The 111,602-nt window shown below is 72.5% G+C and carries 111 protein-coding genes, 1 tRNA gene and 1 riboswitch (2 of these 113 cut by a window edge); of the genes, 53 read left to right on the top strand and 59 right to left on the bottom strand.

What is annotated here, in order from left to right:
• The 4 genes in view from FZC61_RS00840 to FZC61_RS00855 are tightly spaced (at most 11 nt apart) and all read right to left on the bottom strand, a layout consistent with a single transcriptional unit that may run on beyond the window.
• On the bottom strand, positions 1-220 hold the start of the coding sequence (locus tag FZC61_RS00840; protein ID WP_170285917.1) for an ATP-grasp domain-containing protein. Its footprint begins 614 nt before the window's first position; only the first 220 of its 834 coding nucleotides appear in the window; its start codon is at positions 218-220; the stop codon falls past the left edge of the window.
• A complete protein-coding gene (locus tag FZC61_RS00845; protein WP_148611529.1) occupies positions 217-567 on the bottom strand; it encodes a hypothetical protein in 351 nt (116 codons plus the stop codon). Before FZC61_RS00845 ends, FZC61_RS00840 begins: the two co-directional genes overlap by 4 nt.
• On the bottom strand, positions 564-1,427 hold the full coding sequence (locus tag FZC61_RS00850) for a TylF/MycF family methyltransferase (protein ID WP_211357028.1): 864 nt from the start codon (positions 1,425-1,427) through the stop codon (positions 564-566). Before FZC61_RS00850 ends, FZC61_RS00845 begins: the two co-directional genes overlap by 4 nt.
• A gap of 11 nt (positions 1,428-1,438) precedes the next feature.
• The gene (locus FZC61_RS00855; RefSeq protein WP_246142454.1) at positions 1,439-2,275 is read right to left on the bottom strand and encodes an SGNH/GDSL hydrolase family protein; all 837 of its coding nucleotides are present in this window, start codon (positions 2,273-2,275) and stop codon (positions 1,439-1,441) included.
• Positions 2,276-2,450: 175 nt separating this feature from the next.
• Here FZC61_RS00855 and FZC61_RS00860 point away from each other — a divergent pair, with 175 nt between their 5' ends.
• The 3 genes from FZC61_RS00860 (at position 2,451) to FZC61_RS00870 (ending at position 5,247) form a co-directional block, all read left to right on the top strand.
• Positions 2,451-3,740 (top strand): hypothetical protein, encoded by a 1,290-nt coding sequence (locus FZC61_RS00860; protein ID WP_148611531.1) that lies wholly within the window; start codon positions 2,451-2,453, stop codon positions 3,738-3,740.
• Positions 3,741-3,837: 97 nt separating this feature from the next.
• Positions 3,838-4,452 (top strand): class F sortase, encoded by a 615-nt coding sequence (locus tag FZC61_RS00865; RefSeq protein ID WP_170285918.1) that lies wholly within the window; start codon positions 3,838-3,840, stop codon positions 4,450-4,452.
• Positions 4,453-4,527: 75 nt separating this feature from the next.
• On the top strand, positions 4,528-5,247 hold the full coding sequence (locus tag FZC61_RS00870) for an SDR family NAD(P)-dependent oxidoreductase (protein ID WP_170285919.1): 720 nt from the start codon (positions 4,528-4,530) through the stop codon (positions 5,245-5,247).
• A gap of 130 nt (positions 5,248-5,377) precedes the next feature.
• Here the strand turns inward: FZC61_RS00870 and FZC61_RS00875 are convergent, their stop codons facing one another.
• The 5 genes from FZC61_RS00875 to FZC61_RS00895 form a co-directional block, all read right to left on the bottom strand.
• Positions 5,378-5,653, bottom strand: coding sequence for a MoaD/ThiS family protein (locus tag FZC61_RS00875; RefSeq protein WP_148611536.1), 276 nt, complete (start codon positions 5,651-5,653; stop codon positions 5,378-5,380).
• Between the two features lie 39 nt (positions 5,654-5,692).
• Entirely contained in the window at positions 5,693-6,994 is a 1,302-nt protein-coding gene (thrC, locus tag FZC61_RS00880; RefSeq protein ID WP_148611538.1) for a threonine synthase, read from the bottom strand.
• Positions 6,995-7,003: 9 nt separating this feature from the next.
• A riboswitch (SAM riboswitch) is annotated at positions 7,004-7,149 on the bottom strand.
• 81 nt (positions 7,150-7,230) lie between these two features.
• On the bottom strand, positions 7,231-8,076 hold the full coding sequence (gene otsB, locus FZC61_RS00885; RefSeq protein WP_148611540.1) for a trehalose-phosphatase: 846 nt from the start codon (positions 8,074-8,076) through the stop codon (positions 7,231-7,233).
• A gap of 233 nt (positions 8,077-8,309) precedes the next feature.
• Positions 8,310-8,846 (bottom strand): LytR C-terminal domain-containing protein, encoded by a 537-nt coding sequence (locus FZC61_RS00890; protein WP_148611542.1) that lies wholly within the window; start codon positions 8,844-8,846, stop codon positions 8,310-8,312.
• Between the two features lie 5 nt (positions 8,847-8,851).
• Positions 8,852-9,154, bottom strand: a complete 303-nt coding sequence (locus FZC61_RS00895) for a DUF3263 domain-containing protein (protein WP_148611544.1) — start codon at positions 9,152-9,154, stop codon at positions 8,852-8,854.
• Positions 9,155-9,287: 133 nt separating this feature from the next.
• On the opposite strand from FZC61_RS00895, the gene FZC61_RS00900 reads away from it, so the two are divergent.
• From FZC61_RS00900 to FZC61_RS00925, 5 genes are all read left to right on the top strand, one after another.
• Positions 9,288-10,355 (top strand): Gfo/Idh/MocA family protein, encoded by a 1,068-nt coding sequence (locus tag FZC61_RS00900; protein ID WP_148611546.1) that lies wholly within the window; start codon positions 9,288-9,290, stop codon positions 10,353-10,355.
• Positions 10,356-10,388: 33 nt separating this feature from the next.
• On the top strand, positions 10,389-11,819 hold the full coding sequence (locus tag FZC61_RS00905; protein ID WP_148611548.1) for an alpha,alpha-trehalose-phosphate synthase (UDP-forming): 1,431 nt from the start codon (positions 10,389-10,391) through the stop codon (positions 11,817-11,819).
• Positions 11,816-12,484, top strand: coding sequence for a M15 family metallopeptidase (locus tag FZC61_RS00910; protein ID WP_211357029.1), 669 nt, complete (start codon positions 11,816-11,818; stop codon positions 12,482-12,484). Before FZC61_RS00905 ends, FZC61_RS00910 begins: the two co-directional genes overlap by 4 nt.
• A gap of 266 nt (positions 12,485-12,750) precedes the next feature.
• Complete coding sequence (locus FZC61_RS00920; RefSeq protein ID WP_148611551.1) at positions 12,751-13,503, top strand: hypothetical protein; 753 nt, start codon at positions 12,751-12,753, stop codon at positions 13,501-13,503.
• A gap of 29 nt (positions 13,504-13,532) precedes the next feature.
• Positions 13,533-14,753, top strand: coding sequence for an alpha/beta fold hydrolase (locus tag FZC61_RS00925; RefSeq protein WP_246142455.1), 1,221 nt, complete (start codon positions 13,533-13,535; stop codon positions 14,751-14,753).
• Positions 14,754-14,760: 7 nt separating this feature from the next.
• On the opposite strand, the gene FZC61_RS00930 is transcribed toward FZC61_RS00925, so the two are convergent.
• The 3 genes from FZC61_RS00930 to FZC61_RS00940 are packed head-to-tail and all read right to left on the bottom strand — an operon-like array spanning position 14,761 to position 16,981.
• The gene (locus tag FZC61_RS00930) at positions 14,761-15,681 is read right to left on the bottom strand and encodes a carbohydrate kinase family protein (RefSeq protein WP_148611553.1); all 921 of its coding nucleotides are present in this window, start codon (positions 15,679-15,681) and stop codon (positions 14,761-14,763) included.
• Positions 15,678-16,337: a class II aldolase/adducin family protein gene (locus tag FZC61_RS00935; RefSeq protein WP_148611555.1), complete on the bottom strand. Its 660-nt coding sequence runs from the start codon at positions 16,335-16,337 to the stop codon at positions 15,678-15,680. Before FZC61_RS00935 ends, FZC61_RS00930 begins: the two co-directional genes overlap by 4 nt.
• Complete coding sequence (locus FZC61_RS00940; RefSeq protein WP_211357030.1) at positions 16,334-16,981, bottom strand: TetR/AcrR family transcriptional regulator; 648 nt, start codon at positions 16,979-16,981, stop codon at positions 16,334-16,336. The genes FZC61_RS00935 and FZC61_RS00940 overlap by 4 nt, the downstream gene beginning before the upstream one ends.
• Before the next feature lie 88 nt (positions 16,982-17,069).
• Between FZC61_RS00940 and FZC61_RS00945 the strand changes: the two genes are divergently transcribed.
• From FZC61_RS00945 to FZC61_RS00965, 5 genes are all read left to right on the top strand, one after another.
• The gene (locus FZC61_RS00945) at positions 17,070-18,578 is read left to right on the top strand and encodes a flavin monoamine oxidase family protein (RefSeq protein ID WP_148611559.1); all 1,509 of its coding nucleotides are present in this window, start codon (positions 17,070-17,072) and stop codon (positions 18,576-18,578) included.
• A gap of 20 nt (positions 18,579-18,598) precedes the next feature.
• Positions 18,599-19,621: an SMP-30/gluconolactonase/LRE family protein gene (locus tag FZC61_RS00950; protein ID WP_148611561.1), complete on the top strand. Its 1,023-nt coding sequence runs from the start codon at positions 18,599-18,601 to the stop codon at positions 19,619-19,621.
• Between the two features lie 152 nt (positions 19,622-19,773).
• Positions 19,774-20,460 (top strand): uracil-DNA glycosylase, encoded by a 687-nt coding sequence (locus tag FZC61_RS00955; protein WP_148612495.1) that lies wholly within the window; start codon positions 19,774-19,776, stop codon positions 20,458-20,460.
• A 62-nt stretch (positions 20,461-20,522) separates the two neighbouring features.
• A complete protein-coding gene (locus tag FZC61_RS00960) occupies positions 20,523-21,296 on the top strand; it encodes a dioxygenase family protein (protein ID WP_148611563.1) in 774 nt (257 codons plus the stop codon).
• Between the two features lie 133 nt (positions 21,297-21,429).
• On the top strand, positions 21,430-22,269 hold the full coding sequence (locus FZC61_RS00965; protein WP_148611565.1) for an NAD(P)-dependent oxidoreductase: 840 nt from the start codon (positions 21,430-21,432) through the stop codon (positions 22,267-22,269).
• A 31-nt stretch (positions 22,270-22,300) separates the two neighbouring features.
• Here FZC61_RS00965 and FZC61_RS00970 read toward each other — a convergent pair whose 3' ends face one another.
• Entirely contained in the window at positions 22,301-22,585 is a 285-nt protein-coding gene (locus FZC61_RS00970) for a MerR family transcriptional regulator (protein ID WP_148611567.1), read from the bottom strand.
• 111 nt (positions 22,586-22,696) lie between these two features.
• On the opposite strand from FZC61_RS00970, the gene FZC61_RS00975 reads away from it, so the two are divergent.
• Positions 22,697-23,155: an Hsp20/alpha crystallin family protein gene (locus FZC61_RS00975; RefSeq protein ID WP_148611569.1), complete on the top strand. Its 459-nt coding sequence runs from the start codon at positions 22,697-22,699 to the stop codon at positions 23,153-23,155.
• A gap of 105 nt (positions 23,156-23,260) precedes the next feature.
• Here the strand turns inward: FZC61_RS00975 and FZC61_RS00980 are convergent, their stop codons facing one another.
• The 3 genes from FZC61_RS00980 to FZC61_RS00990 form a co-directional block, all read right to left on the bottom strand.
• Complete coding sequence (locus FZC61_RS00980) at positions 23,261-24,226, bottom strand: aldo/keto reductase (protein WP_342780293.1); 966 nt, start codon at positions 24,224-24,226, stop codon at positions 23,261-23,263.
• A 126-nt stretch (positions 24,227-24,352) separates the two neighbouring features.
• Complete coding sequence (locus tag FZC61_RS00985; protein WP_148611571.1) at positions 24,353-25,912, bottom strand: succinic semialdehyde dehydrogenase; 1,560 nt, start codon at positions 25,910-25,912, stop codon at positions 24,353-24,355.
• Positions 25,913-25,916: 4 nt separating this feature from the next.
• Positions 25,917-27,566, bottom strand: a complete 1,650-nt coding sequence (locus FZC61_RS00990) for a GMC family oxidoreductase (RefSeq protein WP_148611573.1) — start codon at positions 27,564-27,566, stop codon at positions 25,917-25,919.
• Between the two features lie 118 nt (positions 27,567-27,684).
• Here FZC61_RS00990 and pdxY point away from each other — a divergent pair, with 118 nt between their 5' ends.
• Positions 27,685-28,536 (top strand): pyridoxal kinase PdxY, encoded by an 852-nt coding sequence (gene pdxY / locus FZC61_RS00995; protein WP_148611575.1) that lies wholly within the window; start codon positions 27,685-27,687, stop codon positions 28,534-28,536.
• Between the two features lie 35 nt (positions 28,537-28,571).
• Positions 28,572-29,609, top strand: coding sequence for an aldo/keto reductase (locus tag FZC61_RS01000; protein ID WP_148611577.1), 1,038 nt, complete (start codon positions 28,572-28,574; stop codon positions 29,607-29,609).
• Between the two features lie 14 nt (positions 29,610-29,623).
• On the opposite strand, the gene FZC61_RS01005 is transcribed toward FZC61_RS01000, so the two are convergent.
• From FZC61_RS01005 to FZC61_RS01015, 3 genes are all read right to left on the bottom strand, one after another.
• Positions 29,624-29,696: transfer RNA gene (locus FZC61_RS01005), tRNA-Thr, on the bottom strand.
• Between the two features lie 40 nt (positions 29,697-29,736).
• Complete coding sequence (locus FZC61_RS01010) at positions 29,737-30,465, bottom strand: SDR family NAD(P)-dependent oxidoreductase (RefSeq protein WP_148611579.1); 729 nt, start codon at positions 30,463-30,465, stop codon at positions 29,737-29,739.
• Positions 30,466-30,515: 50 nt separating this feature from the next.
• Positions 30,516-31,103: a hypothetical protein gene (locus FZC61_RS01015; RefSeq protein WP_148611580.1), complete on the bottom strand. Its 588-nt coding sequence runs from the start codon at positions 31,101-31,103 to the stop codon at positions 30,516-30,518.
• A gap of 128 nt (positions 31,104-31,231) precedes the next feature.
• Between FZC61_RS01015 and soxR the strand changes: the two genes are divergently transcribed.
• Both soxR and FZC61_RS01025 read left to right on the top strand, forming a co-directional pair.
• Positions 31,232-31,660 carry a redox-sensitive transcriptional activator SoxR gene (gene soxR / locus FZC61_RS01020; protein ID WP_148611582.1) on the top strand — a complete coding sequence of 143 codons (429 nt, stop codon included), beginning with the start codon at positions 31,232-31,234 and terminating at the stop codon, positions 31,658-31,660.
• Between the two features lie 40 nt (positions 31,661-31,700).
• Positions 31,701-32,921, top strand: coding sequence for a DUF4032 domain-containing protein (locus FZC61_RS01025; protein ID WP_148611585.1), 1,221 nt, complete (start codon positions 31,701-31,703; stop codon positions 32,919-32,921).
• 51 nt (positions 32,922-32,972) lie between these two features.
• On the opposite strand, the gene FZC61_RS01030 is transcribed toward FZC61_RS01025, so the two are convergent.
• The 8 genes from FZC61_RS01030 to cysS form a co-directional block, all read right to left on the bottom strand.
• Positions 32,973-33,551 carry a hypothetical protein gene (locus FZC61_RS01030; RefSeq protein WP_148611587.1) on the bottom strand — a complete coding sequence of 193 codons (579 nt, stop codon included), beginning with the start codon at positions 33,549-33,551 and terminating at the stop codon, positions 32,973-32,975.
• 1 nt (position 33,552) lies between these two features.
• The gene (locus FZC61_RS01035; RefSeq protein WP_148611589.1) at positions 33,553-35,340 is read right to left on the bottom strand and encodes a choice-of-anchor P family protein; all 1,788 of its coding nucleotides are present in this window, start codon (positions 35,338-35,340) and stop codon (positions 33,553-33,555) included.
• Positions 35,337-36,044, bottom strand: a complete 708-nt coding sequence (locus FZC61_RS01040; protein ID WP_148611591.1) for an ABC transporter ATP-binding protein — start codon at positions 36,042-36,044, stop codon at positions 35,337-35,339. Before FZC61_RS01040 ends, FZC61_RS01035 begins: the two co-directional genes overlap by 4 nt.
• Positions 36,041-36,883, bottom strand: coding sequence for an ABC transporter ATP-binding protein (locus tag FZC61_RS01045; RefSeq protein WP_148611593.1), 843 nt, complete (start codon positions 36,881-36,883; stop codon positions 36,041-36,043). Before FZC61_RS01045 ends, FZC61_RS01040 begins: the two co-directional genes overlap by 4 nt.
• A complete protein-coding gene (locus FZC61_RS01050) occupies positions 36,864-38,951 on the bottom strand; it encodes a branched-chain amino acid ABC transporter permease (RefSeq protein WP_148611595.1) in 2,088 nt (695 codons plus the stop codon). The genes FZC61_RS01045 and FZC61_RS01050 overlap by 20 nt, the downstream gene beginning before the upstream one ends.
• Positions 38,952-38,981: 30 nt before the next feature.
• The gene (locus FZC61_RS01055) at positions 38,982-40,487 is read right to left on the bottom strand and encodes an ABC transporter substrate-binding protein (protein WP_148611597.1); all 1,506 of its coding nucleotides are present in this window, start codon (positions 40,485-40,487) and stop codon (positions 38,982-38,984) included.
• A gap of 251 nt (positions 40,488-40,738) precedes the next feature.
• The gene (rlmB, locus tag FZC61_RS01060; RefSeq protein ID WP_148611599.1) at positions 40,739-41,695 is read right to left on the bottom strand and encodes a 23S rRNA (guanosine(2251)-2'-O)-methyltransferase RlmB; all 957 of its coding nucleotides are present in this window, start codon (positions 41,693-41,695) and stop codon (positions 40,739-40,741) included.
• Positions 41,685-43,082: a cysteine--tRNA ligase gene (cysS, locus tag FZC61_RS01065; RefSeq protein WP_148611601.1), complete on the bottom strand. Its 1,398-nt coding sequence runs from the start codon at positions 43,080-43,082 to the stop codon at positions 41,685-41,687. Before cysS ends, rlmB begins: the two co-directional genes overlap by 11 nt.
• Before the next feature lie 84 nt (positions 43,083-43,166).
• Here cysS and FZC61_RS01070 point away from each other — a divergent pair, with 84 nt between their 5' ends.
• Positions 43,167-44,408: a C39 family peptidase gene (locus FZC61_RS01070; RefSeq protein ID WP_148611603.1), complete on the top strand. Its 1,242-nt coding sequence runs from the start codon at positions 43,167-43,169 to the stop codon at positions 44,406-44,408.
• A 54-nt stretch (positions 44,409-44,462) separates the two neighbouring features.
• On the opposite strand, the gene FZC61_RS01075 is transcribed toward FZC61_RS01070, so the two are convergent.
• Both FZC61_RS01075 and FZC61_RS01080 read right to left on the bottom strand, forming a co-directional pair.
• Complete coding sequence (locus tag FZC61_RS01075) at positions 44,463-45,206, bottom strand: SDR family NAD(P)-dependent oxidoreductase (RefSeq protein ID WP_148611605.1); 744 nt, start codon at positions 45,204-45,206, stop codon at positions 44,463-44,465.
• A complete protein-coding gene (locus FZC61_RS01080; protein WP_148611607.1) occupies positions 45,203-46,723 on the bottom strand; it encodes a molybdopterin-dependent oxidoreductase in 1,521 nt (506 codons plus the stop codon). The genes FZC61_RS01075 and FZC61_RS01080 overlap by 4 nt, the downstream gene beginning before the upstream one ends.
• Before the next feature lie 46 nt (positions 46,724-46,769).
• On the opposite strand from FZC61_RS01080, the gene ispF reads away from it, so the two are divergent.
• Positions 46,770-47,318, top strand: a complete 549-nt coding sequence (ispF, locus tag FZC61_RS01085) for a 2-C-methyl-D-erythritol 2,4-cyclodiphosphate synthase (protein ID WP_148612499.1) — start codon at positions 46,770-46,772, stop codon at positions 47,316-47,318.
• Here the strand turns inward: ispF and nirD are convergent.
• Positions 47,315-47,677, bottom strand: a complete 363-nt coding sequence (nirD, locus tag FZC61_RS01090; RefSeq protein ID WP_148611609.1) for a nitrite reductase small subunit NirD — start codon at positions 47,675-47,677, stop codon at positions 47,315-47,317. The genes ispF and nirD overlap by 4 nt on opposite strands.
• 144 nt (positions 47,678-47,821) lie before the next feature.
• On the opposite strand from nirD, the gene FZC61_RS01095 reads away from it, so the two are divergent.
• The gene (locus FZC61_RS01095; protein ID WP_148611611.1) at positions 47,822-48,511 is read left to right on the top strand and encodes an IspD/TarI family cytidylyltransferase; all 690 of its coding nucleotides are present in this window, start codon (positions 47,822-47,824) and stop codon (positions 48,509-48,511) included.
• Here the strand turns inward: FZC61_RS01095 and FZC61_RS01100 are convergent.
• Complete coding sequence (locus FZC61_RS01100; RefSeq protein ID WP_148611613.1) at positions 48,464-49,018, bottom strand: 2-C-methyl-D-erythritol 4-phosphate cytidylyltransferase; 555 nt, start codon at positions 49,016-49,018, stop codon at positions 48,464-48,466. The two genes, FZC61_RS01095 and FZC61_RS01100, sit on opposite strands and share 48 nt — an antisense overlap.
• Positions 49,019-49,108: 90 nt before the next feature.
• On the bottom strand, positions 49,109-49,594 hold the full coding sequence (locus FZC61_RS01105) for a CarD family transcriptional regulator (protein ID WP_148611615.1): 486 nt from the start codon (positions 49,592-49,594) through the stop codon (positions 49,109-49,111).
• A 187-nt stretch (positions 49,595-49,781) separates the two neighbouring features.
• Here FZC61_RS01105 and FZC61_RS01110 point away from each other — a divergent pair, with 187 nt between their 5' ends.
• The 3 genes from FZC61_RS01110 to FZC61_RS01120 all read left to right on the top strand — a co-directional run bounded on the left by FZC61_RS01110 (position 49,782) and on the right by FZC61_RS01120 (position 52,221).
• Positions 49,782-50,627: a UbiA family prenyltransferase gene (locus FZC61_RS01110; protein WP_148611618.1), complete on the top strand. Its 846-nt coding sequence runs from the start codon at positions 49,782-49,784 to the stop codon at positions 50,625-50,627.
• 164 nt (positions 50,628-50,791) lie between these two features.
• A complete protein-coding gene (locus FZC61_RS01115) occupies positions 50,792-51,481 on the top strand; it encodes a hypothetical protein (RefSeq protein WP_148611619.1) in 690 nt (229 codons plus the stop codon).
• Entirely contained in the window at positions 51,478-52,221 is a 744-nt protein-coding gene (locus FZC61_RS01120; RefSeq protein ID WP_148611621.1) for a phosphoglyceromutase, read from the top strand. Before FZC61_RS01115 ends, FZC61_RS01120 begins: the two co-directional genes overlap by 4 nt.
• 40 nt (positions 52,222-52,261) lie before the next feature.
• Here FZC61_RS01120 and phoU read toward each other — a convergent pair whose 3' ends face one another.
• The gene (phoU, locus tag FZC61_RS01125) at positions 52,262-52,921 is read right to left on the bottom strand and encodes a phosphate signaling complex protein PhoU (RefSeq protein ID WP_148611623.1); all 660 of its coding nucleotides are present in this window, start codon (positions 52,919-52,921) and stop codon (positions 52,262-52,264) included.
• Positions 52,922-53,041: 120 nt separating this feature from the next.
• On the opposite strand from phoU, the gene FZC61_RS01130 reads away from it, so the two are divergent.
• The 9 genes from FZC61_RS01130 to FZC61_RS01170 all read left to right on the top strand — a co-directional run bounded on the left by FZC61_RS01130 (position 53,042) and on the right by FZC61_RS01170 (position 61,694).
• Positions 53,042-54,226 (top strand): sensor histidine kinase, encoded by a 1,185-nt coding sequence (locus FZC61_RS01130; protein WP_148611624.1) that lies wholly within the window; start codon positions 53,042-53,044, stop codon positions 54,224-54,226.
• On the top strand, positions 54,223-54,900 hold the full coding sequence (locus FZC61_RS01135; protein WP_148611626.1) for a response regulator transcription factor: 678 nt from the start codon (positions 54,223-54,225) through the stop codon (positions 54,898-54,900). Before FZC61_RS01130 ends, FZC61_RS01135 begins: the two co-directional genes overlap by 4 nt.
• 98 nt (positions 54,901-54,998) lie before the next feature.
• Positions 54,999-55,922, top strand: a complete 924-nt coding sequence (locus FZC61_RS01140; protein WP_246142456.1) for a DMT family transporter — start codon at positions 54,999-55,001, stop codon at positions 55,920-55,922.
• Between the two features lie 150 nt (positions 55,923-56,072).
• Positions 56,073-56,609, top strand: a complete 537-nt coding sequence (locus FZC61_RS22840) for a hypothetical protein (protein ID WP_170285920.1) — start codon at positions 56,073-56,075, stop codon at positions 56,607-56,609.
• 115 nt (positions 56,610-56,724) lie between these two features.
• The gene (locus FZC61_RS01150; protein WP_148611629.1) at positions 56,725-57,270 is read left to right on the top strand and encodes a hypothetical protein; all 546 of its coding nucleotides are present in this window, start codon (positions 56,725-56,727) and stop codon (positions 57,268-57,270) included.
• 120 nt (positions 57,271-57,390) lie between these two features.
• On the top strand, positions 57,391-57,906 hold the full coding sequence (locus tag FZC61_RS01155) for a pilus assembly FimT family protein (protein WP_148611631.1): 516 nt from the start codon (positions 57,391-57,393) through the stop codon (positions 57,904-57,906).
• Positions 57,890-59,608 carry a type IV pilus modification PilV family protein gene (locus tag FZC61_RS01160; RefSeq protein WP_148611633.1) on the top strand — a complete coding sequence of 573 codons (1,719 nt, stop codon included), beginning with the start codon at positions 57,890-57,892 and terminating at the stop codon, positions 59,606-59,608. The genes FZC61_RS01155 and FZC61_RS01160 overlap by 17 nt, the downstream gene beginning before the upstream one ends.
• Complete coding sequence (locus tag FZC61_RS01165; RefSeq protein WP_148611635.1) at positions 59,605-60,276, top strand: PulJ/GspJ family protein; 672 nt, start codon at positions 59,605-59,607, stop codon at positions 60,274-60,276. The genes FZC61_RS01160 and FZC61_RS01165 overlap by 4 nt, the downstream gene beginning before the upstream one ends.
• A gap of 11 nt (positions 60,277-60,287) precedes the next feature.
• Positions 60,288-61,694, top strand: a complete 1,407-nt coding sequence (locus tag FZC61_RS01170) for a hypothetical protein (RefSeq protein ID WP_148611637.1) — start codon at positions 60,288-60,290, stop codon at positions 61,692-61,694.
• Between the two features lie 90 nt (positions 61,695-61,784).
• Here FZC61_RS01170 and FZC61_RS01175 read toward each other — a convergent pair whose 3' ends face one another.
• From FZC61_RS01175 to FZC61_RS01220, 10 genes are all read right to left on the bottom strand, one after another.
• Positions 61,785-62,279 carry a hypothetical protein gene (locus FZC61_RS01175; protein ID WP_148611639.1) on the bottom strand — a complete coding sequence of 165 codons (495 nt, stop codon included), beginning with the start codon at positions 62,277-62,279 and terminating at the stop codon, positions 61,785-61,787.
• A 51-nt stretch (positions 62,280-62,330) separates the two neighbouring features.
• Positions 62,331-64,142, bottom strand: a complete 1,812-nt coding sequence (locus FZC61_RS22845; protein ID WP_170285906.1) for a CpaE/TadZ family protein — start codon at positions 64,140-64,142, stop codon at positions 62,331-62,333.
• 36 nt (positions 64,143-64,178) lie between these two features.
• Complete coding sequence (locus FZC61_RS01185; RefSeq protein WP_148611641.1) at positions 64,179-64,574, bottom strand: hypothetical protein; 396 nt, start codon at positions 64,572-64,574, stop codon at positions 64,179-64,181.
• A gap of 134 nt (positions 64,575-64,708) precedes the next feature.
• The gene (locus FZC61_RS23855) at positions 64,709-65,146 is read right to left on the bottom strand and encodes a prepilin-type N-terminal cleavage/methylation domain-containing protein (protein WP_148611643.1); all 438 of its coding nucleotides are present in this window, start codon (positions 65,144-65,146) and stop codon (positions 64,709-64,711) included.
• Positions 65,147-65,360: 214 nt separating this feature from the next.
• On the bottom strand, positions 65,361-65,786 hold the full coding sequence (locus tag FZC61_RS23860; protein ID WP_148611645.1) for a prepilin-type N-terminal cleavage/methylation domain-containing protein: 426 nt from the start codon (positions 65,784-65,786) through the stop codon (positions 65,361-65,363).
• A 226-nt stretch (positions 65,787-66,012) separates the two neighbouring features.
• On the bottom strand, positions 66,013-66,435 hold the full coding sequence (locus tag FZC61_RS23865) for a prepilin-type N-terminal cleavage/methylation domain-containing protein (protein WP_148611647.1): 423 nt from the start codon (positions 66,433-66,435) through the stop codon (positions 66,013-66,015).
• 255 nt (positions 66,436-66,690) lie between these two features.
• The gene (locus FZC61_RS01205) at positions 66,691-67,917 is read right to left on the bottom strand and encodes a type II secretion system F family protein (protein WP_148611649.1); all 1,227 of its coding nucleotides are present in this window, start codon (positions 67,915-67,917) and stop codon (positions 66,691-66,693) included.
• A gap of 94 nt (positions 67,918-68,011) precedes the next feature.
• A complete protein-coding gene (locus tag FZC61_RS01210; RefSeq protein WP_281289789.1) occupies positions 68,012-69,703 on the bottom strand; it encodes a type IV pilus twitching motility protein PilT in 1,692 nt (563 codons plus the stop codon).
• Between the two features lie 88 nt (positions 69,704-69,791).
• Positions 69,792-71,522, bottom strand: a complete 1,731-nt coding sequence (locus tag FZC61_RS01215) for a GspE/PulE family protein (RefSeq protein WP_246142457.1) — start codon at positions 71,520-71,522, stop codon at positions 69,792-69,794.
• 126 nt (positions 71,523-71,648) lie between these two features.
• Positions 71,649-72,758, bottom strand: coding sequence for a type IV pilus twitching motility protein PilT (locus tag FZC61_RS01220; protein WP_148611651.1), 1,110 nt, complete (start codon positions 72,756-72,758; stop codon positions 71,649-71,651).
• 290 nt (positions 72,759-73,048) lie between these two features.
• On the opposite strand from FZC61_RS01220, the gene pilM reads away from it, so the two are divergent.
• The 4 genes from pilM to FZC61_RS01240 all read left to right on the top strand — a co-directional run bounded on the left by pilM (position 73,049) and on the right by FZC61_RS01240 (position 77,179).
• Positions 73,049-74,164 carry a type IV pilus assembly protein PilM gene (pilM, locus tag FZC61_RS01225; RefSeq protein WP_148611653.1) on the top strand — a complete coding sequence of 372 codons (1,116 nt, stop codon included), beginning with the start codon at positions 73,049-73,051 and terminating at the stop codon, positions 74,162-74,164.
• A 10-nt stretch (positions 74,165-74,174) separates the two neighbouring features.
• The gene (locus FZC61_RS01230; protein ID WP_148611655.1) at positions 74,175-75,023 is read left to right on the top strand and encodes a hypothetical protein; all 849 of its coding nucleotides are present in this window, start codon (positions 74,175-74,177) and stop codon (positions 75,021-75,023) included.
• Positions 75,020-75,709 carry a hypothetical protein gene (locus FZC61_RS01235; protein WP_148611657.1) on the top strand — a complete coding sequence of 230 codons (690 nt, stop codon included), beginning with the start codon at positions 75,020-75,022 and terminating at the stop codon, positions 75,707-75,709. The genes FZC61_RS01230 and FZC61_RS01235 overlap by 4 nt, the downstream gene beginning before the upstream one ends.
• 204 nt (positions 75,710-75,913) lie before the next feature.
• Positions 75,914-77,179: an HNH endonuclease signature motif containing protein gene (locus FZC61_RS01240; RefSeq protein ID WP_148611659.1), complete on the top strand. Its 1,266-nt coding sequence runs from the start codon at positions 75,914-75,916 to the stop codon at positions 77,177-77,179.
• 176 nt (positions 77,180-77,355) lie between these two features.
• On the opposite strand, the gene FZC61_RS01245 is transcribed toward FZC61_RS01240, so the two are convergent.
• Both FZC61_RS01245 and FZC61_RS01250 read right to left on the bottom strand, forming a co-directional pair.
• Positions 77,356-78,150 (bottom strand): hypothetical protein, encoded by a 795-nt coding sequence (locus FZC61_RS01245; RefSeq protein WP_148611661.1) that lies wholly within the window; start codon positions 78,148-78,150, stop codon positions 77,356-77,358.
• Between the two features lie 100 nt (positions 78,151-78,250).
• Positions 78,251-79,618: a DUF4388 domain-containing protein gene (locus FZC61_RS01250; RefSeq protein WP_170285921.1), complete on the bottom strand. Its 1,368-nt coding sequence runs from the start codon at positions 79,616-79,618 to the stop codon at positions 78,251-78,253.
• 202 nt (positions 79,619-79,820) lie between these two features.
• Here FZC61_RS01250 and FZC61_RS23305 point away from each other — a divergent pair, with 202 nt between their 5' ends.
• A complete protein-coding gene (locus FZC61_RS23305; protein ID WP_148611666.1) occupies positions 79,821-82,040 on the top strand; it encodes a peptidoglycan DD-metalloendopeptidase family protein in 2,220 nt (739 codons plus the stop codon).
• Positions 82,041-82,058: 18 nt separating this feature from the next.
• On the opposite strand, the gene FZC61_RS01260 is transcribed toward FZC61_RS23305, so the two are convergent.
• The 3 genes from FZC61_RS01260 to FZC61_RS01270 form a co-directional block, all read right to left on the bottom strand.
• A complete protein-coding gene (locus FZC61_RS01260; protein ID WP_148611668.1) occupies positions 82,059-82,742 on the bottom strand; it encodes a hypothetical protein in 684 nt (227 codons plus the stop codon).
• Between the two features lie 208 nt (positions 82,743-82,950).
• A complete protein-coding gene (locus FZC61_RS01265) occupies positions 82,951-83,469 on the bottom strand; it encodes a hypothetical protein (protein ID WP_148611670.1) in 519 nt (172 codons plus the stop codon).
• 131 nt (positions 83,470-83,600) lie between these two features.
• Positions 83,601-84,011: a hypothetical protein gene (locus FZC61_RS01270; RefSeq protein ID WP_148611672.1), complete on the bottom strand. Its 411-nt coding sequence runs from the start codon at positions 84,009-84,011 to the stop codon at positions 83,601-83,603.
• A gap of 148 nt (positions 84,012-84,159) precedes the next feature.
• Here FZC61_RS01270 and FZC61_RS01275 point away from each other — a divergent pair, with 148 nt between their 5' ends.
• Positions 84,160-84,717 (top strand): hypothetical protein, encoded by a 558-nt coding sequence (locus FZC61_RS01275; protein WP_148611674.1) that lies wholly within the window; start codon positions 84,160-84,162, stop codon positions 84,715-84,717.
• 70 nt (positions 84,718-84,787) lie between these two features.
• On the opposite strand, the gene FZC61_RS01280 is transcribed toward FZC61_RS01275, so the two are convergent.
• Both FZC61_RS01280 and FZC61_RS01285 read right to left on the bottom strand, forming a co-directional pair.
• Positions 84,788-85,522 carry a FliA/WhiG family RNA polymerase sigma factor gene (locus FZC61_RS01280; RefSeq protein ID WP_148611676.1) on the bottom strand — a complete coding sequence of 245 codons (735 nt, stop codon included), beginning with the start codon at positions 85,520-85,522 and terminating at the stop codon, positions 84,788-84,790.
• A gap of 143 nt (positions 85,523-85,665) precedes the next feature.
• Positions 85,666-86,169: an RsiG family protein gene (locus FZC61_RS01285; RefSeq protein WP_246142458.1), complete on the bottom strand. Its 504-nt coding sequence runs from the start codon at positions 86,167-86,169 to the stop codon at positions 85,666-85,668.
• 195 nt (positions 86,170-86,364) lie between these two features.
• On the opposite strand from FZC61_RS01285, the gene FZC61_RS01290 reads away from it, so the two are divergent.
• The 4 genes from FZC61_RS01290 to FZC61_RS01305 all read left to right on the top strand — a co-directional run bounded on the left by FZC61_RS01290 (position 86,365) and on the right by FZC61_RS01305 (position 90,810).
• Positions 86,365-87,735 carry a putative bifunctional diguanylate cyclase/phosphodiesterase gene (locus FZC61_RS01290; protein WP_148611678.1) on the top strand — a complete coding sequence of 457 codons (1,371 nt, stop codon included), beginning with the start codon at positions 86,365-86,367 and terminating at the stop codon, positions 87,733-87,735.
• 195 nt (positions 87,736-87,930) lie between these two features.
• The gene (locus FZC61_RS01295) at positions 87,931-88,743 is read left to right on the top strand and encodes a prepilin peptidase (protein WP_148611680.1); all 813 of its coding nucleotides are present in this window, start codon (positions 87,931-87,933) and stop codon (positions 88,741-88,743) included.
• A gap of 256 nt (positions 88,744-88,999) precedes the next feature.
• Positions 89,000-89,434 carry a response regulator gene (locus FZC61_RS01300; RefSeq protein ID WP_148611682.1) on the top strand — a complete coding sequence of 145 codons (435 nt, stop codon included), beginning with the start codon at positions 89,000-89,002 and terminating at the stop codon, positions 89,432-89,434.
• Entirely contained in the window at positions 89,431-90,810 is a 1,380-nt protein-coding gene (locus tag FZC61_RS01305; protein WP_148611684.1) for an EAL domain-containing protein, read from the top strand. Before FZC61_RS01300 ends, FZC61_RS01305 begins: the two co-directional genes overlap by 4 nt.
• 30 nt (positions 90,811-90,840) lie before the next feature.
• Here the strand turns inward: FZC61_RS01305 and FZC61_RS01310 are convergent, their stop codons facing one another.
• From FZC61_RS01310 to FZC61_RS01320, 3 genes are read right to left on the bottom strand one after another with little or no spacing between them, the layout of a single operon-like run.
• Positions 90,841-91,368, bottom strand: a complete 528-nt coding sequence (locus tag FZC61_RS01310; RefSeq protein ID WP_148611686.1) for a type III secretion system chaperone family protein — start codon at positions 91,366-91,368, stop codon at positions 90,841-90,843.
• On the bottom strand, positions 91,358-92,599 hold the full coding sequence (mshA, locus tag FZC61_RS01315) for a D-inositol-3-phosphate glycosyltransferase (protein WP_246142459.1): 1,242 nt from the start codon (positions 92,597-92,599) through the stop codon (positions 91,358-91,360). Before mshA ends, FZC61_RS01310 begins: the two co-directional genes overlap by 11 nt.
• A 42-nt stretch (positions 92,600-92,641) precedes the next feature.
• Entirely contained in the window at positions 92,642-92,971 is a 330-nt protein-coding gene (locus FZC61_RS01320; RefSeq protein ID WP_148611690.1) for a hypothetical protein, read from the bottom strand.
• A 91-nt stretch (positions 92,972-93,062) separates the two neighbouring features.
• Between FZC61_RS01320 and FZC61_RS01325 the strand changes: the two genes are divergently transcribed.
• Both FZC61_RS01325 and FZC61_RS01330 read left to right on the top strand, forming a co-directional pair.
• Positions 93,063-93,848 carry an SDR family oxidoreductase gene (locus FZC61_RS01325; protein ID WP_148611692.1) on the top strand — a complete coding sequence of 262 codons (786 nt, stop codon included), beginning with the start codon at positions 93,063-93,065 and terminating at the stop codon, positions 93,846-93,848.
• A 72-nt stretch (positions 93,849-93,920) separates the two neighbouring features.
• Positions 93,921-94,610 (top strand): aspartate/glutamate racemase family protein, encoded by a 690-nt coding sequence (locus FZC61_RS01330; protein ID WP_148611694.1) that lies wholly within the window; start codon positions 93,921-93,923, stop codon positions 94,608-94,610.
• An 84-nt stretch (positions 94,611-94,694) separates the two neighbouring features.
• On the opposite strand, the gene FZC61_RS01335 is transcribed toward FZC61_RS01330, so the two are convergent.
• Positions 94,695-95,969 (bottom strand): protealysin inhibitor emfourin, encoded by a 1,275-nt coding sequence (locus FZC61_RS01335; RefSeq protein WP_148611696.1) that lies wholly within the window; start codon positions 95,967-95,969, stop codon positions 94,695-94,697.
• Positions 95,970-96,203: 234 nt separating this feature from the next.
• On the opposite strand from FZC61_RS01335, the gene typA reads away from it, so the two are divergent.
• Genes typA through FZC61_RS01350 form a run of 3 tightly spaced genes read left to right on the top strand, consistent with a single transcriptional unit; the run spans position 96,204 to position 99,834 of the window.
• Positions 96,204-98,093, top strand: coding sequence for a translational GTPase TypA (gene typA, locus FZC61_RS01340; RefSeq protein ID WP_148611698.1), 1,890 nt, complete (start codon positions 96,204-96,206; stop codon positions 98,091-98,093).
• Positions 98,094-98,103: 10 nt separating this feature from the next.
• Positions 98,104-99,492, top strand: a complete 1,389-nt coding sequence (locus FZC61_RS01345) for an MFS transporter (protein ID WP_148611700.1) — start codon at positions 98,104-98,106, stop codon at positions 99,490-99,492.
• Positions 99,493-99,501: 9 nt separating this feature from the next.
• Entirely contained in the window at positions 99,502-99,834 is a 333-nt protein-coding gene (locus FZC61_RS01350) for a hypothetical protein (protein ID WP_148611702.1), read from the top strand.
• Positions 99,835-99,847: 13 nt separating this feature from the next.
• Here FZC61_RS01350 and FZC61_RS01355 read toward each other — a convergent pair whose 3' ends face one another.
• On the bottom strand, positions 99,848-100,699 hold the full coding sequence (locus FZC61_RS01355) for an NmrA family NAD(P)-binding protein (protein ID WP_148611704.1): 852 nt from the start codon (positions 100,697-100,699) through the stop codon (positions 99,848-99,850).
• 75 nt (positions 100,700-100,774) lie between these two features.
• Between FZC61_RS01355 and FZC61_RS01360 the strand changes: the two genes are divergently transcribed.
• From FZC61_RS01360 to FZC61_RS01375, 4 genes are all read left to right on the top strand, one after another.
• On the top strand, positions 100,775-101,689 hold the full coding sequence (locus tag FZC61_RS01360) for an AraC family transcriptional regulator (protein WP_148611707.1): 915 nt from the start codon (positions 100,775-100,777) through the stop codon (positions 101,687-101,689).
• A gap of 14 nt (positions 101,690-101,703) precedes the next feature.
• A complete protein-coding gene (locus tag FZC61_RS01365; protein ID WP_148611709.1) occupies positions 101,704-102,708 on the top strand; it encodes a TIGR03617 family F420-dependent LLM class oxidoreductase in 1,005 nt (334 codons plus the stop codon).
• A 170-nt stretch (positions 102,709-102,878) separates the two neighbouring features.
• The gene (locus tag FZC61_RS01370; protein ID WP_148611711.1) at positions 102,879-103,577 is read left to right on the top strand and encodes a DsbA family oxidoreductase; all 699 of its coding nucleotides are present in this window, start codon (positions 102,879-102,881) and stop codon (positions 103,575-103,577) included.
• Between the two features lie 14 nt (positions 103,578-103,591).
• Entirely contained in the window at positions 103,592-105,181 is a 1,590-nt protein-coding gene (locus tag FZC61_RS01375; RefSeq protein ID WP_148611713.1) for a fatty acyl-CoA synthetase, read from the top strand.
• 100 nt (positions 105,182-105,281) lie between these two features.
• Here the strand turns inward: FZC61_RS01375 and FZC61_RS01380 are convergent, their stop codons facing one another.
• The 4 genes from FZC61_RS01380 to FZC61_RS23870 all read right to left on the bottom strand — a co-directional run bounded on the left by FZC61_RS01380 (position 105,282) and on the right by FZC61_RS23870 (position 110,766).
• Positions 105,282-105,866 carry a rhomboid family intramembrane serine protease gene (locus tag FZC61_RS01380; RefSeq protein ID WP_211357031.1) on the bottom strand — a complete coding sequence of 195 codons (585 nt, stop codon included), beginning with the start codon at positions 105,864-105,866 and terminating at the stop codon, positions 105,282-105,284.
• Positions 105,856-107,178, bottom strand: a complete 1,323-nt coding sequence (locus FZC61_RS01385) for a glycoside hydrolase family 6 protein (protein WP_148611717.1) — start codon at positions 107,176-107,178, stop codon at positions 105,856-105,858. The genes FZC61_RS01380 and FZC61_RS01385 overlap by 11 nt, the downstream gene beginning before the upstream one ends.
• A 9-nt stretch (positions 107,179-107,187) precedes the next feature.
• Positions 107,188-108,090: an LLM class flavin-dependent oxidoreductase gene (locus tag FZC61_RS01390; protein ID WP_211357032.1), complete on the bottom strand. Its 903-nt coding sequence runs from the start codon at positions 108,088-108,090 to the stop codon at positions 107,188-107,190.
• A 69-nt stretch (positions 108,091-108,159) separates the two neighbouring features.
• On the bottom strand, positions 108,160-110,766 hold the full coding sequence (locus FZC61_RS23870) for a reprolysin-like metallopeptidase (RefSeq protein ID WP_148611719.1): 2,607 nt from the start codon (positions 110,764-110,766) through the stop codon (positions 108,160-108,162).
• Between the two features lie 188 nt (positions 110,767-110,954).
• Between FZC61_RS23870 and FZC61_RS01400 the strand changes: the two genes are divergently transcribed.
• Positions 110,955-111,602, top strand: partial view of a dihydrofolate reductase family protein gene (locus tag FZC61_RS01400; protein WP_246142497.1) — the 5' portion only. The gene runs 81 nt beyond the window's last position; 648 of the gene's 729 nt are visible here — the first part of the coding sequence; its start codon is at positions 110,955-110,957; the stop codon falls past the right edge of the window.

Raw genomic sequence — 111,602 nt, forward strand, 5'->3', positions numbered from 1 at the left:
CGACCCCCTGGGCCCAGCCGAGGAAGTCGTGGCGCCGCGCGTCGTAGTCCCAGGTCGAGCGCACGCAGACCAGCCGTGCCGCGGACCACTCGACGAACGGGTCGTCCCAGACCGCCCACCTGCTGGTGAGGCCACGCGCCGCGAAGGCCCGGTCGAGGACCTGGTGCCCTGGCTCGCCGTCCGGGAGGTCGGCCGAGGTCGCCAGGAGCACGTCGGTCACGAGCGGCCTACGCGCCGCCTGATCCGAGCCGGGACCGCGACGACCGCACGTCCCGCCTTCCAGGTGGCGCTCTGCCGGATGCGCTCGAGCTCGGCCTCGGCCCGCTCGGCCCGACCCCGGGCCGCGGCGGCCCGCTTCTCGGCCGCGACCGCCCGGCGCTCCGCGGCGACGGCCGACTTCTCGGCCTCGCGCAGCTCACGCGTCAGGACCCGGTGGAGCTGACGTGTCGACTTGACCGCGAACTTGCGCTCGTCGGCCAGGGTGCGCTCGAGCCGCTTGATCTTGAGCTGGGGGCTCTCCTCGAAGTCGGCGGCGCGGGCGGCGCTCAGCTCGGGCCGAGGAGTCACGACTTCCTCCAGTAGACGCCCGCCCAGTCGACCTGGTGCATCTCGTCGGTGATGCCGCGCGACTCGCGGAAGTCGTGGATGGCCTGGGCACAACCCTTGACCGCGCCGTAGTCGTCGACGATGACGTAGCCGCCGACGGCGACCTTGTCGTAGAGGGGCTCGAGGGCGTCGATGGTCGAGGCGTACATGTCACCGTCGAGGCGCAGCACGCTGATCTGCTCGATGGGCGCGGGGGCGAGGGTCTCGTTGAACCAGCCGACGAGGAACTCGACCTGGTCGTCGAGCAGGTCGTAACGGCGGAAGTTGTCCTGCACCTTTTCGACCGAGACCGCGAGCTCGATCTTGGTGTGGTGCTGGTCGCCGGCGTCGGCCTCGAAGCGCCCGTCCGGCGGCGGCAGGCCCTCGAAGGAGTCGGCGACCCACACCTTGCGGTCGGTGATGCCGTGGGCCTTGAAGATCGCCCGGGCGTAGATGCAGGTGCCGCCGCGCCAGGCGCCGGTCTCGATGAAGTCGCCCGGCACGCCGTCGGCGATGACGCTCTCGAGGCACTCGCGCACGTTGCGCAGCCGCTTCATCCCGATCATCGTTTCGGCGTCGGCGGGCCAGTCCTTGCCGATCTCGCGCCGCTCGGCGTCGAACTCGCCGGCCTCGACCACGCGGATGTCGCGGTCGCGGGTGGCGATGCGCACGAGGTTCCAGAGATAGCCCTCGTAGGAACGGGGCTCGAAACGCACCGTGACGTTGCGCCCCTCGAACCCGTAGCGGGTCAGCATCTTGGCCATGATGTCGAGGTAGAGGTCGACGGCGGGGCTGGCGGCGCTGTCGGCGCTCTCGGGGCTGGCGGTCACGGGGGTCGTCACGGGCGGTGAGCCTAACCGACGCGGGGTCGCTCCCCCGGGACCACGTGACCGAACGGGACGACGTCGTGCAGGCCGAGGGCGGTGAGGACCGACGGCAGCAGCGCGGCCGCCGTACGCCGGTAGCCCAGCGCGCTGGGGTGGAATCGGTCGAGGCTGAACATCTCGTCGGGGTTGGTGATGAAGAAGGGACCGACCACCCGCGCCAGGGAGACGGCGTGGCCGCCGGCCCGGACGGTGGCGGCGGCCTGGGCGGCGGCGAGCTGCCGGGAGGCCCGCGAGCCCAGCGAGCGCAGGGGTTGCGGCACCGGACGCAGGGCGCCCAGGTCGGGGCAGGTCCCGACGACGACCTCGGCCCCGCGCTCGCGCAGCGCGCGTACGGCGGCCTCGAGGTCGGCGGCGGCCTGGGCCACCGGGACCCGGTGGGTGACGTCGTTGCCGCCGACGACCACCACCGCCACGTCGGGCCGGTAGCCGGCGGGCAGGCCGTCGAGCTGGGCTGCGAGCATCGCGCTCTCGGAGCCCACGACGGCCGCGGTGCGCAGCCGGACGGCGCGACCGGTGTGCTTGGCCAGGCCCTTGGCCAGCCGCCCGCCGAGGGTGTCCTTGCGGCGCTCGGCCCCGAGCCCCGCGGCGATGGAGTCGCCGATCAGCAGCAGGTCGAGCGGGTCGCCGTAGGACGCCTTCCAGACGCGGTCGGCGTCGGGGGGCGTCTCGCCGAGCGGCTTGCCGATCAGCCGCCGGGCGACCGCCGCCTGCCGGTGGAGCAGCTCGCGGGCGCCGTACGACGTGAGGGCCGTGCCGGCGGTCACGGTCAGCGTCGCGGTCACGACCAGGCGGGTTCGGCGCACCCCCCATCTCCACCAGACGCCGATGAACGCGAGGTGTCGACCACGGGGGCACCTGCCCGTCATCTCGGTGACAGCCACGACCGTCGGCGGACCGTCGGCGGACAATGCATGCCCGCTGGGGTACCGGTGACTTAGGGTGACGGCACTCTCCCCCTCCGAAGTAGGTGCCGCCTCCATGCCGACAGCTCCCTTCCCCCTCCTGACCCGTTCGCGCAAGACCCTCGCCCTGGCCGGCGCCGGGGCGCTGATCGCCCTGGCCGCCTCCCCCGGCGCTGCCGCTGCTCCCGTCGCCCAGGCCGACGCCACGGCGCTGGTCCTCACCGTGCTCAGCACCCCCGCCGACAGCGGCACGGTCAAGGCGACCCACGACGGCGCCGACGAGACCGTCGTCGGCCAGCAGAACCCCCTCATCACCGCCCTCGGCAACCAGTCGTTCATCAACGCCGGGACGCTCGCGCAGGACGCGACGGCCTCGGTCGTCGACCGTCGCGGCCGGTCCGCGGCCTGCGCCGGGCTGGCCGGTGACGGCGCCACGCTGGTGTCGGTCGACCGGGGCTTCTGCCTCGACCCGGGCGACAACGCCACGATCAACGCCGGCACCCTGCAGCTGCAGGACGTCCAGGTCGTGCAGTCCGACCTGCTCGCCGGGCTCGACCAGACCCTCCAGGCCGCGCTGCAGCCGCTGCTCGGCACGGTCCTGCCGACCGTCGACTCCACCCTGCAGACCGTGCTCACCGGCATCGGCGACCCGGGCATCGTGCTCGACCTCGGTGCGGTCCAGAGCCAGTGCGCGGCGACGACGAACGGCGCGACCGGCGACAGCCAGCTCACCGACGCCGGCCTCTACGTCGACCTCCCGACGATCGGCCGCGTCGACCTGGTCAACCTGCCGACCAACCCGCCGCCCAACACCAAGGTCGTCACCGACCTCGACGTGGTGGTCACCGCGATCAGCGACGCCGTCGAGACCGAGCTCACGACCGCGCTCACCGGCGTGCTCGCGCCGGCCGCCCCGCTGGTCGACCAGCTCGTCACCGCCCTCAACGCCAACGTCATCGCGGTGCTCGCCGACCAGCTCGCGCCCCTGGAGGACAACGTCCTCGACGCCACCCTCAACAAGCAGACCCGCGGGGACCGCTCGATCGAGGTGACGGCCCTCGACGTGCGCGTCCTGCCGGCGGCCTCGGCGTTCGTCGACCTGGTCAACGTCGAGATCGGCCGCTCGTCCTGCGGACCCAACGGCCGCGTCGCGGTCGACAACCCGACGCCGACGCCGACGCCCGACCCGACCGACCCGACCCCGGCCGTGCCGACCTCGGTGCCGGCCGGTGAGCTCGACCTGGCCGGGGGCGCGACCAGCAGCGGTGACCTCAACGGCCGCATCGCGACCGGTGGGCTCGTGCTGATGTCGGCGCTCGCCGCCGCCTGCGGCGTCTACGGCTTCCGTCGCGTCCTGCGGAGCTGACCTGACCACCGACCACGCCGACATCGCCGCCGGTGGGGCGGGCACCAGCCCCGACCACCGGTGGCGACGTCGTGCGCTGCTGGTCGTCATCCCGACCGTGGCCGCCGGGCTCGTCTTCACCGGCGGCGTCCTGACGGGCCGGGGGCTGGCCGGGTCGCCGGCGGTCGAGGCCGCACCGGCCCCGCCCGCGCCGACCGTCACCGTGACCGCCGACCCGCCCGCGACGCCGGCCGCCGTACGGCCGGTGCCCCCGGCGGCCGGCCCCCCGGCGCCACCGACCCGGCTGGTGGTGCCCAAGCTCGACATCAAGGCGCCGGTGGTCGACATCGACCTGAGCAGCGACGCGGTCCTCGAGCCGCCGTCCGACCCCGACCTGGTCGGGTGGTGGACCGGCAGCGCCGAGCCCGGTGCCACGCAGGGCCGGGTCGTGGTCACCGGCCACACCGTCAGCACCGGCGGCGGGGCCCTCGACCTGCTCCCCGAGCTCGAGCCCGGCGACAAGGTCGTCCTGGTCACCGCGACCGGTCGGCACCGCTACCGCGTCACCGACAGCCTGTTCGCCAGCTATCGCGACGTCGCCGAGCACGCCCAGGACATCTTCGGCCAGACCGAGACCTCGCCGGCCGGGGCCAGGCTGATCCTGGTCACCTGCACCGGTTTCAACGGCCGCTTCTACGCCGGCAACTCGATCGTGGTCGCCCGGCCCCTGTGAGGCGGCCCGGCCCCTGTGCCGGGCCGATCTGAGAAGCACCGCCGCGGCCCCCCCGGGGCTGACAGGATGCCGGGCATGACAGGACGGTTCGAGGGCAAGCGCGCACTGGTCACCGGGGCGGCGGGCGGCATCGGCCGCTCGACCGTCGAGCTGCTGGCGTCGCAGGGCGCGGCGGTCGTGGGGCTCGACCTGGTCGCGAGCAACGACGTGCTGGCCTGCGACGTCAGCGACGCGGGGTCGGTCAGCACTGCGGTCGCGGCCGCCGTCGACCGGCTCGGCGGCCTCGACGTGCTCGTCAACGTGGCGGGCGTCGACCGCTTCCGCCGCTTCGAGGACCTCGACCTCGCGACCTGGGACCTCCACCTCGGCGTCAACCTCACCGGCCCGATGCTCATGAGCCACGCGGCCCTGCCCCACCTGCGCGCGAGCCGCGGCAACATCGTCACCATCGCCTCGATCGCCGGGCTGCGGGCCCAGCCCTACCAGGCGGCGTACTGCGCCTCGAAGGCCGGCGTCATCGCCCTGATGAAGTCGCTGGCCCTCGAGCTCGCGGCCGACGGCATCCGCGTCAACACGATCTGCCCCGGTGGCGTCGAGACCGACCTGCCCACCCAGGCCGCGGCCGAGCACGCCGACTCGACCCTGGACTGGGACCTGCTGATGGAGAGCGCCGGCGCCCGATGGGGCTTCATGCCGCCCAGCGACATCGCCGACGCCGTGGCCTACCTCGCCTCGGACGCCGCCGCATCGGTCAACGGAGCGGTACTCTCCGTCGACCGAGGCACCGCCTGCTGATCACCACAGGGTGGTCGAGGAGGCCGCCCGCGGCCAACACGAGACGACGCACCGCAGCCGACGTGACGGCCGAACTGCCTCGTGACGGTTGCCAGGGCAACCTCCTCGACCACCGTGGGGTGGTGTCGGCCTAGCCTCCGGCGACGGCGGGGATGACGGAGACCTGGATACCGGCGGGCGTCGGGGTGTCGAGGTTGTCGAGGAAGCGCACGTCGTCGTTGCCGACGTAGACGTTGACGAAGCGGCGCAGCTTGCCGTCGTCGTCGAGGATCCGGCTGCGGATGCCGGCGTACGACGCCTCGAGGCTGTCGAGCACCTCGGCGAGGGTGGTGCCCTCGGCGGTCACCTCGGACGCGCCGTCGGTGTAGGTGCGCAGGATGGTCGGGACGCGGACGGAGACGCTCACTCGTTCCTCTTCGTGGTGGTGGGGGCGGGTCAGGCCGGGTCAGGCGCCGAGGCCGGTGGCCCGGAACGCGGCGTACGACGGCTCGATGGTGGCGGCGGGCGAGACCCGGTCGGCGATGGCGTCGAGGGTCTTCAGGCCGTGGCCGGTGTTGATGACGACGGTCTCGAGGCTGGTGTCGAGCTGGCCGGTCTCGACGAGCTTCTTCAGCACGCCGACGGTGGTGCCGCCGGCGGTCTCGGTGAAGATGCCCTCGGTGCGGGCCAGCAGCACGATGCCGTCGGTGACCTCGTCGTCGGTGATGTCCTCGACCGCGCCGCCGGTCTCGCGGCAGATGTCGAGCACGTAGATGCCGTCGGCGGGGTTGCCGATGGCCAGGGACTTGGCGATCGTGTCGGGCTTGACCGGGCGGATCGCGTCGACGCCGGCCTTGTAGGCGACCGACACCGGCGAGCAGCCGGTGGCCTGGGCGCCGAAGATCCGTACGGGCTTGTCCTCGACCAGGCCGAGCTTGACGAGCTCCTGGAAGGCCTTGTGCACCTTGGTCAGCTGGGAGCCGGAGGCGACCGGGATGACGACCTGGTCGGGCAGGCGCCAGCCGAGCTGCTCGGCGATCTCGTAGCCCAGGGTCTTGGAGCCCTCGGCGTAGTAGGGGCGGACGTTGACGTTGACGAACGCCCACCCGTCCTCCTCGCCGGCGATCTCGGAGGCGAGCTTGTTGACGTCGTCGTAGTTGCCGTTGACCGCGACCAGCGAGTCGGTGAAGATCGCGGAGTTGAGCTGCTTGGGGCGCTCGAGGTTGCTCGGGATGAACACCACGGTCTTGATGCCGGCGCGGGCCCCGGCCGCGGCGACCGCGTTGGCGAGGTTGCCGGTCGACGGGCAGGCGAACACCTTGGCGTCGAGCTCGACCGCGGCGCTGAGCGCACAGGCGACCACGCGGTCCTTGAAGGAGTTGGTGGGGTTGGTCGAGTCGTCCTTGACCCACAGGCGGTCGATGCCCAGCTCGCGACCCAGGTTGCGGGCCTGCAGCAGGCGGGTGAAGCCGGGCTCGGTGTTGGGGCTGGTCTCGATGTCGTCGGGCACCGGCAGCAGCGCCTTGTAGCGCCAGATGTTGCGCGGGCCGGCCTCGATCTCCTCGCGGGTCACCACGGGGAAGCTGTAGGCGACCTCGAGCGGGCCGAAGCACTCCGGACAGGCGTAGAAGGGGCCGAGGGTGACCTCGTGCTGGCACTCGCGGCACGCGAGGTGGGTGGCGTTGCCGAAGGCACCCTCACGGGGGCCGGCCTGCGCCGCCGTGTCGGTCTCGGCGGCGGTGACGTTCTCGTCCGTGACGGTGCTCATGCGTCCTCCTTCTCATCTTCCCCGGGGCGGCGGTCGCACCCGGGCGGAATTAGCACCGTTTCCACTGGTCCGTCCGGCTTGTCCGGTGGCGGAGGTGTCGAGTGGCGGTTGCCGGGACTTCACTGGGCCGTTCCCTCAGTCCCTCTTGATGAGCTGCACACGACTGTACGACGTTTCGTCTCACGATGCGTCGGGTGGTCCCGCCATGTGGACGGACCGGAGGGTCGGCGTGCGGCTCAGGCGCGTAGCGCCGCGGCGTCGTCGGTGAGCTGCTCGAGCAGCTCCAGGACGCCGTCGGGGCCCTTGACGACGACGTCGGAGAGCGGGAGAAGCGCGTTCTCCTCCTCCGAGGACGAGCACACCAGCAGGGTCGGCAGGCCGGTGCGGCCGAGCTCGCGGACGGCGTCGAAGGCCTCCAGGTCGCCGAGGTCGTCGCCGGCGAACAGGAAACCGCCCGCCTCGAGCTCGGCCGCCAGCGTCTGCACGGCCTGGCCCTTGTGGACCCCGGGCGAGCGCACCTCGATCACGGCCTTGCCGGGCTCGACGACGAGGTCGTGGCGGGCGGCGAGGTCGCGCAGCTCGGGCAGCAGGCGGGTGAAGGCGGCCTCGGCGTCGGGCAGGCGACGGGTGTGCACGGCGACCGCCAGCCCCTTGTCCTCGATCCAGGCGTCACCCGCGTCGAGGCGGCGCAGCACCCGAGGCAGCTCGCGCTCGAAGGAGGCCAGACCGTGCGGGGGCCGCGGGCCGACGACCCGGCGGTTGGTCGAGCTCCAGCGCTCGTTGCCGTACTGGCCGAACACGTAGAGGTCCTTGCCCGCGTCACCGATCGCGTTGCCGACCTCCTCGAGGCCACCGAGGTCGAGCGCCTGGCGGGCCGGGCGACCGGTGATCACGGCGATCGCCCGCACCTGCGCGGCCAGTCCGGTCAGCACCCGCCCGGCGTCGGGGTGGATGTGGGCCTGCGACGGGTCGTCGACGATCGGCGAGAGGGTGCCGTCGAAGTCGAGCCCGACGATGCTCTCGGCCGCGGCCCGGACGAGCGCGGCGTAGCGCTGCTCGCCCTCGACCGACGTGAAGTCCACGGGCTCCACCCAACCACGCGCCGGTGACCGGCGTACGACGTGCCGGTGACGGGTGTGACGTCGGTGACGCGCCGGGGCGGTCGCGGCGGGTCGGGTTGCCGCGAGACCCGGAGTGGGCTGGGTGCGGAGGTGTGGCCTGGTGTGGTCTCGAGACGGTCGCGGGGCGACCTCCTCGACCACCGTGGGGTGACGGTCGCGGGCGACCTCCTCGACCACCGTGGGGTGCGGTGGGCCTACAGCTCGCCGGTGAGGATGACGGTCAGCCGGTCGAGCTTCATGGCGCCGTCGGCGGGGGCGGTGCGGTCGATGCCGAGGTCGAGGGCCAGCTGCTTGGCGGCGCGCTCGAGGCGGGGCGGGAAGTAGACGGTGTTGGTGGGGACGGTTCCGTACCAGTTGTCGGTGCCGACGACCTTCCAGCCCGCCCCGGTGGCCTGCCCGCCGACGGTGCCGGCCAGGCCGGTGATGCCGGAGTTGTTGTAGACCTCGACGTAGACCTTGCCGCGCTCGACGGGCTTGGGCTTCGGCTTGGGCTTGGGTGCCTGGGTGGCGGTGGGCTCGCCGGTCGGAGTGGTCGACTGCCCGGCGGGGGCGGCGACCTCGCGCTCGGTCGGGGTGTCGGCGCCGCGGGTCGCGACGAACGCGATCACCGCCATGGCGACCGCGACGATGCTGAGCATCACCACCGGGGACGGGAAGACCACGCTGCGCTGGGCGCGCGCGGGGCGTGCGGGTCGCTGGGAGCCGTCGTCGGACCGGTCGCGCCCGAGCATCGGGTTCAGACCTCGAAGCCGAGGCGGCGGGCCGAGCGCTGGCGCTGCCGCTCGGAGCGCAGACGGCGCAGACGGCGCACGAGGAGCGGGTCGACCTCGAGGGCGTCGGCGCGGTCGATGAGGGCGTTGAGCACCTGGTAGTAGCGCGTGGAGCTCATGTCGAACTTCTCGCGGACCGCGGTCTCCTTGGCGCCGGCGTACTTCCACCACTGCCGCTCGAACTCGAGGATCTCGCGGTCGCGGTCGCTGAGGGAGCCGACGGCGTCGTTCGGGCCGTCAGGTGCGTCGTCGTGGCGCTGGGCTTCCATCGCGGATCTCCCGGAGGGGTCGGGTCGGCGTGAGCCGGGTGGTCGGGCACCACTGTAGACGGCTAATCACACTCGTGTCATTCGGGTCCGCCGACACGCCGGGACGAGTTTCGGGGTTCTCTAGGGTGGGGCCATGAGCGACGACGGCCCGAACGACAGCCCGACCGCCGGCCGGACCATCGGGTGGGGCGTGCTCGCCACCGGCAAGATAGCCCGCAAGGTCGCCACCGACCTGGCCCTGGTCCCCGGCGCCGAGCTGGTCGCCGTGGGGTCGCGCCGGCCGGGCCCGGCGCAGGCCTTCGCGGCGTCGTACGGCAGCCCGGCGACGCGCGCCCACGACTCCTACGAGGCGCTGGTCGCCGACCCGGCGGTCGAGGTCGTCTACGTCGCGAGCCCGCACGCGCTGCACCTCGAGCACGCGCGGCTGGCGTTCGAGGCCGGCAAGCACGTGCTGTGCGAGAAGCCGCTGACGGTGACCGTCGCCGAGGCGGAGGAGATGGTCGCCCTGGCGCGGCAGCACGACCGGTTCCTGATGGAGGCGATGTGGACCGCGTGCCATCCCGTGGTGCGCGCGGTCGCCGATGGGCTGCGCGCCGGTCGTTTCGGGACGCCGCGACACCTGCACGCCGAGCTCGGCTTCGTCGTCGACGCGCCGCCCGAGGACCGGCTGCTCGACCCGGCCCTGGGCGCCGGCGCGATGCTCGACATGGGCATCTACCCGCTGACCCTGGCCCACCTGCTGCTCGGCGAGGCCGAGCAGCTCACGGCGACGGCGAGCCTGTCGGCGTCGGGCATCGACCTCGACATCGCCGTCGCCGGTCGCTACCCCGGCGGGGCGCTGGCCACGATGAACGCCTCGATGACGTCGTGGTCCTCGCGGGCCGCGTCGATCGCGACCGACCGGGGCCGCCTCGACCTGGCCGACTTCCACCACCCCACCCGGGCCACCTGGACGCCGTACGACGCGGGCGGCAGCAACGACGCCACGAGCGTCGCGGCCCAGCAGGACGTCGTCGGCGTCGAGCCGGTGATCGGTGTCGGCTACGGCAACGAGGTCGCCGAGGTGGGCCGCTGCCTGCGGGCGGGGCTGCGCGAGAGCCCGCTGGTGCCGCACGCCCAGACGCTGACGCTGATGCGCCAGATGGAGTCGGTGCTCGCCTCGGTCGGGGTCACCTACCGGCCGTCACCCCTACCGTCGTAGGCCGGCCCACGCACGCCCCTCTAGGGTCGACCCATGTCCGCTGACCTCGTGATCGTCGCCAACCGGCTGCCGGTCGACCGGGTCACCCTGCCCGACGGCACCCCGGGGTGGCGGCGCTCCCCCGGCGGCCTGGTCAGCGCCATCGAGCCGGTCATGCGCGCCAACGACGGCACCTGGATCGGCTGGCCCGGCGGCGACGACCAGGACCTCGAGCCCTTCGAGGACGACGGCATGCACCTCGTGCCGATCGGCCTGGAGCCCGACGAGATCGAGCTCTTCTACGAAGGCTTCAGCAACGCCACGATCTGGCCGATCTACCACGACCTCGTGGCCAAGCCGGAGTTCCACCGCGAGTGGTGGGACTCCTACGTCCGGGTCAACCGCAAGTTCGCCGCCAAGGCCGCGGAGCTCGCCTCCGAGGGCGCGACCGTGTGGGTGCACGACTACCAGCTGCAGCTGGTGCCGCAGATGCTGCGCGACCTGCGTCCCGACCTGCGCATCGGCTTCTACCTCCACATCCCGTTCCCGCCGGCCGAGCTGTTCCAGCAGCTGCCCTGGCGCCGCCAGATCCTCGAGGGCCTGCTCGGCGCCGACCTCGTCGGGTTCCAGCTGCCCGGCGGTGCCGCCAACTTTGTCCGGCTCGTGCGCCAGCGCGTCGGCCACAAGACCCACCGCGACCTCGTCTACCTGCCCGACGGCCGCACCGTGCGCGCCGCCGCGTTCCCGATCTCGATCGACGCCGCCGGCTTCGAGAAGCTCGCCCTGACCGAGAGCGTGGTCGCGCGCGCGGCCGAGATCCGCCAGGCCCTCGGCAACCCCCGCAGGATCTTCCTCGGCATCGACCGGCTCGACTACACCAAGGGCATCTACGCCCGGCTGCGCGCGTTCGCCGAGCTCATCGAGGACGGCCACTTCGACGTCGAGGACGCCGTCTTCGTGCAGGTCGCGGTGCCCTCGCGCGAGCAGGTCGAGCAGTACCGCATCCTGCGCGACGAGATCGACCGCCTCGTCGGCCGCATCAACGGCGACCTGGGCCGCATCGGCCGCCCCGCGATCAGCTACCTCCACACCTCCTACCCGCGCGAGGAGATGGCGGCGCTCTACTGCGCCGCCGACATCATGGTCGTCACGCCCTACCGTGACGGCATGAACCTGGTCGCCAAGGAGTACGTCGCCTGCCGCACCGAGGACGACGGCGCGCTCGTGCTGTCGGAGTTCGCCGGAGCCGCCGACGAGCTGCGCCAGGCCTGGCTGGTCAACCCCTACGACCTCAACGGCATGAAGTCGGCCCTGCTCGAGGCCTACCAGTCCGACGAGAAGGACCTCACCCGCCGGATGAAGGCCATGCGCAAGACGATCCGCCAGCACGACGTCGCCGCCTGGGCCGACTCGTTCATGGCCGAGCTCGCCACCTTCTCCCACAGCACCCACGCCAAGACCGTGCGGCCCGCCCGACGCTCGTGACCGACGTCCCCACCTGGGACGACGTGGTGCTGATGTCGGACCCCGCCGTGACGTCGGTCCCGGTCGACGAGGCCGGCGACGCGCTCGTCGACTGCGACGGCGTGCTGCCGTTCACCGGCGGGTCACCGCAGGCCCGGCTGCTGCGGCGGCCCGTCCTCGACCGGCTCACCGACGCCGCCGCCGCGCTGCCCGGCGACCTGGTGCTCGCCCTCAACGAGGGGTTCCGCCCACCGGCCCTGCAGCGCCACTACTTCGACCGGTACGCCGCCCGTCTGGCCGCGGAGCGTCCCGACGCGAGCGCGGCGGAGGTCCACCGCCTGGCGAGCCGGTTCGTCTCGCCTCCCGACGTCGCCCCGCACACGGCCGGCGCGGCGGCCGACGTCCTGCTGCTGACCCCCGACGGCGAGGTGCTCGACCTCGGGTGCCCGCTGGACGCCTCGCCCGAGGAGTCCGACGGCCGTTGCTACACCGCGCACCCCGACGTCAGCGGCGAGGCCCGCTCGCTGCGTCGCGAGCTGGTGCGGGCACTGTCGGGAGCCGGCCTGGTCAACTACCCCACCGAGTGGTGGCACTGGTCGTGGGGCGACCGCTACTGGGCACGGGCGACCGGCGCCGGTCGCGCCGTCCTCGGCCCGGTCGGCCCGGTCGGCCCCGGGCCGGGCTGAGCGCCGCGGGAGGGTTGGCGCGCTCCCCGAGCGGGTAGGCCGCCGAGGTGCCTGCCGGACCCCCTCCCCCTCCTCCCCCGCCGCCCCCTCACGGTCGCCTGCCCTCCGGGCCCCCGCCTTCCGGGCCCCCGCCCTCCGGTCCCCCGCCGGGCTACCCGCCGGCCGGTCCACCGCCGGGCTACCCGGCGTACGGCCCCTCGGCACCCTGGGACGCCCCGCCCCCGCCCCCGCCGTCGCCGTCGGGCGGGAGCCGCACCGGCCTGGTCGTGACGCTCGCCGTGGTCACGGTCCTGCTGCTCGCCGCAGCCGTCGGCGGCGGTGTCGTGGTGTGGCAGCAGCGCAGCGACGACGGTGCGTCGGCCGGCCGCGACCCGGTCACCGCGTCCACCGGCGACCCCGCGACGCCCGACCCGGACGCACCGACCTCGCCCACCCCGCCGCCGGCCCCGACCCCTCCGGCCTCGACCTCACCGGACTCACCGGTGGCTCCCGAGCCGACCGACGGGTTCGACCGCGACCCGTTGCCCAGCCCCGAGCCCCCGTCCGTGCCCGAGCTGAGCAGCAAGCCGCTGAGCTATCGCGAGTTCGCGCACGACTGGGACTACCGGATGGGTGACGTCGCGCTGCAGGCGACGTTCGAGGACGGCACCGACCACGACGGCTGCGGTCCTGCCGAGAACGACGGTGCCCTGACCGGGCTCGGCTGCGTCGACGCCGTCGAGTGGACCTACCGCGCCCTGGGCGGCGACCTCGCGCTGTCCCACCTCGTGCTGACGATGCGCAGCCGCGAGGCGGCCACCCGGGCCGTCGACCGCGACCTCATCACCGAGGAGTCGTGGCGGTTGCGACCCTCGTCGTACCTCGACGGCAGCCCGGGCTCCTGGAAGGTCAGCGCGGTCGGTCAGTTCCTCGTGCTGACGGTGGAGACCCACCGGCCCTCGGTCAAGGCGGCGCGGGCCTCGACGTTCCTGCTCAACGCCAATCTCGACATCCGAGGAGCGTTGGCCTTCAGGTTCTGACAGGACCACGGTGGCGGTACGTTTCGGTCGTGGACCTCATCCCGAAGCCCGACCAGGTCGCGTCGGCCGCGAGCAACTTCGCCCACAAGGTGTTCTACGGCGGGCTCGCCGACCTGCGTCCGATGCCACGCACGCTGATCGACGAGGGCACGCTGCGCGAGGTCTACCACTACCGACCGCAGGCCAAGGTCCAGGAGGTCGGCGACCCGGTCCTGCTCGTCACGCCGCTGGCCGCGCCGGCGATCTGCTACGACCTGCGTCGCGGGTGCTCGCTGGTCGAGCACTTCGTGCAGGCCGGGCGACCGACCTACCTCGTGGAGTACGGCGAGGTCTCCTTCAAGGACCGCAACCTCGGCATGGAGCACTGGGTCGACGAGGTCGTCCCGACCGCCATCCGCGAGGCCTCGGCCCACGCCGGGGGTCGGCCCGTCCACGTGATCGGCTGGAGCCTGGGCGGGATCTTCTCCCTGCTCGCGGGCGCCGCCGACACCGACCTGCCGATCGCGTCGCTGACCGTGGTCGGTTCACCGGTCGACGTCAGCCTGGTGCCGCTGGTCGCCCCGCTGCGCCCGCTGCTCAACTGGGCCAACGGACGCGGCCCGATCACCAAGGGCTACCAGGCCCTGGGCGGAGCGCCCAAGCCGCTGGTCAAGTGGGCCTTCCAGCTGTCGTCGTTCCAGAAGCTGGTCACCAAGCCGGTCGCCAAGGTCACCCACTACGACGACACCGAGTTCCTCGCACAGATGGAGGCCGTCGACCGCTTCACCGACGGGATGATCGCCTACCCCGGTCGCACCTTCGGCCAGCTCTACCACCGCTTCGTCAAGGGCAACGGCCTGGTCACCGGCACCTTCGACCTCGGTGACGTCACCGGCGAGCCCGAGGCCGAGGGCCGCACCGTCTCGTTCGCCGACATCACCGTGCCCGTGCTCGTCTTCGGCGGCTCGACCGACGGGATCGCCCCCGTCGCCTCGGTCAAGGCCGTCGTCCCGCTGCTGACCGGCTCGCCCGAGGTGCGCTTCGAGATCGTCCCCGGCGGCCACCTCGGCATGCTCACCGGCCGCGCCGCCCGCTCCACCACCTGGACGGTCATGGACGAGTGGATCGACCAGTGGTCGACCGACACCGACCCCGGCGACCCGTCCGACGACGGCAGCGACACCGCGACCGACACCGACACGGGGACGCCGGTGATCGGCACCGGCCGGCGTTCGCACGGGTCGGCGGCGTCGCGGTCCCTGGCCCGCTGAGCCGGGTCTACGAGGCGACCAGTGCCTCCACCGAGGCCAGCGAGTAGTCGCCGGCGTCGGTGCCGAGGCCGCGGGCGACCTGGTGGGCGGTCGCGCAGCCCAGCCGCGCCGCGTCCTCGGGCGAGCGCCCGAGCGACAGCCCCCGCAGGAACCCGGCGCTGAACGCGTCGCCGCAGCCGGTCGTGTCGACGGGCCCGCCCGCGACCGGGTACGCCGCCACCTCGACGACGTCGTCGCGGGTGACGACCAGCGCGCCCCGGGCGCCCTGCGTCACCGCCACGCAGCCGGCGCCCGCGGCGACCAGGGCCCGGGCCCCGGTCGCGAGGTCGGCCTCGCCGGTGAAGCCGCGCACCTGCTCGTCGTTGGGCAGCAGGTAGTCGGTGTGGGGCAACGCGTCGGCGATCCAGGCGAGCAGGTCGGGGTCGCCGGGGGCGAGCACGTCGACCGAGGTGGTCATCCCCTGCCCCCGCGCCCAGGACAGCAGCTCCCCGGCAGCGGGGCCGCCCAGGAACTCCGGACCGCCGAGGTGCAGGTGGGTCGTGCCCTGCAGCGCGTCACGGTCGAGGTCGTCGAGGACGAAGGTGCCGTTGGCGCCGATGCAGTGCCAGGCCGGTCGCTCGCCGCCGGGCCGCACCGGGATCACCGAGGCCGACGTCTGCTGCTCGGCCCGGCGGACCAGTCCGCCGGTGTCGACGCCCTCGCGGCCCAGCAGGGCCAGGAGCACGTCGCCGGTCGGGTCGTCGCCGACGGCGCCGTACGACGTGACCTCGGCGCCGAGGCGCGCGAGCACCAGGGCGGTGCCGCCGGCGGTGCCGGCGGCCGACATCCGGATGATCTCGACGAGCTGGCCGTCGGAGCCGTCGGGGATCGACTCGACGCCGATGACGTGGGTGTCGAGCACGTGCACGCCGACGCAGGCTGCCTTCACAGGATGTTCTCCTCGGGGGTGGGTGGGACGGTCCCGTAGCCGCGCGAGAGCACGGCGCGCACGACGTCCTCCTGCTCGGCGTCGGTGAGCACGCGGGGGGTGCCGAGCGCCGACGCCCGGTGGTGCAGCGCGGCCAGCCACTCGAGCAGCACCGCGTGCTCGACGGCCTGGTCGAGTCCCGCACCGACGGCGACCGAGCCGTGGTTGGCCATGAGCGCGGCCTGACGGTCCTCGAGGGCCGCGCGCACCGACGTGGCGAGCGCGGCCGAGCCGAAGGTCGCGTACGGCGCCACGCGCACCGCTCCCCCCAGCAGCAGCTGCTGGTAGTGCAGCACCGGCAGCTCGTCGAGCACGCAGGCGACGGCCGTCGACCAGGGTGCGTGGGTGTGCACGACCGCGCCCACGGTGGGGCGGTCGGCGTAGACGCCCAGATGGAGCCCGAGCTCGGAGGTGGGCTGCCGACCGCCGTCGACCAGGACGCCGTCGTGGTCGACGAGGACGACGTCGTGCGGGCGGCAGTCGGCCAGCACGACCCCGGAGGCGGTCACGGCGACCAGGTCGCGCACCCGCACGCTGACGTTGCCGGCCGTGCCGACGAGCAGGCCCTCGGCGGCCAGGCGGCGGCAGGCCGCCGCGACGTCGTCGCGGGCGCTCATGTCCCGTAGCGCTGGAGGTAGGCGGTCAGCATCGCGGTGCCCTCGGCGACCATGGCGGCGTCGCCGCGGTCGTCGCGCTCGTAGGCCAGCTGGAAGACCCGGTCGCCCACCTCGACCGCGAGCACGGCGGCCTGCTCGGAGAGAGCGGTGCTCGCGATCCCGGACTCGAGAGCCAGGGCCCGCAGGGCGTGGGCGATCCGGACGTTGTGCTCGCGCCCGAAGGCGTGCACGGCCGAGTTGGTGCGCCCCCGTAGGTAGATCTCGACGAACGCCCGCCGGCGGGCGTAGACGGTCACGAACGCCTGCATCGCGGTCTCGACCAGGGAGGCCACCGTCAGGTCGTCGGCCTCGGCGAGCGCCATCAGGTCGGTGGCCACCTGCTCGTCCATCTCGGCCATGTCGCGCTCGGCCAGGGCGAGCAGCACGGCCTCCTTGTCGGCGAAGTACTGGTAGAGCGAGGCCACCGGCACCCCGGCCGCGACCGCGATCTCGCGGGTGGTCAGCGCCTCGACACCGCGCTCGACCACCAGTCGCTCGGTCGCGTCGAGGATCGCCTCGACCCGCTTGCGGCTGCGCTCCTGCACCGGGGCGCGGCGCACGCTCGCCGCCCTCTCGTGCTTCTCGACCTTCTCGACCGTCGCCATCCGGGCCTTCCCTCGTTGGACGTTCACAGCGTAGAGTACAGAACCCAAACATGACACATGTTCAGATTATCGATGCGAGGAGTGCCGCATGACCCACCTCGACCTCTCCCGTCGGTCCCTGCTCGGCGGGCTCGGTGCGCTCGGCGCCGGCGCAGCGGTCACGAGCGGCCTGGGCGCGCTCACCCCGGCCGAGGCCGTCGGCCGCCAGGGCGCGCTCCCCCGCGACGTCGACGTCGTCGTGGTGGGTGGCGGGCTCGCCGGGCTGGTCGCTGCGCGGCAGGTGGCCCGCAAGGGGCGCTCGGTGCTGCTGGTCGAGGCGCGCGGACGAGTGGGCGGACGGCTGCTCAACCACACCCTCGAGACCAAGGGCGCCACGATCGAGGCCGGCGGTGCGTTCATCGGCCCCACCCAGGACCACATCGCCCGGCTGGCGCGCGAGATGGGGGTGCCGACCTTCCCGGAGTACAACATGGGCAACAGCGTCTACGTGTCGTCCACGATCGGGCGCCTGGAGTACTCCGGAACCGTCCCGCCCGACCCGACGATCCTGCCCGACGCGGCGATCCTGCTGCAGATGATCGACGACTACGCCGCCGAGATCCCGGTCGACGCCCCCTGGTCGCACCCCCGGGCGCGCGAGTGGGACTCGATGACGCTCGACGACTTCATCCGGGCCAACTCGGTGCTCAACCCCGCGGGCGTCTCCAACCTCATCGAGTGCTGGAGCCAGCCCGGCTTCGGGGCCGACCCGCGGGGCCTGTCGTTCCTCTTCGTGCTCTGGTACGTCGCCTGCTCGGGCAACGAGACCAACGTCGGCACCTTCTCCCGCAACTCCGACACCGCCGGCGGCGCGCAGGAGCGTCGCTTCGTCGGCGGCTCGCAGCTGGTGCCGCTGCGCCTGGCCGAGCGGCTCGGCGACGTCGTCGCCCTGCATGCCCCGGTCCGCCGCATCGAGCACCGCGACCACCGGGTGCGCGTCCACACCGCCCGCGGCGTCGTCACCGCCCGCCGCGTGATCGTCGCCGCTCCCCCGCCGATGGTGCTCGACATCGACTGGTTCCCCCGGCTGCCCCTGCGCCGCCGCCACCTGCTCCAGAGCGCCCACATGGGCAAGCTGATGAAGTGCGACGCCGTCTACCCGACCCCGTTCTGGCGCCAGGACGGGCTCAACGGGTTCGGCATCAACGACTCGGGCGCGTCCCGCGCGGTCTTCGACAACACCCCGCCCTCCGGCGGTCCGGGCGTCCTGCTCGCGTTCATGGGCGGCGACACCTGGCGCACCTACGGCCGGCTGCCGCGCGACCAGCGCCGCCGGGCGGTGCTCGAGGGCTTCGCCGCGATGTTCGGCGAGCAGGCCCTGCACCCCGTCGAGTACACCGAGCACGACTGGACCCTCGAGCGCTGGACCGGCGGCGCCCCGACCGCCATCCACGCCGCCGACGGCTCCTTCAGCCGCTACGGCTCCGCGATCCGCCAGCCGTTCGGGCGGGTCCACTGGGCCGGGACCGAGACCGCGACCTACTGGAGCGGCTACATGGACGGCGCCGTCCGCTCCGGGGAGCGCGCCGCGCTCGAGGTGCTGGACGCCCTGCGGTGACCCGGCGGCTGGCACGACGGGTGGGACTCGTCCTGGCCCTGGCCCTTTCGGTGCTGGCCCCCTCGGGCACCGGCAGCGCCGTCGCCGGCGACCCGACCTTCCGCACCCGGGTCTTCTCGCTGGTCCCCGCACCGGGCCACCCGGCGTACGTGCACGTGGGCACCAACGGCCGCGTCTACGCCGGCACCTACGAGTCCGGTGACGCGCAGCCCTCCCGCGTCCTGGAGTGGCGCGCCGACGGCACCCTGCTGCGGTCGTGGACCGTGCCCGGGCAGCGCCTCGACGGGACCCAGGGCGTCCAGGTCGCCAACCAGACCCGCGACGGTCGGCTGGTCCTGCTCGAGACCTCGACCAGAGCACTGCTCACGCTCGACGTCCGCACCGGCCGCTTCCGGCGGATCGCCACCTTCCCGGCCGACGCGGTGCCCAACTACGCGACGTGGGGACCGCGCCACCTCTTCGTCACCGACTACGCCCACGGCGTGGTCTACCGGGTCCGTCCGACCGGCAGGGTCGAGCGCTGGTTCGCCTCACCGGCCCTGGAGGGCGTCGCCGGGTTCGGCACCACCGGCATCGTCTACCGCGAGAAGCAGCGCGACCTCCTGATCACCCAGCAGACCGTCGCCGACGGCAGCACCGTGCCGACCAACGGCAAGCTCTACTCCCTCCCGGTGCGCGACGGCCGGCCCGGCACGATCCGCACCCTGTGGACCTCGCGACCGACCGACCTGCCCGACGGCTTCGGCATCGGCCGCTCGGGCCGCATCTACGTCGCGATGGCCGGGCTGACCAACCAGCTCGTGCGACTGTCGCCCACTGGCCGCGAGCTCTCGCGCTTCCCCGACGCACCCCTGACCGGCGACAACGGCTCGCCGATCCCCTTCGACACCCCCTGCAGCGCGACGTTCCTCGGCACGAGGGTGCTGGTCGCCAACCAGTCGGCCGTCCAGGGCGACGCCTCCCACCAGGCGATCCTGTCCGTCGAGGTCGGCGAGCGCGGGATGCGCCCGCACCTGCCGCGTTCGGCGTCCTTCCGACCCTGACACCGACCCCCGCACCCCACCCCCCACGGCGGTCGAGGTCCGAGGCCGCCCGCGGCCGAGCCTCGAGACCACCCACGGCACACCCCGACCCGACCCGCACGCCGTAGGGTGCCGGGGTGAGCGCGCTGGCCGGACTCGTCGACCGCGGACTGATGGCCCCCGACTGGGCCGAGGCCCTGGCCCCCGTCGACGACCGGGTGGCCGCGCTCGGCACCTTCCTGCGCGAGGAGCTGGCCGCCGGCCGCCCCTACCTGCCGGCCGGCGACGCCGTCTTCCGCGCCTTCCGGGCCCCGCTGGCCGACGTCAGGGTGCTGGTCGTCGGGCAGGACCCCTACCCGACCCCCGGCCACCCGATCGGCCTCAGCTTCGCCGTCGAGCGCGACGTGTGGCCCCTGCCGCGCAGCCTGGTCAACATCTACACCGAGCTGCGCGACGACGTCGGCGTCGTGCCGCCGCGGCACGGCGACCTCACCGGCTGGGCCGACCAGGGCGTGATGCTGCTCAACCGGGTGCTGACCGTGCGGCCGGGCGCACCCGCCTCGCACCGCAAGCAGGGGTGGGAGGAGGTCACCGAGTGCGCCATCCGGGCGCTCGTGGCCCGCGCCGAGAACGGCCCGCCGTTCGCAGCGATCCTGTGGGGACGCGACGCCCAGTCGCTCAAGCCGATGCTCGGCAGCACGCCCTGGGTCGAGTCGGTCCACCCCTCGCCACTGTCGGCCTCGCGGGGGTTCTTCGGGTCCAAGCCCTTCAGCAGCGTCAACGCCCTGCTCGTCGAGCGGGGCGCGGAGCCGATCGACTGGTCGGCCTTCGTGGCCGGCGACGCGTCAGCCCCGTCGTGACCCGTCCAGACCCGTCGTGACCGACCGGGGAATATAGTTCGACTTTCAACTATTATCCTCCCATGACCGATCGCATGCCCGCCCTCTACCTCGGCCACGGCGCGCCGCCCCTGCTCGACGACCCGGTGTGGTCGGGCCAGCTCGCGGCCCTGGCCCGTGACCTGCCGCGCCCCCGGGCCGTGCTGATCGTCAGCGCCCACTGGGAGTCCGCGCCGGTGTCGCTGACCGCGAGCGGCGCTCCGCTGGTCTACGACTTCGGCGGCTTCGACCGCAAGTACTACGAGATGACCTACCAGACGCCCGACGCCACCTGGCTGGCCGCGCAGGTCGCCGCCTCGATGCCGACGTCCGAGCCGGTGCACCAGCACGCCTCACGCGGCCTCGACCACGGCGCCTGGGTGCCACTGCGGATCATGTATCCCGAGGCCGACGTGCCCGTGGTGCAGATGTCGCTGCCGACGCACGACCCCGAGCGGCTGCTGGCCCTCGGCGCCCGCCTGCGCGGGCTGCGCGACGAGGGTGTCCTCATCATCGGCTCGGGCTTCCTCACCCACGGACTGCCCTTCCTGAGGGACTTCCGCATCGACGCGACACCCCCGGGCTGGTCGACCGAGTTCGACGCCTGGGCCGGCGAGGCCCTGGCCCGCGGCGACGTCGACACCCTCGCCGACTACGCCCGCCGCGCTCCCGGCATGCCCTACGCGCACCCCACCGTCGAGCACTACTCCCCCCTGTTCGTCACCCTCGGTGCCGCCACCGACGCGAGCACCCCTGGCGAGCAGGTCATCGACGGGTTCTGGATGGGCCTGTCGAAGCGGTCGCTCCAGGTCGCCTGACCTCCCTTTCTCCACAGGTCCACGTCGACCCGTCGCGTAGACGCGACGGGTCGACGTGGTTCTCCACAGGTCCGGGTCGACCCGTCGCGTAGACGCGACGGGTCGACGTGGGCGGGGGTGGCAGGCTCGTCGCATGAGAGCAACCGTCATCGGGACAGGCATCATGGGCGCCGGCATGGCCGGCTCGTTGCTGCGCGAGGGCCACGACGTCGTCGTGTGGAACCGCTCGCGCGACAAGGCCGAGGTGATCGAGGGCGTCACGGTCGCCGGATCCGTGGCCGAGGCCGTCGCGGGCGCCGACGTCGTGGTCACCATGCTGTACGACGCCGCGAGCGTGCTGGCCGTCGCCGACGAGCTGGTCGGGGCACTCGGCGACCAGGCGGTGTGGCTGCAGACCTCGACCGTCGGCCCCGACGGGGCCCGCGAGATCGGGCTGCGCGCGCCGGGACGAGTCCTGGACGCGCCCGTGCTCGGCACCCGCAAGCCGGCCGAGGACGGCGCCCTCGTGGTGCTCGCGTCCGGGCCGCGGGCGCTGCTCGACCGGTCCCGCCCAGTGCTCGAAGCCATCGGGTCGCGGGTGGTCGAGGCGGGCGACGAGGTCGGCGCCGCGAGCGCACTCAAGCTGGCCTGCAACGCCTGGGTCGCCCTGCTCACCGCCGGCACCGCCCAGTCCCTCGGGCTGGCCCGGGCCCTGGGCGTCGACCCCGTGCTGTTCCTCGACGCCATCCGCGGTGGCGCGGTCGACACGCCGTACGCCCACGTCAAGGGAGCCGCGATGCTCGACGACAGCGACGCGGTGTCCTTCGCCCTCGACGGCGTGCGCAAGGACGTCGGCCTCATGGTCGAGGCCGCCCGGGGCGCCGGCTTCCCCGACGACCTGCTCACGACGACGCTGGGTCTCTTCGACCGCGCAGCGCAGGCCGGTCACGGGTCCGAGGACATGGCGGCGGTCAAGGCCGCCTTCGACTGGTAGCTCGGCACCGCAGCCTCGACCGGGCGACGGGTCAGGTGCCGTCGCGCAGGCGACGTACCTGGTCGCGCAGGCGCGCGTTCTCGGCCTCGAGGCGCAGCACCTCGGCGATCCCGGCCAGGTTGAGCCCCTGGGCGAGCAGCTCTCCGATGCGCTCGAGCCGCTCGATGTCGGCGGCGCTGTACAGGCGCGACCCCCCGGGCGTGCGGTCGGGCTCGACCAGACCCCGTCGCTCGTAGACGCGCAGGTTCTGGATCTCCATCGAGACCATCTGCGCCGCCACCGAGATCGCGTAGACCCCCTGCGCCCGTCGCACCATGAGGTGATCCTACGACGTCAGAAATCTTGACGCACGGGAATCAGATGATCTATAACGTCGGTTATAGATCTGAACCCCTGGTTCACCCCACCACCCGACGAGGAGGACATCATGCTGATCCGCACCACCGACCCGTTCCGCGACTTCGACCGCCTGACCCAGCAGCTCCTGTCGGGCAGCTGGGGCACCACCAACCGTCCGGCGGTCATGCCGATGGACGCCTGGCGCGAGGGCGACCGGTTCGTGCTCGAGTTCGACCTGCCCGGCGTCTCGCCCGAGTCGATCGACCTCGACGTCGAGCGCAACGTGCTGACCGTCCGGGCCGAGCGCGTCGGCCGCAACGGCGACTGGGAGATGCTGGCCTCGGAGCGCTCGCGGGGCACCTTCACCCGCCAGCTCGTGCTGGGCGACAACCTCGACCTCGAGCACATCGAGGCGGGCTACGACGCGGGCGTGCTGCGCCTGGTGATCCCCGTCGCCGAGCGGGCCAAGCCCCGCAAGATCCAGGTCGCCGGCACCACGCCGCAGGCCACCCAGACCGCGCCGCAGACCACGGCGATCGAGGCCTGATCCCGCAGGACCGCACGGGCCGGGCGGGCGCTCACGCAGCGCCCACCCGGCCCGTCGTCGTGTCTGGTCCGGTGTCCGGCCAGGGGCCGGGACAGTGGTGCTCGATCAGGCGCCAGCGGTGATCTCGTCGAGCTCGACCAGGTCCTCCTCGGTCGGCTTCCAGCGCAGCGCCGCGGCGTTGCGCCGCACCTGCTCCCCCGACGTCGCGCCCGCGATCACCGAGGCGACCGCGGGCTGCGCGGCGAGACCGGCGATCGCGACGTCGATCGGCTCGAGCCCTCGCGCGGCGGCGTACGCCTCGACGGCCCCGATCCGGTCCCAGTCGGCGTTCTCGAGCCACGGCGACGGCGCCGTCGTCGCCCGTGAGCCCTCCGGCGCGGCCTGCCCGCGGCGGTACTTGCCGGTGAGCAGGCCGTACTCGAGCGGGAAGAACGGCAGCACGCCGAGGCCGTACTGCTCGCAGGCCGGCACCACCTCGTCCTCGATGCTGCGGTCGAGCAGCGAGTAGCGGTTCTGCACGCTGACGAACCGCTCGAGCCCGGCGCTGCGCGAGGTCCACTCGGCGTCGGCGACCTGCCAGCCCGCGAGGTTGGACGAGCCGAGGTAGAGGACCTTGCCCTCCTGCACCAGGTCGGTCAGCACCGACAGGGTCTCCTCGATCGGCGTGACGCCGTCCGGCGCGTGCAGCTGGTAGAGGTCGATGCGGTCGGTCCGCAGCCGGCGCAGGCTCTCCTCGACGGCGCGGCGCACGTAGCGACGCGACGCCCGGACGCCGTGGTCGGCGCCGTACGCGCCGCGCATGTCCATCCCGAACTTGGTCGCCAGCACGAAGTCGTCGCGCCGCCCCTGCAGCGCCTGGCCCATCAGCTCCTCGCTGCCACCGGGCGGGTCGCCGTAGATGTCGGCGGTGTCGAGCAGCGTCACCCCGACCTCGGCCGCCGCGTCGAGGATGCCGCGCACCCCGTCGAGGTCGACCCGGCGGCTGAACGCGTTGCAGCCGACGCCGACCGCGCTGACCATCAGGCCCGAGTCGCCGAGCGGCCGGTAGTCCATCTCCACGTCGTCACTCACGGTCCCGACGCTAACCGAGCCGACCCACCTCGAGGATGAGGGGGCGCCGTACGACGCCACCTCCTCGACCAACGTGGCCTGACGGTCGACGTACGACGCCACGTCCTCGACCGACGTGGGGCGAGGTCAGCGGAGGCGCATCCTCCGCATCATCTTCAGGCCCGACAGCATGCCCTTGACGTAGTCGTCGTAGTCCTGGCCCGGGCGCGCGCCCATGACCTGCTTCTTGAGCACGGCGAGGTTCTGGACGTCGGTGTACTTGGTGAGGCCCTGGTCGCCGTGGCGGGCGCCGACACCGGACTGCTTGACGCCGCCGGACGGCGTGCCCTTGGACGCGAAGGCGGTGGCGAGGATGTCGTTGATGTTGACGTTGCCGGACTGGATGCGGCGGCCGACGGCGCAGGCGGCGTCGAGGTCGGTGCCCCAGACCGAGGCGTTGAGCCCGTAGTCGGTGTCGTTGGCCAGGGCGACGGCCTCGTCGACGGTGCGGTAGCGGTGCAGCGCGACGACCGGCCCGAAGGTCTCGCACGAGCCGGCGAGCATGTCGGTGGTGACGCCCTCGAGGATCGTGGGCTCGAAGAACGCGGGTCCGAGGTCGGGTCGCGCCCTGCCGCCGGCCAGCACGGTCGCGCCCTTGGCGACGGCGTCGTCGACGTGGGACTGCACACGATCCTTGTGGTCGGGCGAGACCAGCGAGCCCATCTCGGGGCCGAAGTCGTAGGAGGCGCGCACGTCGAGCGCCTTGGCCCGGGCGACGAACTTGTCGCGGAACTCGTCGTAGCGCGACTCGGGCAGGTAGATGCGCTCGATGTGCATGCAGATCTGGCCGGTGTTGCCGAAGACCCCGAAGACCGCGCCCTCGACGACGTCGTCCATCTGGGCGTCCTCGAGCACGATCATGGGGTTCTTGCCGCCCAGCTCGAGGCACGCGCCGATGAGGTTGCGCCCGGCGCGCTCGCCGATGACGCGGCCGGTCGCGGTGGACCCGGTGAACATCACGTAGTTGGCGTTGTCGATCAGCGTCGGCCCGACGTCGGGGCCCTCGCCGCAGACCACCTGGAACAGCCCCTTCGGTAGCCCGGCCTGCTCGAGCATCGTGATGCCCCACAGCGGCGAGAGCGCCGTCTTGTTGTCGGGCTTGAGCACGACGCCGTTGCCGGCGATGAGCGCGGTGGCGGCGTCGGAGATTCCGGTGGCGAACGGGAAGTTCCAGGGGGCGATGACGCCGACGACACCCTTGGGCTGGCGGATAGCGGTCGACGTGGTGAGGAACGGGACCGGGCCACCCAAGGTGGCCGGCGCCAGGAGCCGCTTGGCGTGCTTGACGTAGTGGCTGATCACCATCGGCGGGTCGCAGCTCTCCTCGATCGCCATCCGCCGGTTCTTGCCGCTCTCGACCTGGATCAGGTCGGCGGTCTTCTGGGCGTTGGCGAGGAAGAGCGCGTGGGCCTTCTTGAACACCTTGAGCCGCTTGGCCAGCGGCCACTGCGACCACTCGGCCTGGGCCGCTCGGGCGGTGACGAAGGCCTGCTCGATGTCGGCCGGCGTCGACTGCGGGAGCTCGACCAGGACCTCCCCGGTGTAGACCTCGGTGAGCTTCCAGGTGCCCCCGGCCGTGGACGGCACCCGGGAGACCAGCTCCTGGAGGAAGGCGTCGGTGACCGACGCCGGACGCTGCAGGGTCATGGTCCTAGCCCCTTCCGAGGACGAGGTCGGCGCCGCGCTCGCCGATCATGATCGCGGGCGCGTTGGTGTTGCCGCCGGTGATTGACGGCATGATCGAGGCGTCGCAGACCCGCAGGCCCTCGACGCCGCGGACCTTGAGGTCGGGCGAGACCACGGCGAGCTCGTCGACGCCCATCCGGCAGGTGCCGACGCCGTGGTAGACCGACGTGGCGCGGTTGAGGATCTCGTCGCGCAGCGCCTGGCCCTTGAGCGAGGCACCGGGGTGGATCTCCTCCTTGACCGAGCCCTTGAAGGCGCCACCGGCCATGATGTCGCGCACCAGCTCGGAGCCCTCACCGAGCACCTCGAGGTCGGAGGGGTCGGCGAGGTACTGGAAGTCGATGAGGGGCGAGGCCGTCGGGTCGGCCGAGGCGAGCCGCAGGGTGCCGCGGCTCTTGGGGTAGATCAGCGTCGTGAGCACGGTCAGCGACGTACGCGGGTCGACGTCGTGGCGGATCGGCTCGTCCTGGTTGGGCGAGACGTAGGACCACGGCAGCAGGTGCAGCTGCAGGTCGGGCAGGTTGCCCGACGAGGCCGACTGCGAGGTCTTGAGGAAGGCCAGCACCTCGAAGACCGAGTTGGCCAGGAAGGTCGTGCCGGGCCGCGCGATCTCCTTGACGATGCCCTTGGCGAAGAAGGGCGCGGTGCCGCGGTGCTTGCTCGACGTCGCGTGGAAGGTCAGCGCGTGGAACATGTGGTCGTGCAGGTTGTCGCCCACCGGCAGGTCGGCGACGACCTGGATGCCGTGGTCCTTGAGGTGCTGGGCGTGGCCGATGCCCGAGAGCATCAGGATCTGGGCCGAGCCCACGAAGCCGGCCGAGAGGATGACCTCCTTGCCCGCCCGGATGGTGCGCCTGGCCCCACCGCCGCGCTTGCTGACGTCGGTCACCTCCACCCCGGTGGCGCGCCCGTTCTCGATGACGACCTTGGTGACCAGCACCTCGCTCTGCAGCTGCAGGGACTGCGGGGCGAGGTGGTGGATGTAGCCGCGCGAGGCCGAGTAACGCAGGCCGTCGGCGGCGTTCTGCTGCATCCGGCTGACGCCCTCCTGCGACTCGCCGTTGTAGTCGTCGAGGATCTCGCAGCCGGTGGCGTCGGCAGTCGCCTGCAGGAACTGCAGCGCGCCCTCCTGCGGGAACTTGTTGCGGGTGATCCGGATCGGGCCGCCCGCGCCGCGGAAGGCGTTCTCGCCGTCCTCGAAGTCCTCCATCCTCTTGTACGCCGCGTTGACGCTGTCGGCGTCCCAGCCGACGTTGCCCTCGGCGGCCCACGAGTCGAAGTTGGCACGGTTGCCCCGCACGTAGACCATGCCGTTGATCGAGCTGGAGCCCCCGACGACCTTGCCGCGCGGGACCGGCATCTTGCGGTCGAGCAGGTGCTTCTGCGGCACCGAGTAGTAGCCCCAGTCGACGGTCTTCTTGATCTCGGGGACCGCGTGCATCGGGCCGATCATCCCGGGCTTCTTGGTCAGGAACTTCTCGTCGCTCTTGCCGGCCTCGAGCACGATGACGCTCGCGCCGGACTCGGCGAGGCGACCGGCGATCGCTGCTCCCGAGCTGCCGGAGCCGACCACCACGTAGTCGGCCTCGTCCTGGTACTCCGGCTTCTTCGCCATGCCTGCCTGCCCGCTCTCGTCATTGGTGCTGGGATCGGTGTGGGCGACCCCACATCGCGATAACTGTAACGCGTTCTAGTTTTCCCGTCACCGGTTCATCGGCGCAAGAATCCCTCTCGTGAAGATCCTGTCGATCCAGTCCTCGGTCGCCTACGGGCACGTCGGCAACTCCGCGGCGGTCTTCCCGCTGCAACGGCTGGGGCACGAGGTGTGGCCGGTGCTGACGGTGCACTTCTCCAACCACACCGGGTACGGCGCGTGGCGCGGACCGCTGCTCGACCCGGCCGACGTGCGTGAGGTCATCGCCGGCATCGACGACCGCGGCGTGCTCGGAACCGCCGACGCGGTGCTGTCGGGCTACCAGGGCGACCCGGCCGTGGGCGCGGTCGTCCTCGACGCGGTCGCGCGGGTCAAGGAGCTCAACCCCGACGCGGTCTACTGCTGCGACCCGGTGATGGGCGACGTGGGGCGCGGCATGTTCGTGCGGCCCGGCATCCCGGAGTACCTGCGCGACGAGGTCGTGCCCCGCGCCGACGTCGTCACCCCCAACCACTTCGAGCTCGACTTCCTCGCCGGCCGCACGACCACGACGCTGGCCGAGGTGCTCGACGCGGTCGACGTCGTACGCGACAGCGGGCCGCGCGAGGTGCTGGTGACCTCGGTCCGCCACGCCGACTCGGCTTCCGACACCCTCGACGTCGTCGCCGTCTCCGACGCCGGCGCCTGGGCCGTCACCACCCCGCTGCTGCCGATCGCCCCCAACGGCTGCGGCGACGTCACCGCCGCGCTCTATCTCGCCCACCTGCACACGACCGGCTCCCCGGCCCGGGCGCTCAAGCTCACGACCTCGGCGGTCTACGCCGTCCTCGAGGCCACGCTGGCCGCCGGCACCCGCGAGATCCAGCTCGTCGCCGCCCAGGACGCCATCGCGTCCCCGCCGCCGCGGTTCGAGGCGCGGCAGCTGCGCTGACGGGTCCTCACCGCCGCATGCCTACGGTGGAGGGCATGGACCACAGACCTCTCGGACCCACGGGCATGCAGGTCAGCCCGCTCTGCCTCGGCGCCATGATGTTCGGGGCGTGGGGTGAGCCCGACCACGACGAGTCGACCCGGATCATCCACGCCGCCCTCGACGCCGGCATCAACATCGTCGACACCGCCGACATCTACTCGCAGGGCGAGTCGGAGGTGATCGTCGGCAAGGCCCTCAAGGGTCGGCGCGACGAGGTCGTGCTCGCGACCAAGTTCCACGGGCCGATGGACGTCGCCATGGGCCAGCCGGGCGGCGACCCCAACCAGCGCGGCAACTCGCGGCGCTGGGTGGTGCAGGAGGTCGACAACAGCCTGCGCCGGCTCCAGACCGACTGGATCGACCTGTACCAGGTGCACCGCCCAGACGGCATCACGACCGACGAGGAGACGCTCTCGGCGCTCACCGACCTGCAGCGTGCGGGCAAGATCCGTGCCTTCGGGTCCTCGACCTTCCCGGCCCACCACGTGGTCGAGGCGCAGTGGACCGCCGAGCGCCGCGGCCTGGGCCGCTACGTGACCGAGCAGCCGCCCTACTCGCTGCTCGTGCGCCGCATCGAGGCCGACGTGCTCCCGGTGGCCGAGAAGTACGGCATGGGCGTGCTCCCGTGGAGCCCGCTGGCCGGTGGCTGGCTCACCGGCAAGGTCCGCCAGGGCCAGGACGCGCCCGACAGCAACCGGGCCAGGCTCAGGCCCGGCTTCTTCGACGACCAGGTCAAGCTCGAGGCCGTCGAGCAGCTCAACCTGCTCGCCGAGGACGCCGGCCTGAGCATGGTGCACCTCGCACTGGCCTTCGTCATGCAGCACCCCGGCGTGACGGCGCCGATCATCGGTCCGCGCACCATGGCGCAGCTCGAGTCACAGCTCGGGGCCGTCGACGTCACCCTGACCAGCGACGTGCTCGACCGGATCGACGAGATCGTCCCCCCGGGCCGCAACGTCTCGCCCGGCGACGACGGCTACACCCCGCCCGCCCTCGAGCAGCCGTTCCTGAGGCGACGGCGTACGTCGTGAGGCAGTGACTCCGGAGCCGCGTGAGAGAGTCGAACTCTCGACATTTCGCTTACAAGGCGAACGCTCTGCCAACTGAGCTAACGCGGCGGCGCCCACCTCGAGGGCGGGCGGCTACATCCTAAGCCGATCAGCTCATGCCCCCGTCGAAGGCCAGCACCGTGCCGGTGATCATCCGCGCCTCGCGCGAGGCGAGGTAGACCACGGCCGAGCCGATCTCGGCCGGGGTGATCGTGCGCCCCGGCAGCATCGGCATCAGCCGGTCCATGACCCGCGGGTCCAGGTCGTCAGGGAAGGCGCCGGCGACCTGGGAGACCAGCGGGGTGTCGACCGTGCCGGGGCAGATCGCGTTGACGCGCACGCGGTCGGGGCCGAGCTCGAGGGCCAGCGAGCGCGTCATCATGGTGAGCCCGCCCTTGGCCGCGGAGTACGCCGCCGCGTAGGGCTGCGGCACGTTGCCGGCCACCGACGACACGTTGACCACGCACCCGCGGCAGGCCTTGAGGAAGGGCAGCGCTGCCTGCATCAGCATGAACGGACCCTTGAGGTCGATGCGCTGGACGCGGTCCCACGCGGCGTCGGTGATGGTCTCGAAGCGGCCGAACTGCACGACGCCGGCGATGTTGGCCAGCACGTCGATGTGGTCGTGCGTGGCGGTGACCGTGGCGATCGCGGCCTCGACCGCCGCACGCTCACCGACGTCGCAGGCGACGTACGAGACACCGTCGGGCACGGTCGGAGCGAGGTCGAGCCCGTAGACGGTGTCGCCGAGGTCGCGGAACAGCTCGGCGGTGGCGAAGCCGATGCCCGAGGCGGCTCCGGTGAGGACGACGACGCGGGACGTGCTGGGTGCGGGCATGGCCGGACCGTAGCAACCGCACTAGAACGAGTTCTAGTGCAGGCGTCGGGTCAGGGCGCGATCAACGACCAGGTCACGATCGAGTTGGCAGGGACGGTCTGCGAGGAGCCACCCGCACACACCATGAGGTACGGGATGGCGCCGCCCTGCGAGGTCTCGGTGACGAGGGTCGGCAGGATCGTCCCGGTGTTGTTGACCACGGCCCCGCCGGTGGCGGACGTGACGGTGCCGACCACCAGCGAGCCCAGGACGCCGTCAGGCGCAGGGTTGTACAGCGTGAGGAAGATCTGGTCGCACTCGCCTGCCGGGATCGTGATCGGCGAGCTCAGGACCGTGACCTGCGCGGTCTGCGACCCACCCAGGTCGGCCAGGCGAAGCGACCCGTCCTTGACCGCCGCCCCGGTCACGGCGTTGCGGCCGAGCTTGGGAGAGGTGACGGCACCCCTCTTGAGCTTGGGGGTCGTCACGGCGCCGTTCTTGATCTTGGGCGTGGTGACCGCGCCGTTGGCGAGGGCCTTGGTCCTGATCGAGCCGTTGGCGACGGCGTACGCCGTGCCGGACATCGCCACCAGGAGGGCGAGCGCCGACAGGACCAGGCTGAGGTTGCCCCGCGCTGCGGGGCCGAGGATGCGGGACATGGGGTTCTCCGTCTGCTCGGGGACCTCTCGACGCTAGGACGCCCGCCGCCGCTGCGCATGACCCGGAATGACTACGTCGTGCTCCGACCGCCCTTGAACCATGGTTGAGGTCTGACGAGACTGAGGCCATGACGTTGACGATCGGACAGCTCGCCGAGCGGTCGGGGGTCGCCGCCAGCGCCCTGCGCTTCTACGAGGACCGCGGGCTGATCACCTCCGAGCGCACCACCGGCAACCAACGCCGCTACGCGCAGTCGACGCTGCGCCGCGTCGCGTTCGTCCGAACGGCGCAGCGCGTGGGGCTCAGCCTCGACGAGATCCGCACCGCCCTGGCCGAGCTGCCCGACGGGCGTACGCCGACCAAGGCCGACTGGCACCGGATCAGCCGCGCCTGGCGACCCCGGCTCGACGAGCAGGTCCGCCGCATCGAGCTGTTGCGCGACCGCCTCGACAGCTGCATCGGCTGCGGGTGCCTCAGCCTGCGCTCCTGCGCCCTGACCAACCCCGCCGACGACATGGGCGACCGCGGCCCGGGGGCGGTGCTGCTCGAGCCCTGAGCACGCGCCGCCCGGGCCGGTGGCGGGTTACGGTGCAGCCATGGCGCTCCACATCGTGGCCAACCGGCCCGACCCGGCGCTGCTGACCCTGCCCTGGGCCACGCCGCTCGAGGAGTGGACCGACGACCACGTCGTCCCCCTCCCCCGCGGCCTGAGCCGCCACGTCGTGCGCATCGTGCGGCTGCGCGGGCGTACCTACGCCGTCAAGGAGACGGTCGAGGCCATCGCGTTCCGCGAGTACCGCCTGCTGCGCGACCTCCAGCGACTCGGCCTACCCGCGGTCGTGCCGCAGGGCGTCGTGACCGGCCGCACCGACCCCGACGGCGAGGAGCTGCCCAGCGCGCTGCTGACCGAGCACCTGCGCTTCTCGCTGCCCTATCGCAGCCTGTTCGCGCACGGCATGACCGCCGACAACCTCCCGGCCCTGGTCGACGCCATCGTCGTGCTGCTCGTGCGGCTCCACCTCGCGGGCTTCTTCTGGGGCGACGTGTCGCTGAGCAACGTGCTGTTCCGGCGTACGGCGGGCGACTTCGCGGCCTACCTGGTCGACGCCGAGACCGGAGAGCTGCGCCCGGAGCTGTCGGACCGGATGCGCGAGCACGACGTGACCATCGCGACCGAGAACGTCTTCGCCGAGCTGCTCGACCTGCAGGCAAGCGACTCGCTCGACCACGAGGTCGGCGCCCACGAGATCGTCGACCTGCTCGCCGAGCGGTACGCCGCGCTGTGGGCCGAGCTGACCGGCGCCGAGGAGTTCGGCTTCGACGAGATGTGGCGCATCGAGCAGCGCATCGAGCGCCTCAACGACCTCGGCTTCGACGTCGAGGAGCTCGACATCGTCACCGACATCGGCGGCGACTGGGTGCGGATCCAGCCCAAGGCCGTCGAGCTCGGCCACCACCGCCGCGAGCTGCAGGGCCTCACGGGCCTCGACGTCGAGGAGAAGCAGGCCCGGCGCCTGCTCAACGACCTGGCGTCCTACACGGCGTACTGGGACCTGGGACGCGAGGACCGCACGCTGGTCGCGACACGCTGGCTGACCCAGGTCTACGAGCCGATCACCAAGCTGGTGCCGGTCGAGGCACGCGGCAAGCTGGAGGCGGCCGAGGTGTTCCACGAGGTGCTGCAGCACCGGTGGTACCTCTCCGAGCGCGCCGGCTCCGCGGTCGACCTCTTCGAGGCCGCCCGCGACTACGTCGACAACGTGCTCTCGCACAAGCCGGAGGAGATCACCGTCTCCGCCGACGACGACCGACGATAGTCGTGGACGTTCTGCACCGAACCAAGTCCCGGTGCAGAACGTCCACGACCATCAGGGCTTGCAGACCCGGCAGGGCTGGAGGTCGGTGCGGGCGCCGGCGGGCTGCAGGTCGTCGCGGTGGCTGATCAGGGCGCAGTCGCGGCGGTGCATGGTGGTGCCGTCGCCGGCGGTGACGGGCATCGCGTCGACGTCGCCCACGGGGTCCATGGTGGCCGCGGCCCGTGAGGTGATGTCGGCGAGCACGAGAAGGGTGTCGGCCAGGCGGGCCGACGCGGCGTTGTTGTCGGCGGCGATCTTGGCCAGCCACGCCCCGAAGTACAAGAACCCGCCGAGGAACGTGACGCCGAGGCCGAGGAAACCGCCCGAGGTCTGGTAGGCCTCGCGCTCGAACTCGTAGACCGAGTTGGCCACGCCGTAGTAGCCGAGCAGGATGATCACGATCCCCAGCGGCATCATGATCGCGCCGGCCCAGAAGAGCACGACCTGCAGCACCGCGGAGCTGCCGCCGCCGCGCAGGGGGGCGGTGCCGCTGCCCCCACGGGTCTGGACGCCGGCGCGCGGCAGGGGTGCCGCGGCGCCCATCCGGGAGCCGCTGGCGCGTTCGGGCTGCGTGGTGGTGGGGGCGGTCATGTCAGGTCACCTTTCGGAGGTCGGGGAGGCCGGAGGTGAGGCCGTGGGCGCAGGAGCCGGTGCCGCCGAGGGCCATCAGCCCGAGGCGTCGGGTGAAGAAGCCGGCGATGCCGGCGCCCAGCAGGCCGCCGTAGAGCAGCAGCCCGGGGAAGGACAGCAACGGGGGCAGGCCGGGCACGGTGTCGGCGCCGACCGGGCTGATCGCCTCGGTGGTGGGGGCGTCACCGGCCGGGGCAGCGGGGACCGGGCCCGAGTCGGTCGGGGAGGCCGCGCTGCCGCCGCCGGAGCTGGCGGCCGCGCCGCCGCCGGCAGCGGCGTCCGTGGCGTCGTCGGTGGGCGCCTCGGCCGGCGGCGGAGGCGGCGCGATCGCCTCGGAGGTGTCGACCCCGGCGAACGACGTGCCGAGGTAGAAGACCATCCGGGGCGCGGCGTTGACCGCTGCCTGCAGCCCGCTCTTGATCGGCACGCCCTGGTCGTCGGGGAGAGCACCGATCACGGTGTTGAGGGCGTCGGTGAGGCCGCCACCCTTGGCCTTCAGCACCCGCAGGTCGAAGTCGACGACCAGACCCTGCATCGCGGTCGACGCGGCGTCGCCGTCGAGGGTGTAGGTCGGCTTGGGCACGCTGATGGTGATGCCGAGCTCCTTGAGCAGGTCGACGCCCTGGGCCGGCAGCCCCGGGACCGCCGCGCCCTGGCCGACCGCCTCGAAGCCGTCGGGGCCGAAGGCGAAGCGCTGCCCGGCGATGACGACGTCGCCGTACGTCGCCTTCCCGAGGCCCTTGCCGGTCTTGCCGTCGCTGGTGGCGCTGGAGACGGTGGTGACGCTGTCGATGGTGACCAGTCCGCCGAGGATGGTGATGTCGCTGGCCACCGAGCGGGCCTGGGCGGTGGCCAGGTCACCACTGTCGGTCTTGGAGACCGACGTGAAGCCGCCGACGTCGACCAGCGCGGCCAGCGGCTCGGGCAGCACCGGAGCGCCGGCGGCCACCTTGGTCGGCGCTGCGGCGTCGGCCCGGCCACCGCCGAGCAGCGAGGTCAGGCCGCCCGTGGCGGGGAGCCCGGGCACGCCCGGCAGGTCGGGCAGCCCGGGGATCGGGCCGCCGCCGCCCCCGTCGCCCCCGTCGCCCCCGTCACCGCTCGCGTCGTCGTCCTGGGCCTGAGCGTCGGTAGAGCTGGCGTTCTCGGCCCGTGCGGTGCCGTCACCGGCCACGGCGCGCTGCACCATGCCGGGCAGCGGCTCGTCGGCCTCCTGCTTCGGACCCGACGGGAAGACCGCGTTGACCTGCACGGGGTAGCCCTGGCCGGCGATCGGTCCGGCGAGCTCCGGCGGCAGCATGAGCGCCTCGACGATGGTCTTGAAGCCCTCGCCGACCGGCGCGCCGGGCCACAGGTACGACGCACGCGAGCGGCTGCTGGCCGAGTCGGCGAGCACCGAGCTGTAGCCGACTGAGACCTCGGCCTGCGGCTCGGCGGGCAGCGGGATGGTCGGCTCGTAGATCTCGACCTTCAACGGGCTGGCCGTGCTGCTGGTGCTGTAGCCGGCGAACCCCGGCTTCTTCCCAGCGGCCGTGGCCGGCCCACCCACGGCCTGGCCCGGGGCGGCCGTGACCGACAGCGTGGCCCCGACGACGGCGACCGCGGCGAAGCCACCGGCGACCCGCCGCAGCGTCGTACGACGGGCGGCCAGGGCCTCCACGGCGTGGGAGCGCCCGGCTCGACCGGACCGGGTCGCGGAGGGCAGGACGACGGGCAGGGGGGCGTGCGGGTTGGTGCTGTGGTGGCCGCTCATGCGGCACCTCCCAGGATGACGTCGGACATGGTCTCGAGGATCTCGGCGGGCTCACCGGAGGCCACGACGCGGCCTCCGGTCATGACGGCGGCGTAGTCGGAGACCCGCAGCGCGGTGCGGGCGAACTGCTCGATGCACAAGATGGAGACACCCGACTCGGCGATGCGGGCCACGGTGTCGTAGAGCTCCTCGACGATCAGCGGGGCCAGGCCCATCGAGAGCTCGTCGAGCAGCAGCAGGGCCGGGTCGGAGGCCAGCGCCCGCGACATCGCCAGCATCTGCTGCTCGCCGCCCGACATGGTGCCGGCCAGCTGCTTGCGCCGCTCCAGCAGGCGGGGGAAGTAGGTGAACGCCGTCTCGAGGACCGCACCGGCCGGGACCCCGGCGTACGACATGAGCTGGAGGTTCTCCTCGACGGTGAGGTTGGGGAACACCGAGCGGCCCTCGGGCACCGTGCACAGCCCGATGCGAGCGAGGTCCTCCGGCGCGGCCCGGTGCACGTTGACGCCCGCGAGGTGGATGTCGCCGCCGGTGTGCTCCTTCTGCCCGGCGATGCACTGCACGAGGGTCGACTTGCCGGCCCCGTTGGGGCCGAGCAACGCCATCACCGCCCCCTTGGGCACCGACAGGTTGACGCCCCGGAGCACCTCGATGCGGCCGTAGGCGGCGGTGAGGTCGCAGACCTCGAGGATCGGCACGCTCACGCGGATCCCTCCTTCGTCAGCGCCGGGATGACGAGGGTGGCCGCCTCGTCGACGTGCTTGCCGACGGTGACGCCTGGGCCGGACGACCCGGGCGCGTCGTCGTCGGCGTCGGAGTAGCCGAGGTAGGCCTTCTGCACCTTCGGGTCGCTGCGGATCATGCCGGGGTCGCCGATCGCGATGACCTCGCCGAAGTCGAGGACCCGGATGGTGTCGCAGACGTTCATGACCAGGTCCATGTCGTGCTCGACCATGAGGATGCCCATGCCCTCGGCGGCGAGGTCCTTGAGCAGGTCACCGAAGTCGTCGGTCTCGGTCTCGTCGAGACCCGAGGAGGGCTCGTCGAGTAGCAGCAGCTTGGGCGACCCGGCCAGGCAGCGCGCCAGCTCGAGCAGCCGGGCCGTGCCGGTCGGGATCGAGTCGGCACGGTCGTCGGCGTACGACGCGATGCCGACGCGCTCGAGCAGGCCGTCGATCTCGGCGCGCTGTTGGCCCGGCGTGCGGACGATGCCTCGAAAGCCGCGGTGGATGTCGAGGGCGACGCGGACGTTGTCGCGCACGCTCAGCGATCCGAAGGCCTCCAGGCGCTGGAAGGTGCGCCCCATGCCCATCCGCGAGCGACGGTGGACCGGGGCCCTCGTCACGGCCTTGCCGTTGAAGCGCACCGCTCCCTTGGTGGGGCGCTGCAGGCCGCTGATCACGTTGAAGCAGGTGGTCTTGCCGGCGCCGTTGGGCCCGATCAGCCCGGTGATCCGGCCGGCCTCGGCCTCGAAGGAGGCGTGGTTGACCGCGGTCACCCCACCGAACTGGACGACGACGTCGTCAACCTCGAGCAGCGACACGGTCGCTCACCTCCTGCGTGACGAGCACGACGCCGTCCGGCGCGTGGGTGTGGGCGTGGGTGTCGCCGGCGGGGGTGTGGTCGACGGGCCCGTCGGTCGGCCCGTCGACCGCCCCGTCGGCGGTGGTGAGCTGCGGCAGCCCGGCCTCGAGGCGGGCGCGCAGCCGCTTCTCGACCCACCGTCCGGCGCGGAACAGGTAGTTGGCCAGGCCGTTGGGGTCGCGAGCGGCGAGCACCGCGCTGAGGCCGATGATCATGAACATGACGCCGCCGAGCGGCACGTCGAGACCGAACTCGGTGAAGCTCTCGGCCTGCAGCACGGGCAGGAGCATCAGGCCGATCCCGCCCAGGGCGGCCCCGGTGACCGAGGTGACCCCGAAGGCCACGGCGAGCAGCAGCAGCGGCAGGCTGTTGAAGAAGATGAAGTCGGCCTCGCCGATCAGGCCGCGCAGCCCGGCGACGAGCGCACCGGCCAGGCCGGCGATGCCGGCCGAGGCGGCGAACAGCCCGACCCGGAACCACCGCATGTCGAGCCCGAGGGTGCCGCAGGCGGCGGGGCTGTCGCGCATGGCGATGAGCATCCGGCCGATGACGCCGCGACGCACGACCAGCACGCCCATCGCGATGACGACGAAGAAGACGACCATCATGAAGACGTAGGCCCCGGTCGAGGTGAACTCGTAGCCCGGCACCGACAGCCGGCCGACCTCCAGGGCCCCACCGGACCCGAAGCCGATGGTGTCGTTCTTGAAGACGACCTTCTCCATGATGACCGCGAAGGCCAGGGTGGCCAGGGCGAGGTAGAGCCCGGTGAGCCGCAGCACCGACAGGGCGACCAGGGCCCCCACTCCGGCGGCGACCAGGGTCGCGACGAGCAGGCCGTAGAGGTTGAAGTCGCCGAGCTGGGCGTAGGTCAGCGCGCCCACACCGGCGAAGGAGAGCTGCCCGAGCGACACGTGGCCGCCGTAGCCGGTGAGCAGCACCAGCGACAGCATCACGATCGCGTACGTCGCGGCGGTGCCCAGGCGCAGCAGGCTGACGTCGTCGGCCCTGGCGATGTAGACGGCCGCGACGAGCAGGGTCACGACCGCGGTCACGCCCATCCGCGGCACCGACGGCACCGGTGCGGAGACCATGCCCTTGACCTGTCCGATGCGCAGCTGGGCCTGGGGCGCGAGCACGATCACCGCGAACAGGAAGATCGGCACGATCGCCGGGCGGATGGTCGACAGCAGCTCGCTGTCGGTCGAGTAGCCGACCAGCAGCGACTCGAAGACACCGACGCCCATGGCGCCGACGAAGGTCATCGGCAGGCTCTTGAGCCGCCCGACCATCGCCGCGGCGTAGGCGTTGATCACCAGCAGCGTCAGGTCGAAGTAGGACAGGCCCAACGCCGACACCAACAGGATGCCGGCGAGACCGGCCAGCGACATGCCGATCATCCAGGCCAGCGCCGCGGCGTTGTCGGGCTTGCCGCCGAACAGGCGCAGCAGGTCGGGGTTGTCGACCGAGGCCCGCATCGCGGTGCCGATGCGGGTGCGGTTGAGCAGCACGAACAGCGCGGCGGCGACCGCGATCGAGCAGATGATGGTGATCAGCTGGTGGCCGGTGACCGTGGTCTCGACGCCGGGGATCTGCCAGCCGGGGACGCCGTCGCCGTCGGCGAAGCCCTGCCAGAACGGCGCGACGAACCGGGGCGCGTCCACCTCGATCCTGCTCTCGGGCCAGCGCTGCTGGGCGAACCCGATCAGGCCGACGAACAACCCGACGGTCACGACGAGCGAGACGCTGACCGGGGCGTTGCCCAGGCCCCGGGTGATCAGCCTCTGCATGATGAAGCCGATCAGCGGCGCCACCACGAAGAGCACCAGGAAGATCGCGAGCAGCGTCGGCATCCCCTGGCGGACGGTGAGGTCCCAGAAGACGAACGACAGCACCATCCCGAAGGCGCCGTGGGCGATGTTGAAGACCCGGGTCGTGGTGTAGGTCAGCACCAGGCCGCTCGCGGCGATCGAGTACGCCGCCCCGGTGAACAGGCCCGGGATGAGGAAGGCGAAGAAGGTCTGCATAGGGGTCCTTGACGTGGGTCCGGGGGTCGCTCAGCGGGCCGAGGAGAGACCGGTGCAGGAGTACTTGGTGCCACCGACGGGCTTCCAGGCGCCGCCGGAGAGCTGGATGAAGCGCCAGCACTCCCCGGTGCCCTTGGACCCGACGGGCTGCGGCGCGTGCATGCCGTTGGCCGTCCAGTCGTCGACCTTGCGGGTCTCGGCGATCAGCGACTCGCGGGTCAGCTTGCCGCCGAGCTTGGCCGCGAGGGTGGTGAACAGCCGGGCCGCCGACCAGGCGAAGACCCCGAAGAACAGCGGCGGCGTGCCGGGCTTCACCTGTCCGAGCCACGTCTTGTAGAGCTGGACCTCGGGGTTGTTCTCCTCGAACGGCGCGAAGTTGGTGTAGACCGTGGTGCCGTCGACGGCGCTGCCGCCCTGGCTGACGTAGCTGGGGTTGTAGTCGGTCGGGTCGCGCAGGTAGAGCTTGGGCTGGTAGCCCTGCTGCTGCATGGCCTGGCGCATGCGCACCGACAGGTTGTAGGCGGTGGTGAAGAACACGACGTCGATGTCCTTCTCCTTCAGCGCCGAGACGTAGGAGGAGTAGTTGAACTCCGAGGTCGGGATGCCCTGCACGACCGGGAAGTCGAGCCCGCGCTTCTTCATGGCGTTGACCTGCGCCTCGGCGTTCTGCTTGGCCGCCCCGGCGTCGGAGTAGAAGAACGCGGCCTTCTTGGCCGACGCGGCGCCGACGGTCTTGACGACGAAGTCGGGCACGGCGTTCTCGAAGAAGTTGGTGTTGACGGCCTGGACGCCGAAGCAGGTCGTGCAGGCGTTGCGCTCGAAGGTCACCGAGCCGCCACGCAGGTCGGGCAGCCCGCAGTCCTGGGCGGTCTTGGCGCCGCCGAGGTCGAAGGCGGAGACCGAGCCGACCATCGCGAAGACCTCCTTGCACGCCTTGGCGTACTGCTCCTGGTCGCCGGCCGCGTCGGTGCGGCTGTCGTAGCTGATCAGTTTGAGCTTGCGCCCGCAGATGCCGTCGGGGACCGAGGCGTTGAAGTAGGCGGTGAAGGCCTGGGTGGCGTCCTGCGCGGTCGCGAAGAGCCCCGGCACCGGGCCGGTGATGTCGGAGGAGTTGCCGATGGTGATGGTGTCGTCGGTGATGCCGGTCTGGTTCTTCAGGCCCTCGCAGCTGGCGGCCGACGGCGCCTTGACCGCCGGGTCGGTGGCCGCGTCGCTCGGGGCGTCGCCACCCCCGGCGCCGCCGGCGTCGCTGCCGGAGCCCGCGCCGGGGTCGGACACGGTGCCGGGGTCGGAGCCCGCTCCCGCGGCGGGGTCGGCCGGCGCGCCACCGGCGCCGGGGTCGACGACCGTGCCGCCGTCGAGGCCGGCGGCAGCGTCGCCCGCGGTGCCGTCGGCGACCACCTGGCCGTTGCCGTTGGTGCGGGCGACCTGCGCGGGGTCCAGGTTGGACCCGCACGCGGCCAGGGCCAGCACGAGGACCCCGATCGCCGCCGCCCGGGCACGCGGTCGTCGGGTCTGTGTGGCACTGCGGAGCATGAGCACGGAACCTCCGGGGCGACGCTTCGAAGAAAACTAGAACCTGTACTAGTTATCAAACGAGGCCTCGGCCCAAAGGTGACGCGCGTCACCGGTGATTTTGCGATCGCGGTCACATCTGGCCCGGACGGGTGAGCCAAGACGCGTCTCAGGGCTACTCACACCCTCAACGACGTCGACCCGTCGCGTGTACGCGACGGGTCGGCGGGGTCCGGAGGTCGACCCGTCGCGTAGACGCGACGGGTCGGCGGTCAGGCGCGGGCGCGGCTGACGGCGTAGAGGCACACCGAGGCGGCGACCCCGGCGTTGAGCGACTCGAGGGTGTTGGCCATCGGGATCGAGACCAGGTGGTCGCAGGTCTCGGAGACCAGGCGACCCAGGCCGTCACCCTCGGCCCCGACCACGATGATCAGCGGGCCGCGGACCAGGTCGCGGTCGGCGACGAGCGCGTCCAGGGTGAGGTCGCCGTCGGCGGCCAGGCCGACGACCATGCAGCCCTCCTCCTCCTGGAACGACTTCAGGGTGCGCACCAGGTTGACGGTCTGGGCGACCGGCATCCGGGCGGCGGCGCCCGCGCTGGTCTTCCAGGCCGAGGCGGTCATGCCGGCGGCGCGACGCTCGGGGATGACGACGCCGTGGGCGCCGAAGCCGGCCGCGCTGCGGATGATCGCGCCGAGGTTGCGGGGGTCGGTGATCGAGTCGAGGACCACGATCAGCGGCTTCTCCTTGTTCTTGTCCGCCAGGTCGAGCAGGTCGTCGGGGTGGGCGTACTCGAACGGCGGGATCCGGGCGGCGAGACCCTGGTGGACCGCGCCGTCGGTGAGCCGGTCGAGCTCGCCCTTGCTGACCTCGAGCAGGCTCAGGCCCTTGTCCTGGGCGATCCGGAACGCCTCGCGCAGGCGGCCGTCGCGCTCGGCGCCCTCGGCGACGTAGAGGCCGGTGATCGGGATGCCCTCGCGCAGCGCCTCGAGGACGGAGTTGCGCCCGGCGATCCACTCGGCGTCGGTGCCCTTGCGGCGCGGCCCACCCTTGGACGCGGCCCGCTTCTTGGCCTGCAGCGCCTTGTGGGCCTTGTGGTACTCGCGCTCGGTGGCCTTGGGGGTCGGCCCCCGGCCCTCGAGGCCGCGCTTGACGCGACCCCCGGAGCCGGCGGTGGGCTTCTTGGAGCTCTTGCGGACCGAGCCCTTGCGTTGCGAATTACCGGGCATTTCTCAAGCTCCATTTCGGGCCGGCGGGCGTGTCTTCGACCTCGATGCCGGCGTCCTTGATCTGGTCGCGGATGGCGTCCGCGCGGGCGAAGTCGTGGGCGGCGCGCGCCTCGGCGCGCTGCGCGAGCAGACCGGCGACGAGGGCGTCGACGGCTGCGGTGAGGGCGGCGTCGTGGCCGCCGGCCGAGCCCCAGGCGGGGTCGGCGGGGTCGAGGCCCAGGACGCCGAGCATGGCCCGCACCCGGGCGGCGTGCGCCTGCACGGCGGCAGGGTCGGCGGCGCGGTTGGCCTCGCGGACGGTGTCGAACAGCACGGCCACGGCCGCGGGGGTGCCGAGGTCGTCGTCCATCGCGGCGGCGAACGCCTCGGGGACGTCGCCGGCCTCGCCGGGACCCGCCTTGTCGAGGAAGGTCTCGATGCGCCGGAAGCCGACCGCGGCCTCCTCGAGCGCCTCGAAGCTGAACTCGACGTGGGAGCGGTAGTGGGCGCTGACCATGTAGAAGCGCAGCTCGATGCCGCGCACGCGCTCGAGCACCTTGGGCACGGCCAGGGAGTTGCCGAGCGACTTGCTCATCTTCTCGCCGGCGGTGGTGATCCACGCGTTGTGCATCCAATACGACGCGAACGGGTGTCCGGCCGCGCGCGACTGGGCCTGCTCGTTCTCGTGGTGGGGGAAGCGCAGGTCGACGCCGCCGCCGTGGATGTCGAAGGCGGGGCCGAGGTACTTACCGGCCATCGCCGAGCACTCGATGTGCCAGCCGGGCCGACCGGGACCCCACGGGCTCGGCCACGCGGCGGTCTCGGGCTCGACGTCCTTCTTGTAGCCCTTCCACAGCGCGAAGTCGCGCGGGTCGCGCTTGCCGCGCGGGTCGGCGTCCTCGGCCGGCTCCATGTCGTCGACCCGCTGCCCGGTGAGCTCGCCGTACGACGGCCAGGACAGCACGTCGAAGTAGACGTCGCCCGACCCGTCCTCGGCGGCGTAGGCGTGGCCGCGCGCGATCAGCGTCTCGATCAGCTCGAGCATCTCGGGGACGTGACCGGTCGCGCCGGGCTCGTAGGTCGGCGGCAGCACGTTGATGCTGGCCAGCGCCTCGCGCAGGCGTCCGTGCATCTCGTAGGCGAGGTTGAACCACGCACGGCCCTGCTCGGCGGCCTTGGCCAGGATCTTGTCGTCGATGTCGGTGACGTTGCGGATGAAGCTGACCTCGTAGCCCTGGTGGGTCAGCCAACGGCGCAGCACGTCGAAGTTGACCGCCGAGCGGACGTGACCGACGTGGGGCTCCGACTGCACCGTGAGACCACAGACGTAGACGCCCGCCTTCCCCTCCTCCAGGGGTCGGAAGTCGCGCACCTCGCGCATCGCGGTGTCGTAGAGCCGGAAGGTCACCGGCCAAGTCTAGAGATCGGGCGCCCCGACCGCTCATCCACGAAGCCTGTGACGGATGGGGCGCATGTGACGTACCGTCGACGCGTGCGCCTTCCCCTCGCCCGACTCGTCCTCAGCGCGGCCCTCGCGTCCTGTTACGTTGCCGCGGTGACACCCGGTACGGCGGACGCGCAGGCGCCCGCGCGGCGGATCGCCTACCACCAGTGGGACTCCACCGCCGAGCTCGCCACCGGCCGCTCGTACGGCCTGACGGTGGCCGACGGCCGCGCCCGGTTCGCGTCGTCGACCGCGCGCCGCAAGGTCGGCACGACCAGCTACGAGACCGCCAGGTGGGAGTCGGCGTGGGTCTCCCCCGGCTTCGCCTTCACCGAGCTGATCGCCTCGTGGTCGGCGCTCACGCCGTCCGACAGCTTCGTCGAGGTGCGCGTGCGCGGCCGCGACGCCGCCGGCACGACGTCGTCGTGGGACCTGATGAGCCGGTGGGCCCTGTGGGACACCTACACCCACCGCACCACTGACTCCGGCCAGGCCGACGACCTCGCGAGCGTCGACGTCGACACCTGGAAGGCCCCGGCCGGGCTGACCTCCTACCAGGTGCGCGTCGTGCTGGCCCGCGCCGCCGGCACCACCGCCCGGCCCTCCGTCGACACCGTCGGCGCGGTCGTCTCCGCGCTGCCGGCCACGACCCCGGCGACGTCGGCCCCCGGCGTGGCGCGCGGCGTGGTCCTCGACGTCCCCCGCTACTCGCAGATGGCCCACGACGGTCACTTCCCGCAGTGGGGCGGCGGCGGCGAGGCCTGGTGCTCGCCGACCTCGACCTCGATGGTCCTGGGCTACTACGACCGGCTCCCCCGCGCCGCGTCGTACAACTGGGTGCCGGCAGGCCACACCGACCCGTGGGTCGACTACGCCGCTCGAATGACCTACGACCACGACTACGACGGCACCGGCAACTGGCCGTTCAACACCGCGTACGCCGCCCCGCTGGCCGGCAAGGCGTTCGTGACCCGGCTGCGCGACCTGCGCGATGCCGAGCGCTTCATCAAGGCCGGCATCCCGCTGGTCGCGTCGGTGACCTTCGGACCCGGCGAGCTCGACGGCGCCCCGATCGGCTCGACGGCCGGCCACCTGCTGGTGATCGTCGGCTTCACCGCCGACGGCGACGTGGTGGTCAACGACCCGGCGGCCGGCACCCGCGCCGGCGTACGCCGCACCTACGACCGCGGCCAGCTCGAGCGGGCCTGGCTCACCCGCTCCGGCGGGCTGGTCTACGTCATCCGCGACGCCGCCCACCCGCTGCCCGCCCGGTCGCCCGGCAACTGGTAGACCCGATAGTCGTGGACGTTGTGCACACGTGCAGAACGTCCACGACTATCGGCGTCAGACGCCGTAGCCCCCGTCGACGTCGAGCTTCTGGCCGCTGACGAACCCGGCGCGGTCGGAGGCCAGGAAGCAGACGGCCTCGGCGACGTCGGCGGCGGTGCCGAAGCGACGCAGCGGGATGTTGCTGCGGGTGATCGCGAGGTCGGCGTCGCACAGGTCGCCGGAGGCGATCAGCCGCTCGGCCATGCCGTCGGTGAGCATGCCGGGGCCGACGGCGTTGACGCGGACGCCGTAGCGCCCCTCCTCGGCGGCGAACGCGCGCACCATCGCCTCGACCGCGGCCTTGGGGGCCGAGGAGAGCCCGTCGCGCACGGGGTAGCGCGCGGTCGCCGCGGTCGTCACCGCGACCACCGAGCCCCGCGACGCACGCAGGTGCGGCAGGGCCGCGTGCACGACGGCGAAGAACGCCGCGGCGTCGGCCGCGAGCTGCTGCGCCATCTGCGTCGGACTCACGCGCGAGAGGTGGAGCATCGGCACGTGCGGCCCGGCGGCGTGCACGAGGGTGTGCAGTCCCCCGCCGTCGGCGACGACCTGCTCGACGACCCCGGGGACCGCGTCGAGGTCGTCCAGGTCGAGCCGGTACGACGCCCCGCGGGCCGGCGCCTCGCGGCGGTAGGTGACCGCGACCCGGGCGCCCCGCGCGGCGAGCAGGTCGGCGACCGGCGCGCCGAGGCCGCCGTTGCCGCCGACGACGAGCGCGACCCCGGGCCGGCCCGCGAAGTCGTCCGGGGGGTCGGTCACGCCACGGAGAAGTCGACCGAGTGCCACCCGGTGGCACCGTCGGGCAGCACGTCGGCACGCACGCTGGTCTGCACGTTGCCGTCGGCGTCGGTGGCGCGGACCGTGACGGTGTGGTCGCCCGGCTCGAGGTCGACGGTGGCCTTCCACTGCACCCAGGTGTCGGTGCTGGCTGCCGCACCGAGGTCGGCGGGCGTCCAGGGGCCGCCGTCGACCTGGATGTCGACCGCGGAGATGCCGGTGTGCTGGATCCAAGCGGTGCCGGCGACCACGACCTGGCCGGCGGGCACCGTGGCGCCACGGGAGGGGACCTCGACCTTGGAGGCCATCTTGACCGGGCCGAGCTCGCCCCAGCCGCGCTGGGTCCAGTAGGCGTCGACCTGGTCGAAGGTGGTGACCTCCATGTCGACGACCCACTTGGTGCCCGAGACGTAGCCGTACAGGCCCGGCACGATCGTGCGCACGGGGTAGCCGTGGTCGCGCGGCAGCGGCTCTCCGTTCATCGCCACGGCGAGCATCGCCTTGCGGCCGTCCATCAGCACGTCGAGGGGGGTCGCGCAGTTCCAGCCGTCGATGGAGGTCTGCAGGACCGCGTCGGCGCCCGGCTGGGGACCGGCCGCGGCGAGGATCGGGGCGAGCAGGGCGCCGCTCCACCAGGCGTTGCCGATCAGGTCGCCGCCGACCTCGTTGGACACGCAGTTGAGCGTGATCCATGCCTCGACGCCCTCGCGGCCGATGAGGTCGTTGTAGGTCAGGGTGATCTCGCGGTCGACCATGCCGTGGATGCGCAGCGACCAGTCCTCGGCCAGCACCACGGGACGCGAGAACGCCGTGTCGATGAGGTAGAAGTCGTCGGCCGGGGTCATCCACGGCTGGACGCCGTCGACGTCGACGCGCGCGCCGGCGGGGATCACGGGGCTGGTCACCGGGAGTCGCAGGCTCTTCTGCTCCTCCTTCTGCTTGCGCACGTCCTGGCCGAAGAGCCGTCCGGCGATCGTCGAGATGCTGGCGACGCCGACCACCGCACCCACGACGACCAGGAAGTCGCGGCGACGTCCGCGCCACAGGTCGCCGAACAGGTGGCTGTCGTCGAGCGACTGCAGCTGCCGCAGGCGCTCGCCCAGCAGCGCCATCGCCCCGACCATGGCGACGTAGCCGAGCGCGACCGGGACCAGGCGCGTGACGGTGGCGCCGTTGGTGGTGAGCACGGCGATGCTGCCGAGCACAGCGACGGCGCCGAAGCCCGCGACCGCGACCCACCAGCGGGTGCGTGCGGCCCGCCCGATGACGGCGAACAACGTCGTCAGGATGAGCAGGATGGCGGGGATGGTGATCTTCTTGCCGGAGTTCTCGCGGGCCCAGTTGACGATGCCGGCCGGCGAGTGGTCGCGCACGAAGTCGGCCACGGCGACGACGGCGCCGGGCTGGTTGAACCACTCGGTGAGCGCGAAGTTGATCGCCAGGCCGGTGAATCCGGCGAGCACGCCGGCGAACGACCACGCGGCCGCAGACCTCTTCATGGTCACATCTTCCCTCAGGCATGATCGGCCCGTGACTTCCGCGGACATGACGGACCCCTTACGGCTTCCCCCGCACCTCCCGCGGACCGGGATCGGGGTCGACGTCCACCGCTACGCCGACGGTGTCGCGATGCACCTGGCCGGGCTGTCGTTCCCCGACGAGCCGCAGGGCCTCGAGGGCCACTCCGACGCCGACGTCGCCGCGCACGCCGCGTGCGACGCGCTGTTCTCGGCGGCCGGCCTCGGCGACCTCGGCTCCCACTTCGGCACCTCCGAGCCCGAGTGGGCCGGCGCCTCCGGGGTCACCCTGCTCACCGAGACCGCCCGCCGCGTGCGCGCCGCGGGCTTCGCCATCGGCAACGTCGCCGTCCAGGTGGTCGCCTCCCGCCCGCGTCTGGGTGCCCGCCGTACCGAGGCCGAGGCCGTCCTGTCGGCCGCCGTCGGCGCCCCGGTCTCGGTCTCCGCCACCACCACCGACGGGCTGGGCCTCACCGGTCGGGGCGAGGGAGCCGCGGCCATCGCCACCGCCCTCGTCGTGGCGGTCGACCCGGTCGACCCGGTCGACCCGGTCGACCCGATCGACCCGGTCGACTAGGCGGCCTGCGCCTTGCGGTGGCCGACCAGCACGACCCCGTCGACCACCTTGACGGCGTACGCCGGGACGGTGACGTGGGCGTCCTCCAGGCAGCGTCCGGTACGCAGGTCGAAGGCGTGCTTGTGGGCGGGCGAGGCGACGAAGGGGACGCCGTGGCGCACCCCCACGATGCCGCGCGCGATCATCGAGGCCTTCGCGAAGGGGTCGTGGTTGCCCAGGGCGTAGACCTCGTCGTCGGCGACGCGGAAGATCGCGACCGACTGACCGTGGACCAGGGCCGCCACGCCGCGCTCGACCTCGAGGTCGGACATCTTGCAGACGGGCTGCCACTCCTCCCGAGAGGGGGACCGAGGCGTCATGCTCGGACGTTAGATCGGCGCCCGGCACGCTCAGGTTTCGGTGTGTTACAGCCAGGAAAATCCTCGTCTGAAGTGAGAGGTCAGGAGTCACGAAGTCACACGTCGACGGCCACCGTCGATCGCACGCCCTGGCAGACTCGCCCCGTGCCCGCTGCCGTCGTCGTCCTCGCCGCCGGCTCCGGGACCCGGGTCGGTGCCGAGGTCAACAAGGTGCTGCTGCCGTTGGGCGGCGTACCCCTGCTGACCCGGTCGGTGCTGACCGCGCTGGCGGTCGCCGACGTCGTGCGCGTCGTGGTGGTGGTCCGTGACGGCGAGCAGGAGGCGGTCGGCGCGGCCCTCGCCCCGCACCTGGGCCAGGCGCAGGTCGCGCTGGTCGTCGGCGGCGAGACCCGCCACGACTCGGAGTGGGCGGCGCTGCGGCTGCTGCGCGGCGACGTCGCGTCCGGCGCGGTCGACGTCGTGGCCATCCACGACGGCGCACGCCCGCTCGCCTCGCGCGCGCTCTTCGACGCGGTGATCGCCGCGGCCCGGGCCCACGGCGGCGCGATCCCGGTCGCCCCCGCGCCCACCCTGCTGAGCCCCGACGGGGCCGAGCGCGGGCTCGGGGCCGTGCAGACCCCGCAGGCCTTCGCCGCGGTCGAGCTGCTGGCGGCCTACACCGCCGCCGACGCCGAGGGGTTCTCCGGCACCGACACCGCGTCGTGCCTGGAGCGCTTCGCGCCAGGCGTACGGATCGCGGCCGTGCCGAGCAGCGCCCTCAACCTCAAGGTGACCTGGCCGCAAGACCTAGCGCTCGCCGAGGCCCTCCAGCACGCGGACGTCGTCGCGCCCTGAGACCCGGGCCGCACTCGGCGGCGCCTCCACCTCGACCACGTCGTACGACGCCCGCAGCAGCACCACGAGCTCGGTGAGGTCGAGCGTCGGCAGGGCCGGGAGCGCGGCGACCACCGAGCCCGGGAGCACCACCGGGGAGCAGACCGTGCGGAGCCGGTCGCGGTCGACGGTCGCGCCGACGTAGCCGTCGGCCAGGCGCTTGACCGTGTCGGTGACGGGCCGGGTCGCGACCACGACCGCCCCGGTCTCGCGGCAGCGCTCGACGCAGGCGGCGATGAAGTCGGGCGGCGTCAGCGGGCACAGGCTGTCGTGCAGGACGAAGGTCTCGGCGGCCTCGACCAGGCCGCTCCACGGCACGGACTCGTCGACGATCATCACGCCGGACTCCCCCAGCGACCAGGCGGCCGCCGCGGCGAGCGCCTCGCCGTGCACCAGCAGGAACGGCAGGGAGCCGCGCTCGTCGGTGAGCACGGTGCCGAGCGGGACGGGCTCTTCGTCGTCGTACATCACCCTGGACGGTAGCCCGCCGGACGCACGTCAGCCCCGGCCGGGTGGCCGGGGCTGACGGGTGAGGCTGGGTGCAACTGGTGGGTCAGGTCAGGACGCGAGGACCTCGTCGAGGATGGTCTCGGCCTTGTCCTCGTTGGTGTGCTCGGCCAGGGCCAGCTCGGAGACGAGGATCTGGCGCGCCTTGGCCAGCATCCGCTTCTCGCCCGCGGACAGGCCGCGGTCACGCTCGCGGCGCCACAGGTCGCGCACGACCTCGGCGACCTTCATGACGTCGCCGCTGTGGAGCTTCTCGAGGTTGGCCTTGTAGCGCCGCGACCAGTTGGTCGGCTCCTCGACGTGCTCGGCACGCAGGACGTCGAACACGCGATCGAGGCCCGCCTTGTCGACGACGTCGCGGACACCCACGAGATCGAGGTTGCAGGCGGGCACGCGGACGACCAGGTCCTGCTGAGCGACGATCCGGAGCACCAGGTACTCACGGTCCTCTCCCTTGATCTTCCGCATCTCGATGTCCTCGATGACAGCGGCCCCGTGATTGGGATAGACGACCGTTTCGCCGACGGTGAAAGTCATATGTGATGAACCCCTTCCTAGGCCTTCATCCTAGCACGACTCAGGAGGCTCTCAGCCGACGTTTGTGCAGGTCAGAGGCCTGATCGATCAGTTTTGGTGTCTTGACAGAAGCCGGATCGTGTGGTGGCGAGGGGTTCGTCGGGGTGGCAGGGACGCCCTGCGGGGCCGGTGGTCGATACTGCTCGACATGGCCAAGCTGCAGCGCCGGACGCGACGCGACCGCGCCGGGGACGACCCCGGGGAACCGACGACGCAGCAGGCTCCCGAGCCGGCCGCCGAGGGCGACCCGACGGACCGGCGTACGACGGCGCAGCGGCTGCGGCTCTCGGTCGCCGGGTCCGGCCCCGTGCTGCTGCTGCAGGCCTCCCACCCACGGCAGGCGCTGGCGACCGGACTGGGGCTGGGGATCGCCGCGCTGGCCGCCGACCGGCCGGCCCGCGAGGCGGCCGTGGTCGCGGCGACCGGCGTCGTGGGCCAGGCCATCCTCGGGTGGCACAACGACATCGTCGACCGCGCGACCGACGCCCGCCACCACACGCCGGGCAAGCCCGTGGCCGACGGGCGCCTCGAGGTCGGCAGCGCCTGGTACGCGCTGGTGCTGGGCGTGCTCCTGGTGATCCCGCTGTCGATCTCCACCGGGGTCGACGCCGGGACGTTCTACCTCGCGGCGCTCGCGGTCGGCCTGCTCGGCAACGTGGTGCTGCGCCGCGGGCGCCTGTCGTGGGTGTCGTGGGCCGTGCAGTACGCCCTCTACGCGCCCTTCCTCGCCCTGGGGGGCTGGGGCGGGACCGCCGTCGGCGAGCCGCCCGAGGTCGCGATGGTGGTGCTCTTCGGGCTGCTCGGGATCGGCGTCCACTTCCTGCGCTCGGTGTGGGGGCTCGTGGCCGACGACGCCGACGGCTGGACCTACCTGCCGCTGGTCCTCGGACGGCGCCTGGGCGCGGCCCGGCTGCTCGCGGTGTCGGCGGCGTACACCGGTGCGGTGCTGGTGGCCATCGTGGTCGTCGGCACCACCCTCGGCCTGCGGCACTGATCGGGACGCTGGACGGCCGCCGGACGTGCGCTGACCAGGCCGGTGATCAGGCCGGTGATCAGGCCGGTGATCAAGACCGCAGGTGCTCCAGTGCGGGGCCCGTGCACCATCACCACTAGGCTGGCGCCTGCTCGTGTCCGTCCCGTCCTTGCGAAGGTCCCACCATGCTGATGCGGCCGCTCCGGTCCCGCCGACTGACCCTCCTCGCCGCGGGGGCGCTGCTCGCCTCACCGCTGCTGGGCGGCTGCGGCTTCAACTACCAGACCAACCGGGTCAACACGATCAGCGCGGGCATCAACGACCGCGACGGCTCGGTCGACGTCCTCGGCGCGGTCGTCATCGCCGGCCAGGACGACCTGGGCCTGTTCGTGGCCACCTTGAGCAACGACGACCTCGACAACCCCGTCACCCTCGACTCGCTCGTGCCGACGTCCGACACGCAGCCGATCGACGCCACGGCCGACGTCGAGGTCCCTGCGGGCGGCGCCGTCAGCCTGTTCCAGACCGGCGGCATCGGCATCAGCGGCACCTTCGGGGCCGGTGACTTCGTCGACGTCTCCCTGAAGTTCTCCAACGGGCAGGTCTCGACGCTCACCGTCAACGTGGTCCCGCCGTGCCGGGCCTACTCCCTCGACAAGCTCACCGAGCTGACCCTGCCGACCTCGGCGACGCCGAGCGGCACCACCGCCACCGAGTCGCCGTCCGCGTCCGAGGCGGCCGGCGACACGACGGGTGCGTCCGAGGAGGCCGCGTCGGCCGCCGACGGCGAGCCCGGCCCCTACTCCTGCGACTACGCCACGGCCGAGCCCCACGGCGAGGAGCCGGCCAGCGAGGCCCCGGCGGCCGGCGAGTGACCGCCACCCTGGTCCTCCTCCGCCACGGCGAGAGCGAGTGGAACGCCAAGAACCTCTTCACCGGCTGGGTCGACGTCGACCTCACCGACAAGGGCCGCGCCGAGGCCGTCGCCGGCGGCCGGATGCTGGCCGAGGCCGGGCTGCTGCCCGACGTCGTCCACACCTCGCTGCAGCGCCGCGCGATCACCACCGCCCACCTGTCGCTCGACGCGTGCGACCGCCACTGGATCCCCGTACGCCGCTCCTGGCGCCTCAACGAGCGCCACTACGGCGCCCTGCAGGGCAAGGACAAGAAGCAGACCCTGGCCGAGTTCGGCGAGGAGCAGTTCATGCTCTGGCGCCGCTCGTTCGACGTCCCGCCGCCGCCGTTGGCCGACGACGACGAGTTCAGCCAGGTCGGTCTCCCGCAGTACGCCGACCTCGGTGACGACATGCCGCGCAGCGAGTGCCTCAAGGACGTCATCGACCGACTGCTGCCCTACTGGGAGTCCGACGTCGTCCCCGACCTGCGCGCGGGCCACACCGTCCTCGTCGCCGCCCACGGCAACAGCCTGCGCGCGATCGTCAAGCACCTCGACGGCATCAGCGACGACGACATCGCCGGCCTCAACATCCCGACCGCCATGCCGCTGCTCTACGAGCTCGACGACGACCTCGCCCCGACGACCCCGGGCGGGCGCTACCTCGACCCCGAGGCGGCAGCCGCGGCGGCCGCCGCCGTGGCCAACCAGGGTCGCTGACCTCCGAGCCCGGTCGACCCGGGCCCGACTCAGGTCGGCCTCAGCCGCCGGAGACGGCGTGCGGGCTCTCGCCGGTGACGACGAAGACGACCCGGTTGGCGACCGAGACGGCGTGGTCGGCGATCCGCTCGTAGTAGCGGCCGAGCAGCGCGATGTCGACCGCGGCCTCGACGCCGTGGGCCCAGTCGTCGGAGAGCAGCTCGGCGAAGCTGGTGCGGCGTAGCTGGTCCATCTCCTCGTCGTCGCGCGCCAGCGCGATCGCGGCCTCGACGTCGCGGCTGGTGATGATCTCGGCGGCGCGGCGCACCATGTCCTCGGCGACGGCGGCCATCCGCTCGACGGTGGGCCGGGCGTCCTCGGGCACGGCGATCTCGGGCACCCGCAGGCGCGCGATCTTGGCGACGTGGACCGACAGGTCACCCATCCGCTCGAGCTCGCTGACCATCCGCAGGGCCGCGACGACGGTGCGGAGGTCGCCGGCGACGGGCTGCTGCAGGGACAGCAGGTCGAAGGCGGCGTCCTCGACGCGCTCGCGGGCCCGGTCGATGTCGATGTCGGCGCTGATCACGCGCTCGGCCGTGGCGACGTCGCCGGTCATCAGGGCCAGGGTGGCCTGGGCGACGGCAGCCTCGACCTGGCGGCAGATGGTGGCCAGGTCGTCGAACACGGCCTGGAGCTGGTCGTGGAACTGTTCGCGCATGACCCGAGCCTAAGCGCCCCCACCGGTCCACCCCGCCGGTTCGGGTGAACGGCGGATGAACAGAGGGAAGTCACACGCTCGCCGGCGGGTCCGGGGAGCCGCCCGCCGTACGATCAGCGTGTGGATCCGACGACGCAGGCGTTCCTCGCCGCGGTGATCGGCGCGGTCGTGGCCGGGGGCGCGGTGCTGGCCTGGCACATCAGCGACCGCCAGCAGCACCAGCCGCAGGTGGTCGACGAGCCGGCCGTGCCGGCCGCGGTCGCCGCCGTGCTGTCGGTCCTGCGCAGCAGCGCGGTGATCGTCGACGACTCCGACGTGGTCCTCAAGGCCTCGGCCCCGGCCTACGCGATGGGACTGGTGCGCGGCACGTCGCTGGTGACGCCCGAGCTCGCCTCGCTGGTGTGCGAGGTACGCCGCGACGGCCAGATCCGCGAGACCGAGCTGGTGATGCCGCGCGAGCAGGCACCCGCCCGGCACGTCACCGTCCGGGTCGCTCCCCTGGGCTCGCGGCTGGTGCTCGCCCTGGTCGAGGACCGCACCCGCGAGCGTCGTGTCGAGTCCGTGCGCCGCGACTTCGTCGCCAACGTCAGCCACGAGCTCAAGACCCCCGTGGGCGCGATCCGGCTGCTCGCCGAGGCCGTGCACGAGGCGGCCGACGACCCCGAGGCGGTGCGTCGCTTCTCCGACCGGATGCTCCTCGAGAGCGACCGCCTCACGGTGCTGGTGCAGCAGGTCATCGAGCTGTCGCGGCTCCAGGGCGACGAGCCGCTCGACTCGCCGCTGCCGATGTCGCTCGACGAGGTCATCGGCCTCGCGGTCGACACCAGCGCGATCGACGCGGCCGCCAAGGGCATCTCGGTCGTCACCGGCGGCGAGCGGGGCCTGAAGGTCCTCGGCAACGAGGAGCAGGTGACCACCGCGGTGGCCAACCTGGTCGCCAACGCCGTGCACTACTCCGACCCCGACTCCACCGTGCTGGTGACCAGCCGGGTCGAGGACGACTTCGTGGCGATCAGCGTCGTCGACCAGGGCATCGGCATCCCCCAGCTCGAGGTCGACCGGATCTTCGAGCGGTTCTACCGCGTCGACCCCGCCCGGCACCGCTCGACCGGCGGCACCGGCCTGGGCCTGTCGATCGTCAAGCACGTCGCGGCCACCCACGGCGGCGAGGTCACCGTCTGGTCCGTCGAGGGCCAGGGCTCGACGTTCACGCTCACCCTCCCGCGTGCCGAGACGCACGCCCCTCCAGCTGACTCAGGCGGGTCGCACTCGGCGCCCGCCCACGACCCGAAGGACACACCATGACCCGCGTACTCGTCGTCGAGGACGAAGAGAGCTACAGCGAGGCCCTCGCCTACATGCTGCGCAAGGAGGGCTTCGAGGTGGCGATCGCCGCCGACGGCAACGCCGCTCTCACCGAGTTCGACCGCAACGGTGCCGACATCGTGCTGCTCGACCTGATGCTGCCCGGCCTGCCCGGCACCGAGGTCTGCCGCCAGATCCGCACCACCTCCAACGTGCCGGTGATCATGGTCAGCGCCAAGGACGACGAGGTCGACAAGGTCGTCGGCCTCGAGCTCGGCGCCGACGACTACGTCACCAAGCCCTACTCCCCGCGCGAGCTCGTCGCCCGCATCCGCGCCGTCCTGCGCCGCGGCCAGGACCCCGACCTGCTGCCCGACACCCTCGAGGCCGGCCCGGTCCGCATGGACGTCGAGCGCCACGTGGTCACCGTCGACGGCCACGAGCAGCGCCTGCCCCTCAAGGAGTTCGAGCTCCTCGAGATGTTCCTGCGCAACCCCGGCCGGGTGCTCACCCGCGGCCAGCTCATCGACCGGGTCTGGGGCTCCGACTACGTCGGCGACACCAAGACCCTCGACGTCCACGTCAAGCGTCTGCGCGCCAAGCTCGAGCCCGACCCGGGCGAGCCCAAGTACCTCGTGACCGTCCGCGGGCTGGGTTACAAGCTGGACCTCTGACGTCCCGCACCCCTCCCCGGCGGCGCTCTGGCAGCAAACCACGCATCCACGTCCGTTATCCGCTGGGCGCCGGTCATCGGCGTCCGTAGTGTTGGGTCGTGACACAGACGCGCGACACCCCGACCCCCACCGCCGCTCCCCCGAGCTGGCTCCCGCTGGCGGCCGTCGGGGTGACGTTGGTGCTGTGGGCCTCGGCGTTCGTCGCGATCCGCCACCTCGGCGGAGACTTCTCCGCCGGCCCGCTCTCGCTTGGCCGGCTCGTCGTCGGGTCGCTGGCACTGGCCGGCTTCGCGCTGAGCCGCGGCGTACCCCGCCCGACCGGGCGCCAGTGGGTCTCGCTCGTGGCGATCGGCGTGCTGTGGTTCGGCGTCTACAACGTGGCGCTCAACGAGGGCGAGCAGCGCATCGACGCCGGCACCGCCGCGATGCTGATCCAGGTCTCGCCGGTGCTGATCGCGGTGCTCGCGGCGATCTTCCTCTCCGAGCGCTTCACCCCCCAGCTCGTCGCCGGACTCACCCTGGCGTTCTGCGGCGTCGCGGTGATCGGACTGTCCGGGTCGCCCGACGGCGACCGCGACCTCGTCGGGGTCGCCCTCGTGCTGCTCGCCGCGGTCGTCTACTCCGTCAGCCTGGTGCTGCAGAAGCCGCTGGTCGCGCAGCTCCCCGCCGTCCACGTCACCTGGCTGGCCTGCACCGTCGGCGCCGTCGCCTGCCTGCCGTACGCCGGCGGGCTGGTCTCCGAGGTCGCCGACGCCCCGGCGTCGTCGGTCTGGTGGTTGGTCTACCTCGGGGTCTTCCCGACCGCGATCGCCTTCACGACCTACGCGTTCGCCCTGCAGCACATGACAGCGTCGAGCCTGGGGGTGACGACCTACATCGTGCCGGTGCTCGCGATCGTGATGAGCCTGGTCTTCCTCGACGAGGTGCCGCCGGCGCTGGCCTACGTCGGCGGGGCCCTCGCCCTGGTCGGCGTCGCGGTCGCCCGCCGTACGGCGAGGACGCGGCCCACTCCGCCGACCTGAGGGACTCCCGGGCGACTCCGTGCGCGAGATTGCTCAGGATCACTGGCCACCGAGCCGATACCCAGGGGAAGCAGGCACTCCCGCCCCCCCACCGGAAAGCCCTCACCCATGTCGTCTCTCATGGTCCTGGCCTCGATCAGTCTCGGGCTCGTGGCAGTCCTCGTCCTCCTCATCCACCGTCGGCACGAGGAGGAGTCAGCGTCACCGGAGTCGCGAGGTGGCGCCGCACCGGGCGACCTCGTCAGCGCCCTGGTCGTCGAGCTCGCCGTGACCCCCGAGGCGGTCAAGCACCGGCGGCGGGAGGTGTCGCCGGGGACCCCGCCGGAGCCGACCCGGGTGAGCCCTGCCCAGACGGCCGCCACCCCGACAGCCCCCGCCCCGACGAGGCCCGCCCCCGGCGCCCAGGCCGCCCCGGCCGCCGAGCCCGCCGCCGCGCGGGCGCCCGAGGTCTGGGCCGAGCGCCGCAGCCCCTACGCGTCCGGGACCGGCGGCGCCCACCGGATCGTCCTGCCCGACGACGACGCCGACTTCGACATCCACTGGCGCCCCCAGGAGCGCTCGCTCGGCACCGCGCACGGGGCCCCCTCACCCCTGGCCCGGACCACCCAGGTGGGGGTCACGGGTCGCATCGAGGTCGGCGACGGCGACGAGGTCGTGTCGTGGCGGCCCCAGGACGAGCGCGGCTAGGGGCGACGGCCCGTCGCCCTCCAGTCGGGCCACCGGGCTGCCGATCATCACCCACGACAGCGACTGCTCGCCCCCGGCGTGCGGCGACCGGACGACGAGAGACGGAACCGACCTCGTGACCCACCACCTCCCGACCTCCACCACCGACCGCGCCGCGACGACCGGTGGCACCACACGGTCCGTGCGGTCCGCGGCGGAGCCCGTCGTGGTGACCAGCGCGTGGCCTTGGCGCGGGAGCGAGAAGCGCACCATCGCGCTGACCCCCGTGGTCGGGCTCGCCGTCGCCGTCCTGGGCCAGGGGTGGTGGTGGGCCGCGGTCCCCGTCGCCCTCGGCGTCTCGTTCTGGCTCTACCGCATCGGGCGCTACCGCAAGCAGCGCTCGTCGGTCACCGCCACGATCACCCACGACCGGATCGCGCTGCGCGCCCTCAACACCATGGGCGACTCCGCCGTCGACCTCGGTGCCGTGGACCAGATCGCCTACCGCGACTTCCAGTCCGACCGGGTGCTGCTGCTCGTCGGCAACGGCACCGCCGCACGCGTCCCCGCGCGGCTCCTCGACGAGGAGCCGGTCCGCGAGGTGCTGACCCGGGTGCTCGCCCGAGGCCCGAAGGTCAGCGCGGAGGCCCGGGACCTGCTCGTCGAGCTCGGTCTCGCCTGACCCCGCCAGTGGTCGACGATCGCTCCCCGTCCTCTCAATCGGGTCGACCCGGATGCCGACCACCTAGGTGACCCACGCACCACCCGACCCCGACCCCGATCTCGAGAAAGCGGTTCCGTCATGCGTCACAGCGCCTTCGCCGCCTGGCGTCAGCCGCGCGTCACGGCGGCCCGCGACGCGGGGTTCACGCTGGTCGAGCTGATGGTCGCGATGGCGCTGTTCGGCGTCTTGTCGGCCATGGCGGTCTCCGGGACGCGGAGCCTGGTCGCGGCCGAGGGCCAGCGGGGCACCGCGGACGCGGTCGCCTCGACGATCCGCAACGCGCAGGTCCGGGCCGTGACCGAGGGGGTGTCGATGTGTCTGTCGTTCGACACCGCCGCCGACACCTACACCCTGTCGCGCTTCGCGTGCGGCACCACCACCCAGAAGATCAACGGCCCGGTCAAGGTCGAGGACGGACGCGTCGACATCACGTCGGCCGCCTTCACCGCGCCCGACGGGTCGGTGTCCTCCGGCATCACGTTCCGCCCGGCGGGCTCGGCGTACCCGGGCACGTTGAAGATCGCCCGCAGCGGGTCGACCAAGGTCTACACGCTGACCGTCGAGGGGCTCACCGGCCGTGTATCCATCACCTGAGGCGCGTCTGCGCGACGACCGCGGCTTCACCCTGATCGAGGTCATGGTGGCGCTCGGACTCTTCCTCGTGGTGACCGCTGCCGTGCTGCCGCAGGTCATCGCGGGCCTGAAGGCCGCCGGGACCGCCCGCGACGTCACCCAGGCCAAGGGCGTCGCCCAGGCCCAGATCGAGCGCATGCGCAACATGCCGTTCTACGTCGGCTTCTCGGCCGGTGACTACCGCGACGTCCTCGACACCTACTACCGCAACACCTCCGCCGCCAGCAGCCCGGTGTGCGGCAGCGGAGCCTCCGCGTTCCCGCAGGCGTCGTGGACGGGCTACGTCTCCGGGTCCGCGACACGGTGCGCCTACGAGCCCTCCGGCGCCTTCTACCGCAAGGTCGTCAATCCCGTGCAGGCTCCGGGCCTGGGCGTGTTCTCGATGGTCATCGACACCCAGTTCATGACCTCCGAGGCCACACCGACCGCGGTCACCCCGACCACGACGCCGGCCTCGCGCGCCTACGACTCCCGGGCGGCCGTCGTCGACGTACCGCCGGCGATGCAGCTGGCCACGACCGTCACCGTGTTCTACGACCCCAGGCGCGGCGACCGCTACACCAGCGTCTACTCCCAGATCGACCGGGTCAGCCCGGCGACCCCACTGGTGGTCTCCGAGGCCGAGGTCACGGCGGTCCGCATCTCGTCGGCGACGGACCCGACGACCACCCTGTCCATGGACGTGGGCGTGGTGAACCTGTCCGGCGAGCTCTTCTCCGGGTCCCGGGTCTCGGCCTTCGCCAACGCCGGCGTGGCGGCGGACTCGCTGGGGGCCCAGGCGACGGCCGCCTCGAGCAACGCCGTCGCCCCGCCCGACGTGTCGATCGGGACGACCAACGCCGTGTCGTCCAAGCTCAACGGCAGCTGCACGTTCGCCTGCTTCGGCAACTCCCAGACGGTCGGGGTGGGTGCGTCCGCGTCCAACGGCCTGCCCTTGGCGGGGACCCCGACCGCGCCGGTCCAGGCCTCGTTGCCGCAGGGCACCTCCAACGGAGGGTTCTCCTACAGCAACACGCAGAGCCCGCAGTCCAGCCTCCGGCTGGCGGCCGGGCAGCCGATGGTCTCCCTCGACGGCACGCTCACCGACAAGTCCCGGGTGCAGAACTGCGCGTTCGACGCCAGCAGCGACCCGGCCGTCCTGCGGTCGACGGGGTACCTCAACACCACGAAGGGCGCCACGTCGACGGTCGACGCCTGCGTCACCGCCCAGTCCAGCGTGATCCGGCTGTTCCCGACGGACTTCGCTCCGGACGGGGTCGTCAGGATCACCCTCAAGCAGGCCCGCACCCGGTGCACGGTGACGACGTCCGGCACCACGAGGACCCCCACGGCCGTCGCCGACTTCACCGCCACGGTGTCCTACAAGACCCCCGCCGGCTACAGCACGCCGCTGACCCTCACCGAGACGACCGCGAAGGCGTCCGGCCTGGCCTCGATCCCGCTGACGACCGTGGTGGGCGGTGGGCTGACGCTGGGCGACTACATCGGGTCGTGGCGCTCGCTGAGCGCCTCCGACGTCGTCAGGACCGCCGCCGGCAAGGACGCCGAGGCCGCGCTGCAGGGCGTCGTGTCGATCGACACGGTGCCGACCACCGGCGACGAGACCTCCGTCATCTCCCTGCAGGTCGGCGCCCTGTCGTGCAAGGCGGGTGACTACCGGTGAGCCAGCGCGAGCGACGCAGCCCGACGCGCGACGACGCGGGCTTCACCCTCGCTGAGATGATGGTCGCGATCTCGATCTTCCTGACGCTGCTCGTGCTCGTCCTGTCCGGCACCATCACCGTCAGCCGCGCTCTCAAGGACACCCGCCAGTTCACCGCGATCAACGAGCAGGCGCGCGTGGCGACCGAGCGGCTGACCCGCGAGCTGCGCCAGGCCAGCGAGATCCTCGCGGTGTCGATCCCCAGCACCACCGACGGCCCAGCCATGATGACGTTCGGGGTCGACTTCAACGGCAACCGGCGCCTGGACGACGTGGCCGCCGACCCCGAGGTGCTGACCTACCGCTACGACCCGACCGACGACCAGCTCACGCTGACGGCCAACGACGCGGCCGGGGACGCGGTGACCCAGCCGATCCTGTCCGACGACGTCACAGGCTTCACCCTCGACTACCGGTCGTCGTTGTGGCAGTACGACACCAACGCCGACGGCATCACGTCGTGGACCGAGATCGACGCCACGACCGGGGTCGGCAACAAGAACGGCGTCCTCGACGCGCCCGAGCTGGCCAAGATCGACCTGGTCGTCATCAGCCTGACCGTGCTCAAGGGCACCCACCGCCAGACCTACCAGACCGAGGTCGGCCTGCGTAACCAGGCCCAGAGCTAGGACCCAGCGCCATGTCCCTGACCCGCACCCCTCGCCTCGTCACGAGCAAGGACGACGACGGCGCCGCCCTGCTGACCGTCATCGTCCTGACCGCCTTCCTGGTGGTGGCCTCGCTCTCGATGGCCTTCATCACCATCACCAACCTCGGCTCGGCACGGTCGGCCCAGCAGGCCGGTGCCGCGGTCGACGCGGCCGACGCCGGGCTCGCCCAGGGCGTGGCCTACCTGCGGTCCAACGGCCTGTCGACGATCAACGCGTGCTCGCCGACGTGCACCAACGAGCCCTACGGCAACAGCGCGAACCCCAAGAAGATCACCATCAACGGCAAGGCCGGCCAGTACTACACGGTCTGGATCGAGCCGATCGCGCCGTACCCGGCCAACAAGCCCGGCATCTACCGCATCCACACCAGCGGCGTCGCTGGCGGGCCTGCGGCGCGCGCCGTCACCGTCGACGTGTCGGTCACGCCGTTCAAGGTGCCGATCGGCATCATGGCCGACACCGTCACCGGCGGCGGCAACGCGGGGGTGCACCACGAGTCGATCCTGTCGACCGGGTGCATCTACAAACGCTCCAAGATCGAGTTCGACGGGATCGACAAGGCCTACGGCGTCCCGGCGGCGGTCTACTCGAGCCAGGTCATCAACGACGACGCCGGGTCGGGGCAGTACTGCCCCAACACCAAGAAGCCCCTGCACGAGACCACGAGCGGCAACGCGGGCTACTGCAACAGCTCCTTCGACCAGTCGAAGTACGACATGGACCTCAACGGCGGTTCCCTGGTCGGGACACCCTGCTACAACTCGGCGCGCGCCGAGTTCGGCAACCTGCCCCAGTTCAACGACCCCACCCACATCGCCTACAACTTCCCGACGACGTCGAAGATCGCCAACGACAAGGCGCTGCTCGACATGTTCGGCCTGCGCAAGCCACCCTTCACCCAGGCCCAGCTCGACCAGCTGCGCACGATCGCGCTCAGCCAGGGCAACTACTGGACCAGCGCGAGCGGCTGGACCTCCCCGGACGAACGGGCGGCGGTCATGTACTTCGACCTCGCGGCCAGCGACCCGGGTGGGGTCGTCGACCTCAAGGACCTCACGGGCTGGAGCCGCCCGGTCGACCAGAGCGCCACCAGCACCCAGTGCGACACGCGGTCGCTGATCATCATCATCGAGGGCGGCAACGCCCGGCTCAACGGCAACGAGAACATGTTCGGGTCGGTCTTCCTGATCTCGGGCAGCCCCTACGGCAAGATCATGAAGGCCAACGGCACGGCCTACTTCACCGGTTCGCTGTACGCCAACGAGCTCGACCTCACCGGGACCGCCGACCTCTACATGGACGACTGCTTCCTGGCCAACCAGTCCCCCGCCCTCGCTGACGTCGAGACGTTCAACTACCGCGAGATCGACCGCTGACCTAGTCGCGAGCACGAGAGGGGCGGAGGGCCACCGGCCCTCCGCCCCTTCGTCGTTCCGCAGCTCAGCACGCTGCGCGCCCCGTGGGACTCACTCGTCGAGGAAGGCGATCTCCTCGAGCATCGCGATCGTGTCGCGGTGGGTCGAGTACGACGGCACCTCGTCGGCGACCACGACCTCCTGGTCCGACCCCTGGAGCGCGCTCGAGGACTCTGCCGGGTCGGCATCGGCCGGTGCCAGCTGCGCGAGCATCTCGGCAGCGGCCAGGTCCTCGTCGAAGAGGGTGTCGGGGACCCGTCCGCCGGCCGCCCAGGTCGCGTCGTACGCCTCGTCGAGCCCGTCGAGCGCGTCGAGGTCGTCGTCACCGGCGGTGGGAGCGTGCTCGGCGAGCACGGCCTCGGCGACGGTCCGCATGGGCTCGATCGACCCCAGCTCGCCGGGCTGGAGCCATGCGAAGAGGCCGTAGCCGAGGGTGCTGAGGGTCTGGGCCGTCGCGGCAGCCGAGGCAGCGTCAGGGTCGGTGGCGCCTCGCACGTCGGTCCCCCGGTCGCTCGGGGCAGGTGCGTCAAGCGTGCGATCGGACACGGGTGGCTCCTCGGGTGGTGCGTCGGTCGACGGGGCGGGGTCCGGTGCTCATCAGCGGCGACCGAAGAGCGACCGCTTGCGGCCACCGTCCTGCGCCGGGGCCGCGACGGCGACCGGCTGCGCCACGCGAACGGGCGCCGGCACTGTCGGAGCGGCGACGGGTGCGGCGGACGCAGGTGCGGGCGCCGGAGCAGCAGGAGAGGCCGCCCGCGCAGGCGGGGGGACCGTGGCAGCCGGCAGCGGGGCATCGGCGAACGTCGCACTCGCGTTGTCGTCGACGAGCGCGACCAGCGGGGTGCCCGGCAGGCACGCGGTCGCCAGCTTGTAGTACGCCGGGCCGAGGGTCGGGTGCTCGAGCAGGCGGTGCATCCGGTTGTAGTTGGTGCACGTCAGCACGTCCTTGGTAGCCAGCGGCACCGAGCCGATGAGCGGCACCTTGAGAGCCGCCTGGAGGACCTGGTCGCGCTCCATGCCGACCTCGGTGACTGCTTGGTTGACGACGATGCCGATCTTCTTGCGCGAGATGCCCATGCCGCCGTTCTCGGTGGTCTGGGTGATCTCCTGCAGCGCGCGGGCCATGCCCTGCACCGAGGTGGTCGCCAGCGTGGTGACGAAGAGGATCGCGGTGGCCTCGGGCAGGCAGACCGTCGAGATGAGAGGGTCGAGGTAGTTGACCGAGGTGTCCATGACGACCACGTCGTGGGTGCGCTGCAGCATCCGGATCACGTGACGGTAGAAGTCCGGGCCCACGTCGTCGGCGGTGCGGGGGCGCACCGGAGCCAGCAGCGCGTCGATGCCGAGCCGGTCGTCGTGGACCAGGTTGGCGAGGATCGTCTCCTCGTCCCAGTCGGGCGAGACCCGGATATTGAGCGCCGTGGGGATGTACTGGCCCACGAGCGAGGCCACCTGGCCGTCGCGGGTGTCCATGTCGATGAGCACGACCTTCTTGGGCCGGTCGACCAGCCCCTGCTCGAAGGCCTTGCGCGAGGAGTGTGCGATCTGGGCGGCGACCAGCATGGCGATCGTCGACTTGCCCGAGCCACCCTTCGACGAGGTGACCGCCATCGTGACCTGGCCGGGCAGCGGCGGCCGGGTGAGCGGGTCCTCCTGGCCGTACGGCGTCGGGAACCCGCCCTCGACGACCGCCTGCACGGCGTGCGCGGTCGAGTGGGCGTCGGCCTTGATCACGGGTTGGGCGTGCGTCGGCGGCACCGAGGGCGTCGACCGGTCGACGGGTGCGGGCGTGGTGGGCTGTGGGTAGAGCGCGTGGGCCGGCTTGGCGTTGACCCCGGGCACCTCGACCAGGTGCAGCGGCGGCGCGGGCACGGGCACCTGTGCGACCGGCTCGGGGGCGAACTCGTGCACCTGCGGCGCAGTGAGGTGCAGCGGCTGGTCGACGTCGACCGAGTAGGTCAGGGGGAACACGGTGCGACGCGGCGGCGGCGCGGTCTCCAGGACCGCGCGCATGCCGTCGAGGACGCTGCGCCCGGTGGTGGTGGACAAGACGTGGACGGGGACGTCCGGGTTGCCGCCGTGGGCCACGGCGGTCTCGCGGACGCGGGCGAGGAGACCGTCGACGCCCACGGCGTCCCAGGCGACGACGAAGGTGGCGGCGTGCGCCGCCATCGTGGCGATCGCCTGCTCCAGGTCACCGTGCCCGGCGAAGATGCTGTCGCTGAAGACGATCGCCACCGACTGCTGGTCGAGGCGCCCGGCCGAGAGGTCGTCCCACATCTGGCTGACGGACTCGACGGGGTGCTGGACGTCCCAGTGGACGCCGCTGCTCACCAGCAGCTCGTGGACCTCGGTCTCGGCGACCACGATGACCTTCGGGTTATCCATCACGATGCTCGGTTCCTTCATGGGGGTTGATGACGACTGGCACGTGCCTCGTGCTCGCTAGTAGCCGATGCGGGGCTGGTCGTAGGTGTCCTCGACGTTGACGAAGTCGTCGAGGAAGCCGAGGTGCTTGAACATCAGGGTCGGGGCGGTCATCCGCACGGTCAGCGTGACGCCGCCGTCGGGTCGCACGGCGAAGGTCTTGGGGTCGACCTCCTCGCCCTCGTTGAGGTCTCGGGTGGCCGCGGCGTAGGCCGCCTGGGCGGCCTGCCCGCTGACCTTCTGACCCTGGATCGCCGTGGCCCCGGCGAACCCAGCTGACTTCAGGTCGTCGTCGACCCGCATGCGGGTGAGGACGATCGATCCGGCGTCGATGAACGACACAGCGACCACCACACCGATGACGAGCCACGTCACGACGCGTGCGCGCGCTCCGTTCACCGTGTGCGTGATCATGTCGTTCCTCCGTCCTGGGATTGAGCTAGCGACTTCGAATGGTTTATCGGCAGGAATGTCTCGCGCTTGATGCTCAACGGCCCCAGAACCCGAAGGTCCTGGGGCCGATGAGCGGTGCGGCGACCGAGCTGGCGTCAGGGGCAGACGGAGCCGGCCGGCTGGATCCCGCCGAGGGCCGAGTTGTAGACGAAGCCCTTGGCCGGGTCGCTTGCGCCCGTGTTGACGGCCTTGATGCAGTACCCGCCGCCGGTGCCGGTGCCACCGCCCGTCGCGACCGTGGTGATGGTGACGGTGTTGCCGGTCGACGGCTTGAAGTCATAGCCGGTGGCGGTGATGTTGGCGTAGGTGGCGCTGGTCGCCGTGGGGTTGTCGGTCAGGTAGGTCTCGACGATCGTCGCGGCGTTCTTGACGTCGCTCTTGAGGCTGGCGTCGACACCCTTCTTGCGCTGGTTGAGGAAGACCGGGATGGCGATGGCGGCCAGGATGCCGATGATGATGATGACGACGAGGAGCTCGATGAGGGTGAAGCCCTTGTCCCGCTCGTCGAGGCTCTTGCGGATCTTGGTGGTCATAGGAGGTCCCTTTCACGAGAACTGTGACGGAGGAGGTGGCGTCCGACCTGCGTCATGAGGACCTCGGTCTGAAAGGAGCGCCTGGTTGCATGAGTGTGTTCGGCTCGTTGCGGACCGGACTTGATGCGTCGATCGACGATATTTTCCCGCGTTTGCACCGAAATTGAACGAGGCCCGAGCCATTCGGCTCGGGCCTCGCAGACCACGGGTCAGCTCAGGCGCACTTGGCACCCTTGGTGGCGGAGAGGCCGCCGTTGTCGGCCTTGTAGACCCACTCGGCCGTGGCCGCCGTCGTGGACCCTGCGCCGTTGTGGGCCGAGATGCAGAAGTTGCCGGCAGCGGGGGTGCCAGACACGGTGAAGGTCGTGGTGGAGTCGTGCTTCCAGCCGGCCGCGTCGAGGGAGGCCGTGGTGAAGGCGGTCGTCGAGGTCGGCGCGTCGACGGTGATGGTCTCAGCGATCGTGGCGGCGTTCTTCAGGTCGCTCTTCATGCTCGCGTCGACGCCCTTCTTCCGCTGGTTGAGGAAGACCGGGATCGCGATCGCGGCCAGGATGCCGATGATGATGATGACGACGAGGAGCTCGATGAGGGTGAAGCCCTTGTCCCGCTCGTCGAGGCTCTTGCGGATCTTCGTGGTCATGGGAGGTCCCTTTCGTGAGGACTGTGACGGGTGGCGCCTGACCATCTGTCACGTGGACCTCGGTCTGTAAGGTGCGCCGGTTACACACACATCTTCGGCGGGCTCAGGGACTGCCTTAAACGACGGAGACAAAGATTTTCTGACTCGTCCTGACGACCACTCGCGTCAGGCCAAAAAAGGCTCAGAGCCCAGGCAAAGCCTGGGCTCTGAGCAAACCGACAGAAGGTCAGCAGCCTGCGCCCATGGTGGAGGACAGACCGCCACCGTTGGCCTTGTAGACCCACTCGCTGGTGCCCGCGGTGGTCGACCCTGCGCCGTTGTGGGCCGAGATGCAGAAGTTGCCGGCAGCGGGGGTGCCAGACACGGTGAAGGTCGTGGTGGAGTCGTGCTTCCAGCCGGCCGCGTCGAGGGAGGCCGTGGTGAAGGCGGTCGTCGAGGTCGGCGCGTCGACGGTGATGGTCTCAGCGATCGTGGCGGCGTTCTTCAGGTCGCTCTTCATGCTCGCGTCGACGCCCTTCTTCCGCTGGTTGAGGAAGACCGGGATCGCGATCGCGGCCAGGATGCCGATGATGATGATGACGACGAGGAGCTCGATGAGGGTGAAGCCCTTGTCACGCTCGTCGAGGCTCTTGCGGATCTTCGTGGTCATGGGAGGTCCCTTTCGTGAGGACTGTGACGGGTGACGTCCGACCTGGGTCACCTGGACCACGGGTCGCGGGGGGAACGCCGCTGCACCAAGTAGTTCGGCTACCCCCCACCCGGTCTTGATGCTGTCGGGAAAAATCGGCGCAGCGGTCCAGACCGCTTACAACAGTCGGAGCCCCGACCGGCTGCGGTCGGGGCTCCGATGGATGTACTCGTGTGATCAATGGAGCCGATCAATGCTCGTTGTTGTGATCACTGCTCACGAGATCAGGTCGAACACCTTGAAGATCGGCATGTAGAGCGCGACGATCATCGACCCGACGACACCACCGAGGAACGCGATCATCAATGGCTCGATGAGGGCGGTGAGCTGCTCGGTCGTCGACTCGACCTCCTCGTCGTAGAACTCCGCGATCTTGCCGAGCATCTCGTCGATGGCGCCGGTGTCCTCACCGACCGCGACCATCTGCACCACCATCGGTGGGAAGACGTCGTGCTCGGCCAGCGGCTTGTGGATGGACTCCCCTTGTTTCACTGACTCCTGCACGTCGCGCAGCGCTCGGGAGATCACCACCGACCCGGTGGTGTCGGCGACGATGTCGAGTGCCTGGAGCAGGGGTACGCCGGAGCGCAGCAGGGTGCCGAAATTGCGGGAGAAGCGCGCGATGGCGACCTTCTGGAACAGGTTGCCGAAGACGGGGAGCCGCAGCTTGAGGGGGTCGACGACGTTGCGGATCCCTGGTTTGTGGGCGTTCTTGCGCCACCACACCACGAAGCCGATCGATCCGATGACGAGGAACGGCAGGCCCATCTTGAGGCCCTTCGACATCATCACCAGGATCTTGGTCGGCAGCGGGAGCTCGCCGCCGAGGCTGCTGAACATCTTCTCGAAGACGGGGACGATGAAGATGAGCATGCCGGCGCACATCAGCATGGCGAGGATGAAGATGACCACGGGGTAGGTCAGCGCGGCCTTGATCTTGCCGCGCAGCCGGACGTCGGCCTCGAAGGCCTCGGCGATCTGCAGCATGGTCATGTCGAGGAAGCCGCCGACCTCGCCGGCCTTGATCATGTTGACCATCAGCGGCGGGAAGGCCTTGGGCTGGCGCTCCAGCGCCTTGGAGAGCGGGTTGCCCTCCTCGATGTCGGTCTTGACGATCTTGAGGACCCGGGCGAGCTCCTCGTTCTCGGTCTGCTCCGCGAGGATCGACAGGCACCGGATCAGCGGCAGGCCCGCGGACAGCATCGTGGCGAACTGGCGCGAGAAGATCGCCAGGTCCTTGAGCTTGATCCGCTTGGGGAGACCGAGCTTGATCTCCTTCTGCATGCCGGCGTTGGCCACCCGGATGTCGAGGGGCATCGCGCCCATGCCGAGGAGCTTCTCGCGCAGGACGCTCTCGTTCTCGGCGTCGACCTTGCCCTCGACGAGCTTGCCCGACTTGTCCTTGGCGGTGAACTCGTACTTCGTCAGGGTGGCTGCAGCCATGGTGCGCGCTCCTCGGTGCGGAATGACCAGGGCACCGCTCGGTCGAGCCGGTCCCTGACAGGGTTATCGGTACGGCGGCCCTGCTACTGGAGTGCTACTGGAGCCCGCCGAAGCCGCCGGAGCTGAACTGCTGGCGCGCCAGGTACTTGTCGACGTCGGCCGCGTCGCCACCGACGAGTCCGAGGAAGTCCTCCTTGTCGGAGCACTTGTCGAGCCCGGTCTGCCAGGAGATCCGCCCCGCCTTGACCAGCCGGGCCAGGTCCTGGTTGAGAGTCTGCATGCCGAACTTGGCTCCGGCCTGCAGGGTGCCGGGGATCTGGGCGAGCTTGTCCTCACGGATCTGGGCGCGGATGGCGGGGGTGGCCATCATGATCTCGACCGCGGCCTGGCGCCCCTTGCCGTCGCTGGTCCGGCACAGCGTCTGGCACACGACACCCTGCAGGGTGCCGGCCAGCTGGGTGCGCACCTGCTGCTGCTGCTCGGGCGGGAAGACGTCGATGACGCGGGTGATGGTCTCGGCCGCGGACTGGGTGTGCAGGGTGCCGAAGACGAGGTGGCCGGTCTCGGCGGCGGTGAGCGCGACCGAGATGGTCTCCAGGTCGCGCATCTCGCCGACCAGGATGATGTCGGGGTCCTGGCGCAGCACGTGCTTGAGCGCGTCCTGGAAGGAGTGGGTGTCGTCGCCGACCTCGCGCTGGTTGACGATGCAGCCCTGGTGCTGGTGGAGGAACTCGACCGGGTCCTCGATGGTCATGATGTGGCCCGACCGCGTGCGGTTGGCTTTGTCGATGACGGCGGCCAGGGTGGTCGACTTGCCGGAGCCGGTCGGCCCGGTGACGAGTACGAGGCCCCGCTCAAGCTGGGAGAAGTCACCGATGATGGTCGGGAGGTTGAGCTCCTCGAGGGACTTGATCTCCCAGGGGATCGTCCGCATGACGGCACCCACGCTGTTGCGCTGCTTCAGCACGTTGACACGGAAGCGGGCCTGGCCCGGGACCGTGTAGGCGAAGTCGAGCTCCCACCGCTCCTCGAAGGTCTTCTGGTGCTTGCTGGTCATCACGCCGAACATGGCGGTCTGGATCTGCTCGCCGGTCAACGGCTCGTAGCCGGGCACCCGCTGCATCTCGCCGCGGACGCGGATCGTGGGCGGCGCGCCGGCCGACAGGTGCAGGTCGGAGCCGCCGGCCTCGACCATGAAGACCAGGATGTCGTCGAGCACGATGGGCTGCGCGGTCTCCTCGGCGGCCTCGACGGCCTGGACACCGGGCGTGGCGGCGCCGGGGGCCAGCACCGGCGCCCCCGACGGGGTGGCCGGCCGGGAGGGCTCCGGCGCCAGCCCGAGCGTGGGCGCGGCGACGGGCGCCGGCGCTGCGGCCGGCTCGACGGGGACGGCGCGCATCGCCGGGACCGGGGCGAGCCCGGGCGTCGCGTGCGCCGCGGGTGCGTACGACGGGACGGGGTCGACGGCCGGCGCGACCGCGGCGACCGGCGCGACCGGTGCGACCGGTGCGGCCACGGGCAGGCCACCACCCTGCGGCGGCGCCACGACGTCGTCACGGATCGCGCGGCGGCCGACCGGGCTGACGGGCAGGACCGGCGCCATCGGGGCCAGCGGCACGACCGGCGCCGAGGGGACCACCGGCTCACCGGAGGCCACCGGCACCACCGGTGCCACGGGAGCGACGGGCAGACCGGTGGGCGGTGCGACCGGCAGGCCACCCGCTCCCGGGGCGGTCGGGAGTCCCCCGGACGGGGCGACGGGGGTGTCGTCGTACGGATCGGTCATGTCGGAGCCTCTCGAGGGATTGCTTCGGAAGGGTTCTCGGTCGACCCGGGCCCTCCCTTGACGCGAGCGGTGTCGCGAAGGACGTGGGTCAGGTGGCGACGACGCGCAGGATCTCCTGGATCGAGGTCAGGCCCTGCCCGACCTTCAGCCAGCCGTCCTCGAGGAGCGTCTTCATGCCCTCCGAGCGCGCCAGGCGCATGACGTCGTCGGAGGCGACGCGCTGCACGGCGAGCCGCTCAACCGACTCCGAGACCGTCATGACCTCGTGCAGGGCCATCCGGCCCTTGTAGCCGGTGGTCGAGCAGAAGTTGCAGCCGACCGGCCGGTAGAGCATGGGCAGCGGGTCGCCCTCGTTGTAGGGGAAGTCCGGGATCGCGAGGAGCTCCTCCGCGGTGGGCACGTACTCCTCACGGCACTTGCTGCACAGCTTGCGGCACAGCCGCTGGGCCAGCACGCAGTCGAGGGCGGAGCCGACCAGGAACGGCTCGATCCCCATCTCGACCAGGCGGGTGATCGCGCTCGGCGCGTCGTTGGTGTGCAGCGTGGACAGCACCAGGTGACCGGTCAGGGCGGCCTCGACGGCGATCTGCGCCGTCTCGTGGTCACGGATCTCACCGATCAGCACCACGTCGGGGTCCGAGCGCAGGATGGACTTCAGGGCCGCGGCGAACGTCATGCCGGCCTTGTCGTTGGTCTGCACCTGGTTGATGCCGGGGATGCGGTACTCGACCGGGTTCTCCACGGTGATCACGTTGACCTGCGGGTCGGAGACGATGTTGACGGTCGCGTAGAGCGTCGTCGACTTCCCCGAGCCGGTGGGCCCGGTCACCAGGATCATCCCGTAGGGCTTCTCGTAGGACTCGCGGTAGCGCTGGAAGTTGGCCGGCGAGAACCCCAGGTCGTCCAGGCTCATCTGCGCGGTCGAGTTGTCGAGGATGCGCATGACGACCTTCTCCCCGAACACCGTGGGGAGGCACGCGACGCGCAGGTCGATCTTCTTGCCCTCGTGGACGACGGAGAGCCGGCCGTCCTGGGGCTTGCGGGTCTCGGCGATGTCGATGCCCGCGGTGATCTTGAGCCGGGAGATGACCGCCGCCTGGATGCTCTTCGGGGCGGTGTGGGCGTCCTTGAGGACGCCGTCGATGCGGTAGCGCACCCGCAGGCTGTGCTCGCCGGGGTCGAGGTGGATGTCCGAGGCACCGTCGGCGATGCCCTGGTTGACGAGCAGGTTGACGAAGCGGACGACCGGCGCCTCGGCGGTGATGTCGCCGAGGGCGGCCAGCCCACCGTCGTCGGTGTCGTCGTCGTCACTGAGGTCGGAGGCGAGCTGGTCGAGCTCGCCGTCGGGGCGGTAGCACCGGTTGACCTTGGCGGCGATGTCCTCCTTCATGGCGATCGCGAACTTGATGTCCGCGCGCGCCATGCGCTTGAGGTCGTCCTTGAGGTTGAGGTCGCGGGCCGCGGACGCGGAGGCCGCGACGACCAGGCGCGGTCCGTCCCAGCACAAGGGGATGACGTTGCGCCGGCGGCAGATGTCACCGGTGAGCCGGGTCTGGGCTCCCGCGTCGATGGCGTAGTCGATGAGCTCGACGAACTCCATGCCGAGGACCTCGCTGTTGGCCCGTACGGCGTCGACCTTGGTGATGGCGCCGCTGGCGACCAGCACGTTGAGGAGCGGCTGCTGCTTCTCGAGGGCGACGAGCTCTGCGGCAGCGACCTGCTCCTCGGTGAGCTTGCCGTGCCCGAGCAGGTTGAGGACGCTGGCGCTGCGGTCGGGCCCGGACGCGCCGGACGCCGTGCTCATCGTGGTCAGGGTCATGGTGGTTGTTCTCCGCGCGTCGGGACAGGGTGGGAGGTCTCGTCCTAGGTCCTATCGGCCACCCAGGGGGCTGACACGAGGGATCCGGGGCGCCAATTAACGGCACCGGCCCCGGCACCGGCCCGGTCAGGCCGCGTCGACGACCTGCGGGCTCATCCCGGCCCGCTTGAGCTGCACGCTCAGGTCGTGGGGGTTGGTCGAGGCCGCCTTGGCGTCGGCCACGGTGACCTGCCCGGACATAGCGAGGTCGACCAGGTGCTGGTCGAACGTCTGCATCCCGTGGTGGCGCCCCTCGGCGACGATGTCGAGGATGTCGTGGGTCTTCTCGGGGTCGGCGATGGCCTCGGCGATCCGGGAGGTGTTGACCAGGACCTCCATCACGCACACGCGCCCGGTCCCGTCGGCCTTGGGCACCAGGCGCTGGCAGATGATGCCCTTGAGCGAGGCGGCCAGGGCCAGCCGGATCTGCTTCTGCTCGCTCGGCGGGAAGAAGTCGATGATCCGGTTGACGGTCTCCGCCGCGTCCGTGGTGTGCAGCGTCGACATCACGAAGTGCCCCGTCTCGGCGGCGGAGGCCGCGGCGCGCACGGTCTCGACGTCGCGCATCTCGCCGATGAGGATCACGTCGGGGTCCTGGCGCATGGCGGCGCGCAGCGCCACCGAGAAGTCCGTGGTGTCCAGGCGCAGCTCGCGCTGGCTGATCGAGGCGACCTTGTCGGCGTGCAGGATCTCGATGGGGTCCTCGATGGTCAGGACGTGGACGGGCTTGGTGCTGTTGATCAGGTCGACCATGCCGCCGAGGGTGGTGGTCTTGCCCGAGCCCGTCGGGCCGGTCACCAGGACCAGCCCACGGCCGTGGAGGGCCAGGTCGCTGATCACGCTGGGTACGCCGAGCTCGGCCAGGGTCAGCGGGGTGTCGGCGACGCGCCGGCAGACCAGGGCGGCGGTGCCGCGCGCGCGGAAGGCGTTGGCCCGGAACCGGCCGAGGCCGTGCAACGAGATGGAGTAGTCGGCCTCGTTGGTGTCGGCGAACTTGCGACGGGTCTCGGCGTCCATCGTCTCGGTGATCCACTCCTCGGCCTGCTGCGGCGTCAGGGGGGCGTGGTCGAGCGGGGTCAGCACGCCGGAGATCCGGATCTTGGGCGGGGAGGCCACCTTGAGGTGCAGGTCGGAGCCCTTGTGGTCGACGAGGGCCTGGAAGAAGGGCGTCAGCCGGAGGGGGGTCTGCGTGGTCATCGACGTCCTTCGGACGGGAGGGGCACCAGCCGGTCCGGCGCGCGGACCAGCCGGCCCGGGACGGGTGGCACCTAGACCATCGGCAGCACGAGGGGCTGCCTCAAGGCCCGTCGTGGTTCGCCGGGGTTCGTCGAGGACGACGTCGCGAATTCCGTCCTGGCGGTCAAGGCAGGGGCACCGCACCCCGATAACTGCTCCAGAAGGCCCCGTCCCCTGTGCGGACGAGGCGACACAAGAGGCCCGGCCCGCACCGGGACTCACCGACTCAAGGGGTACGAGTGGGACGCACGATGGTCAGTCTGGACCTCGGTGGCTCCGGGGTCCGCGCCGTCCAGTTCACCCTGGGCAAGAAGGGTCCCTCCATCGAGAAGATGGCGGTCGCACCGCTGCCCGCCGGCGCGATCGTCGCCGGCGAGGTCCGTGACGCGGGCGCCGTCAGCGCCGCCCTCAAGGAGCTGTGGTCGAAGGAGAAGCTGAAGTCGAAGAAGGTCGTCTTCTCCCTGGCCAACAGCCACGTCCTGGTGCGCCAGATGGACCTGGAGTGGCTCGCGCCCGACGACTTCCGCAAGTCGTTGAAGTACCAGGCGGCGGAGTACATCCCGATGGACATCGACGAGGTCACCGTCGACTACCACGCGCTGCGCGACTTCGAGTCTGTCGACCCGGTGAGCGGCCAGACGCGGCGGTTGCTGCAGATCCTGCTGGTCGTGGCCTCCAACGAGACCCTCGACGGCTTCCTCACCGCGCTCGGTGGCGCCGGTCTGCGACCGGTGCGCGCCGAGATCAGCCCCTTCTCGCTGGTGCGTGCCACCAACCCGGCGCCCCGCCAGGACTCGACCGTCGAGGTGCTCCTCGACCTCGGTGCCCACGTCGCCAACCTCGTCATCCACGAGGGCGGCCAGCCGCGCTACGTGCGGATCATGACCGGGCAGGGCGGCGACGTGCTGACCCAGCTGCTGCGCGACCGCTTCGAGTGGTCCCACGACGAGGCCGAGCAGACCAAGATCGCCCTCGGGATGCCGACCTCGCAGCCCGCGGGAGCCGCGATGGGGGTCTCCAGCACCGTCTTCGGCGGCGTGGCGACCGCCGCGGTCACCACCGACGAGCACCCCGCGCAGACGGTGATCAACGAGTCGGTCTCCCGCCTCATCGGCGAGGTACGTCAGACCGTCGACTTCTTCATGACCAGCGGCCACGACGTCAGCCCGCTGTCGCGGGTCGTGCTGACCGGCGGCGGCGGCAACCTGGGCGGGTTCGCCCAGCGACTGTCGTCCGAGCTGCGCGTGCCCGTCGAGCACGGGAACCCCCTGGACCACCTCTCGATCGGCAGGCGGGTGAAGCTCCCCGACGGAGTCACCCCGCAGGAGATGTCGATCGCTCTCGGCCTCGCGATGGGAACCAGCTGACATGGCGATCATGACCAAGACGGACACCAAGGCCGCCAAGGGCCGGCGCGCTGCCGACCCCGAGGCCGCCGGCCCCGGCAAGGAGAAGCGCGCGGCCAAGGGCGGACGCAAGGGCGCCGGGCGCGACAAGGCCGCCGCCGAGTCGTTCGTGCCGTCGCTCCCGAGCATCAACGTGCTGCCGCCCGCCGTGATGGAGCGCGAACGCGTCGAGCGGCTGCGGCGTACCTTCGCCGTCGCCGCTGTCGGCGCGGTCGCCGCCGTCGGCGCCGGCTTCGTGCTCCAGGCCGGGGCCATCTCCTCGGCCAACGCCGAGCTGGACGCCGAGAGCGCCAAGACGTCGCAGCTGTCCGCGCAGGCGGCCGCCCTGGCTCCGGTGAAGACCTACTACGTCACGGTCGAGGCCAACGAGGCGACGATCCAGCAGACGATGTCGCGCGAGGTCCTGCTCTCCGACGTCGTCGACCGCCTGTACGCCACAGCCCCGCCGACCGTCGACCTCGGCACGGTCTCGATCGCCGTCGACACCACGCCCGTGCTGCCCGACGCAGCCGCAGCACCGCTGGACCCGGCGGCGGCGACCACCGGCGCCTGCCCCTCCCCCGACCCCTACGTCGCCCCCGGCGAGTCGGCGGGCTGCGTGACCATCACCGGCACCGCCGCCTCGCGCGCCGCCCTGGGTGACTGGGAGACGCAGCTGTCCCGGACCGACCTGTTCGACAACCTCTTCATCTCCAGCTCGGCGGCCGCCGCCGAGGCGGGGCCGAACGCGATCACCTTCTCCGCCTCGGTCTCGGTGACCGGTGCGGCCTACGTCAACCGGTACGCCGACCCGGCGTTCGTCGAGGGCAGGACCCGATGAAGAACCTCAACAAGCTCGCCCTGACCAAGCTCGTCGGTGGGGCCGTCGTCCTGCTGATCCTGGTGGTCGGCTACCTGCTGGTCCTGTCGCCGCGGATGAGCAAGGTCGACGAGATCAAGGCCCAGACCGAGTCGACGGCCCAGAACAACCAGGCCGTCGCCACCACCATCGCCGACCTCGAGGACAAGAAGGCCGGCCTCGACGCCCAGCGTCGCATCGCCAAGGCCCTGGCCCGCCGATTCCCGACCACGGCCGTGCAGGCCGACATGTTCGCCGACATCCGCGACGCGGCCGCCCAAGCCGGCATCAAGGACGAGAACGTCACCGCGCTGACCCCGACGGTCCCGGTGACCGCGGACTCCCTGGCGGCCAACGGCGGCGCGACCCTGCCCCAGGCCGGCGTTCCTGCAGGTACCGGTATGGCGACTTCGCAGGTCTCGGCCACGGTGACGGGCACCCGTCAGCAGCTGCAGACCTTCCTGGCGGCCATGGAGGGGCAGTCGCGCTCCTACCTGTTCGACACCGCCGGGCTGAGCCCAGCGGGTGAGACCGACGGCGCCCCCAGCAGCAACTACACGCTGGCGCTGACGGGCTCGATGTTCCTGCTGCCCGCGGTGGTCGACCCGGACGCCCCGCCGCCCGCGGCGACCACCGAGGCTCCGGCCGACACCACGACGGCGCCGTAGGCGTCACCCCTCCCCCGCTGGCGGGCCCCACCTCGAGTCGAGGTGGGGCCCGATCTCGTCCGTGGGACCGCACCCCACGGTGGTCGAGGAGGTCGCGCTAGCGACCGTCTCGAGACCCACCCACCGCCACCGACCCCAGAAACCCATCCACAAACGCGTAGCACACACTTTCGAATATGAGCAATCAGGCGTAGAATAAGCGGCATGAGCACCCGCACCCGGACCCGCAGCAACGACCCGCTGCTCGAGTCCGTGCGCGCGCACCGCGACGCCGAGTCTCGCGAGCAGGTCGCCAAGCTGAACGCAGTCCTGGACTGGGCGGCGGTCAACACCGCCGACGAGTCCGAGACCGCCGCACTGCTCGACCCCATGGAGGAACCCGCCCTGCACCTGGGCGGCACCGGGTGCCCGGTGATCGGCGAGTACGCCGCCCTCGACCTCGCCCTGTCGCTGGGCATGAGCACCGACGGTGGTCTGGCCTACCTCGGCAAGGCGTTGGAGCTGCGCTACCGGCTGCCACGCCTCTACGCGCGGGTCGTCAGGCTCGAGGTGCCGGTGTGGAAGGCGTTCCGCGTCGCCGAGCACACCACCGACCTCCCTGTTCTAGGTGCCGGGGAGGTCGATAAGGACATCGCCCCCTTCCTCCACTCTTGTTCCTGGGCCCAGGTCGACCGGGCCGTCGACGCCGCCCGGGCCAAGCACGACCCCGACGAAGCCGAACGCCGTAGGAAGAAGGCCGCCGAGCACCGCCACGCCGACGTCCACCTCGGTCACGCCAACACCTCGGGCACCGTCGAGATGACCGCGACCCTGGATCTGGCTGACGCGATCGACCTCGAAGCCGCACTCAAGAACGGCGCCCAGGCCTTGGCCGACCTCGGATCGACCGAGTCGTTGGACGTACGCCGCTCCCAGGCCCTCGGCGAGATGGGCCGCCAACAGCTCGCCCTGGACCTGCTCACCGGTGAGATCACTACCGGCGGCGGGTCCGGGCGCGGGGTGACCCTGTACGCCCACGTCGCTGCCGACGACCCCGACCTGCCGGGCTTCTTGGACAACACCTGGTCCCCGGTGCTGGTCGAGCAGATCCGCGCCTGGTGCCAGCAGGCCGGCACCAAGGTCACGATCAAGCCGGTCGTCGACCTCGCATCGAACCCGTGCACCGAGGCCTACGAGCCCACCGACGCGATCCGCGAGCTCGTGCGACTCAGGGACCACACCTGTGTGTTCCCCGGCTGCACCCGGCGCCGTGTCGACCTCGACCACATCGTCCCGTTCTCAGCCGGCGGGCCTACGTCGGCTCACAACCTGGCCATGTTGTGCCGACGTCACCACCGCGCCAAGACCCACTCCCGGTGGCGCTACGTGATGCTGCGCCCCGGGCTCTACCACTGGACCAGCCCCACCGGCGCGACGTTCCTCGTCGACCGCAGGCCCCCGACGCTCCGCCCACCACGCCGACGACCCTGAACGCCCCACCGACCCCGCCCAGCACCACCACGGCGGGGTCACCGGCACGCCCAGCGGTCCTCACCCCACCGTCCGGTCGAGCAGGCTGCACCACACGGTGGTTGAGGAGGCCGCCCGCGGCTGTCACGAAACCACCCAGGCCGCGTCGGTGCCGTGACGGCGTACGACGACTGCGGTCAGGCCGAGATGGGCTCGAAGCGCTCGCGCAGTCGGCGGCCCTCGATGGAGCCGAGGGAGTCGGCCAGGCGGGAGCGGACGGTGGAGACGGCGTCGGCGAAGTCGGCGGAGAGGGACTCGATCGCGTTGGTCGCGTCGACTGCGAAGGCCCAGCGCAGGTCGACGCTGATCAGCGAGTCGTCGCCGACGGCGGCGGCCGCGTCGAGCAGGTAGGCCTCGAAGGTGGCCCAGTCGGCCTGCCAGGCGTGGGGCAGCGCGTCGTCGACCCGGCCCTCGCGCACCAGCTCGAGCGCGGTGGCCATGTAGTGACGCGCCTCGAGCGTGCGCTCGGCGCTGGCCTCCGCGACGGTGGCCCCGCCCAGGCGCTGACGGGCCACCTCGGCGACCTCGGCGGCGGTGGGGGCAGGCAGGCCCTCGAGGTGGTCCAGCGGCGACAGGCGCCGCTCCATCAGGCTCTGCGCCGCGGGGTCGAACGCGGCCGAGAGCCCGTCGCGCGCCGCGCGGACCGCCTCGACGGCGGTCGTCGCCGCCGGCGGGTGCAAGGCGTAGGTCGCCAGGGCGCGGGCCACGGTCGTGGCGATGTCGAAGAACTGCTGGTCCGGGGTCGGGGAGGCGATCATCACGCGCTCCCACATGATCGCCTGGACGGTATTGATGTCAGCGGCCCACGTGGCGCTCACGGCGCCGAACGCGTTGCCCTCCGCGGCGTAGCGACGGGCCAGCCCGCGATAGCTCGCGATCCGGCTCGTCGTGTCGGCGTACAGCACCTCGGGCGTGTGGCTGGTGATCGTCACCGTGGTTGCTTCCTCTGCTCAGGCGGTCTGCGTCCATGAGGTGTATCGGCCCGCGACCTGCGGCGCCGTAGCCTTCCGACCGACCAACTTGGCCTGGCGGCTAGGCGCCCTCGGTCGAGGCCTCACGCAGGCGGGTGTCGGCTGCGGTCACGTGGCCCTGCAGCTCGGTGGTGACGACGGCCAGCCGGTCGGCCTCGGCGCGCAGCCGCTGCTGCTCGGCGGCGACGGCGGCCGCCCGCTCCCGGACCCGCTGGAGGTCGGCGTGGGCCGTCTCGTGGTGTGCCTGCAGCTCGGCCGCAGCCCGTCGTACGGCGCCGGCCCGCTCGCTGGCCCGGTCGTGCTCGAGCTGGGCCCGGGCCAGGGCCTCGCGGGCCGCAGACAGCTCGAGCTCGGCGGCCGCGACCTCCTGAGTCATCTGGTGGGCCACCCGCTCGACGTCGACGGCGGCCGACTCCAGCCGCGGGGTGTCGAGCGCGAGGTCGGCCGCGTGCTGCTGGGCCCGGCCCAGCGCCGCCTGGACGTCGTCGACGGCGACCAGGTGCCGGTCGAGGGCGGCGAGCGCACGGGCGCGCACGGCCCGCGCGGCGTCGGCCGGCACCGGGCTGGCCACCGGAACCACCGGCGCCACCGGGGTCACAGCGACAGGAGCCGGCACCGGCAGCGGCACAGGACGGACCACCGGCGGCGGCGCCACCGACGTGTACTCCGGGACGGGGTGGGCGCGCAGGACGTGGGCCGGCGCCCCGGGCCGTACGACGATCTCGGCGAGCCGCGCGTTGACCAGGGCGTGCAGGAGGTAGCCGGTCTCGAAGCGGGTGAAGCCGCACTCCCCCGCGACCTCGTCGACGGTGCGCTGGCCGTTCATCGCGTGCAGCAGCGCCTGGGCCTCGGCCGGGACGCCGACGGGGGCGGCCTCCGGGGGCCCACCGGTGGGCACGGGGTAGCAGACCTCGACGGCGCTGCCCGCGGCGATCGAGCCCCACAGCAGCTCCCACCGCGCGCGGCGCTTGACCACGGCCTTGAGGACGCTGCTGATCGCGACCGGCGCCATCGTGAACGACGTCGTGGTCACCCCCGGGACGAAGACCCCCTCGGCGCCGACCCAGGTGGCCATCGCGCCGATGGCCGACAGGGTGATCTCGCGGTGCACCGCGGCCAGCACGTCGGCCGCCAGGTCGCCCCGCTCCACCAGCGCGTGGCCGAGGTACGGCGAGTGGGCGTCACCGTCGCAGGCGGCGAGGACGGCGTCGAAGGCCTCGGCGGTGACCAGGTTGCCCGACCTCAGCCGGTGCCCCACCCGCGGTCGGAACCCGTCGACGTCGACCGCCACCAGGGCGCCGTCGACGAGGTAGACCTGCCCGGACCGCACCTCGCCCCGGTCGACGACCTGCAGGCACCCCGTCCCACGGTCACGGGCCCCGCTCAGCAGCCCGGGAACCGTCTCGCCCAGAGGCGCGCTCGTGGTCATCGTTCCTGCCCTCGTTCGATCGTGGGAGCCGGCCTGTCCCGTCGGTCCTCCCCCTAGGGATCGACCCGGGGGTGGTCGGTCTTGAGTGCTCCGGCGCGCGGACTTCGACCGGTCTGGACGCACGCCGAAATCGTTCCAGCGGCGCGGTCCGCCGGCCGATACCTCTCCTGATCACGACCCGCGCGCCCGCGAAGGAGACCCCGTGCGCCACCGCACCGCCCGCACCCGCCTGCTCGGCGTCGCCACGAGCCTCGCCGTGGCGCTGGCGTGCGCGGCGGCACCGCTGCCAGGGGCCCGCGCCGACGGCGGGTCGGGTACGGCGGCGGCCGGCGCGGGGGCGTACGACGGCGACCGGTCGGGGGCCGACGAGCTGAGCGCGCTGCGTCGGGAACTCCGGGGCGCCGACATCTCCACGCTGGCGGCCAAGGCGGCCGAGATCCAGGCGGCGTTCGTGTCGGCGGCCATCGGCTATCGCCAGGCACGCACCGACGCCGCCGCGGCCCGCGAGGTCGCCGCGGCCAAGAAGGCCGACCTCGACGAGGCGCAGGGCGTGGTCGAGGCGGCCCGCGCGGAGCTGCGGTCCTCGGTGATCTCGGCCTACACCGAGGGCATGGGGCCGCGGTCGTCGCCCTTGGCGGCGGTGCTGTCGTCGCGCTCGGACTCCCCCAGCGACGCGCTGGCGGCCGGGATGTCGCTGCAGCTGATGATCTCGTTGGCCCGGGCCAGCGACGCCCGGGCCCAGCAGGTGCTCGACCGGGCCCAGATCCTGGCCGAGGAGGCGGCGCGGGCCGAGGCGGCCGCGCACGACGCCGAACGCCGGGCCGAGGCGATGCTCACGCAGATCCAGCGCCAGGCCAAGGTGCTCGCCCACGCCTCGCAGCGCGCCGTCGGCGCGGCGGAGGAGATCGCCGAGGCCCAGCAGGCCGCGCGCGACCGGGCCGCCGCCGAGCAGTGGCAGGCCTACCTGCGCTCGCTGGCCCGCGCCGGGGTCAAGGCCCCGACCGCCGCGCAGATGCTCGACCCCCGCACCCTGCCCGACCGCTTCGGCCCCCTCGAGCTCGCACCGCCGCCGTCGGCCCCCCGCTCCGCGCGCCCACGCCAGGTCCGGGGAGTCGCCACGACGAGGTCGGGGCGCTCGACCCTCACCGTCCTGCCCGCCCAGACCATCGCCGTGGTCACGCGCGCGTTCGCGGCGCTCGGCACGCCGTACGAGGTGGACGCCTCGGGCCCCGACAGCTATGACTGCGGCGGGTTCACCCAGGCCCTGTGGGCCGACGAGGGGTTCCGGCTCGGTCCGGACCCCGCGGCCCAGCTCGCGGCGAGCATGCCGGTGAGCTACGCGGAGGTGCAGGTCGGCGACCTCGTCTTCACCGGCACCCGCCGCCGCAGCCTGCAGAACGTCGGCCTCTACGTCGGCGCCGACCTGATGCTCGCGGCCGACGGCCCGACCGCCGCGGTCGCCGTCGTCCCCGTCTCCTCCCCCGTGGCCGTGGCGCGGGTGACCCTGCCGGCACCGACGCGGCCCGGGCGGCGCGGGGCGCGGCGCGAGCCGGCAGACTCCGCGACCATCCGGTGCGGGCTCGACACCCAGGTCTCGTCGACGGCCGGCTTCGTCTCGCCGGTTGCCGAGGGTGACTTCACCTTCACCAGCCGCTGGGGCGAGACCGGGCCGCACTGGGCCAGCTATCACACGGGGCTCGACTTCGCCGCCGCGCCGGGCACCCCGGTGGTGTCGGTGCTGGCCGGCACCGTCGTCTCGGTCGAGGACAGCCCGTGGGCCGGGCCGTTCTACACGACCATCGACCACGGTGACGGCGTCACGACCACCTACGCCCACATGGAGCGCTCGGACGTCGACCCCGGCGACGTCGTCGAGCCCGGCCAGCTGATCGGCGCCGTGGGCGCCTACGGCAACGCCACCGGCCCGCACCTGCACCTCGAGGTCCACGTCGACGGCTACGACGTCGACCCGATGCCCTACCTGCTGGGCACCGCCGCCACCACCGGCGCCGGGTGGGGCGGCCTGGCCAACGGGATGATCCCGACCAACCTGCTGTGCCCGGTCACGGCCGCGCCCGGGCACCTGCTGCGCTGCGACGCGGCGCGCGCCCTGGACGTGCTGGCGTCGGCGTACGAGGACGCGCTGGGTGAGCCCTTCTGCGTCACCGACTCCTACCGGACCTACGCCGCCCAGGTCGCGCTGTTCGCCCGCAAGCCGTCGCTGGCGGCGGTGCCGGGCACGAGCAACCACGGGTGGGCGCTGGCGGTCGACCTGTGCGGCGGCGCCGAGTCGTTCGGCACCCCCGAGCACGACTGGCTGGTGGCCAACGCGCCGCGCTGGGGCTGGGTCGACCCGACGTGGGCGCGCCCGGGCGGGTCGAAGCCGGAGCCCTGGCACTGGGAGTTCGGGCAGGTGTCCTGACGGCTCGCCCGGGACGCGTCAGACGCGTCGGCCCTCGGCGGTGCGGGGCACGGACGCCTCGTGGACCTGGCACGGCGGGCCGGAGTGCTCGATGGTGTCGGGCAGGAAGCCGGGCGACCCGGTGCACCCGCGCACGACCTTGCCCTTGTAGATGCGGCCCACCCCCGCGAACGACGACCGCGAGTGGGCGGGGCCCTTGGCGCCGTTCTCGCCGGTCACCGCGACGATGTAGGACGGCTGGATCTTGACCTGCTGCCCGGTGTCGGGGGTCAGCAGCAGCTCGTAGTGGTGGATCGCGCACCGGCCCAGGAACGTCTGGTCGGCCCCACCGGGCATGCGCACGGTCACGAGTGCGCGGGTGCCGTGGAAGGGGCCGAGGTCCATCCGCTGGCCGGACGCGACGACGAACGTCGTGGCGAGGTGCCCGGCGTAGCGCCCGTAGCCGTAGCGCACCGGGTAGGACTTGCCGATCACCTCGCGCACGGCCTCCTCGGCCGCGGCGAAGTCGACGGCACGGCCGCCGGTGAGCCAGCGCGGCTGGCCGTCGTTGGAGACCACCAGGTCGCCGACCTCCCACGCGAACGAGTTGGGCTCGGCGGTCACCTTGGCCTCGAAGTGGCTGGTCTCCCACAGCCACACCTCGAGCAGGTCGAGGTCGACGTAGCGCCACGGGATCGGCGACAGCCCCGCTGAGTCGTTCACGCCTTCACCCCCTGGTCGCTGTGGTCGTCGTCGTCGGACCGCGCGTCGCGCGGCAGTGCGCCCTTTAGTCTGCCGGACCCCGGCACCCGCGTGGGAGGAACCGCCAGGTCCGAGACGTCGACCGACGGCGACCACGCGCACCGACGACGAGACCCCCACGACCGGGTCGTGGGGGCCTCGTCGTACGCCGGGCTGCAGGGGCCCGTCGTCACGTCCGCGAGATGGGAGGCATGCTCGGGACTCGTCGGGTGGGTACGCCGTGGGTGGGCGCCGGCAGGACGTCGACGTGGACGTCCGCCTCGGCCTCGGCCTCGACGTCCGTCTCTGCCTCGACCTCTGCCTCGGGCTCGACCTCGGCCTCGGGGTCCTGGTCGGACCACTCCTGCGCCGACCACTCCTCCTCGGCCCACCCCTGGGTCTCGGACCAGTCGGTCTCGACCTCCACCTCGGACTCCACCTCGACCAGGTCCACCTCGGGCTCAGCCTCGAGCTGCGGGGTCCAGGCCTCCACGTGCAGGACGGGCGCCGGCTCCTCGGGCTCCTCGAGCGGCTCGGCCGGGAGCGCCAGGGCCAGCACCGGCGCGGCCGGGGCAGGGAGCGCCGCGGCCTCGTCGGTCGCGAACGCGTGCGGCGCCGCGCCCGGGACGAAGCCGAGCTCGGCGGCCAGGGACGCGAAGATCGCGGGCTCGAGGCTGGGCAGAGGCTGGAGCTGCTGGGCTGTCGACATCGTGACCTCGGGGGGGTTGTCGGTGCTGTTGCTACAGGTCGTGCTGCAGGTCGTGCATCGGGTCGTGCATCGGGTACTGCTGGAGGTATCGGCTCCCAGCGACGCCGGGTTGAGGCCGGGGCGTCGACGACTCAGGCGTGGGCGGCGTACGGCGGCCATGGGTCGTGCGGCGCGTCGAGCGCGTCGCACCACTGCGACGCGGTGGCGCCCTGCATCAGCGCCGCCACGTCGGGGGCGATCGCCGCACCGGTCTCGGGGTCGATGCCGAGCTCGACGGCGACGAGGTCGGCGCACGGGGCCGGCTCGTCCTGCCAGGTGTGGTCGGGGTCCAGGAGGGGATCGCGCCGGGCGACGGGCTGCCGGGGCCGGACCGGTACGACGGGTCCGGCCGGCAGCGACGCCTCCGGGGTCCGGGCAGCCGCGCCGGACACGTCAGCAGTCCGGGCGGCCAGGAGCGGCCCGAAGTAGGCGTCCCGGCGGGCGTCCGCGGCGGCCTCGGCGGCAGCGAGCCGCTCGGCACGTCGCCCACGGAGCCTTCTCATGACGAAGGTATCGGCACGACCGGGCCGCACCTGAGGGATCGGCCGTGCGAGAAACGACGCGCCGGTCGGGTCGGCCGACCGCGACCGCCGGGCCGCCTCGGGTCGTATCCTGACCCGGCCACGCCACGCCCAGCAGGGAAGTTGACCCATGCTCCTCACCAACCTCGCGCTCTTCGCCGCGATCGGGCTGGCCGTCGCCGCGAGTGCCGCCTACATCGTCCATCGGGTGCGCAGGGTCAGCCGCGAGGCCCGCGCGCGTGAGCAGCGACGGGCCGCCGCGCTGCTGGCCGAGGTCGGCGCCGCGCCGCCTACGGCGGTCCCGGTCCTCCCGGTGCGCCCGATGCGCCCCGTGCGTCCCGTCGGTGCTGTGGATCCCGTGGGTCCCGTGGGCGCCGAGCCTGCGGCGGGGCGCCTCGACGACGCCCTCAGCTCGTTCTTCGGTGCCCCTGCCGTGGCCCCGACCGTCGTACCCCCTGCGACGCCTGCCGCGCCCGCCGCCGACGGCTCGGCCCTCACGGCCTGCGCCCGCGACCTCGCGGACCGGTTGCGCGAGGCGGCCGACCGCATCGACGAGATCGCGGCCCGCGCGACCGGGACCACCGAGGAGCGGTCGGAGTCGATCGTGTCGGTGGCCACCGAGGCGACCTCGCCCGCTGCGTTGCGGCCGGTGATCAGGGCCGGTCTGCCGACGTCCGGCCCCGGCTGAGCCGAGGCTGCGGTCGAGCGGTCTCGTGACGGTTGCCAGGGCAACCTCCTCGACCACCGTGCGCGCGGGGCTAGGAGCTCAGGGCGTGGGCGAGGCCCTGGCGCAGGGAGGCGGTGGCCCGGCTGCGCAGCTGGCTGACGCGCGACTCCGTCACCGACAGGACCTGACCGATCTCCCCCAGGGTGAGGCCCTCGAAGAAGTAGAGGGCGATGACGATCTGGTCGCGCTCGGGCAGGGTCTTGAGCGCGTCGAGGAGCGCCTGGCGGGTGTCGGCGTCCTCGAGGGCGGCGTCGACGGCCGGGGCCAGGTCGTCGAGCGCGGCGACCTCGTCGTCCTCGACCGTCGAGACCGAGGTGGGCCGCTCACGCAGGTCGCGCAGGGCCTGGGTCGTCAGGTCGAGCTCGGCGGCGAGCTCGGCGTCGCTGGGCGCCCGGCCCAGGCGGACCTGCAGCGCCTCACGGGCCTTCTCGACGTCGCGCAGCTTGCTGCGCACCGAGCGCGGCACCCAGTCCGCGGCCCGGATGCTGTCGATGATCGCCCCGCGGATGCGCGGCACGGCGTAGGTCTGGAACGCCCAGCCCCGGTCGGGCTCGAACCGCTCGATCGCGTCCATCAGGCCGATGACGCCCTCGGAGACGAGGTCGGCGGAGTCGACGCTCTGCGGCAGCCCGCTGCGCACGCGGCCGGCGACGTACTTGACCAGCGGGGAGTACTGCAGCACCAGCTGGTTGCGCAGCTCGGGCGAGCCGGTCTCCTTGTAGCGGCGCCACAAGAAGTCCACCTCGTCGGCGCCTACCGTCGTCACAAGGCGAACCCTAGCGAAACGTCACGGACCGCGGGCCGGGAACGGCGCCGCCGGTGCCACGTCGTGCTGAGAAGGTGGAGACCGGGGAGGGGGGACCCGGTCTCACCTGGAGCATCGGAGCGCCGCGGGGGCGACTTGAGGGCTCAGGCGAGGATCTCGAGCGCGCGGCTCGGGTCGGCGCGGTAGCGCACGATGAGCTCGGCCGTGGCCTCGTCGATGCGGTCGTGCAGCGCGCGCCGGTACGACGTGAGCGTCAGCTCGGCGGCGCCGAGGCGCTCGAGCGCCTCGGCGGTGTCGGAGGCGTCGGTGGGGGTCACCCACACCCCGGCGAGGTCGGGCAGGTCGGGCAGGGGGTCGGCCGCCCGGACCCGGTGCAGGGCCTGGCGGACGTAGCCGGTGCCGGTGTCGCCCAGGACACGACCCAGCGCGTCGACGTCGATCGGGGAGTCACCGAGGTTGCCGGCCTTGAGCAGGTCGACCCGGGCGTGGATCAGACGACGCCAGTAGGAGATGCGCTCCTCCTCGGTGCGCAGCCGCTCGCGGTACTCGCGCAGCTCGGCCAGGCTCACCGAGGCCAGGTGGGGCGAGGCCACCGCGTCCTTGATGGTGCGCCGCTGCCCGCTCAGGGGCAGGTCGTCGTCGGTCACATCGTCAACTCTAAGTGACCCGAGGGGCGGGTGGTGCCCGGTTGCCCGCATCCGTACGTCGCCACTTGACGACGACCTCGGCCGGCGACTCAAGTGCCGCGCCGCCGCGGCCGATCCTTGGGATGTCCCCTCCACCCGGGAGCCCCCCATGAGTTCCACCGTCCCCGGGCCCGTCCTCCCCCTCGTGACGCCGTCATGAGATCACCGACGAAGCCCGACACCGCCGTCGCGGCGTGGCAGCCGACCCGCACGCCCGCAGCACGCCGCGACCCCCTCACGGGGCTGGCGCGCCGTGAGGAGCTCGACGACCACGGGCCCGCCCTGCTGGCCCACGCCACGGCGCTGGGCCGCACCGCGGTGCTGATGGTGCTCGACCTCGACGGCTTCAAGGAGCTCAACGACGTCGCCGGCCACCACGTGGGCGACCACGTCCTGGCCGAGGTCGGCCGCCGGCTGCACGAGATCTCCGGCGACCACGACCTCGTGGTCCGGCTCGGCGGCGACGAGTTCGCGGTGCTGTGCACCCCGACCAAGGCCCCCACCGACACCGGACCGGCCCGCGCGCAGCGCGTCATCGACGCCCTCGCCGAGCCGCTGGAGGTCGACGACCTCACCGTCACCGTCGGGGTCTCGGTCGGGCTGGCCTCCTACGGCGTCGACGGCACCACCCTCGACGAGCTGCTGCGCGCCGCCGACCAGGCGATGTACGCCGCCAAGGAGGCCGGGTCGCGGCAGTGGCGGGCCAGCACGCAGCCAGGGCCCCACGAGGAGAGCCGCAACCGCCAGCTGGTCGAGGACCTCGAGGCCGGGCGCGCCGCCCAGCAGCTGCAGCTGCACTACCAGCCCCAGGTGTCGATGACCACGGGCGAGGTGGTCGGGTTCGAGGCGCTCGTCCGGTGGAACCACCCCGACCTCGGGCTGCTCCCGGCCCGCGAGTTCGTCCCGCTCGCCGAACGCACCGGCACCATGGGTCCGATCACCGACGCGGTGCTCGAGATGGCGCTGGGCGACATGGTCGCGCTCCAGGGCCACGTCCCCGGCGCGCGACTCGCGATCAACGTGACCCGGCGCCACATCCTGGCGCGGGGGCTCGTCGACGACCTGGCCGACGCGGCCCAGCGGCACGGCCTGGCCCCGCAGGACATCGTCCTGGAGATCTCCGAGCCGCTGACCATGCTCAGCTCGGAGGCCCACGACGTGTTCGCCTCGCTCAGCGAGGGCGGGTTCGCGGTGAGCATCCGCGGCTTCGGCACCGCCCGCTCGTCGCTGACAGCACTGTGGAACAACCCGTCGGTCCGCGAGGTCAAGGTGGACCCCTCGATCGTCGCGGTCCTCGACGACGACAAGACCCGCCAGCTGGTCGGCGCCCTGGTCAGCGCGGCCCACAGCCTCGGCATCCGGGTGGTCGCGCAGGGCGTCGAGGACGCCGTGGCGGCCGCGGCGCTGGCCCGCCTGGGCTGCGACGTGCTGCAGGGCTACTGGGTGGGCGTGCCGTCGCGCCTGCCCGACCTGGGTGAGTGGTGCGCGTCCTGGCGGCCCCAGCAGGTCCTCGCCCTCCACGGCTGACGGCACGACTGACGGCACGACTGACGGCACGACGTCTCGGCCGGCCGAAGTGGTCAAGTGACCCCCCTGCGGTCCCGATGACTCAGGTGCAGCCCGTCACCACCGTCCCCCGGAGACCCTCATGTCGCCTCGCCCGCCGGCCCCGTCCCTGGCCCGCTCGGTCGCGCCCCGCACCCCAGCGTCGGGGCCGCGGCGATGAGCACCTGGTCGCTGCTGCCCACGGTGTACGTCGTGGTGTCGGTCGGCATCCTGGGCCTGCTCATCGGCTCCTTCCTCAACGTGGTGGTCCACCGCGTGCCCGCCGGGCTGTCGGTGGTCAACCCGCCGTCGGCCTGCCCCGGCTGCGAGCACGTCATCCGCGCCCGCGACAACGTCCCGGTCGTGTCCTGGCTGCTGCTGCGCGGGCGGTGCCGTGACTGCGCCCAGCCGATCCCCGTGCGCTACCCCCTGGTCGAGGCCGGCACCGGCGTGGCCTTCGCCCTGACGGCCTGGCGCCTGGGCGACGACCCCGTCGTCCTGCTCGCCTCGCTGGTCGTGGTCGGCGCCGGCATCGGCCTGGCGCTCATCGACCTCGAGCACCAGCGGCTGCCCTTCGCGATCACCCGCGTGATGACCCTGCTGGTCGTGCTCGTCGTCGTCGCCGGGTCCGCGGCCGGCGTGTCCGACGTCGAGTGGTCGGCCGTCGCCGTCTCCGTCGCCAGCTGGACCGGTCTCTACGCCCTGCTGCACTACGGCTCCGGTGGCCGCGCCATGGGGTTCGGCGACGTCGCCCTGGCCCCGGTGCTCGGCCTGGTGCTCGGGCTCGTGGGCTGGCCGGCCAGCCTGGTCGGCCTGTTCGCGGGCTTCGTGCTGGGCGCCGTGGTCCTGGTCCCCCTGCGCGTGACCGGGCACCTGGGCCGCCGTGCGCCGGTCCCGCACGGGCCCTTCATGCTCGCGGGCGCCGTCCTCGGCCTCTTCGTGGGCGTCCCGCTGAGCCAGGCCTACCTGTCAACGATGGGCATCGCCTGACCGGTCGACGGTCCCCGCATGGCCCGAACTGACTAGGGCGTCAGGGCCGCGGGTGGGTTGTGCGCCGTCGACGGCGTACCAGATGATTCATGGACCGCATAGCGTCACACCAGTCACACGTCCACGGCCGGTCTAGATATGTGCCATTGTTTTACTCAAACAGTGGCGGGACCGGTCGAACCCCGCAAGGCTGGCGGTCGACCCGCTCCACTCCCACTCCTGCGCTCCCGTCGCACGCCCCTGACCTGGAGGTTCCGTGCAGCCCTCGGTCCTCGTCATCGGCCATGACGCCGACCGGCTGCAGGCGACCTGCGACGCGCTGGCCCTGGGGCGGCTGACCAACCCGGTCGTGGCGTGCCGCGACGCCTCCGACGCGCGCGACTACGTCCTGGGCCGCCCGCCGTACGACGACCGCGACCAGCACCCGCTGCCGGCGGTCGTGGTGACCGACCTGCACCTAGGCGAGGGCAGCGGCCTCGACGTCCTGCGGCTGGTGCGCAGCCACCTGTCGCTGCGCCGCACCCCGGTGATCGTGGTGGCCGACGAGGCCGAGGACCACGAGATCACCGAGGTCCAGCACCTCGGCGCCGCCGCGTTCCTCGCCCAGCACCTGGCCGCCGACGTGCTGCTCGGGGTCATCCGCGACACCGGCGTCCCCTGGTCCGTCGGCCGCGTCGAGGCCGGCGCATGACCGCGCCGCTGCCCGTGCCGGGCGACTCGGGCGACGTGTCCTCCGCCAAGGTCACCCTGGGCCTGGCCGAGCACGACGCCGACCTGCCCACCACCACCTCGCTCATCACCGCGATCGCCGAGATGCGCGGCGAGCTGTCCCTCGACCGCCAGGCGCTGGTGCTCCTCGCGGCCACCGTCTCCAACGCCGCCGAGATCGCCGACGTCCACGGGGCCCACGCCCTCGAGGTCGTCTCGGCGCAGGTGGCGCGCCGCACCCTGCAACACGACACGCTGCGGGTGCAGCTGCTGCGCGCCTCGCCCCTGGGGGGCTTCCTCGCCGCGGTCGTCGTCGACCGCGACCTGGCCCGCGCGCAGGTCGACGAGCTGCTCAGCGACGTACGCCGCCTGGTGGGCCTGACCGACGACCAGGTGTGGCCGGTCGTCACCGTCGGCGCCTGCGAGTGCGACGACGACGACATCGGCGCCGTGATCCGCGACGTGCGCTCGTCGGTGGTCGCCGCCGGCCGCGAGTCGCCCGGCGCGACGCGCTGGCGCGCGGGCGTGTCGGCCCCCGGGGTCGTCGACGACCTGGGTCGTGCGCGCGACCTCGCCCTGGCCATCGAGTCGCACGCCGCCCACCCCGACCAGCTCCACCTGCACTACCAGCCGCTGCACGACCTGCGCAGCGGTCGCGTCGTCGGCGCCGAGGCCCTGCTGCGCTGGGACCACCCCGAGCGCGGCTCGATCTCGCCGATGCTCACCGTCGAGGCCGCCGAGCGCACCGGGCTGATCGTGCCCCTCGGGCGCCTGGTCCTCAGCCTGGCCCTGGGCCAGGTCGCCGAGTGGCGCGGCCGCCTCGACCCCGACTTCCGCATCCACGTCAACGTCTCGCCGCTCGAGCTGCGCGAGCCGTCGTACGTCGACGCCGTCGAGGCCGCGCTGATCCGCGCCGGCGTCGCCCCCTCGCAGCTGGTCCTCGAGGTCATCGAGACCGCCCTGCTCGCCGACGAGCCGTCGGTCTACACCACCCTCTTCGCGCTGCGCGACCTCGGCGTCGGCCTCAGCATCGACGACTTCGGCACCGGCTACTCCTCGATCGCCCACCTGCACCGCCTGCCGATCGACACCGTCAAGGTCGACCGCTCCCTGATCTCGGGCGTCGCCGACGAGTCGAGCGACTTCATGCTCACCCGTGCCGTGCTCGGCCTGGTCGCCACGCTCGGCGTGATGGTCGTGGCCGAGGGCATCGAGACCGCTCTCGAGGCCGCCCACCTGCGCTCGATGGGCTGCCATTTCGGCCAGGGCTACCACCTCGGCCGTCCCGTGCCGCCGGCGCAGTTCCTGCCGGCCCCGCCGAGTCGGGCCCGCAGCGTCTCGTCGACCGCGACCGCCTGAGGCTCCGACGGTCCTGGACGGACTGGCGTCCTACGTGGTCGCCGGCTCCGGCTCGTCGCCGGCCTCGAGCCAGCCGCGGAAGGCCTCGAGGTTGTGGGTCGGCTCGCCGCGCAGCTTGCGCCACTCCCACTCCTTGCGGATCGAGGAGGCGAAGCCGAGCTCGAGCAGCGGGTTGAAGGACTCGTCGGCGGTGGCGAGCACCGCCCCGAGGATGCGGTCGAGCTCGTCGGGCGTCACCACGGCCAGCGGCAGCCGGGCGTCGAGGTAGATGTCTCCGAGCCGGTCGATGGCGAAGGAGACGGCGTAGGTGCGCAGGTTCTTCTGCAGCAGCCAGCGGTAGACCCCCTCGTGGTTCTCGTCGGGCGAGCGGCACACGAAGGCGTGGATCGCGACGTAGTGCGGGCCGACGTCGAGGCGGACGGCGGTCTGCAGCTTCTTCTCGCCGGGCAGTGCGAACCCGAACACGCCGGCGTCGGGGCCCGCGGGCTCCTCGACCTCGATCTCGTTGGCGGCGAGGTAGTCACGGACGACGGCGACGACGGCAGGGTCAGCGGGCATCCTGCGATGCTCGCATGAGGGTGCGGGCCCGGCGGTACACCCCGAGCGTCTGGTCGGCGGTCGCGTCCCACGAGAACTCCTGCGCCTGCAGCAGGGCCCCGGCGGCCAGCCGAGCCCGTTCGGCGTCGTCGCAGGCCGCCCGCCGCAGCGCGGTGGCCCAGTCGGCGGGCTCGTGGCCGGGCACGAGGAGCCCGCTGCGGCCGTCGCGCACGACGGTCGTCAGACCGCCGACGGCGGCCGCGACGACGGGGGTGCCACAGGCCTGGGCCTCGACGGCGACCAGGCCGAACGACTCGTTGTAGGACGGGACGGCGACCACCGTCGCCGCGGCGTACCAGCGGGCGAGCTCGGCCTGGGTCACCGGCGGCACGAACCGGACGACGTCGGCGATGCCGAGCTCGGCGGCCAGGGCCGCCAGCGCGGAGGGCCGGTCGAGCCCGCTGCCCGAGGGGCCGCCGACGACCGGCACGAGCAGGCGTGAGCGCAGGGCGGGGTCGCGCTCGAGCATCACGGCGACCGCGCGCAGCAGCACGTCGGGCGCCTTGAGCGGCTGGATCCGGCCGGCGAACATCAGCACGACCGCGTCGCGGGGCAGCCCGAGCGCGTCGCGCGCCGTGCCAACGTCAGTGGGCCGGAAGACCCCGAGGTCGACCCCCGGGTGGACGACCTCGACCCGACCGGGGTCGGCGTCGTACAGGTTGATGAGCTGCTTGGCCTCGAGGTCGGTGTTGGCGACCAGCACGTCGGCGGCCTCGACGACCTGCTCCTCGCCGATGACCCGCGCGGCGGGCTCGGGGATGTCGCCGTCGGCGAGCGCGTCGTTCTTGACCTTCGCCATGGTGTGCATGCTGTGGACCAGCGGCACGCCCCAGCGGTCGCGGGCCAGCGCCCCGACCTGGCCCGACAACCAGTAGTGGGAGTGGACGGCGTCGTAGTGGCCGACCGGCTGCGCCGCCTCGGTGCGCAGCACCTCGCGGGCAAAGACGCAGAGCTGGCCGGGCAGCTCGTGCTTGGTGAGCCCCTCGAAGGGGCCCGCGGTGATGTGACGGACCGACACCCCGTCGACGAGGGGCACGACGGGGTCCAGGCGCGAGCTGGTGGCGCGGGTGAACACGTCGACCTCGACACCGCGGGCGGCCAGGCGGCGTGCGAGCTCGACGACGTAGACGTTCATGCCGCCGGCATCGCCGGTGCCGGGCTGGTCGAGCGGGGAGGTGTGCAGGCTGATCATCGCAAGCCGCCTCAGTTCACCCATGAACGACGCAACCACGCGTCAGGACCGGTGATTCCCGGGGCGGGCCACGGCCACCTCCGGGCGCGGTCGGCGCAGCAGCGCGACCGCGACGCACAACGTCGCCACGCCCCCGAGGACGGCGTCGACCTCGCGGTCGGGAGCGGCGTCGCGCAGCACGGCGAGCACCGCGAGGGCCAGGGCGACCGAGCCCGCACCGCAGACGATCGTCAGCCACCAGGCCCGCACCAGGCCGGCGCCGGCGACCGCGACGGCCACCGACACGAGCACCAGACCGACGACGGAGAGCAGGTCCGCGTCGACGAACAGGTTGGCGACCAGGCACACGCCCCCGACCAGCGCGGCTCCCATCTCGACCATCCGCACCCAGCACCCCGTTCCTCGGGTTTCCCCGGTCCGACCCGACGACGGGTCAGTCTGCCAGTCCGGGATGATCGAGGACATGACCGACAGCCCGACCTCCGCAGCCGTGAGCACCGCCGTCAGGACCGCCGTCGTCACCGGCGCCAGCAGCGGCATTGGTGCCGCCACCGCCCGCACCCTCGCCGGGCTGGGCTTCCACGTCGTCTGTGCCGCCCGGCGTACCGACCGGGTCGAGGCGCTGGCCGCCGAGATCGGCGGTACCGCCGTCACCTGCGACGTCACCGACGCCGACTCGGTCGCTGCGCTCGCCGCGGTCGTCGGTGAGCGGCTCGACGTGCTGGTCAACAACGCCGGCGGCGCCTACGGCTCCACCCCGGTCGCGCAGGCCGACGCCGACGAGTGGCGCCGGATGTACGACGTCAACGTGATCGGCCTGGTGCAGGTCACCCGCGCCCTGCTCCCCGCACTGCTGCGGGCCGAGGACGGCGCCGGCGTCATCTGCAACGTCGGCTCGACCGCCGGCCGCATCGCCTACGAGGGCGGCGGCGGCTACACCGCCGCCAAGCACGGCACCCAGGTCGTCACCGAGACCCTGCGCCTGGAGCTCTGGGACCAGCCGGTCCGGGTCTGCGAGGTGGCGCCGGGCATGGTGCGCACCGACGAGTTCGCCCTGGTCCGCTTCGACGGCGACGCCGAGAAGGCCGCCTCGGTCTACGCCGGAGTCGCCGAGCCGCTGGTCGCCGAGGACGTCGCCGACGCCATCGGCTGGATGGTCACCCGCCCCCGCCACGTCAACATCGACGAGCTCGTGATCCGGCCGCGCGCCCAGGCGGCGCAGCACAAGGTCCACCGCGTCCTCGACTGACGGCGCACGCCGGCTGAGCTCGCGAAGCGGGCCACGCACCCCCACCCCACGCCGTACGGCAGAATCTGGCCCATGCAGACGATCGGACTGATCGGCGGGATGAGCTGGGAGTCCAGCGCCGTCTACTACCAGGCGCTCAACCAGGGCGTGGAGAAGCGACTCGGCGGGCTCTCGTCGGCGAGGACCGTGATGGCGTCGGTCGACTTCGCCGAGGTCGACGCCCTGCAGCAGCAGGAGAAGTGGGACGACGTCGCCGAGGTCCTGGCCGCGGCCGGGCGCTCGGTCGAGGCGGCCGGCGCCGACTTCCTGATGATGTGCACGACGACGTTCCACCGGGTCGCCGACCAGGTCGAGCAGGCGGTCTCCGTCCCGCTGCTCCACCTCGGTGACGTGATCGCCGAGGCCGTCGTGGCCCGCGGCCTCGACTCGGTCGGGTTCATCGGCACGGCCTACCCGATGTCGCGCCCCTTCTTCGTCGACCGGATCGCCTCGCACGGCCTGACCGTCCACGTCCCCGACGCCGCCCACCACGAGGCCGTCAACCGCATCGTCTACGACGAGCTCGTGCACGGCCGGGTCCTCGACGCCTCGCGCCGCACCGTCGTCGGCCTGGTCGACGAGCTCTGGGACGCCGGCGCCAAGGGCCTGGTCATCGGGGCGACCGAGCTCGAGCTGCTGGTGCGCCAGGCCGACGTCGAGCTGCCGCTGTTCCCGGCCACCACGTTGCACGTCGACGCCGCGCTCGACCGCGCGCTCTCCTGACTGGTCGCCTCCGCCCGGGCCTGTGGCCGGCCTGGTCTGTGGTCGGGGCGCCGTTCTGCTGATCGGCCCGGACCCGGCGCACGCTCAGCGGTCGGCGCCCTCGCCGTCTCCCGGGTCGCGCAGCACCAGGTCGACCAGCTGACGCAGGTCGTCGGTCATCTCGCGCTCGGCGAAGCGCCCGGTGCGACCGTCGACCTCGAGCTCGTAGGTGAAGCCGTCGGGGTGGGTGGACGGGACCTGCTCGGACAGCACGCCGACCCGCGCGACCAACGAGCGCAGGTCGTGGTCGAGGTCGACCTCGCGCTCGACGGTGCGGCCGATGAACCCGCCGCTGCGGCGCACCCGGACCCTCGCCCCGGCCGGGGCGACACCGACCTCGGCCCACGCGCCGCGTACGGCGTCGGCGTGGTCGCCCGCGGCGGCGACGGTCGCCGCGGCGAAGCCGGCGAAGTCGGTGTCGGGGCGCACCCGGTCGCCGGTCAGTGCGGCGAACCAGATCGGGCCGGCGCCCTCCCACGTGCGACCCCCGATCGCGGTCGCGGCGAGCTGGAAGGCACGGTTGGGGATGCCGGAGTTGAGGTGGACCCCGCCGTTGTCGTCGGTGGTCTCGACGTAGTCGGCCAGCCTCCCGACCTGGGGGTCGCGCCCGAGCCGCGGGTCGTCGTAGGCCGTGCCGGGGGCGCGCATGTCGCGCAACGCCCTGGCTTGCACGCCGGGACCGAACAGCCCGGCGCCGATCAGCCAGTCGGCGTCGGCGGCGCTCTCGTCGCGCAGCCGCTGGCGCAGGCAGGCCGCGAACACGTCGGAGACCGACTCGTTGAGGGCCCCCGGCTGACCGTCGTAGACGAACCCGGCGGTGCGCTCGGTGACGGCGTGGGCGAGCTCGTGGCCGATCACGTCGACGGCGCCCGTGAACCGCTCGAACAGCACCCCGTCGCCGTCACCGAAGACCAGCTGGGCGCCGTCCCAGAACGCGTTGACGTAGTCGACGCCGTAGTGGACCGACGCCAGCACCGGTGCCCCGCGGCCGTCGTAGGAGTCGCGGCCGAACACCTCGGCCAGGAGCGCCAACGACGCCGTGACGCCGTCGGCGGCCTCGTCGACGGCGACGTCACCGGACGCCGGGTCGCCGGCCGATCGCACCCGTCGGCCCGGGAGGTGCTCGGTGTGGCCGGCGTCGTGGACGGTCCACGCCGGTGTCGTGGTCGCCCGGGCCAGGGCCGCGCTGGGAGTGGGTCGCAGCGCCGCGCGGGCGGCGCGGAGGCGCTCGTCGGTCACCAGCGTCGCCGCGGCCGCCGGGTCGGTCTGCGCGAGCCGACGCAGCAGGTGGGGTGGCAGGAAGCAGGGCACCGAGAGCATGGGACAGGTCTACCCCCGCGCACCGACATCCGCCACGGGTCGGGGAGGTCGGCGGCGGTCACGTGGTCTCGAGACGGTCGCGGGCGACCTCCTCGACCACCGTCGGCACCGTGTGGTGCGGTCGTCACCGCCGACGAATCGGCCTGCGGTCCGCACCACAACTAGACTCGTCCAGGCCCTGGGCACGTCTTCGGGCCGCACGCTTCTCCCGACCCGACAGGACGTCGTACTGCTATGCCCACCACCCGCGCCGATCTCCGCAACGTCGCCATCGTGGCCCACGTCGACCACGGCAAGACCACGCTCGTCGACGCCATGCTCCGCCAGGCCGGTGCCTTCACCGCCCACCAGGCCGAGAGCGTGGCCGAGCGGGTCATGGACTCCGGTGACCTCGAGCGCGAGAAGGGCATCACGATCCTCGCCAAGAACACGGCGGTCCACTACGAGGGTCCCGCCGGCGGCGGCCAGCCGATGGTCATCAACATCATCGACACCCCCGGCCACGCCGACTTCGGCGGCGAGGTCGAGCGCGGCCTGTCGATGGTCGACGGCATCGTGCTGCTCGTCGACGCCTCCGAGGGCCCGCTCCCCCAGACCCGCTTCGTGCTGCGCAAGGCGCTCAACGCCGACATGCCGGTGATCCTGGTCGTCAACAAGACCGACCGGTCCGACGCGCGCATCGCCGAGGTCGTCGACGAGACCTACGAGCTGTTCATGGACCTGCTCGACGACTCCCACAGCCAGGACGCGCTCGACTTCCCGGTCGTCTACGCCTCCGGCCGCGCCGGCATCGCCAGCCTCGAGGCGCCGGAGAACGGCGCGATGCCCGAGGGCAACGACCTCGAGCCGCTGTTCAAGACGATCCTCGACACCATCCCCGCGCCGGTCTACGAGGAGGGCGCGCCGCTGCAGGCCCACGTCACCAACCTCGACGCCTCGCCGTTCCTGGGTCGGCTCGCGCTCGTGCGCGTCCACCAGGGCACGCTCAAGAAGGGCCAGCAGGTCGCGTGGATGCGTCGCGACGGCGACGTCAAGACCGTCAAGATCACCGAGCTCCTCGTCACCGAGGGACTCGAGCGCAAGCCGGGCGAGTCGGCCGGTCCCGGTGACATCGTCGCCATCGCCGGCATCCCCGACATCACCATCGGCGAGACCCTCGCCGACCCCGAGAACCCGGTCGCGCTGCCGCTCATCCACGTCGACGAGCCGGCCATCTCGATGACCATCGGCACCAACACCTCCCCGCTGGTCGGACGGGTCAAGGGCAGCAAGGTCACCGCCCGCCTGGTCAAGGACCGCCTCGACTCCGAGCTGGTCGGCAACGTGTCCCTGCGCATCCTGCCGACCGAGCGTCCCGACGCCTGGGAGGTCCAGGGCCGCGGCGAGCTGGCGCTGGCGATCCTGGTCGAGCAGATGCGTCGCGAGGGTTTCGAGCTCACCGTCGGCAAGCCCCAGGTCGTCACCCGCGAGATCGACGGCAAGCTGCACGAGCCGTTCGAGCGCCTGACCATCGACGCGCCGGAGGAGTACCTCGGCACGATCACCGAGCTGCTCGCTGCCCGCAAGGGCCGCATGGAGCAGATGACCAACCACGGCACCGGCTGGGTCCGCATGGAGTTCCTGGTGCCCGCGCGCGGCCTGATCGGCTTCCGCACCCAGTTCCTCACCGACACCCGCGGCACCGGCATCGCCCACGGCATCTCCGAGGGCTACGAGCCGTGGGCCGGCGAGATCCGCTCGCGCAACAACGGCTCGCTGGTCGCCGACCGCAAGGGCGCGGCCACGGCGTACGCCATGACGTCGCTGCAGGAGCGCGGCGTGCTGTTCGTCGAGCCCACGACCGAGGTCTACGAGGGCATGATCGTCGGCGAGAACTCCCGCACCGACGACATGGACGTCAACATCACCAAGGAGAAGCAGCAGACCAACATCCGGTCCGCCACCTCCGACAACTTCGAGAAGCTGGTCCCGCCGCGCAAGCTGTCGCTCGAGCAGTGCCTGGAGTTCTGCCGCGACGACGAGTGCGTCGAGGTCACCCCCGACGCGGTCCGCATCCGCAAGGTCGTCCTCGACCAGAACGAGCGCGCCAAGACCGCCAGCCGCGCCCGCAAGGGCACCAAGTAACCCCGTAGGCGTGTCCGTCCAGCCGTCGCCCGGTCGTGCCGTCAGGCGTGACCGGGCCCGGCTGACCACCCTCGCACTGGTCACGACGGTCGGCGCGGTCGTCAGCAGCCTGGGGGCGCCGCTGGTGCCCAGCATCGCCGCGCAGTACGACGTCTCGGTCACCTCCGCCCAGTGGGCGCTGACGGCCACGCTGCTGGCCGGCGCGGTCGCGACGCCGGTGCTGGGTCGGCTCGGCACCGGTCGCCGACGGCGGCCCACGGTGCTCGCCGGGATCGCGGTGGTGCTCGTCGGCACCCTGCTCGCGGCGCTGCCGCTGGGCTACGGCCCCCTCGTCGTGGGGCGAGCGCTGCAGGGCGTCGGTCTCGCGCTCGTGCCGCTCGCGCTCGCCGTCGCGCGCGACGCCTACCAGGGCGCCGACCAGGTCCGGGTCCTGGCGCTGCTGTCGGTGACCACGGTCGCCGGCGCAGGCCTCGGCTACCCCGTGACCTCCCTCGTCGCGGCGTACACCGGCCTGCACGGCGCCTACGTCTTCGGGGCGGCCCTGGTCGCCCTGACCCTGCTGCGCGCGCTGCGCCACGTGCCGGCCGACCTCGACGTGCCCGGGCAGGCCGTCGACCTCGTCGGGGCCACGCTGCTGAGCACCGGCACGTTGTCGTTGCTGCTGACCGTCAGCCAGGGCCGCGTGTGGGGGTGGACGTCGCCGGCGACCACCTCGCTGGCCGTGCTCGGCGTCGTGGCGGTCGCGGCGTGGGTGCGCTGGACCCTGCGACAGGACCACCCGCTGGTCGACCTGCGCCTGGCCGCCCGTCCGGGCGTGGTCGGCCCGCACCTGGTCGCGCTGGTGCTCGGCGTCGGCATGTACGGCCTGCTGAGCCTCGCGGTCGTCGTCGTACGTGCCGACGGGTCGGCCGGCTACGGCCTCGACCTCGGCGTCGCGGCCGCCGGCCTCGTGCTCCTCCCCTACTCGCTGGCCAGCGTCGCCGGCAGCCGGGCCGCCCGCTTCGTCGACCGCCGCTACGGCGACCGGCTGCTGCTGCCGCTGGGGTGCTCGTCGTTCGCGGCGTCCCTGGCGCTGCTGGCCTGGCACCACGAGCACCTGTGGCAGCTCCTGGTCGCGATGGCCGTCGGCGGCCTGGGCAGCGGTTTCTCGTTCTCGTCGCTGGCCGGGCTGATCGTGCCGCACGTGCCGCCCCACGAGACCGGCAGCGCGATGGCCTTCAACCAGCTGCTGCGCTACCTCGGGTTCGCGACCGGGTCGGCGGTCAGCGTCGTGCTCGTCGAGGTCTACGGCGGCGACGCCTCCGGGCTGGTCCGCGCCCTGCTCACCCTCGCGGCGATGTGCCTGCTGGCGGCGGTCGCCGCCTGCGCGCGCGACCCCCGCTCAGGGACCCCGGCGTAGGGTCCGAGCATGGGAGCAGAAGCGCAGGGCTGGGTCCAGCTCGCCGCACAGGCGGTCGAGGCGATGGTGTGGCTGGCGCTGAGCCTGTGGTGCCTCGAACGGCTGCGGGCCCACGTGTGGGCCAGGCTCGCCGGGGTCGGCGCCGCGCTGCTCCTCGTGCCCGCCGCGACGCTCACCGCCGGACGCGCCCAGGCCATGCTCGGTGCCGAGCCCTTCATCCTGCAGGGCTACGTCACCAGCACCCTCCCCACGGCGTACGCCGTGATGAAGGTCGTCGCCGCCGGCCTGCTGCTCGCCGCCGTGCTCGTGGGTCGCGGGGCGCCCCGGCCCACTCCCGCGTAGCCGACCGCCGTTCTCAGGCGGCGCCGGCCCGCCACGCCGCGCCCTCGCGGGCGGCGAAGGCCTCGAAGCTCTCCGGGGCACGCCCGGTGACCTCCTCGACGGTCGCGCCGGGCCGGGAGCCGTGGCCTGCACGGATGAGGTCGAAGAGACCGGCCAGCACCTCGGCGTAGTCGGCGGGGAGCTCGGCCGACTGCGCCTGGGCCACCCAGACGTCGCGGTCGAGGTCGACGTGGCTGACCTCCTTGCCGGCGTGGCGGGAGACGACACCGGCCACCTGCCCCAGGGTCAGGGCCTCGGGGCCCGCGATGTCGTGGGCGGCCCCGGCGTGGGCGGCCGGGTCGAGCAGGGTGGCGGCCACGACGGCCGCGATGTCGGCGGTCGACACGAACGCCTCCGTACCGTCACCGGTCGGCGCGACGATCACGCCGTCCTGCGCGATCGACGGGGCGAAGAACGACTCGGTGAAGTTCTGCATGAACCACGACGGCCGCACGATGCTGTGGGTCAGTCCGGTCCGCGCGGCCAGGTCGAGCTCGACCGCCCGCAGGGCGGCGTCGTCGGGGGCGAGGTCGACCCCGTAGGCGCTCAGCATCGTGACGTGGCGGACCCCCGCCCGCTCGGCGCGGTCGAGGAACGCCGCGACCTTCGGGGGGTGGTCCAGGCGTCCCGCCGGGGGCACGAGGTAGACCGCGTCGACGCCCTCGAGCGCCGCGTCGTGACCGCGGTCGTCGTACCAGTCGAAGGTGGCGTCGCCACCGGACCGGGCGGCGGTGCGGGGGCGTGCGCCACCCGCGGCGAGGAGGGGGACGAGGCGGCGCGCGGTCTTGCCGGTGCCGCCGAGGACGAGGATCGTGTGATGGGTCATGCGCCCAGCCTGCCTCGCGCGCACGACCTTCTGAATGGTCGAGAACTGCTCTTCGATGTGTGAGACGCTTACGTGGTGGACCTTCTGCACCATCACCTCGACCGGGCCCGTGCCACGGGGTCGGCGTTCGCCCGCACCGTGCGTCACGGCCCGTGGGGCCTGCGGCTCGACGTCGGCGCGCCGCTGGTCGTCCACGTCGTCATCGAGGGTCGGACGACGATCTGGCTCGACGACGACCCCGCCGGCGCCGTCGAGCTGGGACCCGGTGACGTCGCGGTCGTCAGTGGCGGCCGGGGCCACCGGATGGCCCATCGCCTCGGGGCGCGCTGCCAGCCGATCGAGCGCTTCGTCACCGGTGACGCCGGCGTCCCGGCCGACGGCCCGCGGGTCGACTTCCTCTGCGGCGCCTACCGCTTCGAGGGCGACACCCAGCACCTGCTGGTCGACGGGCTGCCGCCGCTCGGCGTCGTGCGGCCGGGTCCGGGCGACCGGCTGCGGCTGGCGACCGACCTGCTCGCCTGGGAGCTCGCCGAGCCGACGGCCGGTCAGCAGACGGCCGTCGACCGCCTCCTCGACCTCATGCTCGTGCTCCTCATCCGCGAGGCCTACGGTCGCGACGGCGAGCACGCCCCGGCCTGGTACGCCGCCGCCGACGACCCGCGGGTGCGCGAGCCGATGCGGGCCATGCACGAGCGTCCTGCCGCCCCCTGGTCGGTCCCGAAGCTCGCGGGTCTCGCCGGGCTCTCCCGGGCGCGGTTCGCCCGGGTCTTCACCGAGCTGCTCGGCCAGACGCCGATGGGCTACCTGACCGACCTGCGGATGAGCCTGGCGCGCGACCGGTTGCGCGACCCCGCAGCGACGCTGGCCCAGGTGGCCCACGAGGTCGGCTACGCCGACGCCTACGCCTTCGCCGCGGCGTTCAAGCGCGAGCACGGTGTCGCCCCGGGCCGGTGGCGGCAGCAGCTCGCCGCGACAGGAGCGCCCACGTAGGGGATGCTGCTCCCGTGCTCCTCGACGTCCAGCTCGACGCGCGCCCCGACGCCGCCGCCGACCGGGCGCGAGCGCTCGTGGGCGCCGGGGTCGACGGGCTGTTCACCTTCGAGGGCCCGCACGACGTGTTCCTGCCGCTCGCGGTCGCCTCGCAGGCCGTCGAGACCGACCTGATGACCAACGTCGCGATCGCGATGCCGCGCTCGCCGATGCACCTGGCCCACGCGGCCTGGGACCTCCAGCTGATGTCGCGCGGCCGGTTCCGGCTGGGCCTGGGTTCGCAGGTCAAGGTGCACGTCGAGAAGCGGTACGGCGCCACCTGGTCGCCGCCGGCGGCCCGGATGCGCGAGATCGTGCTGGCGGTCAAGGCGATCCTCGGCTCGTGGCAGGACGGGACCCGTCTCGACTTCGTCGGCGAGCACACGCGTCACACGCTGATGCCCCCGACGTTCGTGCCCGGCCCCAACCCGTACGGCGCCCCGCCGGTCCTGCTCGGCGCCCTCGGCCCGCTGATGACCCGTACCGCCGCCGAGGTCGCCGACGGACTGCTGGTGATGCCCTTCCACAGCCACCGCCACGTCCGTCAGCGCACCCTGGCCGCCGTGGCCGAGGGCCTGGCCGCCGCCGGGCGGCGCGAGGTCGCGATCCACCCCCAGGCCATCACCGCGATGGGCCGCACCCCCGACGAGCAGGCCGCCGCCGACGCCGGCGTCCGGATGCTGCTGGCGTTCTACGGCTCGACCCCGGCCTACCGGCCCGTCCTCGACGTCGAGGGCTGGGGCGACCTCCAGCCGCAGCTCAACGCGCTGTCCAAGGTGGGTGACGTCGGCGCGATGACCGCGCTGGTCACCGACGAGATGCTGTCGACCCTCGCCGTGCGCGGCACGCCCGAGGAGTGCGCGGCCGAGATCGGCCACCGCTTCGGCGACCTCGCCGAACGGGTCTGCTGCTACTTCCCCGGCTACGACGCCCCGCTGGAGTCGGTCGGCGCGCTGCGGACGGCGCTCGCCGCGGTCTGAGCGCATCCCACGGTGGTTGAGGCGGCGAGCGCAGCGAGCCTCGAAACCACCGCACGTGCAGCGCGACTCGGCTCGGTGCTGTGGTGGTCTCGAGGCTCGTCGCCAGGGCTCCTCGCACCTCGACCGCCGTGGGTCGGGAACACCGCTTCGCGCCGGAGGGTTGATCCGGCATGCGCATCGAGATCTGGTCCGACGTCGTGTGTCCGTGGTGCTACATCGGCAAGCGCCGGTTGGAGGAGGCCCTCGCCGGCTTCGAGCACCGTGACGAGGTCGAGGTCGTATGGCGCTCGTTCCAGCTCGACCCGTCGGCCCCCACCGAGCCGAGCGAGAACGTCGCCGAGGCGATCGGCCGCAAGTACGGCGGCGGCGCCGGGCAGGCCCGTCAGATGATGGCCCAGGTGCAGCAGGTCGCCGCGGAGGTGGGTCTCGACTTCACCCGCCACGCCGACGCGCTGCACCTCAGCACCGTCGACGCCCACCGGCTCCTGCACGCGGCCGGTGACCTGCGCGGCGAGCTCAAGGAGGCGCTGCTGCACGCCTACTTCGTCGAGGCCCGCAACGTCGCCGACCACGACGTCCTGGTCGAGGTCGCCGCCTCCATGGGGCTCGACCCCGACCGGGCGCGCGCGGTGCTCACGTCCGACGCCCACGCCGACGACGTCGCGGCCGACGTGGCCCAGGCGGCGGCGTACGGCGCCACCGGCGTCCCGTTCTTCGTCGTCGACGCCCGCTACGGCGTCAGCGGCGCCCAGCCCACGGAGGTCTTCAGCCGGCTGCTCGAGCAGGCGTGGGCCGAGCGCTCGCCGATCACGATGGTCTCGGCGGGCGGGACCGCCCCCGGGTGCGAGGGCGACGAGTGCGCGATCTGACGTAGGTTCGGGGCATGACGGCCGTCACACCCGACATCGCCACCGCTCGCCAGCACTCCCTCGGAGACCTGCCGCGCCGCACGGCGCAGCGGTTCCCCGACAAGCCCGCGATCATCGACGGCGACACCTCGTTCACCTTCGCCGAGCTCGACGCGGTGGTCGACCGGGCCGCGGCCGCGATCGCCACCGCCGGGCTCGCGCCGGGCGACAAGCTGGCCCTGCTGTGCCACAACTCCTGGCAGTACGCCGTGCTCGTCTTCGCCACCGCCCGCGTCGGCGTGGTGCTGGTGCCGATCAACTTCATGCTCGGCGCCGACGAGGTCGCCTTCATCCTCGACCACAGCGAGGCTCGGGCCTTCGTGGTCGAGGACGCACTGCTCGACGTCGCCACCCGGGCGCTGGCCGGGCTCGACCTACCGACGCGGGCCGTGGTCCGGCTGGCCGGCGGCGACGTGCCCGACGGGTGGCTCGACGCGCAGACCTGGTTCGACCACGATGGCACGCCCCCGGCGGTGCTCGTGGGCGACGACGACCCGGTCCGGCTGATGTACACCTCGGGCACCGAGTCGCGCCCCAAGGGCGCGCTGCTCAGCAGCCGGTCGCTGATGTGGCAGTACGTCAGCTGCGCGCTCGACGGCGACTACCGACCCGACGACGTCGAGCTCCACACGCTGCCGCTCTACCACTGCGCCCAGCTCGACGTGTTCCTCGGACCAGACGTCTGGCTCGGCACGACCTCGGTGATCCTGCCCGGCCCCGACCCGGTCGCGATCCTGAGAGCGATCCAGGAGCACCGGGTCACCAAGTTCTTCGCCCCGCCCACGGTCTGGATCGGCCTGCTGCGCTCCCCCGCCTTCGACGACGCCGACCTGTCCTCGCTCGAGAAGGGCTACTACGGCGCCTCCCCGATGCCGGTGGAGGTGCTCAAGGAGATCCAGCAGCGGCTGCCCGACGTACGGCTGTGGAACTTCTACGGCCAGACCGAGATGTCCCCGCTCGCCACCGCGCTCGGCCCCGACGAGCAGCTCTCGCACGCCGGCTCCGCCGGCCGCGCCTCCCTCAACGTCGAGACCCGGATCGTCGACCCCGCCGGGTCCTCGGTCGACCCGCTGCCGGCCGGCGAGGTCGGCGAGATCGTGCACCGTTCACCGCACGCGACCCTGGGCTACTTCAAGGACGAGGCCAAGACCGCCGAGGCCTTCGCCCACGGCTGGTTCCACTCCGGCGACCTCGGCTACCTCGACGAGGGCGGTCGCCTCTACGTCGTGGACCGCAAGAAGGACATGATCAAGACCGGTGGCGAGAACGTCGCCAGCCGTGAGGTCGAGGAGGCCGTCTACACGATGCCCGGCGTCGCCGAGGTCGCCGTCTTCGGCGTCAGCCACCCGCGCTGGGTCGAGGCCGTCGTCGCGGTGGTCGTGCCCAAGCCGGGGGCGGAGCTCGAGCCCGACGCCGTGATCGCCCACTCCCGCTCGGTGCTGGCCGGCTACAAGACGCCCAAGTACGTCGTGGTCACCGACGCGCTGCCCAAGAACCCCAGCGGCAAGATCCTCAAGCGTCAGCTGCGTGACGAGCACGCGGCGATCGCGGCGTCCGACTCGTGAGGCCAGCGCACGTGTCACTCACCGTGACGACCACTTCCCCACCGGTCTACGGGTGGGGAAGTGGTCGTCACGGTGAGTGACATCGCGGTCGGCCGAACGGTCAGGCGACCGGGCGCGCGGGCCGCCCGCGCTCCGCGAGCAGGAACGCCGCCAGCCCACCGCCGACGGCGCCGAACAGGTGGCCCTGCCAGGAGATTCCGGGCTCGCCGGGCAGGACGCCGAGCAGCAGGCTGCCGTAGACGAGGAACAACGCGACGCCGAGCAGGACCTGCCCGGCGCTGCGGTTCCAGAAGCCGCGCAGGAGCAGGTAGACGAACCACCCGAAGATCAGCACCGAGGCGCCCAGGTGCACGGTGTCGGACGGCGCGACGAGCCAGAGCCCGACGCCGCCGACGAGCCAGATCAAGGCGGTCGCCTGCAGCCCCCGGACCAGGCCCGACACCAGCACGAGGAACAGCAGCACCAGTGTCGGGACCGTGTTGGCCTCCAGGTGCAGCCAGCCCCCGTGGAGCAGCGGTGCGAGCACGATGCCGAGCAGGCCCTCGTCGGTGCGCGGGTGGACGCCGTACTGGTCGAGGCGGTGGCCGACCAGGGCGTCGACGACCTCGATCAGCCACAGCAGGGCCACGAAACCGACGGCGCCGATGCCGGCGGTCAGCCACGGGGAACGGCGCTCAGTCGACATCGGGGTCGACATAGGGCGAGCTGCGGACGATGGCCAGGGCCCGGTCGAGCTGGAACGGCGAGTTCTGCCGGTAGAGCCACGGCCGGCCGAACCAGAGGTAGGCGTCGACGGTCTCGCGCGCCAGGCGGCGTACGTCGTCGGGCAGGCCCCACCGGGCCGCGTCGACGTCGGTGGTCGGCGGGATGCCGAGCGAGACACAGGTGCGGGTGTCGGTACGACTGGCGCACGGGAAGGCGTTGTCGGGGTCGGGGCCGGTGTAGCGGCCGAACTCGAAGCCACGGCCGTTGCTGCTGGTGTTGATGACGACCTTCTTGCCGGGGATGCCACGACGGGCGAGCTCGGCGACGATCTCGGCGCCGCGACGCACCTCGGCGTCGGTCGGCGAGTAGTGGGTGCTGTTGAGGGCGACGCCGCGCGCCTCCCGGACGCCGCCTCGCACCAGGAAGTCGACGGCGGCCGACGCGCCGCCCTGGCCGGCGGCGGCGGGCCAGTCCCCCGCCCCGCCGTCGATGTAGACGCTGGTGTGGGGCAGGCCGGCCAGCTTCGCGGTGGAGTAGGCGATCAGCTGCGACGGCAGCGTCGAGCCGCCCGGGGCGCAGAGGGCGAAGGGGCCGTCGGGCTGGACGATGACCGCGGCGTGAGCGTCACCGATGGCGCGGGCGAACTCGTCGGTCCAGCGTCGGTACGACGCCTGCTCGGCGGCCGAGGGCAGGCGCCCGCAGGCCTCGTGCTCCCAGGGCTGCATCCGGAACATCGCCAGCTGCACCAGGGTCTCGGGGTCGCCGGCCTGGGTCACGGTGACGTAGTCGCGGACCCGGTCGTAGATCTCACCGTCGCTGATCCAGGCCCCGAACCACATCGCCTTGGGACGCAGCGCGATCTCGGCCAGGGCCTCGCGCGTGGCTCCGCTGGAGCGGACGTAGGGGTCCCAGGAGAACTCGCGCGAGCCCTGGTAGACGCCCATCGGACGACCCGCGAGCGGGTTGGCGGCCGCGCGAGCGGCGCGCCGGGCGCGCTGGCGCTCCAGCTCGTCGCGCAGCTCGACGGCGCGCTTGCGCTGCAGCCGCACCTGTCGCTGGGCCTTGACCTGGAGGTCGGAGAGCCCGGCGGCCTTCGAGGGTGCGGTCGTGGCGGGCGGGGCGGGCGTCCGGGTCGGCACGGGGGTGCGGTCGGGCAGGATCGTCCCCGCGTCAGCGGGCGGGTCCGCGACCTGCGCGGCCGGGTCGTCGGAGGCACTGCAGCCGCTCAGCAGCACGCCCGTCAGCACGGTCGCCACCGCGGTGACGGACAGGGACGACAACGGGAGACGCACGGTCCCTGTCTACACGAGGTCGGCGACCCGGCGGACCTGATCGACGTCGGAGCCGGTGGGGATCAGGTGCACCTCGTCGGCGCCGAGGTCCTCGAAGCGCCGCAGCACCTCGCGCAGCTGGGCCGGCGTCCCGGCGAACCCCGTCGTGGGCGCCATGGCGTCGACGAGGTCGGCGGGCAGCCAGTTCATGTAGTGACGCAGGTGGCGGTGGACCTGGGCCCGCGCGGTGCCCGCCGGGCCCGACGCCGGTTCGAGGGCGAACCAGAACGACGTCGTCAGTCGTGGTGAGGGGCGCCCGGCCTCGGCCCACGCGGTGCGGGCCAGGTCGAAGAGTCCGCCGACCGCGACCGGGTCGAGGTCGAGGGTGACGCCCGCGAGGCCGTCGGCCCAGGCGGCGGCGTGGCGGACCGTCCGGGGCCCCATCGTGCCGACCAGGAGCTCGGGTCCGCCGTCCTGCACCGGCGGGGGTCCGACGGGCCGCACCGCCTCGGTGACCCGTTCCCCGCGCCAGACGCGCCGCATCACCTCGACGCGCTCGGCCATGCCGCGCATGGTCTGGGTCGCGAGGTCGGCCCCGGCTGCACGGTAGTCCTCCTCGCGCCCGCCGACCCCGAACCCGACGGTCAGCCGTCCCCGCGCCAGCTGGTCACCGGTGGCCAGCGACTTGGCCAGCAGCACCGGGTCGTGCAGCTGCGGCACGATCACGGTCGTCACCAGCCGCACCCGCGAGGTCCACGCCGCGACCGCCCCCAGCAGCGTGAGGGTCTCGGGGTTGTCGAAGGCCATCCGCTCGCCGAAGCACAGCGAGGCGAACGGGCCCTCGTCGGTCGCGCGCGCCCAGGCCTCGAGGGCCTCAGGTCCCCGGGCCCAGAGGTCAGGCTCCATCACCGGCAGGGTCATTCCGATCCGCATGCCCCCACTGTCCCAGGCCGGGACCTCGACCGGTGGTCGAGATGCGAGCGGAGCGAGCCTCGAGACCCCTCAGCGGATGGCGAAGCTCTTGGCGCTGACGGAGTAGAAGTAGTTGCCGGCCGCTTCGACCATGATCCGCGCGTTGTCGGTACGGATGCCCCCGGGCAGGGTGACGCGGGTGGCACCGTCGTTGAGGGTGCCGCCGGCCAGGGTGCGGCGGAAGGTGCGCCCGCCGTCGGTCGACAGCAGCACCTTGACCCGCTCGGAGAGCGCCCGGGTGCCGTTGACCTTCCAGCGGACCGGGATCGTCGACCCGGCCTGCAGGCGCAGGCCCTGGCGCCCCTGGGTCGTCACCCGGAACGGACCCGCGGTGGGCACGAGCCGCAGCGTGACCTCGCGGTACGCGACCCCGCCGCGGGCGTCACGCACCGTGAGCCGGAAGTGCAGGGCGCGCGGGGTGTCGCCCGGGGTGCCGAGGTAGCCCCGGGTGGGGAGGTACTCGCTGTAGCACTCGACGACCTTGGCCGAGGGCGGCACGTAGTCGCCGAGGTCGGCGGGCAGCCCGGCGACCTTGGGGCACGCACCGGTGCGGGCGTTGGTGTTGCCCCCGAGCACCTGGGCCAGGTCGGGGAAGTAGCGGGTGCCGCTGCGTCCGGCGACGTTGATGCCCGGCGCCGGGGACTCCAGCGAGTCGTCGGCACTGACGTCGGCGGCGGTGCCGAAGACGCGGAACAGCGGGCCGTAGATCTTCTTGTTGCTCACCAGGCCGGTGCCGGTGGATTCCAGGCCTCGGTCGGCCTGCTCCCACAGGTAGGTCAGCGGGTCGCCGTCGGGGTCGGTGGCGGTGCCGGTGAGCTTGAACGGCGTGCGGACCGGGATCTTGCGGGTGACGTTGACGCTGGTGACCCGCGGGGCCCGGTCGGTCGTGGTCACGGTGGCGGTGCCGCCGTTGTCGGCCGCGCCGCCCTTGGCGGTCTCACCGACGAAGGCGGTGGCCCCGCCGGTGCCGACGACGGTCAGGGGGTCGACGTCGGTGTGGGTGCCGGGGGCGTCGGGGGCGGCGGTGGGCGCGAAGATGACCTGGAAGCCGGTCGGCCCGGGCGCGGTCAGCGGCGCCGGGTAGGCGTCGTAGCTGGCGTAGGGGTCGTAGCCCCAGCCGGCGATGGTGACGTCCTGCCCGGTGGCGGTCTCGATCGCGCTCTCGAGGGTGGCGGCGTCGTAGGTGGCCGGGGTGAAGTCGACCGGAGCGCTGTCACCGAAGGACAGGCTGAACCCGGAGCCGGGACCGCCGAAGCCGCTGAGCGACACGGTCTGCACCTCCACGACCGACGGGATCGGCCCGCCGGTGTAGGTGTTGACCTCGTCGAGGGTCTGCCAGGAGAAGTAGGGGTCGGTGTGGGCCTGCAGGTCGTCCTGCAGGCAGATGCCGGCGTAGGCCATCACCGAGGAGCCCGAGCCGGGCTCGACCGAGGTGCCGCCGTTGCGGTTGCCGCCGGAGCAGGCGTACTGGACGCCGTTGAAGGTGTGGTTGCCCGCGAACTGGTGGCCCATCTCGTGGGCGACGTAGTCGATGGCGAAGAAGTCGCCCTTGGGCTCGGGCAGGCCGGTGCAGCCGCCGCCCTTGTAGTCGGCGCCGACGACGCCGAGGTAGGCGACGCCGCCGCCGTTCTTGCCGAGCGCGATGTGGCCGATGTCGTAGTTGGCGGCGCCGATGACCTGGCCGAGGACCAGGCGGTTGCGGCCGAGCAGCTCGCCGCTGCAGAAGTCGAGGTCGCCGTAGTCCTGGCCGGGAGGGGCGTCGGGGTAGATGCTCGTGCGGTAACAGGGCTCAGCACCGCACGGCCCGTCGGGACCGGTCGCCTTGGCGTCGGTGTCGAAGTTGAGCTTGTCGGTCTCGTTGATCAGCTGGAGCGTGATCGCGAGGTCCTCGCGGTAGATCTGGTTGACCCGGTTGATCAGGGTCGCCTTCTCGGCGAGCACGTTGGTGGTGCCGAAGTAGGCGGCGTAGGAGGGGTCGGAGGCCAGCGCCAGGCGGTAGCGCTTCTCGACGACGGTGCCGCCGACCTTCGCCGGCGCGACGGCGCCGCGCGTGGCCGCGCGGCGGACCTCGGGCGCCTCCTTCTCGGCGAACGCCTCCTCGGGCCGCGTGGTCGCGCTGCCGTAGAAGGACAGGTGGGTCGTGGTGCCGACGCGGTCGTAGGCGGGGTCGACGTACCAGGCACCCTGGCCCTGGGGGCCGCGCACGGCGGCGTGGAAGCCCATCGGGGTCACGTCGAGCGCGATCGTCGTGGTCGGGTCGTCGACCGCGCGACCGGTGTAGGTGGCGATCTCGGGGTGGGCCGCGGCGAGCTCGGGGGCGAGCACGTCGCTGCGGGTCACCGCGAAGCGCTGGGTGCCGCCCGCCGGGGTCGGGACCGCGAGGTCGACGCCGCTGCCGGAGCCCTCGACCGGCGCGTCGGCGAGCTGGGCGCGCACCGCGCGCAGGTCGACGCGGGTCGCGGCGTAGCGCGTCGGCTGGACGCGGATCTTGTCGCCCGAGGGCTTGAACCCGGTGAGGGGTCGGAAGGCCGGGTCGGCGGCCGGCGCGGCTGACGACGGCGTCACCGCCGGCACCACGGCCGCGGCGAGGACGACGGCGACGGCTGCGGCGAGACGGGCACGGCGTGGGTGACGCATGGGGGAGCTCCCTCCGACCCGGACCGCTCGGCCGGGTGCGAGCACCATAGGGCCAGGGACCGACAACCCACCATGGGGACGCCCCCGGAGATCTCCGGAGATCTCCGAAAAGTCCCGCCCGGGGTCCACCCGCACCGATCGGGTGAGCGCCCCGGCGACCGCGAGGCCCTAGGTTCGGTGCCGTGGAGATGATCTACGGCCCCGACCGGGGCGAGCTCGACGACGAGGCCGTGCTGGCGGCGTACCCGTGGCCGCAGGAGGGTCGGTGGGTGCGGGCGATGATGGTCACGACCCTCGACGGGGCCAGCGCCGGGCCCGACGGGCTCAGCGGGTCGATCTCCTCCGAGGTCGACAAGGCCGTCTTCAACGCCGTGCGCCGCCACGCCGACGCCGTGCTGGTCGGCGCCGGCACCATCCGGGCCGAGGGCTACGGCGCCATGAAGGCCAAGCCGGCCGACGCGGACGCCCGCGCGGCGCAGGGCCAGGCGCCGGCCCCGGTGATCGCGATCGTCAGCCCGTCGCTCGACCTTCCGTGGGACTCCGCGCTGTTCACCGACTCGACCGAGCCCCCGCTGGTCCTCACCGCCGCCGAGCCCGACGCCGACGCGCTGGACCGTGCCCGGCAGGCGCGCGCGACCCTCGTGCACGCCGCGGGCGACGACCTGCCTCCGGACTTCGTCGTCGACACCCTGGTCTCGCGCGGCCTGCGCCGCATCGTGTGCGAGGGCGGCCCCCGCCTGCTCGAGGCCGTCACCCGCGCGGGCCTGGTCGACGAGGCCGACATCACCGTCTCGCCGTTGTTCGCCGGTCTCGCGCACGCCACGCGGACCGAGGGC

The sequence above is a fragment of the Nocardioides rubriscoriae genome (assembly GCF_008087085.1).
GTDB lineage: Bacteria > Actinomycetota > Actinomycetes > Propionibacteriales > Nocardioidaceae > Nocardioides > Nocardioides rubriscoriae.

Coding starts and splice junctions, on each gene's coding strand:
- FZC61_RS00860 (WP_148611531.1), top strand. CDS start 2,451: ATGCCGACAGCTCCCTTCCCCCTCCTGACCCGTTCGCGCAAGACCCTC.
- FZC61_RS00870 (WP_170285919.1), top strand. CDS start 4,528: ATGACAGGACGGTTCGAGGGCAAGCGCGCACTGGTCACCGGGGCGGCG.
- thrC (WP_148611538.1), bottom strand. CDS start 6,994: ATGAGCACCGTCACGGACGAGAACGTCACCGCCGCCGAGACCGACACG.
- FZC61_RS00890 (WP_148611542.1), bottom strand. CDS start 8,846: ATGCTCGGGCGCGACCGGTCCGACGACGGCTCCCAGCGACCCGCACGC.
- FZC61_RS00895 (WP_148611544.1), bottom strand. CDS start 9,154: ATGGAAGCCCAGCGCCACGACGACGCACCTGACGGCCCGAACGACGCC.
- FZC61_RS00900 (WP_148611546.1), top strand. CDS start 9,288: ATGAGCGACGACGGCCCGAACGACAGCCCGACCGCCGGCCGGACCATC.
- FZC61_RS00905 (WP_148611548.1), top strand. CDS start 10,389: ATGTCCGCTGACCTCGTGATCGTCGCCAACCGGCTGCCGGTCGACCGG.
- FZC61_RS00935 (WP_148611555.1), bottom strand. CDS start 16,337: ATGAGCGCCCGCGACGACGTCGCGGCGGCCTGCCGCCGCCTGGCCGCC.
- FZC61_RS00940 (WP_211357030.1), bottom strand. CDS start 16,981: ATGGCGACGGTCGAGAAGGTCGAGAAGCACGAGAGGGCGGCGAGCGTG.
- FZC61_RS00945 (WP_148611559.1), top strand. CDS start 17,070: ATGACCCACCTCGACCTCTCCCGTCGGTCCCTGCTCGGCGGGCTCGGT.
- FZC61_RS00955 (WP_148612495.1), top strand. CDS start 19,774: ATGGCCCCCGACTGGGCCGAGGCCCTGGCCCCCGTCGACGACCGGGTG.
- FZC61_RS00960 (WP_148611563.1), top strand. CDS start 20,523: ATGACCGATCGCATGCCCGCCCTCTACCTCGGCCACGGCGCGCCGCCC.
- FZC61_RS00965 (WP_148611565.1), top strand. CDS start 21,430: ATGAGAGCAACCGTCATCGGGACAGGCATCATGGGCGCCGGCATGGCC.
- FZC61_RS00970 (WP_148611567.1), bottom strand. CDS start 22,585: ATGGTGCGACGGGCGCAGGGGGTCTACGCGATCTCGGTGGCGGCGCAG.
- FZC61_RS00975 (WP_148611569.1), top strand. CDS start 22,697: ATGCTGATCCGCACCACCGACCCGTTCCGCGACTTCGACCGCCTGACC.
- FZC61_RS00985 (WP_148611571.1), bottom strand. CDS start 25,912: ATGACCCTGCAGCGTCCGGCGTCGGTCACCGACGCCTTCCTCCAGGAG.
- FZC61_RS00990 (WP_148611573.1), bottom strand. CDS start 27,566: ATGGCGAAGAAGCCGGAGTACCAGGACGAGGCCGACTACGTGGTGGTC.
- FZC61_RS01000 (WP_148611577.1), top strand. CDS start 28,572: ATGGACCACAGACCTCTCGGACCCACGGGCATGCAGGTCAGCCCGCTC.
- FZC61_RS01010 (WP_148611579.1), bottom strand. CDS start 30,465: ATGCCCGCACCCAGCACGTCCCGCGTCGTCGTCCTCACCGGAGCCGCC.
- FZC61_RS01015 (WP_148611580.1), bottom strand. CDS start 31,103: ATGTCCCGCATCCTCGGCCCCGCAGCGCGGGGCAACCTCAGCCTGGTC.
- soxR (WP_148611582.1), top strand. CDS start 31,232: ATGACGTTGACGATCGGACAGCTCGCCGAGCGGTCGGGGGTCGCCGCC.
- FZC61_RS01025 (WP_148611585.1), top strand. CDS start 31,701: ATGGCGCTCCACATCGTGGCCAACCGGCCCGACCCGGCGCTGCTGACC.
- FZC61_RS01030 (WP_148611587.1), bottom strand. CDS start 33,551: ATGACCGCCCCCACCACCACGCAGCCCGAACGCGCCAGCGGCTCCCGG.
- FZC61_RS01035 (WP_148611589.1), bottom strand. CDS start 35,340: ATGAGCGGCCACCACAGCACCAACCCGCACGCCCCCCTGCCCGTCGTC.
- FZC61_RS01050 (WP_148611595.1), bottom strand. CDS start 38,951: ATGCAGACCTTCTTCGCCTTCCTCATCCCGGGCCTGTTCACCGGGGCG.
- FZC61_RS01055 (WP_148611597.1), bottom strand. CDS start 40,487: ATGCTCCGCAGTGCCACACAGACCCGACGACCGCGTGCCCGGGCGGCG.
- rlmB (WP_148611599.1), bottom strand. CDS start 41,695: ATGCCCGGTAATTCGCAACGCAAGGGCTCGGTCCGCAAGAGCTCCAAG.
- FZC61_RS01080 (WP_148611607.1), bottom strand. CDS start 46,723: ATGAAGAGGTCTGCGGCCGCGTGGTCGTTCGCCGGCGTGCTCGCCGGA.
- ispF (WP_148612499.1), top strand. CDS start 46,770: ATGACGGACCCCTTACGGCTTCCCCCGCACCTCCCGCGGACCGGGATC.
- nirD (WP_148611609.1), bottom strand. CDS start 47,677: ATGACGCCTCGGTCCCCCTCTCGGGAGGAGTGGCAGCCCGTCTGCAAG.
- FZC61_RS01100 (WP_148611613.1), bottom strand. CDS start 49,018: ATGTACGACGACGAAGAGCCCGTCCCGCTCGGCACCGTGCTCACCGAC.
- FZC61_RS01105 (WP_148611615.1), bottom strand. CDS start 49,594: ATGACTTTCACCGTCGGCGAAACGGTCGTCTATCCCAATCACGGGGCC.
- FZC61_RS01110 (WP_148611618.1), top strand. CDS start 49,782: ATGGCCAAGCTGCAGCGCCGGACGCGACGCGACCGCGCCGGGGACGAC.
- FZC61_RS01115 (WP_148611619.1), top strand. CDS start 50,792: ATGCTGATGCGGCCGCTCCGGTCCCGCCGACTGACCCTCCTCGCCGCG.
- phoU (WP_148611623.1), bottom strand. CDS start 52,921: ATGCGCGAACAGTTCCACGACCAGCTCCAGGCCGTGTTCGACGACCTG.
- FZC61_RS01135 (WP_148611626.1), top strand. CDS start 54,223: ATGACCCGCGTACTCGTCGTCGAGGACGAAGAGAGCTACAGCGAGGCC.
- FZC61_RS01155 (WP_148611631.1), top strand. CDS start 57,391: ATGCGTCACAGCGCCTTCGCCGCCTGGCGTCAGCCGCGCGTCACGGCG.
- FZC61_RS01170 (WP_148611637.1), top strand. CDS start 60,288: ATGTCCCTGACCCGCACCCCTCGCCTCGTCACGAGCAAGGACGACGAC.
- FZC61_RS22845 (WP_170285906.1), bottom strand. CDS start 64,142: ATGAAGGAACCGAGCATCGTGATGGATAACCCGAAGGTCATCGTGGTC.
- FZC61_RS01185 (WP_148611641.1), bottom strand. CDS start 64,574: ATGATCACGCACACGGTGAACGGAGCGCGCGCACGCGTCGTGACGTGG.
- FZC61_RS23855 (WP_148611643.1), bottom strand. CDS start 65,146: ATGACCACCAAGATCCGCAAGAGCCTCGACGAGCGGGACAAGGGCTTC.
- FZC61_RS23860 (WP_148611645.1), bottom strand. CDS start 65,786: ATGACCACGAAGATCCGCAAGAGCCTCGACGAGCGGGACAAGGGCTTC.
- FZC61_RS23865 (WP_148611647.1), bottom strand. CDS start 66,435: ATGACCACGAAGATCCGCAAGAGCCTCGACGAGCGTGACAAGGGCTTC.
- FZC61_RS01205 (WP_148611649.1), bottom strand. CDS start 67,917: ATGGCTGCAGCCACCCTGACGAAGTACGAGTTCACCGCCAAGGACAAG.
- FZC61_RS01210 (WP_281289789.1), bottom strand. CDS start 69,703: ATGACCGATCCGTACGACGACACCCCCGTCGCCCCGTCCGGGGGACTC.
- FZC61_RS01215 (WP_246142457.1), bottom strand. CDS start 71,522: ATGACCCTGACCACGATGAGCACGGCGTCCGGCGCGTCCGGGCCCGAC.
- FZC61_RS01220 (WP_148611651.1), bottom strand. CDS start 72,758: ATGACCACGCAGACCCCCCTCCGGCTGACGCCCTTCTTCCAGGCCCTC.
- pilM (WP_148611653.1), top strand. CDS start 73,049: ATGGTCAGTCTGGACCTCGGTGGCTCCGGGGTCCGCGCCGTCCAGTTC.
- FZC61_RS01230 (WP_148611655.1), top strand. CDS start 74,175: ATGACCAAGACGGACACCAAGGCCGCCAAGGGCCGGCGCGCTGCCGAC.
- FZC61_RS01235 (WP_148611657.1), top strand. CDS start 75,020: ATGAAGAACCTCAACAAGCTCGCCCTGACCAAGCTCGTCGGTGGGGCC.
- FZC61_RS01240 (WP_148611659.1), top strand. CDS start 75,914: ATGAGCACCCGCACCCGGACCCGCAGCAACGACCCGCTGCTCGAGTCC.
- FZC61_RS01250 (WP_170285921.1), bottom strand. CDS start 79,618: ATGACCACGAGCGCGCCTCTGGGCGAGACGGTTCCCGGGCTGCTGAGC.
- FZC61_RS01265 (WP_148611670.1), bottom strand. CDS start 83,469: ATGTCGACAGCCCAGCAGCTCCAGCCTCTGCCCAGCCTCGAGCCCGCG.
- FZC61_RS01270 (WP_148611672.1), bottom strand. CDS start 84,011: ATGAGAAGGCTCCGTGGGCGACGTGCCGAGCGGCTCGCTGCCGCCGAG.
- FZC61_RS01275 (WP_148611674.1), top strand. CDS start 84,160: ATGCTCCTCACCAACCTCGCGCTCTTCGCCGCGATCGGGCTGGCCGTC.
- FZC61_RS01290 (WP_148611678.1), top strand. CDS start 86,365: ATGAGATCACCGACGAAGCCCGACACCGCCGTCGCGGCGTGGCAGCCG.
- FZC61_RS01295 (WP_148611680.1), top strand. CDS start 87,931: ATGAGCACCTGGTCGCTGCTGCCCACGGTGTACGTCGTGGTGTCGGTC.
- FZC61_RS01305 (WP_148611684.1), top strand. CDS start 89,431: ATGACCGCGCCGCTGCCCGTGCCGGGCGACTCGGGCGACGTGTCCTCC.
- FZC61_RS01310 (WP_148611686.1), bottom strand. CDS start 91,368: ATGCCCGCTGACCCTGCCGTCGTCGCCGTCGTCCGTGACTACCTCGCC.
- mshA (WP_246142459.1), bottom strand. CDS start 92,599: ATGATCAGCCTGCACACCTCCCCGCTCGACCAGCCCGGCACCGGCGAT.
- FZC61_RS01320 (WP_148611690.1), bottom strand. CDS start 92,971: ATGGGAGCCGCGCTGGTCGGGGGCGTGTGCCTGGTCGCCAACCTGTTC.
- FZC61_RS01325 (WP_148611692.1), top strand. CDS start 93,063: ATGACCGACAGCCCGACCTCCGCAGCCGTGAGCACCGCCGTCAGGACC.
- FZC61_RS01330 (WP_148611694.1), top strand. CDS start 93,921: ATGCAGACGATCGGACTGATCGGCGGGATGAGCTGGGAGTCCAGCGCC.
- FZC61_RS01335 (WP_148611696.1), bottom strand. CDS start 95,969: ATGCTCTCGGTGCCCTGCTTCCTGCCACCCCACCTGCTGCGTCGGCTC.
- typA (WP_148611698.1), top strand. CDS start 96,204: ATGCCCACCACCCGCGCCGATCTCCGCAACGTCGCCATCGTGGCCCAC.
- FZC61_RS01350 (WP_148611702.1), top strand. CDS start 99,502: ATGGGAGCAGAAGCGCAGGGCTGGGTCCAGCTCGCCGCACAGGCGGTC.
- FZC61_RS01355 (WP_148611704.1), bottom strand. CDS start 100,699: ATGACCCATCACACGATCCTCGTCCTCGGCGGCACCGGCAAGACCGCG.
- FZC61_RS01370 (WP_148611711.1), top strand. CDS start 102,879: ATGCGCATCGAGATCTGGTCCGACGTCGTGTGTCCGTGGTGCTACATC.
- FZC61_RS01375 (WP_148611713.1), top strand. CDS start 103,592: ATGACGGCCGTCACACCCGACATCGCCACCGCTCGCCAGCACTCCCTC.
- FZC61_RS01380 (WP_211357031.1), bottom strand. CDS start 105,866: ATGTCGACTGAGCGCCGTTCCCCGTGGCTGACCGCCGGCATCGGCGCC.
- FZC61_RS01390 (WP_211357032.1), bottom strand. CDS start 108,090: ATGCGGATCGGAATGACCCTGCCGGTGATGGAGCCTGACCTCTGGGCC.
- FZC61_RS23870 (WP_148611719.1), bottom strand. CDS start 110,766: ATGCGTCACCCACGCCGTGCCCGTCTCGCCGCAGCCGTCGCCGTCGTC.